This is a genomic window from Fontibacillus forbon, assembly GCF_046559655.1.
GTDB lineage: Bacteria > Bacillota > Bacilli > Paenibacillales > Paenibacillaceae > Fontibacillus.
This window is the reverse complement of sequence record NZ_JBKGFV010000001.1, coordinates 921,073-1,036,415: the sequence shown is the minus strand read 5'-3', so window position 1 is coordinate 1,036,415 and position 115,343 is coordinate 921,073. Positions and strand designations below refer to the sequence as shown.

The following is a 115,343-nucleotide window of genomic DNA, read 5'->3' as shown; positions in this document are numbered from 1 at the left end:
CTCTTCCAGCAGATCCTTGCGCCTGCCGGAACCGAGATCGTAAATAACGTATTCGCAGTTTCCAGTAATTAAATCAAGCAGTTCTGTCCGAGTTGGTGTCCGGACATAATCAACGCTGCTGAACCGAAACTGCCTCGGCTCGGCTCCCTGCGTAGAGTCCTCACCAGCTAAAAGCGCTATGTTCCGGAAGGCAGCGGACTTCGCGTCCATTTCCACGATGGTGATCCGGCGAGCGTAGCGGGCCAGCGAATGGGCTAAAACGATCGCCGTATGCGTGGCGCCCGCTCCGGGAACTGCCCCCATCACAGCAATTACGATGGAACGGGGATTTCGGCGGAAACCCGCTTGCTTTACGCCTGCTTCATGCAATACGTCCCTTTCGTTGGCATTGAGCGAACGAATGACCGCATCTAGCGCTTCCGCGGTTTCGGCCGCTGAATAAAACCTATTCTCCGGTTTCATTTGAAGCAAACGGGACACAACGGGCTTCAGCGGCAAGAATCCATTTTGAATAAACTCGGCTTGCGACTCCATAGACCACACCGAATATTTGCCTCTCGTACCCAGATGTAATAGTACGGCACCTAGCGAGTACAAGTCCGTCCTGCCGTCAGTTTGACTACCTCCGTACTGCTCAGGTGCGGCAAAACCGATGGTACCGAGTTTTACCGTATCATCCATGCTTTTCTGTTTGTATTTACGCGCAATACCAAAATCAACAAACTTGATTTCGCCCTTCCCGTCGATCAACAGATTGGACGGCTTCAAATCCCGGTGAATGATCGGCGGCCGGAGGCTATGCAAATAATGGAGCCCTTCACAAATTTGCAGGCCATACCGTGCTAACTCCACAGCATTCAACATTTCGCGTTTTCTCAGAACACGCTCGTCCAAATGAACGCCCTCTACATAATCCATGACCAAATAAGAATACCCGCCATCCATTTGAAAAAAATCCGTAATCCTAGGCAGCCGGTGATGATTTAAAGAAATGAGCAAACCGGCTTCTTCCTCCAACCGGACGCCAAGCTCAGGCACAAAGTAACTCTCCTTAACGGCCCAGCGCTTTCCCGGAAGCTTCAGATCCGAAGCGAGATATACCCGGCTCATCCCTCCCTCTCCGATAACCTCATCCATCCTGTACCGGCCCGCCAAAATTCCGCCAACTTCATACTTCGGAATAAACGGCAATCGGACTCCCCCCTTGTAGACGCAAAAAAGGGAAAGTTCCCTAATGTCTCACTCCAGCAAATCAGCTGTAGTCGGACAGGGGATACTTTCCCTTAAGTCGTTGATGTATAATTTTGGAATCAGTATAGAACACAATCCATCAAAATGTAAAGCAATTTTTTCACCATATTTAATTAATCACATTAATATTTAATCATATATAACGTGATTTCATCGCGATTATGAAAAAGCTGCTTTGCCCGCTGGACCTGGAGCCGCGCCTCCTGAAACATCCCGATGACTTCCTGAATCAACGCCATCGGCTTTTTGCTCAATAGCTTCACGGTGACAACTGCGGTTCCTCCCGGAACAAGTGCATATAGCAAATCCGACACCATTCTGGCGGTCAACTTCGGACTCCAGCTCATGTCGCACACCAGCAAATCGAATTGATTATCGCGGAATTTTACGTTGTTCGCATTCTTCTTTAAATGAGTCAAACGCGGCGAAGCAAGCACGTCCGGATGTAATTTGGCTGGATCAACGGCAGTCACCTTAAGTCCTCGTTCAAGCAAAAAGGACGTCCAACCTCCGGGAGCGGCCCCGATATCCAGCGCTTCGTGAAAAGCCGCAAAATCAATGCCGAAGACGGCCTCCGCTTCCAGCAGCTTAAACTTGGCTCTGGAGATTTGTCCCTCTTCACGTTGAAAGCGAATCGCTCCTCCGTTCCAATCGGACAAATTATCCGCGGGCAGCGATACTCCGGCATAGATGCTCTCTTTGGCAGCAAAAACAGAAATGATCAGTTCGGCATTTCTTACCACAAACTCCGCATCCAACTCCCCGATGCCGCTTTGAATGGTATCTTTCAATTCGGCAGCACTGCCTTCCCAAAGGCTTTGCTCGGTTTTTCGAGTCTGTAAGGCCAAGCTTTTGCCGGATAAACGGGAATCATTCAGCAAAAATTGCTGCAACGCTGACATCCAGTCTTCTTGCTGCTCTTGCCCGCCGTGATCATGATTCCCACCATTAAATTCCCATTGAACCGGAAACATATGCCGCAGAAACATAGGTTCAGGATGGCTCAATTCCTGAGCCACCTGCGGGGACGATGCTTGAAGCGTGGCGACAAATACTTCGCCGGACACCAGCACCGTGCTTTTTACCGCTCCAAACCTTCTTCGCAGTTCTTCCTGCGCGTAAGGAGCGAAACCGTGATTAGCCGTACACAAATATCGGCTTACAACCGCCGTTTCCTCACGAATTTCCTGTTCCATCTCGTTGTTCAAACTAGCAACCTCCCGCTTTACGTTCAATCTCATCCAGCCGGTCAAACGGGATCGGCCCGTTGTGCAGGATGACATGCTCCGGCTTATTCTGGTAAAGAATTTCATACATGCTCTTCTTGCCGTACATGCTTGAAGTATGCAAATAAATCTCGCGGGCATACAGGCCTTCGCGCACCATAGCTGCGGCCACATCGGAGCCGGTTTTCTCTCCTGGCCCCATATCGTAGTCCAAAGATAAAATGTCCACTTCCATCGCGCGCAGCAATTCCAGACATTCGTCCATAGATCTGGCTATGGTAAAACCTTGAGGACAACGACGAAAGTCGTCCATATATACATGAATCACAGTTGTTCTTCCTTTCCGCGGTATTTCCAGCACTAGGCTTCCACCCATCGCCTTACCCGTTCTATATCTTCTCTATAAGTTCCATCGTCTCCGGTTTCGCTCTCCAAAATCAATGGTTTTCCTCGTACACCCTTCATTTCCAGCAAACGAAGAAATCCTTTTTCTCCTATATGGCCTTGACCAACCCTGGCATGACGGTCTTTGCGGGAGTGCGCCGGATATTTGGAATCATTTAAATGAATGGCGGCTAGGCCGTCCCAATATCCCAGTTCCCCGGCTTTTGCTTCAAACCGGTCGTCCTGCTCTCCACCCCACATCCCGGCTGCAAAGGCGTGACACGTATCCAGGCAAAATCCGATCTGTGAAGGAGATGCACACAGCTTGCGGATTTGCACCAGTTCCTCCAGAGTCATTCCCATATCACCATGGTCGCCCGCCTGATTTTCGATCAATAATTTCGTATGTCCTTGCCAGCCCCGGAGCACTTCATTTATACATTGTATAATATTTTGGTAACCTTGTAAGGGGTTTCTTTCCTTATATGTGCCAAAATGAACAACAATTCCCACTGATCCGCACGCTTCAGCTATCTCCAGATCGTTGCGCAATGAAAGTACCGTCCGTTCAAACTGTCCGCTCTCTTCCCCCGGATTTGCCGCCAAATTACTGGGGTAAGGCGTGTGGGCTACCGAAAGGATGCCATGTCTTTGGCATAAATCTCTGCATCGCTCGGCATCGCTGCGGTCGAATTTTTTTACGTTCAGGCTGCGGGGATTTTTGGGAAAATACTGAAAAGCCCCGCCTCCCAACCGGTGAGCAGCTTCAGCGGCTTTAAAGAATCCGCCCCGGATGCTCAAATGTCCCCCGACTTTCGCTTCAGCGGTCATGCTGGCAACCCGGACTGTAGAACACTTTCCGTCCGTTCATTTCGGCTTTGACGATGGTGTCGCCGCAGCGGGGGCATACTTCTCCTTCCCGGTCATAAACCCGGCAAAGATCGTTCGAACCGCCGGTCAGCTTATCGTCTTTCGTTAGCGGAAGCTCCATGTAGCCGCCGGCTTCCGTCATCTCGATCAGGACATCCCTCATCGCTCTATATAAACTTGAGTAATCTTCCTGGCTCAGGTTCTGGAGCTTGGCTGTCGGTCTAAGACCTGCGGCATAAGCAATCTCATCCGCATAGCAGTTGCCGATTCCGGCGATGACGTCCTGATTGACCAGAACGGTTTTGAGGCTGCCCCGCCGTTTGCTCAACAGCTTAAAGAAAACATCTTCATTCATTTTACGCCCCAATGGCTCCGGGCCCAAATGGTTCAAAGATTCTTCCGCTTCTTTGGCGCTAAGCAAATGCAAGTATCCAAGCCGCAGGCCGATGAAATAGAGCACGATGTCCGAACCGAACGTAATTTCGATTTGCGTTGTCCGGGACGGACGGTCTTCCCGGCTACCCAAATAGAGAAGCCCCCCCAGCATCAAGTGCAAAATAAGACGCCGCCCGTTGTCCAGATGGAACAACAGATGCTTGGCCCTCCGTTCAACAAAGATCACCTGTCTCCCGGTCAATTCCCGGATAAAGGCTTCCTGGTCCACATTCAGCGACTTCTCCCGGTTTACGATCACTTCAGTGATCGGTTGATCTAAAATATACTTTGAGAGCTGGATTCTATAGTTTTCCATTTCCGGCAATTCCGGCATGGTTCATCTTCCCTTTCATTCACAATGTTAATTAAGTCGAGCTTTGCAAAACCAGCTTTCGAACCTCCGCCAGATTGCGGCAGATTACATCCGGATTAACGCCGGATGAAGACACAAAGCCAGGCAAATTCTCTTCGGTCGTCACGCCCGTCAACGCCAATATCGTCCCGCAACCCGCATTAATTCCCGCTGCGATATCGGTCAGCATATTATCGCCGATGACGGCGACTTCTTCATTCCGCAGCCCCAAACGATCGATGGCGTGCTTCATCAAGATGTCGGAGGGCTTGCCAATCACAATCGGTTCGATGCCGGAAGCTGCCCGGATAGCCGCCGAAATCGTACCTGCGCCCGGCATCAGCCCATCCTGCGATGGCAGTAAAAGATCGGGATTCGTAAGAACGTAACGAGCCCCGCCCAAGATCCAGCGGGCAGCTTTCGTTAAGGTCTCATATGTAAAAGAGCGGTCGATCCCCTGTACGACAAAATCCGGTGACTCTTCATCAATGATCAGCCCGGCATTTTGCAGCGCTTCAAGCAAACCGGCTTCACCAATCGGTGCAACCTTGGAGCGGGGTTGCTGTCCGGCGATATACTCCGCAGCGGCAACGGCCGAAGTGCATATCTGCTCTTCTTTGGCCGGAATCCCCATCACGTTCAGGTTAGCGGCGACTTCACCGGGAGTACGGGATGAATTGTTCGTAACGAACAAATAAGGAATTCCCGATGCTTCCAATTCGCGAATCAATGTATCCGCCTCTGGTATCATACGGCTCCCATGATATAAAGTTCCATCCAGGTCGATCAAGTATCCCTTCCAGGATATAGTTGTAGTGTTCATGACTTCACCCTCTTGCTTTCCATTGTACATATAATAATAAAGGGCAGGCAAATTTCCCGTCCAAATTTTTCCGTGTGCCTGTCAAACGACAGAAATTCCAAGCATCATTCGTCGAAAGAGATCGAATCAAGCCAAATTCATGTTAGATCGCCTTAGCAAAGAATGAGAACGCCTGTCATTTCCTGCGCTTTCCCGGAAAATAAAATCTCCGGATTTCTCCCGATTGCTCCTTTATTCTCCGCCTCGCAGTATCGGGTACAATTCATGTTCCCGAGCCAAACGCGAATGCGGAAACACCTCTGCCGCCTCTTGTTTCAGCCGCTGCAACTGATCCTCATATTTATATCTCGAACTGAAATGAGTAAGGTACAAACTTTTGGCTCCCGCCTCTTTGGCGGCCTCGGCTGCTTGTCTTGCCGTACTGTGATGGTACGTAAAAGCCGTATCGGCGAGTTCATGCAAAAACGTCGCTTCATGTACCAAAGCATCCGCTCCTTCCGCCAGCGGTATTTCCGCCGGACAAGGGCGGGTATCGCCGAGGATCGTTACGACCCTCCCCTTTTTGGCCAGACCAAGCACATCCGCAGGATGAAGCTCCTTGCCTTCCGGAGTGAGTACGCTTTCCCCTCGTTTCAGTTTTCCGTAAAGGGGACCGGGCGTAATCCCGTATTTTTTCAACAGTTCGGTATCCAGCTTGCCCGGAAGATCTTTCTCGATCACCCGGTAGCCATAGCTGGCAATCCGATGATCCAGCTTCGCCGATTCCACCCGGAAAGTGTCATCCTCAAACAGGCACCCGCCTTCATGTTCAATGATCTCCAGTTTATAATTAATCCGTGATTCACTGAGCTCAAGCGAAGTGTTCACGTATTTTTTCAACCCCGGCGGACCATAGAGGGCAAGCGGCGTATCCCCACCTTGGTAAGCACGGCTGGAAAGCAGGCCAGGGAGGCCAAAGAGATGATCGCCATGCAAATGGGTTATGAAAATGCATTCCAGCTTGCTCAACTTCAGCGGAGAGCGCAGAATCTGATGTTGGGTACCCTCCCCGCAATCAAATAACCAGAAGGAACGCCGTTCATCCAAAAGCCGGAGCGCCAGCGACGTTACATTCCTCTCCAGGGACGGTACCCCTGCGTTTGTTCCCATGAAATACAATTCCATCAAGATGCCTCCCATCCTGCTTATTCGAAAACAAATGTGCACTAAAAGATATGTACCCACAGCATTGCCAAAACCCTCCGAATACTCGGAGGGTTCACTGGCCAATGTCTTTAAGCTTTATCCACGTTAAAATATTGGGCCTGCGGATGGGCAAATACCATCGCCGAGACGGATGCTTCCGGTTCCATCATGAATCCTTCGGTCAAATGGATTCCGATATCCTCCGGCTGCATCAACTCAAACAGCGGTTGCTGGTATTCCAGATCCGGGCATGCCGGATATCCGTACGAAACGCGGATTCCCTGATACCTTGCGCCATGACGCTGCTTCATCGTCATCTCCTGCGGATCCGGGAAGCCCCAAATATCGCGCATAATGTGATGAACCCGTTCCGCAAGCGCCTCCGCCGTTTCAAGTGCCACGGATTGCAGCGCATGGGAACGAAGATAATCCCCTTTTTCTTTCCATTGATCGGACAATTCGCGGACGCCTTGTCCCGCCGTTACGACCAAGAATCCGACATAGTCCATCGTTCCGCTTTCGACCGACTTCAGGAAGTCAGCCAGGCAGAGGAACGGTTCAACCCGCTGTCTCGGGAACGTAAATGTTTTCAACACCCGGGTCGTATCTTCCGGATCATAAATAATGATATCATCGCCCGAAGACTGGGCGGGGTAAAACCGGTACATCGCCTGCGCCCGGATAATCCCCTGGCTGATGGCATCCTGCAAAATTTGATCAACGGTTTCTTTTAACTGCACGGCTTTCTCATCACCCTGAGCCAATAGCTGTTCCACCGAACCGCGAAGCCCAAGATGATGCCCGAGCAGCATCTGCATATTGATATAAGGAATAATATGATTGATCGGATAATCCCGGAGCACATGCCGGTCCAGGTCCGGAGGTATAAAAACTGGCGCATCCGTGGAAATATTGGACCTCACCGCACGGCTTAGCTCCGGCATTGGCGCTGCGGGAGTTGCATTTTCATCCGCAGCTTTTTCGGCCTCAATATTTTGACGGATAAGTTCCCGGTGCGACGGGTCCATCAGCTTGTTCGCCAAGTCCAATCCATCCATCGCGTCTTTCGCGTAAACGACCAGCCCGTTATACTCCGGTCGTATCCGGGTTCGCGTAAACTTGCGCGTCAAAGCGGCTCCGCCCACGAGAATCGGCACATCGATGCCCGCATTCCGCAAATCCTGAGCGGTCGTAACCATTTGCTGCGCGGATTTAACGAGCAATCCGGACAAACCTACCGCATCGGGCAGTTCCTCACGACAAGCTTCAATAATCCGCTCCGGTGGTACTTTTATACCCAAATTTACAATCCGGTAACCGTTATTGGCCAGAATGATTTCCACCAGATTTTTACCGATATCATGAACATCGCCCTTTACCGTAGCCAGCAAAATCTTACCTTTTACGGATGATTCGTTCTTTTCCATAAACTGTTCCAGATAAGCTACGGACGCTTTCATCACTTCCGCGCTTTGCAAAACCTCGGCCACAATAAGCTCGTTGTTGTTGAACAACCGGCCAACTTCCTCCATCCCTGCCATCAGCGGCCCATTGATCACCTCGAGAGCGCTATAGCGGTTCAACGCTTCTTGCAGATCAGGGATTAAGCCTTCCTTCGTTCCCTCGACGACATAGGAGGCCAGGCGTTCTTCCAGCGTCAAGTTGACGATCTTCTCCTGTTTCTCCACTTTCTTGTTCCGGAAAGCGGCCACAAACGCGGCAAGCGTTGCGTCATTCGTATTGTAGATCAGTTCCTCGGCAAGCCGACGCTCCTCTTCCGGGATCGAAGCGTAGCGCTCTACCTTCTCCGTGTTGACGATCGCATAATCCAGCCCTGCCTTAGTGCACTCATACAGAAAAACGGAGTTCAGCACTTCCCGCCCGGCTTCAGGAAGACCGAAGGAAACGTTACTGATCCCGAGCACCGTATGACAAGCTGGCAGTGCCTCTTTGATCAGGCGGATCCCTTCAATCGTTTCCTTGGCGGAGCCGATGTACTGCTCATCCCCGGTACCCACCGGGAATACAAGCGGATCGAAAATAATGTCTTCCGCATTAAGGCCGTATTTGTTCACGAGCAGGTCATGCGAACGCTTCGCAACTTCCAGCTTATCCTGCCGAGTAATCGCCTGTCCGCGTTCATCAATGGTGCCTACAACGACGGCAGCCCCGTATTTATGAATGAGCGGAGTCACGTGCTCAAACTTTTCTTCTCCGTCTTCAAGGTTAATGGAGTTAATTATAGACTTACCCTGACAGTAACTCAGTGCCAAATCCAACACCTTCGGATCGGTCGTATCGATCATCAACGGCACTTTGACCTTTTTGACGACCAGCTCAAGAAAAAGTTTGATATCCTCCGCTTCATCCCGGTCCGGATCCTGAACGCAGACATCGATTACCTGGGCTCCGCTTTTAACCTGGGCACGAGCGATTTCCGAAGCTTCTTCGTACTTGCCTTCCACGATAAGCCGTTTGAATTTGCGCGACCCAAGAACATTCGTTCTCTCCCCGACCATATACGGACGATTGGCGGACTCAACATAGACTTGATCAATTCCGCTAATCGCCGGCGGATGTTCCCCGGCGATTTCCCGCGGTGGATATCCTTTCATCTTCTCGGCCAAAGCCTTGATATGCGCCGGAGTCGTCCCGCAGCATCCGCCCGCGATATTCAACCAGCCCTGCTCCGCAAAAGCAGCCATCTTTTGGGCCAGCGAATCCGGCGATTCATGATAATTGCCGTTCTCGTCCGGCAGCCCTGCATTAGGATGGCAGCTCACGCCTGCTTTTGCCATTTCGGATAGCGTTCGGACATGATCCCGCATGAATTCCGGGCCTGTAGCGCAATTCAGACCGATAGAAACCGGTTTTAAATGCTCCAGCGAAATATAGAAGGATTCGATATTTTGACCGGCCAAGGTTGTCCCCATCGGCTCGATCGTTCCCGAAATCATCAAGGGAAGCACTTTGCCTGTCGTAGCATAAGCACGCGTGATCCCGATGCTACCCGCTTTTACGTTCAGCGTATCCTGAGACGTCTCCAGCATCAGGGCATCCACGCCAGCCTCAATCAGCACGACAGCCTGCTCTTCATAGCTGCTAATCAGTTCTTCAAACGTAACCCCGCCGGTTACAGACAACGTCTTCGTCGTCGGCCCCATCGCTCCAACAACATATCTCGGTTGCTCCGGAGTGCTGTATTTTTCCGCTGCTTCAACGGCGATCCGCGCGGCAGCCAGGTTAATTTCACGCGTGCGATCCTGCAAATCGTATTCAGCGAGCACCACGGACGTCCCGCCAAACGTATTGGTTTCAATCAAATCCGCGCCAGCCTCAAGATATCTCTCATGAATGGACTGTATAACATCTGGACGGGTAAGGACGAGAATTTCGTTACAGCCGTCCAGTTCCTCGCCGCCAAAATCCTCCGGCGTCAAATTCTCCTGTTGGATCATGGTACCCATCGCTCCATCAAGGATCAATATTCGTTCTTTCATTTTGGATTCCAAGCTTGGTTTACTCATGATCAATTCCCTCCCGCAAAACGTTAAGATTTAGTTTATCAGAATGAAGCGTTTAAGGAAAGGGATAATATGAAATCCACATCCGGTTCCAGCCCTATCATGTAAGGCTCTTTACCTGAATGAATAAGGAGTCAACAGCCTCTCGGCTACCGGATATCGCTCAATCCGACCTCAATAAAGCATGGTAATCCCATGGATGCAATTAGAATTTTAAACACGAACGAAATCATATAGAAGGAAGAAAAAGTTCGTGATTTTCCGAATCAAAATGAGGTCATAAATGGCTATTGGAATACAACAAAAAGGCTGCCTTCCCATAAAGGTAATGGCAGCCTTTGATATGCTTGAATTCAATGCCTGGGTTCAATGCTTGACGTATTATTCAACTACCTTGAATTCCACAGAAGGCATAGAGTGCTGATCCCTGGCAGTAACATGGGAAATCACGTGATAAGTCCCAGTCGATTCAAGCACCGTTTCGAAGATGTAGCTTCCGTTCCCGGCACCTTTAACGGTCTCCATGTTATGGTTTTCCTCATTATCGCCGTCTTTCCAATATTCAAAAACAACCTCTTTGGCGTCGTCGACAGTTTTACCCTGATGGGTCACTTTCGCTTCAAAAGTCACTTTTTCGCCGGTTTGAACCTGGGTGGGATTGACGGTTAGTTCGACCTTGATCGGCTCCAGCGTATTCTCAGAAGATGAATGACCTTCACTCCCGCTTCTACCGCATCCGCTCAGCAGCAGAAACAGCACGGTAAGGCTGACCAGCAGCCAGGTGTTCCTTTTCACGTTATTCCCTCCCTTTTCGCGACAAGCTTATGCATCTGATTCAACAAAGCTTCATCTCTGCAAACCTTAGGCAAACTTAGCAATGATATCGTGAAGCTGAGACAAATGTTGAACTTCATAATTAGGGACGATTTCGTCGTTACGGTTCTTTCCGTCCCGATTCACCCAAACCGTGGTCATCCCAGCACTAAGTCCGCCGCAAATATCGGTAGTCAGCTTGTCTCCGACCATCAGGCTTTCTTCCGGCTCCACGCCGAGCCGTTCCAAGGCATGACGGAATATTGCGGCATCCGGTTTCCCTCTGCCGAAGGCCCCCGAAATAACGATTTCGTCAAAATAAGGTGCCAACTCAGGCACTCCGTCCAGCTTTTCCTGTTGCAGCGCCGGACAGCCGTTCGTGAGGAGCAGCAGTTTCACATTCCCTTTCAGCTCGTTCAAAATCGTGAAGGTTTCCTCATATACATGCGGCCGGGACCGGCGTTCTCTGCCGAATTGTTCAGCCAGTTCACCCGCTAAGTCTTCATTATCTACACCCAGAGCCAATAATCCACGGCGCCAGGATTCCTTGCGGTATACAGGGGCGAGTTGCTCCAATTGACGGAATTCCGGCTGTTCGCCTGCGGAAAAATTTGCCCACAATCCTTCAAACGGATTAATCCCGATCATTTTAGTAAAAGGGAACGTTTCATAGGATTCGTAAAGCTCTCTCGCTTCCTTGCGGACAGCTTCTTCCAGTTTGGCCGGATCGATTCCGACTGCGTCCTGCGCACTTCGGCAAGTCGCTTCAAAAGCTTCCCGGACACTTCGTTCATCCCAAAGCAAAGTATCGTCCAAATCAAAACAAACCGCTTTAATCGCCATTTCTATCTGCACACTCCCCCGAAAAAATTCACCGCACAAACGCCGGCCATCATTTATTCCTTTTCAAACGTTACGTGATGCACTTTAGCATACTGTTCCAGGCGCTCGCCCATAGCTTCCGTATCAAAAAGATTGCGTCCCCGGTAGAAAACCCAATTGGTGTCTTTCCCTTTCGGCGAGATGGTCACCTTTTGACGGGTAACTCTGATTTTGCTGATATTGCCTGCTTCCAGGATTTTGTCCCGATTGTACTTGGAAGTGTACAAATATCCTTTATTAATCCGCAAATAAGGTTTTCTCAAGAAAATAGTCAAAGCCAGAATGAGATACAGAACGATCGTTAGCCAAAACAAACCAGAGCTCATTTCTGCTGCGCTTCCCACCAGTCCAACAGCCGCGTACAACAGGGCCAGCAATACCAGAAGGCCAGGCAGTATCATATTACGCCCCCGAAAAACTTCACCTTCTCCTTTCGATCCCAGCGAGGTGCGGGGATTCTGGCTTCCACGACCTTGGCCCACGTTAGGGCCTTTACCTTTTTTGTTCATTCTGATCTGATTTCTTTCTACTTTTCTGTCAAACGAAGCCATGATCTTTCCTCCTAAAAATGTATGGTTATGTATGCAAGGCCTCTCGGCCCAGCATTACTTATCCACGATTTCGATCGACTCTAACTGCTGACGAAAATTGTTACGGATGTTCTGCAAATAAGTTTCACGAAGCTGGGCTCTTTCCAGCTTTTCGTCTTCCGTCAACCCTTCGGCTTTATTTTTGCGAGCCAGTTCATTAATGCGATTAACCAATGTATCTATATCCATGGTTTTCCTCCTATGTTCTCAATTAATTTCATAAGGCAACAATTCTTACTTTGACATGAGAAAAAGAGCTTGTCAAGGCGAGTTGCCCTTGGAACCAAGCTCCTGGGAAGACATTCATATAGATGAAGTAAAATTATCGCTGATTCATCACTTAGTTGGGAAGAACGATCGTGTCGCCGCTATGAATATTGCTTCCGTTCAATCCGTTGAGCCGGATAATCGACTCCACATAAATTCTCGTATCTTTACCACGGGGTTTATGATTCACGGCAATCTCCCATAAAGTGTCGCCCGGCTTAACGACGATCGTCGGCAATGCAGAGCGATCGTATCCGTCTGAAGCCGCAGCAAACGCAGTAACCACTCCCGTTCCGGTGATCATCAAAACAAACAGCAACAAGCATACTTTCCCCAGATTTCTGCTCCAGCCAGAAACAGTTATATTATTAGTCCACGATCTACGAGGTGCCGGTTTATCATAGATGCTTTGATATGTACTATATTTAAGCATTATTCATCATTCCAAACATGTGTTCTTATCGTTGTTTTCACTATAACACGAACACTTGTTTGATTCAATAGTTTTTTCGAACAATTGTTCTCTTTTTTATCTTCAATTTAGAACTTACGTTTGTACGAACGGAAGTTCTATGTTATAATTTTTCCAAACGTTACTAATGGGGTTGATGATCGTTATGTCCAAGGTGTCCAGCCGACAACAGGCAATACTAGAATTTATCCGCAACGAGGTCAGAATGAAAGGCTATCCTCCTTCCGTACGTGAAATCGGCGAAGCTGTTGGACTAGCTTCCAGTTCAACGGTCCACGGCCATCTTGACCGTCTCGAGAAGAAAGGTTTCATTCGCCGCGACCCGACCAAGCCTCGGGCCATCGAACTTCTGGGCCAGGAAGACTCCGATTCCATCGGAATGTTCGCCCACAGCATTACCCGCGTTCCAGTCGTTGGTAAAGTCACTGCAGGTGTGCCTATTACAGCCACCGAGAACATAGAAGACTATTTTCCGCTTCCACAGCATTATTCCGCCGATGGCGAAATCTTTATGCTTTCCGTCATGGGGGACAGCATGATCGAAGCCGGAATTCATAATGGCGACTATGTAATCGTAAGGCAGCAGCAAACCGCCAACAACGGCGATATCGTAGTGGCCATGACGGAAGACGACGAAGCAACCGTCAAAACTTTTTACAAAGAGAAAGACCACATCCGCTTGCAGCCGGAGAATCCGACAATGGAACCGATTCGGTTGAAGCATGTCAGCATTCTGGGCAAGGTCGTCGGATTGTTCCGCGATCTGCACTAATCTATATTTAACTTACAGGTAAGAGGCTTCCCTTTAACGAGGGCAGCCTCTTTTCATTTTTCTACGACGAAGTTGCAGTCACTCCTATACGGGCCACATATCATCATTCAGCAGATTCCTGGATCTTCCCGCTCGCTCTCCGCGCCATAACTTTCTCAACCTCAAGCGGTGTCTGTGGTATTTTTTCAGGGCAAGCACCATATCCATCAGCTCCTTGCCTTTAGATTACCCGAAATATCAAAAATCATCGGAGATTATTCAAATTCTGTAAGTTCAACTTTCTTGAAAATTTTTCAACGATAGGTTGATCCTATAACAGTTATCTCTTTTATATATTAGATCAATTAAAAATGCAGTCTTATAATGGAATTATGCTTCAGAGGGAGGGATGAACGGATGACTGTTTATGATTTTCAGGTGAATACGATTCACGGCACGCCGGTTTCATTGTCCGTTTATCGCGGAAAAGTACTGCTCATTGTCAATACTGCCAGTAAGTGCAGCTATTCCGGTCAAATGGCCGATCTTCAAAAACTTTATGAAAAATACCGTCAGCAAGGGTTTGAAATACTCGGTTTTCCTTGCAATCAATTCAACGAAAAAGAACCAGGGGAAAATGCGGAAATACATAAAACCTGCACACGCGACTTCGGGGTGACATTTCCCTTGTTTCAAAAAATGGACGTCAGGGGAGCTTCCGCCCACGGTTTGTTTCACTATCTTACACAACAAGCGCCTTTCCAAGGTTTTGACCGCCAGAGCCCAACGGGTCCGTGGATGCAAAGCTTTTTACAAGAAAAACACCCCGAGATTTACGCTGGCGACGGAGTCAAATGGAATTACACCAAGTTTTTGATCCATCGCGACGGTTCGGTATACGGCAGATATGAAACCACGACCGAGCCGTCAGAATTGAAGACCGATATCGTCTCGCTTTTAATTTAGGCATGGTTACCTTTCATTGTTGAATATCGAATGAGCCCTCAGTAAAGTCTCTGTTTCCTGAATTAATTCATGCATCATGTTAAAAGCTTTCTTTAAGTGATCATGATCTTCTGTAATTAAGGTAAAGATATGGTTTACTCTATAGGAGTATTTGTTTGGCACGATACTGAATGAATCGGCAATAGCGGTAGCCCCCTTTTCATTCATCAAATAGGTTTCATTCATGGCGAACAAAACCTGATTCAGGCAAGCGACAGACCTGAAACAGCATCCGGCAATATAAGATAAATCATTTTTGTAAATACCTTTATGCCCATTTTCGAGTGAAAAGGTTGCCTCCCAGAAAAATTTTTGAATGATTGCTTTTTGAAAAACGACCGGGTACGGGATGGTTCTACTTTTCAGTTCCTTTACAACTCCGAAAGGGTCCCACAACACCTTACACAACGCAATCTCGGCAAAATAAATACTGTTCGCAAATCCGTGAGGGTGTCCCGGTTGGTAATCGATAGCGACATCTCCCTTTGTACATTGTTGAATGACCTGTAACACGCTATTCTGATCACGTAATAACAGGTCAACAGGTGTTTGATCTACCTTTAACCAGCCTCCCCCATTAATCCAGGGGCCCCACTCCCCGATTTCTGTCACCAAGTTATCCCTATGTTCGTCATCAATATCTGCAGCAACCTTACGAAGCATAGCGATGTCCAGGCCTTGTGCGGGATCGTAATAAATTCCGATATCAATATCCGACTCGGGACCTTCCGTTCCCCTGGCCCTTGAACCGCCGAGCACCAAAGCGCTTACTCCGCTAACTTCCTTTAAGCTGTCAACGATCTTTGAAATGGTCTGTTGCACGTCCATTTATCTCGCTCCCGTCCATTAGCTTGAATAGGATCAATTATAAGGAATGCGGTTTTTCGAGGGAAGGGAGAAAAAGAATTAATCGGTTTCTGCCCGATAAAAATAGCAGAAGAAAAGCAATTCGAAATGTTTATGTAGGCAATCCAAACCAGTAAGTAGAAATTCAAGATATGGGTATTCAACAAATCCCCCTTCTATCATTTTATAAACAAAATCCCCTGAGGTCTAAGCCTCAGGGGATTTCACATCTACACTGAATTAGATTAATAAAGCGTCATGTATTGGTCGCGTTCCCATTGGTGAACTTGCGTGCGGAAGATGTCCCACTCGATTTCTTTCAGTTCGTAGAAATGGGTAAGAGCGTGATCGCCGAGTGCTTCGGTGATGATTTCGCTGCGGAGCAATTCGCCCAGCGCTTCTTTCAGATCGGAAGGCAAGCTAGGGATGCCTTCTTCCACGCGCTCTTCTTCGGACATGACATAGATGTTACGGTCAACCGGTTCCACGAGCGGCAATTCGTTCTTGATGCCGTCAAGGCCCGCTTTCAGCATAACAGCCAACGCAAGGTACGGGTTAGCCGCCGGATCCGGGTTACGTACTTCAACGCGAGTACTAAGACCGCGGGAAGCCGGAATACGGATCATCGGGCTGCGGTTACTGGAAGACCAAGCCACATAACAAGGTGCTTCATAACCAGGTACCAGACGTTTGTAAGAGTTAACGGTCGGGTTCGTCACGGCCGCAAATGCGCGGGCATGCTTCAGAATCCCTGCCATGTAGTGACGGGCATCCTTACTCAGTCCAAGCGAATCGCTTTCGTCATAAAAAGCATTCACATCTCCTGTAAACAAGGATTGGTGACAGTGCATACCGGAACCGTTCACTCCGAAGAGCGGCTTCGGCATAAAGGTCGCATGCAAACCATGCTGACGAGCGATCGTCTTAACTACGAGTTTGAAGGTTTGAATTTGGTCGGCCGCTTTAACGGCATTTGCATATTTAAAGTCGATTTCGTGTTGGCCCGGAGCCACTTCATGGTGGGAAGCTTCGATTTCAAAGCCCATTTCTTCCAGCGTCAAAACGATTTCGCGGCGGCAGTTCTCGCCGAGATCCGTAGGTGCAAGGTCGAAGTATCCGCCTTGGTCATTCAGTTCCATGGTCGGATTGCCCTTCTCGTCGGTTTTGAACAGGAAGAATTCCGGCTCCGGACCCACGTTCATGGACGTATAACCCATCTCTTCCGCTTCTTTCAAAGCACGCTTCAAAATGGCGCGAGGGTCGCCGGCAAACGGGGTACCGTCAGGCATATAAATGTCGCAAATCAAACGGGCGACGCGGTCTTCGGCAACCCAAGGGAAGATAACCCAGGTGTCAAGATCAGGGAAAAGATACATATCGGATTCTTCGATCCGGACATAACCTTCGATCGACGAACCGTCGAACATCATTTTGTTATCAAGAGCTTTCTCCAATTGGCTGACCGGAATTTCCACGTTCTTGATGGTCCCGAGCAGATCGGTAAACTGCAATCGGATAAAGCGAACATTTTCTTCTTTGGCAATACGTAGAATGTCTTCCTTTGAATAACTCAAAATAACATCTCCCAACGTTTATATTTTGAAAAAGCGGGAAAGTTCCCCCTGAATCAATGATACCTGTCCAGGTCTTTTCCCTGTGACGAGCTGCTGTTTTAGCATACGATAAAGTTGTGAATCCGTCATCTCTTTTCGTTTTTCTTCCGTGTCTTTCGTCATGACCGTAGCCTCCTGCGAATCCTTGGTCATCGGATTCATGACCTGTTTGATCCCGGCAATATTGACTCCTTTGTCGATCAAACCTTTGATCTCGAGCAACCGCTCGATATCGTTCAGGGAGAATAACCGCTGGTTCCCCGAAGTACGGGCCGGCACGATCAGTTGATGTTGTTCATAATAACGAATTTGCCTAGCCGTTAAGTCCGTAAGCTTCATTACAATACCAATCGGAAACAAGGCCATGTTTCTGCGAATTTCGTCACTCATCGCTCTCAACCTTCCAGTTAAATAATCATGATCCTATTCTATGTCAACTATCCTAACATGTCAATAGGTATGTTAGAATAACTTACAGATCACAGAAGATAATTTTTCAGTGATCTTCGATGTCCAAAACCTCTATTAAATATGTTTCCATCAAAAGAGACTCAGTCAGCATCGCTCTATAGCAGATCACGATCCTTCATGGTTTGCAGAGCGGTCAAAAGCCCGAACTTAACGTGAGAGTAAGTTAAGCCGCCTTGCATATAGGCGATATACGGCTCGCGGATCGGCGCATCCGCCGAGAGCTCCAGACTACCGCCCTGAATGAATGTACCCGCGGCCATAATGACAGGATGTTCGTAGCCCGGCATATCCCAGGCTTCGGGAACGACATGGCCGTCTACGGCCGCCGCACGCTGTATACCCTGTACGAAAGCAATGAGCTGCTCCGGACCGCTAAACGTAATTGCCTGAATCAAATCGGTCCGCTTGGCATCCCAGCGCGGGCGGCTCTCAAAGCCCGCCCGCTCAAACACGGCTGAGGCCAGGACGCTCCCTTTAACAGCTTGTCCTACCGTCGTCGGAGCTAGAAACAAGCCTTGATAGATTCCGCGCGTCGTTCCTAGCATAGCGCCGACTTCTCCTCCGATTCCCGGGGCTGTCAAGCGATAGGAAGCCAGCTCGACCAGGTCTGCACGGCCGCAAATATATCCGCCCGTCTCGGCAATACCGCCGCCCGGATTTTTAATCAGCGACCCTGCAATAAGATCGGCCCCTACATGAGTTGGTTCCTGCTCTTCGGTGAATTCCCCGTAGCAGTTGTCTACAAATACGATGCAGTCCGGCTTTATCGCCTTTACTCTTGCAATCATTCCGCCGATTTGTTCCACCGTAAACGAATCTCTCCAGTCGTAACCGCGGGAACGCTGAATTCCGATAACTTTGGTCTCTTTCGTTATTTTTGATACTACCGTGTCCCAATCTACCGAACCGTCTTCCAGCAATGCCGCTTCATCATAACGGATGCCGAAATCCTGTAACGAGCCGGTTCCATCCCCTGGCTTGCCGATCACTTTGTGTAACGTATCATACGGTCGGCCGGTGATATAAAACAGGCCGTCCCCTGGACGAAGCACGCCAAACAGCGCCGTGGCAATCGTATGCGTGCCGGACGCGAAATGCGGACGCACCAGTGCCGCCTCCGCGCCGAACACTTCGGCGTAGACAAGGTCGAGCACTTCGCGTCCGCGATCATTATAGGCATACCCCGTTGAACCGGCGAAATGAAAATCGCTTACCTGATACTTCTGAAACGCTTCGATGACTTTCCATTGATTGCGGTCGACAATTCGGTCAATTTCACGAAACTTGGGCTCGGCTTGTACCTCCGCCTCTTCCATCCACTTTACAATATCTTCTGAAAAAACAGCCATTATGTCCTTACCTCTCCCCTGTAACTGCTGATCAATCTAATCAAATCTGATCAAAGTCAATATCTATGCTAGTGCTTCAAATGATTCTCATCTTCCCGGACCGTGAAGGGGGCAAGTAAATATCCGTACTTATCAAAGTCTCCCTGATTCACATCGACCGAATATATAATATCTTCTTCATCGTATTGCTGTTTCACGACGTCTCCGATCCGGTATAGCACCGGGGTAAGATCGCCGCGCTGCGCCGGAATCCGGAAAGACCGCAGCCCTCCTGACAGTTCCTGCTGAACAGCCTGGCGAATGCGCTCCAAATCGCGCTTATCCAGTGCGCTGATCTTCATCGTGCCTTTCCTGGCAGGCAGCATCTCCAATTGCTCGGGAGCGCACAAATCGATCTTGTTATATAAGACGAGCTGCGGCTTGGCCCCGGCACCCAGGTCATCCAAGATCCGCTCGACTACCTCCATCTGTTCCTCGCGCATCGGCGAAGAAGCATCTACCACATGGAGGATCAGGTCCGCTTCATTCGCTTCCTCCAGCGTTGCACGGAAGGCAGCGACAAGATCATGCGGCAGGTTTTGAATAAATCCTACCGTATCGGTCAGAACGACCTCCTTGCCACCGGGAAGCTCCATTACCCGTGAGGTAGGATCCAGGGTAGCAAAGAGGCGGTTCTCGACCAGCACGTCCGCTGCGGTGAGCGCCTTCAGGAGCGTGGATTTCCCGGCGTTCGTATAACCTACCAACGCCAGTTGCACCACACCAGTTTCCCTGCGGCGCGAGCGGTGCAGCTTCCGGTGCCGGGTCACCTCCTCAAGCTGGCGTTTCAGTTCGCCTATCCGGCGGCGAATATGGCGCCGGTCGGTTTCCAGTTTGCTCTCGCCGGGGCCGCGCGTACCGATGCCGCCGCCAAGCCGCGACAAATTTTTGCCGTGACCGGCCAGCCGCGGCAACAGATAGGTGAGCTGGGCCAGCTCCACCTGGATGATACCCTCCCGCGTTTTGGCCCGCTGGGCGAAAATATCGAGAATAAGCTGCGTGCGGTCGATGATTTTTGCATCCAGCATTTCTTCGAGATTCCTCACTTGCGCCCCCGATAACTCCTGGTCAAAAATAGCCGTATTGGCTCCCTGTTGATCCATCCGCTCCCGGAGTTCGATGACTTTCCCTTTTCCGATCAGATATCGCGGATCGCGTTTTTCGCGATTTTGGGTCATCACGTCGGTTACTTCCACACCGGCGGTTTCGGCAAGCTGCACCAATTCCTCCAGCGAATATTCCGGATTAATTCCGGCCTGCTTGGCTTCCGCCGTTATCAGGCTAACCAGTACCGCCCTGTCCGGTAAAATAGTCTTCGTCTCGTACGGCGATTTTGACATCGTTCACGGCTCCTTATTTCTTATCCAGCTTTAAATCCTCGGTACGGATTGTCATCAGTTCCAGTTTTCCGGGCGAACCGCCGCTGTATTGGTTCAGCAAACGGACCGCCTGCTGGCGAATGGATCGCTCGATAATGTTGCGAACATGCCTGGCATTGCTGAACAGATGCTCGCTTTCGCATTTTTCCCGCAGCAAATGCTGCTTTAGTTTGAGTATCGCCTGCGGCATCAGAATATAATCGCGTTCTTTTACCATTCCTTCGGCAATCTGGATCAATTGATCGATACTATAATCCGGAAATTCCATCTGGATCGGAAAACGGGAGGGCAGCCCCGGGTTAGTCGCCAGAAAAAAATCCATCTCTTCGGAATATCCGGCAAGGATAAGAATGAATTGATTTTTTTGATCCTCCATCGCCTTTACCAGCGTATCGATCGCTTCTTTGCCGAAATCTTTTTCACCGCCGCGCGCCAGACTGTAGGCTTCATCAATAAACAAAATTCCCCCGAGTGCCTTCTTAACCAGATCGCGGGTCTTCTGCGCGGTATGTCCGATGTATTCGCCGACCAGGTCGGCCCGTTCCACTTCAATCAAATGCCCTTTGCTTAGAACACCCATCTTTTGAAACATTTTCGCAACGATGCGGGCCACGGTCGTCTTTCCGGTTCCCGGATTTCCTTTGAAAACCATATGATAAACCTGGGCTCCGGACAAGAGTCCGGCCTCGGAACGCATCGTGGCAATTTGCAACAAGGCAAAAATCTCAAACATCAGTTCTTTAATATGATCCAATCCGACCAAGCCATCCATTTCCTTCTGCAGATCAGCGAATAACCCTTGCTGCGGCAAGGTCTTGGCCCCTAACAAACTATCGGCATCGGGAACGCTTTGCGAGACAACCGGCGGCTCGGAGCTGCGAAGAATCACATTGATCTGCCTGGAAGGTTTCTCTTCAGAAGATCCGCTGTTGGCCATAACACGCCCTGACATTCTATGAATCACCTCTTTATGGAGTTGGTCAAAAGTCATTCCGAATGTGAAATGCGTGCGACTCTTGAACCTGCAATTGCCGGGAGGGCTTAACTTCTTTTAAAATGTATTCTCTCTCCCGCTCCGTTATTAGAAGTTTTCTCATTTCCAGCCCAAGGCTATGGCCGCTTGATCCAATTTCCACTTCGTATAAGCCAGTACTTCACGGAAAGTCGTCTGCGTCGGCTTCAAAACCGAAGTCTCCGTCAGTGACAAGCCCGGGTTGTTGTAGCCGAGAACCTTAGCGGTTTCATACGCTCGGTTGCCGTGAAAAGTATGGGTAATGATTACTGCCGATTCATATCCCTTTTCTATCATGATCTCCTGGCTGAACTTTAAATTTTCATAGGTACTAGTCGCCTTGTTTTCCAGGATCATTTCTGAACGGGGGACTCCGTTTGCCTCAAGATAATTCGCCATCCCCTCCGCTTCCGTATAGCGGTAATCCTGATGGTCCAGCCCGCCTGTCAGGATAAAAACACGAAACTTCCCGTCCTTATAATCCTGCAAAGCAAGCTGCAGCCTCTCTTGTAAACCCGGGCTAGGCTGGTCTCCCCACATGGACGCGCCCAGCACGATCCCGACATCCGCCGGTTCGGGGTAATTCCGCGAAGCCGCCGGGTTCCTGTCTACACTGCCAATTTCGGCCAGAGCATAAAGACACCATAGAATTCCGGCTACCAGACAGCAGACCACGATCCATACCCACAACCGGCGCCGTTTCCGTTTCGTTTTTCCAAAAGAGTAACCTTGCGATTTCCTTCTAAACCGTGCCATGTTCGCCTCCCGACTTAGTGGTATCGTTCTGCGCAAAACCGGTGCGGTAGTGGTCCAGAGACATCGCAAAATAGGGGAATTCATGTTCACGGATCGAGTGCAGGACTTCCCTGGCCGTTTCGGTGGCCATGTCGTAATCTCTTACGGTAATAAGCCCTCTGCTAAGCGCATCGTCCAGCTCGTCCTCGTCGAGCAAGAAAACTTCACCGTTCTTAAGAACGACAATGTCCAGGTACAAATCATCAAACCATGGTACTCCCTGATCGGTCACCCCCTGGGTTTTGCATATGTCGATGTACCATTCGACAATGTCTCCCTTGTCGTCAAACATGGCGGTCACCACAAAATGAGCTCCCTTAGGATAATATTGCAGCCAGGTGTAACCCTTGTCCGCAATCCGGAACGTATGCCCGCCGTAAGTCTTCCAAAGCGGATCTCGCAATGCATGAATACTGTAAGACGTCACATACCCTTTAAACAGCTCACTTTCCACAAACTTGGATTTAAATTGACGCTGCGTTACGCGGCGCCAATTCGCACGGTCTCCGAATTTTCGTTTCATAGGACTGATCCCTTTCAACACAATGTACTTTCACTTTATCACATTTAAAAGTCAGTCTCAAAAACCAAATTTCAAGATTGTCCGAAAAATGGACAAACCGCAAAAGAAAAAACTGCCTCCAAGCATCTGTCGCTTGGAAGCAGTTTTTGGCTTCGCTATTCATAGAATGGCATCTGCAGTGCAGTGCGGATGGATGTTACCCCGGGTTGTTTGCCGGATCGGTAATTACGCCCTCCGTTTGATTCCCGCTTCCGTCATCCGGCGGCGTGCCGGTTTCCGAATTGCCGGCGGATCCGTCCCCGGAACCATCAGGCGGAGGCGTTGTTCCCCCCTGGTTTTCCCCGGTGTCGGTGTCGGTGCCGGTTCCGTTACCGCTCCCATTACCGTTCCCTTGGCCATTTCCGTTCCCCTGACCATTGCCGTTACCCTGGCCATTGCCGTTACCTTGCCCGTTGCCGCTACCCTGGCCGTTGCCGTTATTGCCAGGCGGCGGCGTGCCCTGATCGTTACCGCCGCTACCCGGATCGCCGATCCAGTCACCGTCGCCAACCTCATCGGGATCAATCTCGTCCATCGGCGGCTCATCCGCAACCAGCATCACCTGGGCAACATTCGATGGCTCGCTCTCCACATCATTTACCGCATTGTAGGCGGTAACTTTGTATTCGTACCCCGTTCCTACCACAACGCTGATATCCTCCGCAGTTGTAGCCGATGAATCCATATAATGGGAAAAGTCTGTTTCCGATGCTTCACGGCGGTAAATCTTATAAAGTGCTCCAGGCTCACTGACTCCGTTCCAACTTAAAGTAACAACGCCCGTTTCGTTGTTGTAAGCGGCCGAAAGATCTGTCGGCGTTTCCGCCACTTCCTCTTCCGGCGGCTCCGTCGGCTGCAGATTGGCCGGTACCGGGAAGTCCTTCACCGGAAATCCTTGCAGCGCTTCGGTCATGACTGCCGAGAATAAGGCAGCGGCCTGGCCGCTACTGCCGTTCAGCAGGTGATTTTTATCCGCTTTGTCATAGCCCATCCAAATGGATGCCGTCCATTCCGGGGTATATCCGACAAACCAGACATCCCGGTTTTTGCTGCTATTCAGTCCTTTGATGCCATGCTGGGTGGTCCCCGTCTTGCCCGCGACCGGACGGTTCAGCTTCGCGCGTTTACCGGTCCCATCGTTGACGACATTTTGCATCATTTGAGTCATATAGTACGCGGTTTGCTCACTGAGCACCCGTTTTGGCTTCGGCGCGTTGTACTTGTATTTCTCCACGCCGTCGTGATCCTGGATCATTTTAATCGTATAAGGCTGATTGTATTCGCCGCCATTAGCAAATACGCTGAATGCCCCTGCCATTTCAAGTGTGTTCGTCCCATGGGTCAAACCCCCGAGCGCGATGGCCAGGTTCCGGTCGTCTTTGTCCATCGTAATGCCCATCTCTTTGGCATATTTCACTCCGGTACCCACGCCAACCTCATTCAGCAACCAGACGGCCGGAATGTTTTCCGACTTCGTCAACGCCGTCGTCATGTCGATCGTCTTCGAATACCCGTGAAGATTCTTCGGACAATAATCCCCGAAACACTGTTTCTCGTTGCTCAAAGGCGTATCCAACGAAAACTTGCCGGATTCAAGCGCCGGGGCATAAGATACAATCGGCTTGAATGCTGATCCGGGCTGGCGACGGCTGGTCAGCCGGCTGAAACCCTTACGCTCGTAATCGCGCCCGCCAAGCAGCGCCACGAGGCTGCCGTTTTCGTGGTTCTGGATGACGATCGAGGCCTGAACCTGCTGATCATCCTTGCTTTTCTCGAAGAAATCGTCGTTGGCGAACGCTTTTTCGACCGCTTTCTGTGCCTGGGAGTCCATCGTAGTATAGATTTTGTATCCGCCGCGGTTCAACTGGTCTTCAGAAAGACCGAATTTCTCTTCGGCTTCATTAATGACAAAATCCTTGAACGCCTGATAGCTGTCACTCTTAGCGGGTGGTACATAGTCGTAGTCCACCGCTTTTGCTTTGTCGCGTTCCTCGGCTGTAATGTAGCCTTCCTGGAACATCAGATCGAGCACGACGGAGCGCCGCTGCTTCGACAGGTCCGGATTCGAGACCGGATTATATTTGGATGGTCCTTTCGGAATGGCCGCCAAAGTAGCGATTTCCCACAACTCCAGCTTGTTCAGATCGCTTTCCCCGAAATAACGCTGGGAAGCCGCTTTGATGCCGTAAGCTTTTTGCCCGAAAAAGATCCGGTTCAGATACAGCGTAATGATTTCGTCCTTGGTATTGTGGCGCTCCAACGCCATGGCGATCGACATCTCGGTCGCTTTGCGGAAGAACGTTTTGTCGGAATCCAGAAACATGTTTTTGGCGAGCTGCTGGGTGATCGTACTGCCGCCCTCCACCAGGGAACGAGCCATGATATCTTTCACGGCCGCCCGGCCGATGGACCACAAATCAACCCCGTTATGCTCGTCGAACCGCCGGTCCTCGGTAGCGATAAACGCGTCCTTGACAAGTTGAGGAATCTGATCCGCTTCCACCGGCTCGCTCCGGTCAACGGACAATTCGCCCATCAACTTGCCGGTCCGGTCATATACCTTGGATGTTTCATAGATAAACAGCTTGTCCCTGTTCTCGTTCAATATTTTTTCACCGCTTACGGTGATGTACATGTATCCTGCAATTCCGCAGAATACGGCAAAAGCAATCGTAAAAAATGAAGTCCACAGCACCCGTTTTGCCGTCAGCCTTTTCTTTTTGGGTCCTTTCGGCGCACTCGGTTTGCGTGCGGGTTTGCTGTTCCTTTCCAGTCTGGAAGGCCTTTTGGTAGACATCGTTCTCTGACTCCCTTCATACCAGTTCATTTCATTTGTCTCTGATGCTACTGGTCCAATACCATTTTTAGCCCGGAAAGAAAAGAACAACCTCTCATCAGGTTGCTCCGCTCCTTTTCCTATACCATTAAACGTACTGAATTTAAAAAAGTTTCAATTTGAGCTTAAGCCTCATTCTGGGAATCCTGCATCAGCGACACATTGCGCTGCGGCTGGAACGTCGAAATCGCGTGCTTGTACACCATTTGCTGGCGTCCGTCGCTGTCGATCACGATAATGTAGTTGTCAAACGCTTTAATCGTTCCTCTGATCTGAAAACCGTTGGTTAAAAAGACGGTAACAGGGATGCTCTCTTTGCGCATTTGATTCAGGAATGTATCTTGGATGTTAATGGACTTGTTCATTAGCCGTACCCCCAATAGGAATCAATTAGTGTTTAGAATTATATTCAAGATCAGTTGGAAACTTTCCTGCTATTATAGCACGTACGGCCTCGAAATTCGCGGAAAAATTTTTGCCGTCGCCCACATCCACCCAGGATATATCCTTCATGTGGCGGAACCAGGAAAGCTGTCTTTTGGCGAATCGCCGGGTATCCCGCTTCAATTTTTCCACTGCCAAATCCAGCGGTAAACCGTCCTCCAGATGCTCGGCGATCTCCTTGTATCCCAGTCCCTGCATGGAAATGAGATCCCTGGAAAAACCCCGATCCAACAGTTGACGGACCTCGCCGATCAGCCCTGCGGCAATCATCCCGTCAATACGCTGTTCAATACGGTTATAAAGCATTTGACGGTCCATTGTCAAACCGATGAAGCAAAGATCATAGGGTGATTGCTTGTTTTGCCGCTCCAAACTGGAAGATAATGTTTCTCCGGTCAGATGGAAAACTTCCAGCGCACGAATGACTCTCCGGACATCATTCGGGTGTAGGCGATCCGCCGATTTGGGATCTATCTTCGCCAGTTTGGCATGCAGCACTTCCGGCCCTTGACGATCGGCGATAGACTGCTGTTCGGCCCGGAAAGCATCATCCGCGCCGGCTTCGGTAAACTGGAATTCGTAACAGACGGACTCGATATAAAGTCCGGTTCCGCCCACGATGAAAGGCAAATTGCCCCTTCCATGAATTTCCGGAATCAACTCCTTGCACCAATCCTGAAACCGGGCCACGGAAAACGGTTCATCCGGTTCCAGCACATCTATTAAATGATGCCTGACGCCTTGCATTTCTTCCGGCGTGATTTTCGCGGTGCCGATATCCATGCCCCGGTACACCTGCATGGAATCTCCGGAAATGATTTCGCAAGAGAATTTCTTGGCGACTTCGATGCTCAGGCTGGTTTTGCCAACGGCGGTAGGCCCGAGCAGTACCAGCAGTTTCGGTTTTGCGTTAATGGTCAAGCGAAATCACTCCGTACACAATTTTGGTATGGGAGCGGGACTGCGTCGTAAATCCGAGCCGCTGAAACTCACCGCTCCCTTTCTTTTCCTTCAGCACCACGCTCTTTCGCGCGACCCGGCAAGCTTGATCAATCGTTTCCCGATCGAGCGGATCGTTGTTCGCGTATGTACGCAGCGGCGAGATGGCTGACGATTCCTGTATCGGGTCGCGGAACATCGGATCGAAATAGACTACATCCGCACTTTTGTCCGGCAGCCCTCGGAGTATTTCGAGATGCTCCGCGCGTTTTGCCGTGATCCGGCGCAAAGCCTCGTCAAACTCTTTTACCCCGGATACATAGTAAGCAAAACCTTCCCGCAGCAAACTCCATAATGGAAGCGAGTCCTCCAGCGCCAGCACGCTTCCTTCGGGTCCGGCGCCAAGCGCAAATACCGCCGCATCGGAACCAAGTCCCGCCGTACAGTCGATAATGCGATCCCCCCGCGCAACTCTCGCCGCTTCAAGCATAGGATCGCTCTCTCCTTTAAGCAGCCGTTTGGCTCTGACAAAAGCCATGCTGGGATGGAAAAGCATCGTTTCTCCCGAGGGCCGGTAAAGCCTGGCCCCGCCTTCCAGAATGACCAGGATGTCCTGATCACCGTATCGAGCGGACAATTTGGACATGGACGTCCGGTTTCTGGGCACGTAATTTATCCCGGCCTCGCTCGACAAGTCGAGCGCTCTTTGTACAGCATCCGGGGCAGCGTGATCCCCCGTTGTAATAATCACAAACAAATTCCTCCGTTCACATTACCCGTTTAAACAGCTTCTCCAAATCATAATTGGAAAATGAGATGACGATCGGCCGGCCATGCGGACACGTATACGGCTGCTTGCATGCCGCCAGCCGCTGGAGCAAAGTGTTCGCTTCATCCGGCGTCAGTTTCTGGTTCGCTTTGATTGAAGCTTTACAGGATACGAGGATCGAGGATTTCTCGCGCAGCTTGGCAAGATCGATCGCCCGTTCGCTGAGCACCCATTCGGCCATTTCATGAATGATGTCCTCTTCGTCGCCTTGCGGAAACCAGTATGGATACGAAACGACGCGGAAGGTGCCTCCGCCGAAATGCTCCAGTATGACCCCGGCGCGCTCGAACCAGGACAGACGTTCCTTGAGTTTTTCGCTTTCGGCCGGCGTAAACTCCAGCGTGATCGGCAGCAGCAATTCCTGCGACGCATCCGCCGGGTTGCCGAATTTCTCATAGTAATATTCGTAATTCACCCGCTCGTGAGCGGCGTGTTGATCGACCAGATACAGCCCGTTTTCGTTCTGGGCGATCAGGTAGGTGCCATGATGCTGTCCGATCAGGGACAGCTCGGGAAACGCCGGCAGCTCCGGCGCCGCGGAAGGCGTGCCATACAGTGCCTCCTGCGCTGCCGGAGGCACTGCGCCGCCCGAGGGAGCGGCCGCGTAGCCGCCTTGGGGCGCGCGGCCGAATTGGCCCTGCGCTTGCGGTGTGCGCGGCGCATAGGCGCCTTGCGGCGGCTGCGCGGCCGTAGCGCTGCCGTAGGCTGCGCCAGGCGCCGCGGCCTGCTCGCGCAGCGTGAAGCCGCCGGCGCCAGCGGTGCGCGACGGCGGGCCATAGGCCCCGTCGCGGGCGTTAGCGGCGGCGCCCGGTGCAGCGGCGCCAAAGCCGCCCTGCGGGCCCGCTGGCGCGGCCGTGCTGGGCCGGTCGCCGCTATCCGGCGCGCCGGTGCCGGAAGGCGCAGTCCCCGCCGCCGGCGACAGGCCGGCGGTCGTCGGCGCCGCCTCCAATCGGGCCGACGGGAAGTGGAACTGTTCCTGGATCACCGATCCGGAACTCCCCTTCCCGAGCTGCTGCTTGATTACCTGCGGAATCAGCACCTGCTCCGACAGCACGGCCCGTACGCTTTCCTCAACGAAAGCGTTCAGCTCGGCTTCCTTACTGAACCGTACCTCCAGCTTGGCCGGATGCACATTGACATCCACCAGCGAAGGATGCATGTCCAGCGACAGGACAATCAACGGATAGCGGTTAATCGGCAGCAATGTATGATAGGCGCGAAGAATCGCCTGTTGCAGACCCTGGTTGCGGATAAAACGGCCGTTTACCACCGTAGACATCGCGCTCCGGTTCGAACGGGTAAGTTCCGGCAAACCGACGAATCCGGAAATTCGGTAATCGAGATTTTCGGCCTGAATAGGAATCATTGATTTCGATGTGTTGATGCCATAGATGGAAGCGATGACTTGAAGCAAATCCCCGCTTCCTTGGCTTTGAAGCAAGGAATTTCCGTTATGTTTGAGGCTGAAGGCAATCTCCGGATGCGCCAGCGCCTGACGGTACATGACGTCGGATATATGGCCAAGCTCGGTTTGAATGGTTTTCATATACTTCAGCCTTGCCGGCGTATTATAAAATAATTCCTTCACCGTAATGTCCGTGCCTTGCGGGGCAGCGGTTTCCTCATTTTCCTTCAGCGTTCCGCCCTCGATCGCAATCACCCGGCCAAGCCCGGTATCATCGCTGGACGAAACCAATCGGACTTTGGCAACGGCGGCGATACTCGGCAAGGCTTCGCCCCGGAAACCCAGGCTGCGGATTTGGAACAAATCGCGGCCGGAGAGTAATTTACTGGTGGCATGACGGTAAAAAGCGGTTTCGCAATCTTCGGGCTCGATCCCCGAGCCGTTGTCCGTCACCCGGATCAGTTCCAGCCCGCCTTCTTCCACCTGAACTTCAATCTTCGTAGCCCCTGCATCGACCGCGTTCTCCACAAGCTCCTTGACTACGGAAGAAGGCCGCTCCACCACTTCCCCCGCCGCGATCTGGTTGGCAATGTGCTCGTCCAACACTGTTATTTTAGCCACGGTTATTCCCTCCCAGCCTGCCTGCTTGGCAATTTACAAACAAATTTGCAATAGTTTCGATGGGACCGAACACGATTCAAAAATCGTATCAAGTTCACTTGAACTATTCAATTCAGCCAATTAAAACAATTCCACAGATACATTTCAAACTAGCTGCTGAACTTCAAACTAATTGATCACTCACTTCAAACTAACCAATGAACTTCATTCTAACGGATTACATCAACTAACTTACAGCTCAAACCAACCTATCAATTAAGGACCAACTGGACATGTGATCCCGGCTGATCATTGTTTACTGATCATAGTGATTGATTGTTGAGATTGATCATAGTGATTGATCAGGGCAACTGAATATTGCGACTGTTTATTGCGACTGTTTATTGCGACTGTTTATTGCGACTTTTTAATTGGTACTAATTCTTGTGACTGAGCAATGCTCCCAACCGCTAAATCCTGAACGATTCCGAAAATTACTGCAAAACTGCAGTTTTTAAGCTATGAAGCCCGCAATACCATGAGTAATACTGCAAATATACAGTTTTTTGGCGCAACAATCAGCCTATTGATCGATAAAACGATAAAATGATGTATTTTTGCAGGAAATCTGCATTCCTAACGTAAAAACAAGCAAAAAAGATGCACATTTGCAGCAATTCAATTTGTTGTTGCTAACTCATAACGCAGCTTACTTACAGTCCGTTAGCATTCGCTCTCGCCTTGTCTAGTAATACACATCTGCTCCGATGAAAAACATCTGCTCCGAAAGGAACCGCAATGTATCAATGGTGCTCCGATTTTAACCCAGGCACAGAGCCGCAACACTATAGGCTTTTCGCCTTTTGCTTCAGCTCATTAACCAGTTGCATAGCCTCCAGTGGCGTCATATTCATCAAATCCGCCTCTTTCACCATGTTCACGATTTGCCGGAGTCCGGCATCCTCGTGAGCCGATTTGGATTTCTTCGGCGGCAACTCGTCCGCAAAGATCGAAAGCTGAACCACTTCCTGCCCCGTAAATTCGGCCTGCTCTTGGTCATGATTATAAGGCATGTCAGCTTCGTTCTCTTTGACTGTAAGGCCTGAGTCATCTCCGTCAGACTTGGCTGCAATGCCCCCAACATGTCGTAATTCAGACGCAGCGGACGTTAGGGGTGTTTCCATGTCCCGTAATTCGTCGCGATTTGCTCTGCCAGCCAACGTAGTATCGACTTCTCCTTGGACACCGACCGTCACGGCGGCCGCAGCCGCTTGTTCGAAGCCTTGAAGCAATCCGTAGGCACGTTCGATGATTCCTCCGGGCAGTCCGGCCAATCGGGCACAGTAAATGCCGTAACTTGTATCGGCCGCACCCGGAACCAGCTTGCGGAGAAAATGCACCTTTTCCCCGCTCTCCTGTACGGCCATCCGGTAATTCCGCAGCCCGGACAAAGAATTTTCCAGATGCGCTAGCTCATGGAAATGCGTCGAAACGAGCGCTTTGCATCCGATATGATCGTGGACGTATTCAATGACCGCTTGCGCGATCGCCATGCCTTCGCTGGTCGATGTGCCCCGGCCCAGCTCGTCGATGATGATCAGACTGCGTGCGGTAGCTTTTTCGGTCATCACCTGGATGTCGGCCATTTCGACCATGAAGGTGCTTTGTCCGCCGATCAGGTCGTCTGCGGCACCGATCCGTGTAAAGATCCGGTCAACGAGCGGGATCTCCGCCCTTGCCGCCGGGACAAAACTGCCGATTTGCGCCAAGATGGAGATCAGCGCGACCTGTCTCATATATGTGCTTTTACCGGCCATATTGGGTCCTGTGATGAGCAAAATGCCTGCTTCATCCTTTTTCAGCTGCGTTCCGTTGGAGATAAAAGCCGAATCCTTCATCACGGACTCGACAACAGGATGGCGGCCCTGCTCGACCACCAGGTCATAGCCGTCTGTTAGAACGGGCTTCACGAATCCGCCATCGGAGGCGACGGCCGCCAAGGAACGGAGCACGTCGATTTCAGCAATCCGTTCAGCCAGAGACTGAAGCCTTTGAATCTCGGCGGCGACACGCTCTCTGATCTCATTGAACAGCCTGTATTCGAGATCCGCCATCTGTTCTTCCGCTTCGAGGATGAGCGTTTCCTTCTCTTTCAACTCCGGAGTCACGTACCGCTCGGCATTGGCCAGGGTCTGCTTCCGCTCATAGCGGCCTTCCGGCAAAGAAGACAAATTGGATTTCGTAATTTCGATATAATAACCGAACACTTTGTTGTAGCCGATTTTCAGCGACTTAATGCCCGTTGCCTGACGTTCGGCCGCTTCCAGTTCCGCGATCCAGCGTTTCCCGTTGCTGCCGGCTTCCCGCAGCTCATCCAGCCGGGCATGGTATCCGTTCTTTATGATTCCGCCGTCCCTGACCGAAACCGGCGGCTCGTCCGAGATGGCCGTCTCAATCAGCTCGGCCAGATCGCCGCACTCATCCATTCCGGCAGCGATCCCCTTAAGCGTGGAAGACGGGGATGCCGAACATAATTCCTTAATCGCCGGAATTTGGCGGAGCGAGGACTTCAGTGCGATTAGATCCCGTCCGTTCGCGCTGCCATAGGCGATCCGGCCGGTCAGCCGCTCCAGATCGTAAATTTCCAGCAGCGACAAGCGAAGATCTTCCCGCAAAATAAACCCGCCGTAAAGCGCCTCGACCGCTTCCAGGCGTTCCTCGATCCGGCTCCGCTGCAGCAGCGGTTTGTCGATCCAGCGGCGCAGAAGCCGCGCGCCCATCGACGTCTCTGTCCGGTCTAGCAACCATAATAGGGAGCCTTTCTTGGACCGTTCACGGACGGTCTCCACCAGTTCCAGATTGCGCCGCGTAAACGGATCGAGGATCATATATTGTTCCGGTTCGTAAGAAGATATTTTGGTCAGTTGTCCTAAGGAGCGTTTTTGCGTTTCGCTCAGGTAACCTACGAGCAAGGCGATGCATTCCCTGCGCTCGTTCTCCAGCCGGATCCACTGAGATTCGCCGAATTGCACCCTGCTATCCTCATCCTTGGATCTCGCCCAAGGCGTATACACGACCGGTTTCCCGAGCGGAGCGGCTTGCTCCCGGATCCAGTCCAGCAATCCTTCGTCCCCGATCACTTCCGAAGGGTCGTAAAGCCCAACCTCATCGCGTAGCCATTCCTTGCTGCTTGGCGCCGAAGTGACGTACAGTTCGCCGGTCGACAAATCGCAAGTCGACAGCGCCATCAGACCGTTCCGCTCCGTCACGCACAATATGTAATTGTTCGCCCGCTCGCCAAGGGTTTTCCCCTCCATGACGGTTCCGGGCGTCACTACGCGCACGATTTCCCGGCGGACGACGCCTTTGGCGGCGGCCGGGTCTTCCACCTGCTCGCAGATGGCGACCTTATAGCCTTTTTCGATCAACCGGTGAATATAATTTTCCGCCGAATGATAAGGAACGCCGCACATCGGTATTTTTTCCTCTGCACCGCCCTCCCGGCCGGTCAGCGTAATTTCCAGTTCTTTCGACGCCAACAAGGCATCATCGAAAAACATCTCATAAAAATCCCCCAGCCGGAAAAAGAGAAACGCATCCTGTGCCTGGGCTTTTACACTTAAATATTGTTGAATCATCGGCGTATAAGTAGCCATGTGCAACCTCCAAATTACCATTCGTAAATCTCTCTTTTACAACTTGAACAACTTCTATTATAACAGAAAGGTTAGGAGGCTTACGAGTTCATTTGCAGCCGCCAGGAAGTCCTGATGTCGGCAGATTCGTCCCAGCTCCGCCCGGATTCCACGGCAGCAAGAAAAGGAGCGATGTACTCTTCGTAACGCGAATAAGACGACGCTGTGATGAGATCACCGGCTAACTGTGGCCAAACCTTGCGCAAGGGGGCTTTGTTCCCGGAATAGAAAGCATGGAATAGCTTATCTTCCTGCAATGGAGTCTTCGTTAGGCTCCGGTAATTCTCTGTAATCAGTTGTGCCATGGCGACAACTCCTTTGGTTACCAGCGGCGAAATCAGAAAGCTGGGTAATGTGCGATACTCGAACCCGCCGCCGCGTTCACCGTAGGTTTGCAACCGGAAATCACCGAGAAATCCATAGTGTGGACGGCGCCTCGCGCTACCGGCATCTTCCAGCAGAGCCACGGGAAGGGCGAGATAGTTGTCCAGCGTGCGAAGCAACTCGCTTGTCAGCGGGACCCCGCTGAAATGGAGATGCCCGCCGAGCGGAAAGCCCCGTTGCGGCATGCTACCGGCTTGCCAGAGCAACCCGGCGTCGGTAATCGCTTCCTGCGCTGCTTGAAAAGCGCGGAGCAGATGGCGAAGCAGCTCGCGCGGCTCGCTCCCCGGTTCAGGGCGCAGCTCGGCAAGCGGAAACAAGCGGCGCCCGCGGTAACGCAGAACGTCGCAGCCGGCGATGCCTTGCCGATCCAAATACCTGGATGCCGGCACCACTTTCCCCGTATCGCCATTAAAAAGCAGGAATTCCGGATCCATTCCGATCAAACGCTCGCGGGACCGCGGGACGTCTGAGAATGGTTCCAGTTCAAGGAGCATACGCTTTACTGCTCCAGCAACCAGCTCAGCCGATCGTATTCCTCCACGAACCGGTTCCGGATGAATCTCTTCCACGGTAAATTTCCCTTCTTCTCCGGCGCGAATCACGACTTCGCCAAGATCAAGTCCAAAAACGTATAACGCCCTTACAGCGGTTTTCGCCAGCCTCTTCCACAAAAGGGATTCGCGGTCCAGTTCCCCCTCGCTTCCGGAAGTCGGAAGCGCCGCTCCTCCAGGCTGAAGCGGTGTCGCTCCAAGCGCCTGCAAATGAAATACGCTTACCGCATAACGACGGTAAAATCCAATTCCGGGCAACTCTAACTCTTTCCGGCCGCTCAAGGAGGCCGTAAGGCCTGCAGCCTCAAGCCGTTTTTCTTTGACGCTCATCGGTGCGGCACGAAATCTCTTCAAGTTGCCGTTGATGCTCCGGATTTTCATGGTCTGTCCGAAAAATGCCTCGGGAACTCCGAAACAGATCGCCTCGCCGCCCATTCCCGCAGAACCTGGCCTTGATGCCGTTGGATCGCGCAAGACACGATAAGGCCCCCCCTGATTCTCTAAGGCCCGAAGTAATTTGCTTCGGAACACCCCGTTATCCAAATGAATGTTAATTACATGGACCACATGCGGGCTTTCATCCACGTGATCGCCTCCCCGCCGGGCAAGCCGCATGTCAGCAGCCCTGAATTTTTTCTCCAAAATAAACAAAAAGAGGGCAGCCGCCCTCGACGACGACGCCCCTGCCGCATATAGTAGACCATAACTACTCATTCAATATTGCCGGGAAGGTTAAACAGCCACAGCCTATTACAGTTCGTCGTCGAGGAGGTCCGGATCCAGATCTTCGTAATCGCCGAGCTCGGATCCAAAATCAAAATCTTTATCTCCGTCGTCCCCGCCTGGCACGACAAGAACATGCAACTTGGTTTCGGCCACCAATTCAACAGCGAACTCGCGCTCCACGCGGATCGCTACCCGGCCGTCGCCCGATACGCTTGCTTCGACGGTGCTTGGTTCCTGCGTTGCCTCCGCAGTAACCTCGACCGTTGAAGCGCGGTGTCTGGAATCGAGATAACTCAGCGGCACATTTTCTACATAAGATACCGTCTCTTTAGCTACTTCCGTCTGCGAGTTTCTGTCGTAGGAATACCAGATGTTGATATCGTAAGTACCAATAACTTCAATTCCGTCTCCGGCTGCGACCGCTTCGTACTGGTGGTTGATAATCCAGGCCCCCAGTATGCTCGACGGTTTGTGAGGCGGAGTCACGGTATGTGTTACGGTAGAGAACTTACGACCTTTTCCGCAGATCGCTTTCGTGATGATCTCTCTACTTTGATATTTCGATGACATGATTTAAACCTCCTCCATACATCATTCATTACATATGTATGCAGGAACTGGGCGAATGTTGAATAGCCCAAGATAAATAAATATGTACGAGTGGAAAAAAGGCCGTTCCCAAAGGAACGGCTTCTCATTTTTTATATTATTTCAGCACGAATTCAGCCAAAATACTCTGCAATTCATATATATTTAAATTTTTATTGAACTGTTTCTGAACCGGCGCCGGGTTGCCCGACACCCAGAATTTGAGTTCCGCATCCAGATCGAAGTGTCCGGATGTCTCGATGCTGAAATGGGTTATGCTTTTGTAAGGATAGGAATGATATTCCACCTTTTTGCCGGTTACGCCTTGCTTATCGACCAGGATCAGCCGTTTATCCGTGAAAATAAACATATCCCTGATCAATTTGTAAGCCTTATGAACGCGTTCCGAAGAACCTAACAAGTGCGAATACTCCTTCTGTATTTCTTCAGCGCTGATCTCAGAGGCATTTCCTAACAATCCATCCAAAAAAGCCATATTACCGCTCCCTCGCCTTATAAGTTTAAACCATTTTATCAGGGTATGGGATTTATTTACTGTGAGAAAAAGTATATATTTTCAGCCTCATTCCTTCGCTGCCTGCGCCTTGCCGTACAGTTTGAGCGAAGCGGGAGCTTTATCTTTTTTCGCGATATTGAGGTAATTGGACAACTCCCGGCAGAGTTGAAGGATCGCGGAGCGCATTTCAAACTCTTCCCTTGTCGATGGCAGCTCCATTCGCTTAAACTCCTGCTCCAATTCGGCCAGCATGTGCTCGGTCTGCCCCGTGTACCCTTCGCTGCTTACATCCTCACTAAGACGGTCGAACAGCAGAGCTGTTATTTCTCCTTGCGGCATGCGTTGATAGACCAGAGAAATCAGCTCAAGCATACTTTCGATACGGCCGAGCTGTTCTTTTCGCATATAAAAATAGACGGACCAAGTGTCGCTCGGAGAAATAAGCTGGTTCTCTAGTGCCCGTTTGGCTGAAGTCAGCCCGCTGTCGACAAGCTTGGCGGCTTCGATCAATTCTTTTCCATCCCACACATGGTAAGGATCGCGGAGCGACTCGGCAATATGACCGAAGATGACCGAGAACAGCCCGTCCACTTTGCGGCGGATTTCCAGCAGCTTGTCCTCCGCTTTCGGCATGTAAGCCAGATTCACCAGCATAGCCGCGCCTAAACCGATGACCAGCAGCTCGATTTGAGTCAGCATCACGGCGAAGCTCAGTTCCTCACCGCCAAAAACGCGGAACACCACTACGGAACTGGTAACGATCCCCTCTTTGAAATGCGCTCTTGTGATCAACGGGAAGGCGATCAGAATGTAGACGACCAGCACCCAAATGTGGAATCCTAACAAATAAAATAGCGCAAACGCGAGAATTAGACCCAGAACGGAAGCGAAAAACCGGGAAGAGACGGTGGCGATGCTCCGTTTCCGGGTTACGTCCACCCCCAGGATCGCCAGAAGTCCCGCGGACAGAGCTCCCTGAACGCCTGCCGCATCCGCTACTATAATCGCCACCAATGTGGCGATCGCCGTTTTGATGACCCTAAACCCCATAAAACCACCCTGTCCTTTACGTCATAAAGTGAAAAGTCTTAATCTTTATCGTACTTGATTTCGTTTAGGCGTACAATACGGGGGAGTAACAGTTTCATGAAACTCATTCTTTCTTTATGTTTGAGGGGTTCCGCATACAAGCTTCATATATACACTCCAACCAGCCGTTGCCAGCGGTCATCCAGCCTAGCGACACTTTTACTCCTTTCTTTCTTCTTCAACGCGCCATTCCATACGCAGCCCAACACAGCACACCGCCGCCGGAGCCTGTGCCCGGCGGCGTTATTGGAAAAGGGGCGTCACCGCTCCTTGAGCAACTTTCGTTCCAGATAGACGACAAGCTGATACATGCCGGTCGCTACTACAGCGATAATAACCAGGCTGGACAGCACCAGCGTGAAGTTGAACACTTGAAATCCGTAGACGATCAAGTAGCCTAGGCCGATTTTCGCCACAAGGAATTCCCCGACGATGACGCCGACCCAAGCCATGCCGACGTTGACTTTTAACGTGGATACGATGGCGGGGAACGAAGCCGGAAGAATGGCTTTAGCGAAAATATCACGGCGGTTTCCGCCAAACGTCCGGATGACCTTCACCAGGTTCTTGTCTACTTCGTTGAAGCTGTTATAGACCACCAACGTGGTGACGATGACGGTGATGGAGAGCGTAGTTATCACGATCGCCGTAAACCCGGCTCCGAACAGTACGATAAAAATCGGCCCGAGCGCGACTTTCGGCATACTGTTGAAAACAACCATGTATGGATCAAGCACCCGAGACAAAAAGGGAGACCACCAGATCAATACCGCAAGCAGCGTACCGAGCAGCGTGCCAAGCAAGAAGCCGACGGCCGTTTCGCCTACCGTCATTGCCAAATGCGGCCACAGCTCTCCGTTAAGCGCATCCTTCAAAATTTGCCGTCCGACTTTGGAAGGATAACTGAAGATCAGCACGTCAACCCATTTAAGCCGTCCGGCCAGCTCCCACAAGCCGATGAGGGCGATGAGAAGCAGCAGCTGCGTGGACAAAACAAGGCGGCTCATCCGCCGTTTCGTCTTCCTGTGCTGAAGATACTTCTCGCGGATCCAGTCTTTTTGCGCATGGCTTTGTTTATCAGATACCTCTGTATCACGATCTCCCAAAGGCTATCCCTCCTTTCCATCCAGAGATTCGAGATCCCGCCAGATTTCATGGAACAGGTCGTTAAATCCCTCTTCTTCCCGGGCATAAAACGGCTGGGTACGAGCGATATTGTCCGGGATCACGTATGTGCTGCGGATTCTGCCCGGTTTGGCCGCCAACACGATGACTCTGTCGCTGACGGCGATCGCCTCCGAAAGGTCATGGGTAACGAGCACGCCGGTTTTTCCCCGTTGCCGCAGCGTATCGACGACAAGATCCTCTAATTGGAGCTTGGTCTGATAGTCCAGGGCGGAGAACGGTTCATCCAACAGCAGCAAATCCGGATTTGTCGCCAGTGTACGGACTAAAGCTACCCGCTGCCTCATGCCGCCGGACAGCTGATGGGGATACAGACTCCCCGTATTGCCGAGTCCCATGCCTTCCAGCAATTCCAATACCGTCTCTTTGCTTCTCTCCGACAAACGGCCTGTCAGCTCCAATCCCAGCAAAGCATTGTCCAATATGGTCCGCCATGGAAACAGGTAATCCTGTTGCAGCATATATCCTACTTCGGGCGAAGGCCCGGTGACCGGCTTTCCATGTACGAGAATCTCCCCCCTGGATGGGGGGAGCAATCCGGCAATGACGGACAGAAGCGTGGTTTTTCCGCAGCCGCTAGGTCCGACCAAGCTGATGAATTCTCCGGGATTGACACTTAAATTCATCCCTTCCAGAGTAAGTATGCCTTCCCGGTCCGTCACGTACGCCAGATCCAGATCTTTCAGTTCGACGACAGGAACTTGGGTCAATTGCGTCTCACGCTCCTTTCCTTTCTGCAACGCCTGTTATGGCTTGGCATTCACCGCCGATTCCGCAAAGCTATTGTCCACTACCTTAGCGGGCTCAACCCGTTCCTTCAATTCGCCGGCACTCTCCATAATGTCGAGCAGATTGTTCCAGGCCGCTTCTTCCAGTACCGGAGACTCGGCATAGCTGCCTTGCTCCAAGTAACGCTTCACGGCACTGACGATGATATCCTGGTCCGTATCTTTGAAGTAAGGGGCGATGGCTGTCGCAGTTTCTTCGGGGGTATGCTCCTGTACCCAGAGCTGGGCTTTATGGATCGCATTGGTGAATTTCTGCACGGTTTCTTTATCCTTATTGATGTAGCTCTGCTTCGTCATAAATACGGTATAGGGAAGCCGGCCGCTTTCCGTACCGAAAGAGGCGACTACATGCCCTTTTCCCTCCCGTTCAAAAATCGAAGCCTGAGGTTCGAAGAGCTGCACATATTGGCCCGTACCGGACGCAAAAGCCGCGGCTATATTAGCAAACTCGATGTTTTGTATCAATTCCAGATCTCCCTGGGGATCGATTCCATGCTTTTTCAGCGTAAACTCGCCTGCCATCTGCGGCATTCCGCCTTTTCGCTGGCCGAGGAAGACGCTATCCTTCAGATCGGCCCAATCGAAACCGCCGGCTTCTTCCCTCGACACCAGGAAGGTCCCGTCCGTCTGGGTCAACTGAGCAAAATTAATGACCGGATCATCGGCCCCCTGCTGATATACGTAAATCGAAGTTTCAGCACCGACCAGTGCCACATCGATCGCACCCGACAGCAAAGCGGTCATGGTTTTGTCTCCGCCCGCGGTAGTCTGCAGTTCCACATCCAGACCTTCTTCTTTAAAGAAGCCCTTCTCCAGAGCCACATATTGCGGGGCATAAAATACGGAGCGTGTCACCTCGCCGATTTTTACCGTTGTTGTCTTTTTGCCGCCCCCGCACCCGACAAGCGCTCCCGCAAACAGTAGAACCAGTGCCAGCGCCAGGATTGAATATCGCTTAACTAACACGCCACTCACCTCTTTCATGCTGAATAGGAATAACATTCTGGTTCAGTGTATGCCGCTGCCCAACAAATGGTTATGGGCTGACCTTGGATGTAAGCCGCTTAATCGGATTTAAAGCTTTGAAGATCATTACAGGGGAAGTTGTTAACGAATATACAAAAAAGACCCCTCTCTTCATAAAGAAGAGAAGGGTCCCGTTCCAACTTGTTTAGAAGCTGAAACTGATTACAATCCGTAAATGCCTTTGTACTTTTGCTCCAGATAGTCGGCCAGGTAATCGGGATTCAATTCTTCCCCGGTCACATTCATGATGATTTCAGCCGGTTTGAGCGTCTTTCCGTGTTTGTAAATTTTCTCGATCAGCCATTCCTTGATCGGAGCAAAATTCCCCTCCGCAATAAACCCTTCAAACTGCGGCAGCTCTTTCTTGAGCGTATTGGTGATTTGCGCCGCATACATGTTGCCGAGCGCATAAGAAGGGAAATAGCCGAAGCTGCCGCCGGACCAGTGTACGTCCTGCAACACGCCCAGGCCATCGTTAGGCGGGGTAAGTCCGAGATACGCCTTGTACTTCTCATTCCATACTTTAGGCAGCTCACTGACGGGCAATCCTTCGTTGAAAATCATCTTCTCGATCTCATAGCGGATGATGATATGCAAGTTGTAGGTCAGTTCGTCCGCGTCGATGCGGATCAGAGAATTTTCCACGCGGTTAATTCCGTGATAGAACTCATCCACCGTAACGTCTTTGAGCTGTTCGGGGAAATGCTGCTGCAGGTCGCCGTAGTAGCGGTCCCAGAAAGCGCGGCTGCGGCCGACGAAGTTTTCCCAGAAACGAGACTGGGATTCGTGGATCCCCATGGAAGTGCCTTGGCTAAGCGGCGTTCCAGCCAGCTCTTTGCTTACGTTTTGCTCATACAAGGCATGTCCGCCTTCATGCAGGTTGCTAAAGATGGAGTTGGTCACGTCATCCTGTACATAATGCGTCGTTATGCGCACGTCTCCCTGGTTAAGCGTAATTTCGAACGGGTGGACAGTCTCATCGACTCGTCCTGCTTCGAAATCGTATCCGATTTGCTCCAGCAAATAGATTCCGATTTTCTTCTGTTGATCCTTATCATACAGTTGGTTAAGAAATGGCGCCTGCGGCTTATGCGGAGCCGCAGTAATGGCATCCACGACAGGGACCAGACGGTCGCGGAGCTTTCCGAACACTTGGTCAAGCTTCTCTACGGTCAGATCGGGCTCATACATATCGAGCAACGTGTCATACCGGGTTTCCTTCGGCCCCCAATAGTCGATGAACTCCTGCGTGAGCTCCACGATCCGGGTCAAATAAGGTTCGAACCCGGCGAAATCGCCGTTTTCCTTATAATCCTCCCAAAGCGTCTCCGCATGCGCAGTCAATTCCGCATATTCCTGGAATTTGGCCGGCGGAATTTTGACGCTGCGGTCATACTCCTCCTGCACCAGCTGCACCAAACGGCGTCCGGACTCGTCAAGTTCACCAAGCACCGTCTGATGGTTGAGATAGCTCAGGAATTCTCCCATCTCCACTGACGTTTGCAGCTTAAATGCTTCCGTCGAGAGCAGTCCGATCGTTTCCGAACGCGCTTCGGCTCCTTTTCTCGGCGCACCGGTGCGTAGATCCCAATGCATCAACGATACCGCTTCATGATAACCTGCGATTTTACGGAGAAGCTCAAGAAATGATTTCCACTTTTCTGCCGTTTCCTGCTTCATGGCAAGTCCCACCTCTACTGATGAATTTATCCATTCCTCTTGATGATACTTTTTACAAAACGTATAATCAAATTTTAAGACGACCTTTTCATTACTTTTGAAATATCGTCATCTTTTAGAAGGAGCTGTCGAGGTTGAAAATAGAACTGGATTCCCGCGCTGAAGTCATGATTCGCGAAGCCCTTGGTCAAGAGCCCGGACTGATGCGCCTCGTCTATGATACGGAAGATTGCGGATGCGGCATGAGCGGCATTCCCACCCTGCAAATTGCAGAAGCGCCCGGGGCGTATGATATTCCGCTCGAGAACGAACATTTTCATTTTTCGATCGACCGAATGCAAGCCGTCTTTTTTGAAGAACAACTTATGCTCTCCGGCGAGGAAAGCGGCGGTACGTTCCGACTGGATGGAGTCTCGCAGTTTTACAAATCGAATATCCGGCTGACCGATCATCGTTAAGTCAATTAAATTCAAAGGAGGAAGATCAGCATGAGCCGACTTCAAACAATTCTCGAATACAATCGTCAATTTGTAGCTAACAAGGAGTACGAAGCCTATATTACGGACAAATTCCCGCAGAAAAGAATGGCCATCGTCACCTGCATGGACACAAGATTGGTAGAGCTTCTTCCTAGAGCGTTGAATCTTCGCAACGGGGACGCCAAAATCATCAAGAACGCAGGCGCCGTCATCTCCCAACCGTTCGGGAGCGTCATGCGGAGTCTGCTGGTTGCCATTTACGAGCTGCAGGCGGAAGAGGTGTTTATTATCGGCCATACCGGCTGCGGTATGGCTTCTCTGAACGCCGAGCATATGATCGGTACGATTAAAGAGAACGGAATTTCCGACGATGTGCTGAACACGTTGGAGAATTCAGGCATCAAACTCAAAAAATGGTTACGCGGGTTTAATAATGAAAAAGAGGGGGTAATCCATACTGTGGAGATTGTAAAAAATCATCCATTACTTCCCCCCCATGTACCCGTTCATGGCATGCTCATTGACTCCACAACCGGAGAGCTTGAGCTTGTCGTAGACGGATACGATTTGTAACAGACATCTCTTTCTGTTTGACGCGGACCTTCAGCGGTTCGCGTCCTTTTTTAAGCGAGTACCTAACCCGAAAGGAAGACAGGATAACTTATGACCTATGAATTCAATGAATTAACCCAGCGCCGGGGGACGCTTTCTTACAAATGGGACCAGGGCCAAGCCTTGTTCGGCGATCCTGACGTCCTCCCCCTATGGGTAGCCGATATGGATTTCAAATGTGCCCCTGCGATCATAAAGGCGGTAACCGAGCGTGCGGCTCAAGGCATTTACGGATATACGGTTCGCCCCGAAGCTTATACAAACGCCATTACCGGCTGGTTTCAAAAACGCCACGGTTGGAATATCGATGGCAGCTGGCTTACCGATTCGCCCGGCGTCGTCCCCTCGCTTAGCCTTGCAATCCAATCTTTCTCGGAGCCTGGAGATGAAGTTATTTTGCAATCTCCTGTCTATAACCCGTTTTACGATGTTATCTTGAACAACGGGCGGAAGCTGGCCGAAAGCCCGCTGATCCTTAACGAAGGCCGGTACGAGATGGATTACGCACAGTTAGAAGAGTTGATGAAAAACGGCGCCCGGCTGCTTCTGCTGTGCAGTCCCCATAATCCGGGCGGGAGAGTTTGGACGAGGGAGGAGCTTGTTCGATTGGGAGATCTTTGCGTCAAATATGACGTAAAAGTCGTCGCGGACGAGATTCACTGCGATCTCGTATTCCCGGAACACCGGCATTTCCCGTTCGCTTCGCTCTCTGAGGAATTCGCACAGCGTTGCATCACCTGTCTGGCCCCTTCCAAAACATTTAACATCCCGGGCCTCGCAACCTCATTCACCGTCATTTCCAACCCGCAGCTCAAACAGCGGTTTGATCAACGGCTCAACGCGCTTTCTCTCGGCTCGGTCAACTTCTTCGGACCGCCTGCCACGATCGCGGCGTACAATGAAAGCGAGCCATGGCTGGACGCTTTACTGGAATACGTCAAGGCCAATCAGGTTTATGCCGTTTCTTATTTGTCCGAGCAGCTTCCGAGTGTGGCTCCCGTCATCTCCGAAGGCACCTATTTGCTGTGGGTGGATTGCCGCCCGCTAGGTCTTTCTTCCGATGAGTTAAAACGCCTTATGTATGAGGAGGCTAAAATCGCCTTTAACAGCGGCTCCATCTATGGCCGCGGAGGCGAAGGTTTTCTGCGCATCAATCTGGCTTGTCCGCGCGACCTGCTCGTCGAGGCGCTAGACCGGTTTGCGGCTGCAGTGAAGTCCAGAACGAAATAGCCGTTCCCATTCAAAAGATCAATCCGCAATTGCGGGTTGATCTTTTTTTTCATGGGCTGTACATCTGCCCCATAACAAACACCCTGCACCCTCATACAATATCCAGAATGATTGACAGGAAAGGACTGGATGCTGATCATGCTGAGAAAAAATCAACGTGTCTCCAAAAAAGCATCCCGGCCGCCGGTCCGATGGTACCGTATCTCGGAAAAGGAACTAGCCAAGATGTTGACCGGTGTGTTGGAGCAGGCTCGAATCAGAGAAGTTCCGGTGTATACCCCGCCGATTGCGGGATCCCGGTTCGATAATGTGGATTATAAGAAAATCCGGGTATTGCTGTTCTCCGGATTGCCTGCGGAAGAATGGCGGACAGAGCAACTCGCCGCCGAAGAACTTAGACGTTTGGTTAAAGAAGTAACTCCGATCAAGACCGGCCCCGGCCTCGGAGCAACGATCTCAATGTTGCAGCCCGAGCTTATCATTTTCCTCGGCCAACCCGAGTTGATCAGTCAAGCCGATCTTGTAGAACTTACCAATAGCTCCGCCGTCAAAGCGGCTTGGCTTGCGGATACTGACGGAACAACAGAGGCGACGGGCAGAGCCGCCGCACATTTCGATGTTGTTATGACCCAGCATACTGCACATATTCCGCTTTACCACAGCACCGGCTGCAAGCGGGTCTTCTATCTTCCCTTCTCCGCCGATACCGAATTGTTTTACCCCAAACCCGTCGACGATAAATTTCGCAGCGATCTCCTCGTGATCGGCGACAACACCAAACACATCACACATTTGCACACCATTTTAAAAACAGCCGGAAGCCGTAAAATCATCTTGATCGACAATTCGCTGCAAGATACCGATCTCTCGGAGATTGGTCATCTTCATTTGATTCAGAAACCTACCCCTTCCTTATGCGCCAATTATTTCAATGGAGCCGGCATGATTATTCACCTGGAACCGCAACCCCGCCAAATCATCGAAGCTTCCTCTTGCGGTGCTTTTCAAATTACGGCTGCGCATCCCGACTTATATGAATACATGGGACCGGGCGAGGATATCGTGACGTATCATTCGATGGAAGAATTGGAGCAACAGCTCGAGCATTATCTGGAGCATGCCGATCAAAGACGGGCCTTTTCAAGCCGGGCCCAGTGGAAAAGCCGCTACGACTACTCCTACCTGCAAATGGTTTCCAAGCTCCTCTATGTCGTATTTCACCTATAAACGAATGTATATCACCTCAGGAGGTGGCTGGCCGAGTGAAGGTCATTGCTTTTCATCTGCCGCAGTTCCATCGTATTCCCGAAAATGACGCCTGGTGGGGAACCGGTTTTACCGAGTGGACCAATACGAGCAAAGCGGTTTCGCTATATCCGGGTCATCTGCAGCCCAAAATCCCTTACGAAAATTATTATTATGATCTGATGGATTCCTCGGCACGCCAATGGCAGGCGATAGCCGCCAAAACATACGGCATTTATGGATTCTGCTACTACCATTACTGGTTCAAAGGGAAGCAATTGCTGGAACAGCCTGTTAAACAAATACTCTGGCTGGGAGAGCCCGATTTTCCTTTTTGTTTGTCATGGGCGAACGAGTCTTGGACGCGACGATGGGACGGCGGCGACAGTCATGTTTTGATGGAACAAAGCTATGGGGACAAAGAAGACTGGACACAGCATTTTTACGAGCTTCTGAACGTATTCCGGGACCCGCGTTATATTCGAATCGATGATAAGCCTTTGTTCCTGATCTACAGACCTAGTGATATCCCGCAATGTGGGGAAATGTTGAAACTCTGGAATCAACTGGCCCGGGAGAACGGGCTGAAAGGGATTTATTTTGTCCGGACCCTGGGCGGGTTCCCCCTTTCCAACCTGGAAGGGTTTGATGCCGGCGTAGAGTTCGAACCTCATTATACCTTTGCCCATGGCGGATCCAACCATATTTGGAGGCAGATCAAAGCAGGGGATCATGATCATATGGTCATTGATTACGATCATGTCTGGCAACTGATCATCAACCGCTCCCATCGCAGGGATGGCGGTCAAGTTTTTCCGGGCGCATTCGTTGGCTGGGACAACACCCCCCGGATGGGGTACAAGGGTCAAAGCACGATCGGGGCTTCGCCGCAAAAATTCGAATGGTATTTGTCTCGCCAAATCGAACGCGCAAAGTCTCTGTACAACAGTGAGTTCTTGTTCGTGAACGCGTGGAACGAATGGGCGGAAGGTTCTCACCTGGAGCCGGATCAGCATCACGGATTTCAGTATCTTGAGGCTGTCAGAAACGCATTGAAGGCAAATTAAGGGCCTTCCTTAAGGAAGGCCCCGCCTATTGAATAGCTTTTTAATAGTTCGTTTGGATTTAAGCTCGTTGAATACCGATGTGCGGAAGCCCACCGGCAATGACGATAAACAGGACATAGTCCAACCCGTCCGTACCTTTCAACTGTAATCCGGGCTGGTTTACCGCACCTGTCGGATAAAAGCGGACCGTTTGCAAGTTCGGCACTCCCGGAGGTACGGCCGGCAAATTGCTGGAGGAAACTCTTTGCGCGGCCCCCGCGGTTCCACTGGTAAATACATTCCCCCCTACGGTAACCGTGCCGCCAACATTGAGATGATTCAGAACGGAAGCCGACCCGTTCACTTGCAAATGCCCCGAAATGGTTTCGCTACCCGTCACGTTTAAATTCTGTATGGTCGCATTCTGATCGACCTGCAAGTTCTGCTGGATCGTCTGGTTACCGGTCACAAGCACATTGTCAAAAGTAGGCAAATCTATCACCCTTTCTACTTTGATGTTCTATTATATGTGCATTTTAAAGATTTGGTATGGGGTGACAGCACAATTAGGTTGGACAAGCCGGAGAAAGGAAATGGATGCTATCCGTTACTTGATGCCCCCTCGATAGGAGGGAGATCTCCACTCCGCAGACATTCTTCGATGTAGTCCGGGGCGAATTTCTCTCCTGAGACTAGTTCCTTGTCCTCCCGCGTGGCTCCTATGTCCTGCAGACGTTTGCAATCTTTCAAGGTTGCCTCCTGAATGGAAAGTTCCTCTGATTCAATCGAATTTATGAAATTCATATCTACTCCTTCTAATTAGATGTTGATCTAATTAATTTCCGCAAGAGTGGAATATTTCCTTCCATCCGTAAGCACCTCCCCTCCATCCTTATCATAAATAGGTAAGAAAGAAGGGCGGGATGAAAGGTGGATACTCCGAGCGATTTTGAAAAGCGGGCGATTTTTCTGGCAGCGGTTTGCGGACAGACCTATGCACAATTCAGTAATCCGGACGGTTCCTTCGTCGTTCCGTTTGATTTTTCAGTTACTCATACGATTCAAGCGAAATCCATTACCAAGGTTTGGGAAGTGTTCGGATTTATCATCGAATCTCCGCAAGAGATTATTATAGCCTTTCGGGGAACGAGTTCGACGACAGACTGGATTTCCGACGCCATCGCTTCACAAATGAGATTCAAATACATCAAGGAAGACTGTCTTACGCACCGAGGCTTCACGCACATCTATTCTTCGGCCCGCGACGGAATCATGTCCGCACTAACCAACTTGTCGCCCGATAAAACGTTATATATTACAGGACACAGCCTGGGAGCGGCACTCGCGACTCTATGCGCGATCGATTTGGCGGCCAATACCGTATTCTCCTCTCCCGTCCTGTATACCTTCGGATCACCTCGCGTTGGCAACCCGGCATTTGCGAAAGCTTTTACAAACTATGTTGAGAGAAGCTACCGCATCGCCAATCAGTTCGACATCGTCACCTATGCTCCCCCCTCCATCTACAAACTGCCGAAACGCGAAAAAAAATACTATTACAGTCATGTTCGCACCCTCCATTCACTGTCATTCCAGAACGGCTCGATAAGCCTCAATCATGTGATCTCAAGTTACTTCGACGACCTTTCGCGGCTTGACCCGGAATTCAGCGGATGGCTCTGTTCCAATAACCACGGTTTCTGCCCGGTGACCGAAGCGAAATCACAAGCCGCAAAGAGTGAATAAAGCCACAGACAAACACATACCAAAAATAGATAATTTTTGTAAAATCTTCGTCCGATGCGGGCATTGCCAGACATTGTAACCGCTAATAGAAATATAGCGCTGCGTCCCGGAAGAATAACTATGTCATCTGCAGTTGCTTTCTATCATTTCTATGTAATAAAATGAACTAAATCTTAAAGCAAAGGATGCGCAACTGCAATGTCGCTTAAGGTACCACGCACACTCAGTAAGAAATCTATCCTATTCTTTTCTCTGATCATGCTCTTAAAAAGTTATTTTGCCTGGTATTACTTATTTGAAGATGGACCTACCTGGACCACATGGTTGAAAGAAATTCCGTTTGTTCTTCTGTTGTTTTGCCTGATTGAATGGTTCGCTACGAAACGGAAAATTGTAATTTATATGATTGTCAATCTGTTGATCACGATTTTGTTCTTCTCGTTAATCGTTTATCATAACCATTTTGGCATTATTGCTACCTCCCAAGTGCTGGATCAGGTCAAACAGGTCGGGGCCGTCAAGAAGAGTATATTTTCGGTCCTTCGCCCGGAATATATGCTCATTTTTTTGGATATCGTCATTCTGAGTCTGGTCATGTTAAGACGTCAGAAGGCGCTTGACTGGAAGAAGTCCATGTCGCGTCAAAGCAATCGAAAAACGGTTGCGGCATTGTTCTGTCTTTCCATCGTGATTTGTTCGCTGAATATTTTCCCTAACCGGGCAAGCATGAATGAAACGGTCAAAGCCGAACAGATGGGCATTCTCAATTATGAAGCCTATTCCCTGCTCGCCGATCAGGAGGAAGAACCTATCGATTCTTCGGAAATCACCCAGAAAGCGATAGACGAAACAAAGGGCGTCCATTCTCCTGTTCAGCCCGTCATGTTCGGAGCCGCTAAAGGCAAAAACCTGGTCCTCATACAAATGGAGTCTTTTCAGAACTTTTTAGTGAATCTATCAATCGACGGCCAAGAAATTTGCCCTAATCTTAACGAGCTGGCATCAAGCAGCTATTATTTTCCGCGTTTCTACCAACAAGTTGGACAAGGCAATACTTCGGACGCCGAGTTTATTGTAAATACTTCATTCTACGTCCCGCCGGATGGACCGGCTGCCCAGATGTACGCACCCAAGGAGCTTCCAAGCCTGCCGAAGCTGCTGCAAGTACATGGATACGATACTGCTACCTTCCATACGAATGAAGTCGACTTTTGGAACCGGGGCGAACTATATGCTGCATTAGGCTTTAACCGGTATTATGACAAAACCTTTTATGGCGAAGAAGATACCGTATTTTACGGGGCGTCGGATGAAGTGCTGTACGAGAAAACCGCGGATGAACTGGCAAGCATGGACCAAAGGGATCAACCTTTCTTTGCGCACGTCATTTCTATGTCGGCTCATAATCCGTTCTCCATTCCGGAAAATAAATACAAAATGGAATTGCCTGAAAGGTTCGAAGGAACGCTTGTCGGCGATTATATCCGGGCCCAGAATTATGCGGATTATGCGCTTGGACAGTTTATCGAGGAACTGAAGCTAAACGGCGTATGGGATAACAGCTTGATCATGCTGTACGGCGATCATCGGGGACTCCCCATCTTTTCCCTTAAAGAAGAGGATCATGCACTACTGGAGGAGATTTTCGGCCATGAATATTCGGAGCGCGAGCTGATCAATATTCCGCTGATCATTTCGGCGACAAATGTAACGAAGCCAAGCGTTAAGGAGCAGCTAGGCGGACAGGTCGACATTATGCCTACCGCTTCCAATCTATTGGGCGTGTCGCTGGAGGATCACCTTCATTTTGGGCAGGATTTATTGAACCATTCCGCTTATAATCTGCTGCCCCAGCGTTACTATTTGCCGACAGGATCCTTCGTCAACAATGAAGAACTCTTTCTGTCGGGCAGCGGATTTGAAGACGGCCAGCATTACACGTTAACCGGTGACGGCCTCGAGCCACTCCAGGCCACGGAGGACGAATTCGAACGGGCGCTGGAACTGCTTCAGCTGTCGGACAGCTATGTGACTCAATTGCCCGATCGGGTTGTCGAGGAGTAACCCCATTTTTATATAACTTAAAAAGACGCCGAAGAGCTACAATATAGCCTCCGGCGTCTTTTCATGATTTTGGACCTCCATCATTACAAATACTTGGCCAGCTCGGAAACATATTTCCTGCGGCTGACAAAATAGAATATGACCTGCAGAACAAGGAACAGCAATGCGACCCATGCGGCCTTTTCCACTAATTGAACTACGAGACTCTGATTGCTGAATAATACATAGAAATAATAAAGCCCCAAGCCCACTCCAAAAATACTCGGCAAGAAAAAAGTCACGGCCAATTCTTTGGAGACGATAACAATGATTTCTTTCCTTGTCACCCCGATTCTCTTTAGTGAAAGTAAACTGTCTTTATGATCATCAATGTCGGACAGCACTTTGTGATACAACACCACGCCTGAAGCAATCGCGAACAGGGAGCCAAGAAAGATGATAATAAAAAAGATCGTCCCGTTAGATTCCAGCTGGCTTTTTAGTACTTCATCCTTGTGGATCGGTCTAAATCCCTCCAATACTGCTCTTTCTTCATCTGTTGTGTTCTGTTCATTCTGTGAAGGCGTCAACCAATAAGTAGGGTCAAATCCGTTACGTTCACGCAGCTCATTCACCAGCGCCTTAAAGCCCTTTTCTGGAATATCCCCTTTAAGCAAATGGGCCTTGTTCACCTGCGACTCGCCTACACCGGCCTTAATCTGCTCGTATACCATGTCATCCACGACTAAGGCATGGCCAAAATAAGAATTTGCCGTCTGCGCGTTGTTGATGTACGGCTCTTTAACTTCCTTCACGTTACCGGTCATATATTCCTTGATTGAATAATTGCCCAACTCCTGTAACAGCTCTTCTTTGCTCCCGTTATCCTGGAGCTCCTCACCGATGTCTTCCGGATCCATGACCGCCAGAATCGTGTCCGGCATTACAAATTCCCTGTTTTCTTGATGAACCCTTGCGAATAGGCCTTGATTCGGCGCCAACTTATAGTGTGTGCCCAAATGCCTGTTGAAATTTCCCTCGCTAACGATCGTCGCATGAGTATCCCAAAGTACCCATGATCCGCCATAATCCCGAAACTCGGGCACCTGCAGAAATTCCAGCGTTTTGTTTTGGTCCACGGTGCTTCCTTGTTCCGCGAGGAAGGATTCAATCTCCCCGGCATCCATTTGGTTGTAACGGTTACTTTCTACGAACATCACGTCAAAGGGATGGTCCCGCTCATTATTCTCTTCGGTCGTCGCGTACATCGCATAAGTCATACCGATAAAAAAAAGCGCACCGGCTATAAGCAAAGATACAATATACATCGTCGTTTTATAGGATAAAAACCGATGACTCAAATTCGACATCACGATCAGGTTGTTGTTATACGTTTTCTTGAAATGCTTCATGACCGACTTGACCACTGAAATCAGGGTCCCGAAGATCACATACGGGGTAACCATGGTCAGGACAATGAGGATGATGATGATTAAAGTGGTTTCGTCGAACAGCTTTCCGAGCATCAATTGGGGCAGAAGAACAACCGACGCGACAAACACGATCATCGCCGTGCTTCCCCAGACCACGCTGCTTTTCCCGATCTCCTTTTTCTTGGCGGCTTGAAGTACGTCGACTATCGAAATTTTACGAAGATACAACATGTTGAAAATAAAATTACCAAAAAATACGATCAGGAAAATACCGCTGCTTAACAACAGGCTTGACCCGTTCAATTCGAAAGTGATCGGACTTTCAATCAGGATTTGATTCAAGCCCATAAAGAAAAGTTTTCCGAATACAGCGCCAGAAACGAGCCCGCTCGCCAACGAGATTGCGACGATGCCTATGTTCTCCAGAAACAGCATCTTAATTAGATTTTTTGTCGTCATGCCGAGCGTGATATACATCCCGAATTCCTTACTTCGATATCTTAAAAAAGAGAGGTTGCTATATGTAATAAAGACGAAGGAGAATAACACGACGCCGACCAATGCAAAGCGGACGATTCCATAAAGGGTCGTATCACCCACCTGCCTTAAGACGTCCGGATTGTAAAGCAAGCTGCCAAACATGAACAATATTGCAACGGTAAGGCTGTTAACGAAATAGAGAGACAGATACTTTTTGGCATTGTATAGAAAGTTCTTGCGGACGATGGTCGAGAAGGTCATGCTCTCCCCCCTCCGATCACGCTTTGCGCCTCCAAGATTTGATCAAAAAATTGTTTCCGGTCCCCGGCTGACCTGATTTCCATTTCAACGTTACCGTCTTTTATAAAAATAATCCGTTTGCAGAATGACGCGGCGAATGGGTCGTGAGTTACCATCAGGATCGTGCTGCTCCATTTTTCATTCAAAGAGGCTATCGTACTCATCAATTGATTGGCGGATTTGGAATCCAGATTACCTGTCGGCTCGTCCGCTAAAACAACCGCAGGTTCATTTACGATCGCACGGGCAGCCGCCACTCTTTGCTTTTGACCGCCGGAAATATGGTAGGGATACTTGTCCTTCAAATCAAAGATGCCCAAAAACTGCATCAGCGGAGCAAGCTTGTCCTCGATCTCATTCGGGGCCTGCTTGTCCAGAATCAACGGCAAGGCGATGTTCTCCTGCAGCGTCAAACTGTCCAGCAAGTTAAAATCCTGAAAAATATAACCGATCCGCTCTCTCCTGAACAGTGCCATCTGGTCTTTGGTCAGTTTCGTAATATCTTGCCCGTCGATGATGACTTCACCGGACGTAGCTTTATCGACACCCGACAAAATGTTCAGCAGCGTTGTTTTCCCGCTTCCGCTTGGCCCCATGATCCCGACAAATTCGCCCTTTTCCACATTCAGGTTCATGCCGTCGATCGCAGTTACGCCTTTTGCCCCTTTATAACCGTTGTATACTTTAACTAAATGGTTTATCTTAATGATGTCCACTTTAGCTCCCCCTCATGGCCTGATAAGAGAAGTATAAAAGGAAAGCTCGTCTTTATGAATGCATTTCCCTTTCATAACCTTACATTTTTGCAAGGAAAGAAATAGTGAACGTACTTCCTATTCCTTTATGGGACTCCATGTTGACGCCATGGCCAAGTCTTTGTGAGATATACTTCACCATATACAGGCCGATCCCCGTAGCGGAGCGATATTTTCTTCCATTCCGCCCCGTAAAAAAAGGATCGAATACGCGCGGTAACTCCTCCGGAAATATACCGATGCCGTTATCTTGAATGGTAAGGAGGATGCGATCTTCCTTCACCTCGCTCCTTATGGTCACCGTGCCTTCCCGATGACTATACTTGATCGCATTGGACAACGCTTGCTCCATCATATACCCGCACCATTTTTCATCCGTAAATACATGCAATGCTTCATCGATTTCCACCTTTGGATAAACACCTTGATAGATAAAGTCTTTTTTTCTGGCGTTTATGGCCCTCGCGGCGATCAGATGCAAATTCACTCTATCCGGCAGATAGTCCCGCGAAAAATCATCCAGCCTGAGCACGTTCAAACATTCTTCCAAATTCGTCATCAGTTTGCCGTTCTCTTCCTTAATGTCTTCAATGGCTTGTTGCGATCCTTGTTCCGCAGCCAGGTCAATGATCGAGACGGAACCTTTCATATTGTGAATCCACTGCGAGAACAAAGTATTTCTTTCTTTAACGGAGCTCCTAAGTTCATAAATCATAGTGTTGTATTGCTCATGGATTTCATTGATCTTCCCGAATAGAAGCTTGTCCAGTACATTCGACTCGTCCACTTCCATTTGCGGACTAGTCCTGCATTCATCAAGTTTTCGGCTCATTCTGAAGAAACCGACTCCCGAGATCGCGAGATAGGTTACCAAAATAAAGCTGCTGATAAGAAGCGGATAAATTATGTCATTCACGTCATAGAAAACGTAGGACAAAAATACGAGGAGAACCGTATTCAAAACGTAAACAGAGATCATTCCTTTTTTTATGCTTAGAAAATTAGCAATGACTTGGATCAAAGACATAGCCCACTCCCCGTTTGGTCGTAATGACGTTATGAAGCCCGTACTGGCTTAGCTTCTTTTTAACCCGGGTGATATTTACGGTCAACGTATTGTCGTCGACAAACACATGTTCATCCCATAACGCTTCCAGCAGTTCTTCGCGGGAAACAATCCCGCCCGCATTTTTCATAAACAGATGCATCAGCCGGAATTCATTCTTGCTCAATTCCACAACATGTTCTTTATATTGCAGCTTCATGCTGTCATGAAGCAGTTTGAGGTCTCCTGTCGAATGACTTTCTTCCACCCGGTGATGGGTGCGCCGGAGCACGGCATTGATTTTCGCCAAAAGGATTCCGATCACAAACGGCTTCGTCACATAGTCGTCCGCCCCGTATTCCATCCCGCGGATTTGTTCCCCTTCGTCGCTGCGCGCAGAGAGAATGATGATCGGGGTAGGAGACTTTTTCCTTAAAACTCGCAAATAATAAAAACCGTCAAAGGTTGGCAGATTGATATCGAGAAGAATCAGATCCGGTTTACTCTCTTCAACCTGGGCAATGACCCGGCTGAAGTCCGTAACCACCTCCACCTCGAAATCATAAGCTTCCAAATAGTCCTTGATATATTTCTGTAATTTGAAATCATCTTCTATTACCAGTATTTTATCCATCGTATATGACCTGGCTCCAGTCGAATAAGATGTTAATATTATAACTTGAAGAACCTAGAAGAACAGTGATCAAAAAAAGCCCCCATTTTTAAAAATAGGAGCTGTTCCTGTTTGACGGTATCGCAATCCTAATATACCATCATTTTCAAAGGGGGAAGTCTGTTGAGTCATGCGGCAAATCTCATTTCCATAAGCAGAATGATTCTTGTGATAACTTTGGCATTCTTGTTCAACCATGCCGGGTTATTCGCAATCATTTATCTCTTATCCGGGTTAAGCGACGTGCTTGACGGGTTCGTGGCACGCAAAACGAATACGCAAAGTGAACTGGGCGCCAGATTGGATACCGTTGCCGATCTCATGCTGGTTGCGGTTATTTTGGGTTATTTCATCTTTCGGCATGGAACCGAAATCCTCACTTTCGCCCCCTGGATCATCCTCATTTCTCTCGTTCGTTGCGCTAATGTGGCTATTGTCGCTTGCAAATATCATTCATTTGCCATCCTACATACTTGGGGAAACAAGCTTGCCGGATTGCTTCTTTTCATCGGCCCGCCTTTGTTTATAGTTTCCCATAACCCGGCCGTATTTTGGCCTGCATGCATAGTCGGACTATTTTCATCTCTGGAAGAAACCGCTGTTCATGTTTCGGCCGCTGAGCTTAACGTAAACAGGAGAAGTATTTTTATGAAGCGCTAAGCTGCTTATGCAAAGACCCTGCAATATCGTTCAAGAACACCCCTCATTTTCCCGTTATAATTAGCCATAATCCATTACTTGAAAAGAAGGTGCAAGCAGTGATTCGTGAAGTTCGAACGGTCGTCTTCGATGAAGACTTGAATCTTGAAGCATACCGGTTTGAAGGAATTATGCAGAAATTCCCCAACCACTTTCATGACTATTTCGTCATTGGTTTTATTGAACAAGGCAAAAGATTTCTGATCTGCAACAACGAAGAGTATACCCTGAACAGCGGGGATATCGTTATTTTTAATCCTCATGATCCCCATGCCTGCGAAGGAATCGACGGGAGAACCCTGGATTACCATTGCATCAACATTCAGACCGAAGTAATGAGCCAATATGTTCAGGAAATCACCGGACACAGCTATTTGCCCCGGTTTAAGCAAACTGTTCTATTCCGGAGTGATCTTGCTTTGTCCCTGCATGAACTCCATCAGATGATCCTGGAGGGTCAGGCCGATTTTCAAAAAGAAGAATTGCTGATGTTTCTCCTGGAACAGCTTCTCAGGGATTATTCCGACGTCGCAACGCTTAGTCCAGCCGAGGAACTGTCCACCGAAATTAAAGCCGTCTGTGAGTTTATAGAATCGCGCTACGCGGAGAACATTACCCTGACTCAGCTAAATGAACTTACAGGGCTAAGCAAGTTTCGCTTGCTGCGTTTATTTACGAAACAGAAAGGCATTTCCCCTTATCGATACCTGGAAACGGTCCGGATCAATCAGGCGAAACGGCTTTTGGAACAAGGCGTGCTGCCTGTAGAGGTAGCCTTCCAAACCGGGTTTAGCGATCAAAGCCATTTTACGAATTTTTTCAAAAAATTGATCGGCTTAACCCCCAAGCAATATAGGTGCATATTCAAGCCATCGGGACCGAATCCGGCCGCGGAGATTGCACAATGATAGATCAGCCAAAGATTTCGACGGGACATCTGCTTGCGCTGGTTACGATAGTCATCTGGGGAACAACCTTTATTTCCACCAAAGTCCTGCTCATTGATTTTGCCCCCATCGAAATATTGTTTTTCCGCTTTCTCATCGGATATATCGTCTTGCTTCTGATCTATTCGCGGCCTATCCGGACGGCATCGTTTAAAGAAGAACTGTTGTTTATCGGTGCAGGACTTTGCGGGGTTACTTTATACTTTCTGTTCGAGAATATCGCGCTTGTTTATACACTCGCTTCGAATGTGGGCGTGATCGTTTCGATAGCCCCCTTCGTAACGGCGGTGATCGCACATTTCTTCTTGGAAGAGGAAAAGTTAAACGCTACTTTTATTGCAGGGTTTTTGATGGCTCTGGCAGGAATTCTCTTAATCGGACTGAACGGCAGCTTTCTGTTGCGTCTTAATCCGATCGGAGACCTGCTCGCACTGCTGGCCACTGTAGTTTGGGGAATTTATTCCGTGCTGATGAAAAAAATCAGCGTGCTGGAGGTGCATACCATCGGGGCTACCCGCAAAGTTTTTTTCTATGGACTGATCGGTATGCTGCCCGTCGTACTGTTGGCTGATTTCCATGTCGGACTGGACCGATTCAGAGATATTACAAATCTATCCAACCTTCTATTCCTGGGTCTCGGCGCTTCCGCCATGTGCTTTGTGACCTGGAACCGGGCCGTAGCCATTTTGGGAGCGGTAAAAACAAGCGTATATATCTATATTGTGCCCGTTATTACCGTAGCGGCCTCCGCTCTGATCCTGAATGAAAAGTTGACTTGGGCGACTTTGTCGGGAACCTGTCTGACGCTAGCCGGCTCCTACATTTCCGAACGCAAGCCAAAAGTGAACTCCAAGAACAGGAATAAAACTATGCTCGCAACGACTTCACCATATAAGCATAGGTATGATGATGAATGACGATGTCTTTCTTGCGCACAAAACCCAGCCGTTCATAAAGTTTGCGCGCTTTGACGTTATCTTCCTTAACATTCAGGGACACGGTAGGGTATCCTTGTTCCATTGCTTGCCGAATCGCCGCTTGCAGCAACTCCGTGCCGAAGCCTCGGCCGCCGAATTCCGCACTAACGCTTACCGTGTCAATATAATAATCGGTGTGATCCGCTTCGATGTCCAAAGTCTCGGCCACTCCTCCGTTACTGTTCTTCAAGTGTTTAAGAATCGGGGCGTTAAGGGCCCGGGCGTCTTTGCCGTGATAGGCAACCACGATTCCGACCGGCTGCTCCCCTACTGTCTTGACCAGACAGTTCCTGTAGCTAAGCCGGTTGCCTTCCTCGCAGAAAAACTTCTCGAGCTGCCCCAAAACCTTGGTCTTGTCGGATTCTCCCGTCAATGCGTTTGCGATATTATGAATCGCGTCGACCATGAGCACCGCAGCTTTGGCCCGGTCTTCCTTTCTTGCCGGTCTGATCATGATGAAGTACATCTCCTTTGTATTGCTTGTCTAACTCTAAGCTGATCCTGATTCCTGTCAATTATTCTCCTTCTTTAACAAGCGGTACAAAACTCGCTTTTACCTGCTGTGCGAGCTGTCTTGGATCCAGTTCCATTTGAGTGCCGATTCTTCCTGCGCTTACAGCCATGTTGTCCAAGGCTTCCGCGCTGGCGTCCAGAAATGTGGGATACAGCTTTTTCATCCCGACCGGCGAACAGCCGCCGCGGACGTAACCGGTCCACTTCAGTAACTCTTTGACAGGCAGCATCTCCACTTTTTTCTCGCCGGCGGCTTTGGCCGCTTTTTTCAGATCCAGTTCCTCCGCTACCGGAATGACGAACACATAAATCTGATTTCCCTGATGCGCAACCAGCGTCTTGAACACGGAACCGGGGGAACGGCCGATTTTCTCCGCCACGGCGACGCCATGAATACCCCCGTCCCCGGGATCATATCCCAGTATATTGTACGGAATGCCGGACTTGTCCAATATGCGCATGGCATTCGTTTTGCTCTCTGTCAATGGAACTCCCCCCTTTTAAACCGACAAGCTATGTTTAGCGAATTCATAAAAAGCGGAAGCCTCGTCCCAAGTGCCAAAACCCGCCTGTGCCAGTTTATCGCCACCGCCGCCTTTACCGTTATAGCCGCCGAGATGCTCTTTGAAAAACGCACCGCAGGAAAAACCTCCGTCTCCGCCATGGGCCATTAAGACTTTGTTATCCCCACCGGCCGCGAATAATACGAAAATTCCGTTTTCGGCGGCTAGCCTGGTGGCCAGATTTTGCAAATCCTTCAAGCCTCTATCTTCAAACACATGCGCTATCAGCCCGTCCTTCGACTGGGATAAAAGCTCTTTCAGGATGAACTCATCATTTTTCTCCCTTTGGGCGTTCAGCTCCCATTGAAGCTGCTTGTGCTCCTGCTCCCATTTGTCCAAACGGTCCAAAATTCCATCCTTTCCGGTATTGAATTTCTGTACCAACGCCGTTAAAATCCGCTGACTCTCGTTAAATTCCCGCAAGGCCCGGTATCCGCACAAGAAATAGATCCGCGTATTGCCCTTTTGGCGTTCCGCCTTCAAGAGCTTGATCATGCCGATTTCTCCGGTAGAAGAGACATGCGTTCCGCCGCAGGCGTTATATTCCACACCTTTCATCTCAACGATCCTTATACCGCTTGTTAGTTTCGGTTGTTTAACTAACGGCAGGCTTGCCGCTTCCTCTCCCGTTACAAAATAGCTTGTAATTTCATGATTGAGATAAATATGCCGGTTTACCTCCCGTTCGAGAAGAGCAAGCCGCTCTGCGGACAGCTCCGGGAGCTGCACATCGATGGTGGCGTAATCGACGCCCAGATGGAAGCTTAACGTTTGCGCCCCGAGCAGCTCAAGACAAATGGCCGAAAGCAGGTGTTGACCGCTGTGCTGCTGCATATGGTCAAACCGTCTGTCCCAATTCAACCTGCATTGGACGTTTTTCTCCACGGGCAGGCTCTCCACCTTATGCCAAATCACTTCGTCCTCTATGGTTACATCGAGCACCTTAATGCCGCCGATCGTCCCGGTATCGCAAGGTTGTCCGCCCCCGTGCGGATAAAAAGCGGTCTCTTCCAGAATCACGTAGATTCCGTCTTCTTTCTCTGTAACTGTATGAATGGAGGTTTGCCATTCGGTTAAATAGGCTGAGTCGTAATAGAGCTGATTTGTCATTTCCGCAGTCCTTTCCATGTTCGCCGTTATAATAGTTAAGATATAACTAATTAAAGGTAAAATTCAACCGGGTTTCTGTAATGTCTCTTGAATCACGCTAAATATTCGAATCAAAAAAACACCCCTGAATTATATTCAGGGGTGTTTGCATCAGCCTTTAATCGCGCCGTCGATCATCCCGGCAATCAGTTGCTTCTGGAAGATCAGCACGATGATCAGCAGCGGAAGTACGCTGATCACGGAACCGGCCATGATGAGATGATATGGCGTATTATTGCTGTCCTCAAGGGCTTTGAGGGCCACGGATAAGGTCATGTTTTCCTGGGATCTCAAGATGACGGATGGCCACAGGAAGTTGTTCCACTGTTTTACGAACAGGATAATCCCAAGGCCAGCGAAGCCCGATCTCAGATTCGGCAGCACGATCTTGCGGAAAATTTTAAACTCGTTACAACCGTCGATCCGCGCAGCCTCCATCATCTCGTCCGGGAGGGACATGCAGTACTGGCGCATGAAGAAGATCCCGAAAGCGTTGGCCAAATCCGGCAGGATCACGCCCCAAATGTTATCGATAAGGTGCATGTTCTTGTAGATCGAGAACAAGGGAACCATCGTTGCTTCATGCGGAATCATGAGCGATGCAAGCACGAGGACAAACAAGAATTGTTTGCCTTTAAACTTGTATTTGGCAAAGGCAAATCCGGCCAAACTACAAAAGATTAAGGCGATTAATGTGGAAGTCGTGGATAACAGGAAGCTGTTCCATGTAATGATTCCGAACTTCCGTTCTACGAACAGTTCCCTGAAGTTTTCCCAATGCAGCGTCGACGGAATCCAGATCGGCGGATTCACAAAGATCTCGCTGATGTCTTTTAACGATGAACTGAACAGCCAGAACAACGGGAACAAGGTAAACAGGGAGACAACCGCCATCAGTACAAAAGCCAGTGACGAGGACCAGATGTGTTTGCTGCCGGAAGTGCCTGCAGCTTTTAATTTAACTGTTTTTTCCATAGTATCCTCCCGCCTACTCTTTATCGTCGAAGATACGCATTTGCAACAAAGAGATAACCATCATGAGAATAAAGAAGCAGACGGCGATGGAAGATGCGTAACCGAAATTGAAGTTTTGGAAGCTTTCTCTGTACAGCATAAGCACCGGAGTCAAAGTCGAGTTCAACGGCCCGCCCTGGGTCAGAATGAACGGTTCGGTAAAGAGCGAAAACGTTCCTATCGTGGAGAGCACCGTACAGAACAACAGCATCTTTTTGACTAACGGGATCGTAATGAAGAAGAAACTTTTGATTTTCGTGGCTCCGTCCACGTAAGCGGCTTCATACAAATCCTTCGAAATGTTCTGCAATCCGGTAAGAAGCAGCAGCATGTTGTAACCAAGCCAGCGGTACAGCACCATCATGGCAACGGAGAACCGGGCCCACCAAGGCGATTCCAGCCAAGGAATCGGATTGTCGATCAGGCCGATGCTTCTGAGCACGCTATTGACCAGGCCGTCCTGGGTGTTCAGCAACAGGATGAAGACGAAGGAAACGGCAACGACGGAGACGAAATTGGGAACAAACAGCGCCATCCGGAAAAAGCCTTTGCCTACCATCCAGTTGGAATTCAACATGGACGCCAGAATCAGTCCCATAAACAACATGATCGGAACATACATCAGAAAGATCAGCGTACTGTTCCACAGGGACAACCAGAAGTCGTTGTCGCTGAACAACTGAATATAATTTTCGAACCCGATAAACAACTTCTCACCGGATCCGTTCCAATCCGTCAAGCTGATATAGATCGAATACAGAATCGGATATAACGAGAAGACGAAGAACAAGATGAAATAGGGTGATATGTAGATGTAAGGAGCAACCAACATCTGCTTGTTTAACTTGGATGCTTTCATATCATTCCCTCCAATCCTATCAAGATGAGTTTAATTTCTCTTTGTTTTGCTGCGGAGCTCATCCGCCATGTCTTTCAGGGCTTTCTCCGAGCTGACATTGTTCAGGAAGACCTTTGCCCAGACATCCGTCATCAGCTTGTTGGCCATCGGGAAGTCCGACGTATACGCAAGCGGATAAGTGTTGGCAAGCGACTCGGCATATACTTTGCGGATCGGCTCTTTGTTGAAATATTCGGACGGATCCTCAAGAGACGCGTTATCGCTCAACAGCATCGCCGGGAACAATCCGGCTTCCGTCATCATTTTCACTTGGGACTCTTCGCTTCCCAGCATGAATTCAATGAACTGCCATGCCTCTTCCGGATGCTTGGAGTTCTTGTTGATCGCGAGGTTCGCTCCGCCCTGGTTCGCACCCGTATACTTATCTTCCTTGGACCATTTCGGCATCAAAGTTACGGACCATTTGCCTTTATCCGCCGGGGAATATTGATTTTCAATAATCGCATCGTGCCAGGAACCGCCTACAACGGTAGCGATTTTTCCGTCACGGATCGCATTTCCCCATGGATCGGTGTTTGCGCGAGCATCGAAAACGAGTCCTTCATTTTGCATTTTGATCAGGAAATCGGCACTTTCCTTGATTTCGGGGGAATCGACGGCGACATTGCCTTCATCGTCGAAGTACCACAGTCCGCGCTGCCACATCATCGACTCGAACATCCGGTTGCTGGAGTTCGTCTTGGAATCCCCGTACATCATCGCTCCCGTTTTGTCCTTGATCAATTTAGCAGCCTCGTAATAGTCGTCCCAAGTTTGAATCTCTTGGGCTACATCCGCAGGAGCGGTAGGCAATCCGGCCTTAGCGAACAAATCGTTGCGGTAGAACATCACGACCGGGCCGCTGTCCCAAGGCATCGCGTACACTTTGTCATCCTTGGTGGCATCTTCCCATTTATAGGCACTCATTTTGTCCTTGTAAGGAGCCACGCGATCGGTAATATCAAGCAAAGAATCGATTTGAACGATTTGGGACAAGTTGGTCGATTCCACGGTGATAATGTCCGGAACCGCATCTCCGGTACTTGAGGTAATCAAGTATTTGGAATACAAATCCGTGGACTTCATCGTCTGGAACTCGACTTCGATATTCGGATACTTGGCCTTGAAGGCCTCCATATTCAAATCCAGCCCGTCCTTCGCGGTCTCCCAAATCCAAACCACCAATTTCACTTTCTCGTTACCTGTAGCCGGGTCTTTGGAATCCGCCTGTTTGTTGTCCGAAGAGCAGGCTGCCGTCAGCAAAGAAACTAGAAGACAAGTGATGAGTACGTACAATATCCGTTTTCTTTTCACGAATGATAACCCCCTGTGTCAATTAGATCGTTTGTTACATGATTTATAATAAATCTCTTGAAAAGGCTTTCATACCGACAGATGTTCGATTATAGTGTCATCTTTTCCGATAAATAAAAAAATGCCCGGCCAAGCCAGGCGGCAGTGTCTATTTGTTTGATAAAGCCGTCATTTTGTTTGCAGACGGTATTGCCCCGGCGTAACTTCCGCCTGTTTCTTGAACCATTTGGAAAAATACTTTACGTCTTGAATTCCGATTTTTTCGGCAACCTCTTCCGTACGAATCGAAGTCACGCTCAGCAGTTCCTTCGCCCGTCTCAGCTTGCGCTCCGAAATAAAGGAGATGATGCTGCAGCCGGTGGCTTCCTTAAAAATCGTGCTGAAGTAACTGCGGCTGACGCCGATCACCGATGCGACATCCGCCGCCCGGATATCCTGGTCCAGATGCTCGTCGATGAAATCGATAGCTTGAATAATATCTTCTTTGTGGGCCGTACTGAACAATCTGGTGCTCAGTTCCACCTGGCGGATGCGATGCAGCCGGCTCAGGGCATCCAGCCATCCTTCCGCACTCGTAATGGGTTTGCTTTGCCGCCACTCCAGTTCACGCTCGTTGATCTTCAATTCCACCAGCTTGGACAAGACAAGATCACCAAGGTCCCTACTGCAGGCAAGGAATGCGGAACGGCCGCCGAATTCAAGCAATTTCAGTTGGCCAGGATAAGCAAGCGACAAATCTTCCCATCGTTTCATCTGCGCATCCGGAGAATTACCCCTTCCGGAGGAGTGATAAATATGAATCAGACTCGAAGAGGACAACATCCATTTCCATTCACTCCGCAGTCGCTCCAGCAAAAAATCTCTGGCCGAGTAACTTTGCTTACCCAGCCATTCATTTAAGCATTCCTTCGTCCGGTCCGACGACTTCATTTCCGTTTTCGGAGCGTCCCGATGTTGCGTCGTAGTTTCCTTATACTTCTGATAGATGAGATTCAGGGATTCATGGATATGATCGTCGTCCATGTCCGTTTTGACGATATAGTCGTGAACGTTTAATTGAATGCCGAGCTTGGCGTAGTTAAAATCCCGATGGCAGCTCAGGAACAGGATCGAGGTGTCCGGAGATACTTTCCTGATGTTTTGCGCCAGCTCGATCCCGCTCATTTCCGGCATGACGATATCCGTAATCACCAGGTGGGGACGATGCTCCAAAAATTTTTGCCAGCCGATACTACCGTTCGAGGCATCATCGCATACGGTCATCTGATGCCGTTCCCAATCGATCGTCATCCGAAGTCCTTTTCTCACCAACTGTTCATCATCCACAATTAGTACTTTGATAGGGAATTGGTTTCCGTAGTCTTTGGCCATATCAATGTCACCTTCGTTCCTTGATTTCTGATTGATTCTATCGATAGCCCGTAGGCATCTCCGTAATGAAGCTTAAACCGTTCGTCGACATTACGCAGGCCCAATCCGCCCCGTTTACCCGGCACCTTCTGCCCGGATCCGATGTACTTCATATGCTCCGGCGTAACCCCTACGCCATCGTCTTCCAGGATCATGTACAGAATATTTTTTTCCTCAAAAATCCTCATTTCAATATGGCCCTGCCCGTCCTGAAAACCATGGAAAAATATATTTTCCAGCAGAGGCTGCAGCACCATGCGCGGAATCAGACAATCTTCAAGCTCGGGCTGGACCTCCAGCCGGAATGTAAATGTATCCTCAAAGCGGTAACGTTGAATCTCGATGAAATGCTTGGAGATTTCAAGTTCCTTCTGCAGAGGAAGGAGCGTTTGCTTGAAATTCAAACTCCCGTCCAGCACCACGATGAGATGCTGCAGCATTTTTTGGATATCCGGCTGCCTGGCCAGTTTGGCTTTCCATTGAATCGAATTTAGCGTATTGAACAGGAGATGAGGGTTGATTTGATAATGTAAACTTTTTAACTCGGCATCGCTCTTCAGCTTTTCGGTCCTGCTGATCTCATGAACCAGTTCCACGAGCTGCTCCGTCATTTTGTTAAACGATTCGCTTAAAAAACCAAGCTCGTCCGACGACTTGACTGGCGTGCGGATCAACAGGTCTCCTTCACCAAAACGGCGCATGGAATGAGCCAATTTCTTGATAGGCATCGTAAAGCGGATCGAATAAAAGCTGGCCATAATGATACCGAGCAGGATGGCCAGCGCGGAAATTAAAGCCGAATACCGCAGGATCACCGACGAAGACTCGTAAAAAGTGTCATACGGAACTCTCGCTTCCACCACCCAGCCCTCCGTATCAAGGACCCTCGACCACACTTTATCGTCATCCTGACTCACATAGTCCGACGTCGTTTGCAATAGGACCGCACCGGATGCATCCGTGATTTGCAGATGGGACTTGGTGTCCTTTTCGAACGATTTTATCAGCCCCAGCACTGTATCCGCTTTCATATCGATCAACAATCGGCTTCCTTCCGGCAGCCCGAAGGACCTGTTTAACGGAACCACCATGCTGATCATATATTCGTTTCCAGGGGTCGAGTAATAATCCGGAATATGAATCAATACATGCCTGTTGTTATAGTTCGAGATATCGGACCAGAATGAGGATGCTGCCAGGCTTTCTGAATTAATGAGATTATTTCCGATCACTCTGCCCGAAGGCGTAATTACCGCCACTTTGAAAATATTCGTGCTTTCCAAGGACGAGATATAATTCTGGAAGTCCCTCTCCTCTACATACTGCTCATAAGTGGTCGGGACTTCATCCCCTACGATGATGGAAGATGCGATTAAGTAGGAAAGAATGTTTCCGGTCATACCATCCATTTGCTTGAAATTGCCGTCGACATGCAATTTCAGCTGATCTACCGCATAAATAACGTAGCTGCCAAACTGGGAATTTACGACCTTGGACGACTGATGAAAAGAGAAATATCCGAGCGCCCCAACCGGTAGCGTGGCGACGATGAAGAAAGCCAGCATGAGCTTGGTTCTAACGGTGCCGGCTTTCCTGACGCGCGAAACCATCCTCTCAAAAATATGCTTCATGTTATACCTCTTCTGACTTGACTTCGATTAAGAGAGCTAGCTGCTGAATTCTTCACAGTATATCAAAATAACTCCGAAATTTGAATAAATGGTGTCCCTGAAATCTCTCGATAAGGGACACCATTATATGGTAAATACTAGTCTTCTTTAAACAGAGGCAGGATGTTCAGCTCGAAGGTGAACCTCTTCTCATCCAGCCGATAAGCCTCCAGCAATTCCGGTCCGCAAGAGTTGGAACCTACGCCGCTCATCTTGTAATCCAGATGGAGTATCGTTTCAGCCCGACGGACAAGCTCGTAATCATGCTGTGCCAGGGTCAAATCCTCCGGCGTATAGTGACTCGCATTGAACGAGAATGGCCGATTACTCGTGAATCTCAACCCCATGCCCTGCTCATTCGTCGCGATTACCCAATCGGTATTATCGTGCGAGCCGTTCTCTTGCGGCATGATATAATGCGTAAACAGCCCGTCCACCGTAGTCAGGAATTTGCTCTTGAGCGTGCTTTGGCTTTTATCAATATAGCTCTCATGAGGGCCGTTTCCGAAATACTCTACTTCCTCCGTACCCGCCGGCATCGTGACCTGCAGGCCGAACCGGGGCAGGAACAACAGATCTTCGCGCTCGTTAACCTCCATCTTCAACCTGATTTCCCCGTTGCCGGTTACCCGCCAGTAGGCTGTGCCGTGGAGCAATGGCGGTTTGATGTACCCTCCAAGAGAATAAGAAACGCGGATTTGTACGGAGTTCTCATCCCGCTCGGTCACTGTCGCTTCATAGATATGAGGAAGCGCGCGGTCATACCCCTCTTCCATCCACTGCCGTTTCACTTTGCGGTCATTGTCCGTCGGAGCCCTCCAAATATTGAAGCCCAGAGGTTTGTCGACCATTTCAACCCCATGTTTCGTTATGGAAGTAAAACTTCCCCGGTACAGATCGAACACATGGCGGAAATCGAACCCTTCAATCGTTAGCAAGTCATCTTCTTCCGTAATCCGGAGCGGTTGACCGGCAATATCAGGTCCGGTTCCGGAGCACTCCCGGATTTCAACCGGAAGCCTGAATTGTTCGGAAATCACTTCATGTCCGGCTTCGGACCAGTGTGTTTTTTCCCGTAATCGGAAAGAAACGGTAAGATAACAAGCATGCTCCGAATACTCCGGCAAAACATAGTCCAGCGTTACAAGCTGTGAGGTGTGCGGCGCAATCCCGCTTACCGGGGTTTGGCCTTGACTGTACAGCGCCCCTTCTTTTTCAATCGTCCAGTAAAGCGTAAGATGACCGAGATCTACGAAGTCATACAGATTGGTAATCCGGACAGACCCGGCGGCTAAATTGTCAGCTTCCACCCGGACCGGAGCGATCACTTTCTTGAGTTCCAACAATCCCGGATGTGGAACCCGGTCGGGAGAAACAAGCCCGTCGATACAGAAATTTCCGTCATTCGGCTGATCTCCGAAGTCTCCCCCATAAGCGTAATACGGCGTTCCTTGAGCGTTCTTGGTCAGGATGCCATGATCGCTCCATTCCCAGACGCAGCCGCCCATCAGCTTCGGATACTTGTAAATGACGTCCCAGTAATCCTTTAAATCGCCTGGTCCGTTGCCCATCGCGTGGCTGTATTCACACATAAACATCGGTTTGGTGCTGTTCTCATCCTTCGCATAAGCTTCAATATAGGCTGGTGAGGAGTACATCCGGCTTTCCATGTCCAACACTTCCGTATCAGGGCTTCCAAAGTGCCGGGGATCGGATCCCTCGTAATGAACCGGTCTGGAAGCATCCCTGGACTTCGTCCATCTTGCCATCGCCATATGATTGACGTCGTAGCCGGATTCGTTCCCCATCGACCAGATAATAACGGAAGGTTGGTTTTTATCCCGCTCCACCATGCGCACGACACGCTCGACAAAGACATGCTCCCATTCCGGAAGCCGGGTCAGCATATTGAAATTTCCGATCGCATGAAACACCCCGTGGCATTCGAGGTCCGCCTCATCGATGACGTAAAATCCGAACTCGTTGCACAGCTGCAGAAAACGCGGATCATTCGGGTAGTGGGACGCCCGGATCGTATTGATATTATGCAGCTTCATCAGCTTCAGGTCCTTGATCATATGATTGATCGGAACCGTCTGTCCAAGTACGGGGTGGGAATCATGCCGGTTGACCCCTTTTAGCTTGACGGCCGTTCCATTAATCATGAAGACCCCGTCAACGATTTCAACCTTCCTGAACCCGACCGCAAAGTGCAGAACCTCATCAGCCGCTGTAATATAAAGATGGTATAAATACGGGGTTTCGGCACTCCACAGGTTTGGACGGTCAATTTGAAAGGTTACGTTTCCTTCTCCAACAACGGTAACAGTTTCACTTTGCAGCAGCACTCCGTCTGCATCGGTAAGCTCGAGCTTGGCATCCGCTTGGCCGGCGGCTGTAAGCTCGCAAGTAACCGTTCCGTTCCCGAAGTCCTGATCCAGCTCCACACGATTGAAAACATCGACGATATGCTCGGGACTGCGGGCCAGCAAATACACATCCCGGAATATGCCCGAAAATCTCCACAGATCCTGATCTTCGATATAGGAGCCGTCGCACCATTTCAACACCATAACCGCAATCTTATTGCTACCCGAATGAACGTACGGGGAAATATCGAATTCGGCCGGCATGCGGCTGCCTTGGCTGTATCCGACCCAGATGCCGTTCACCCATAAGTAAAAGCAGGAGTTTACGCCTTCAAAAACGATATATTTGCTTTTGTCTTCCCAAGCGCCGGAAATATTGAACTCACGGACGTACAACCCTGCGGGATTGTCGTTCGGCACATACGGCGGATCGCAAGGAAACGGATAATTGACGTTCGTATAATGAAGCTGGTCGTACCCCTTGACTTGCCAACAGGAAGGAACAATCAGGTCGTCCCAGTCGCTGACATCGGCATCGATACGATAAAAGGCATCATCTACTTGCCGGACGGACTCCTTGTATTTGAACTTCCAGTTCCCGTTCAGCGTCCGATAATACGGGGAACTCCCCCGCTTTTGCTTGCGGGAAGATTCCGCATCTGCATAAGGAATATAGTAAGCCCTGGGAGCTTCACGGTTTTTCTCTAACACGCTTAGATCTTCCCAGTATTTTGGAATCTGGATCATCTTGGTTCTCCCCTCCGAGAAAGTACTTTGAATGGTTTTATTGTATATGAAATGAAAGGGCTCTCAAACCGACTCTTGTTCGATTACGGAGTCATTTTGTTTGATTCCGCAAAATGCTTTTTACCATTCCGCTACCGATCCATCCTGATGTCTCCAAACCGGATTTCTCCAGCGGTGGGGCGCTTCCAGTGCCATTTTAATCACATACTCTTCATTTACGGTAATGCCCAGTCCGGGTCCTTGAGGAATTTTCACGAACCCGTCGTCATAGGAGAACACGCCGGGATCAACGATATAATCCAACAAGTCGTTTCCCGCATTGTAATGAATCCCCAAGCTCTGTTCCTGAATGACCGCATTGTGGGCCGTCGCGTCCACCTGCAAGCAGGCTGCTAGTGCAATCGGGCCTAACGGACAGTGCGGTGCGACGGCAACGTCGTAGGCTTCCGCCATGGCGAAGATTTTCTTGCACTCCGTAATCCCGCCCGCATGCGATAAATCCGGTTGAATGATATCGACATATCCGTCTTGCAATAATGATTTAAAATCCCAACGGGAGAACATTCTCTCCCCGGTAGCGATCGGGGTGCTGGTGTGATTGGCGATTTCGCGCAGCGCCTCGTTGTTTTCCGGAAGGACAGGCTCCTCAATGAACATAAGCCGGTAAGGTTCGAGCGCTTTCGCCAATACTTTGGCCATGGGCTTATGTACGCGTCCGTGAAAATCGACGCCGATCCCGAAATCCGGCCCCGTCGCCGTCCGAATGGCGGCTACGCGTTCCACGACCTGATCCACTTTAGAATAGCTGTCAATATACTGCAGTTCTTCCGTGGCATTCATTTTGATCGCCGTAAAACCTGCCTTCTGTTTTTCCAAGGCTGCCAGGCCCACATTGGTCGGACGATCCCCGCCGATCCAAGAGTATACGCGCATGGAATCCCGGCAGGCTCCCCCCAGCAATTGATGGACCGGCGCGTTAAACGCCTTCCCTTTGATATCCCATAACGCCTGATCAATCCCGGCAATCGCGCTCATCAGGATCGGTCCCCCGCGGTAAAATCCGCTTCGGTACATGACCTGCCAATGATCTTCAATGCGCAGCGGATCTTTGCCGATCAAGAAATCCATTAATTCGCCGACCGCTGCCTGTACGGTGTGAGCCTTGCCTTCGATTACGGGCTCTCCCCAGCCCACAATGCCTTCATCGGTTTCGATTTTCAAAAACAGCCAACGCGGCGGAACGATATAAGTGCTATACTTTGTAATTTTCAAGGTTGATCTCTCCCTATTCTCTTGCTTGATGAATCGCTAGAATAAACTGCTCTGCACGTTTGGTGATATCGTCATACCGTTCTTCTTCCATGGCTTTCTTGTCGAGCAGCGAACTGCCCAATCCGACCGCAACGGCGCCTGCCCGGATAAACTCGGCCACATTATCCAGCGTGACGCCGCCAGTCGGCATCATCGGAATTTGTCCAAGCGGCGCAGAAAGTTCCTTGATGTAATTCACCCCCAGCGAAGAACCCGGAAAAATCTTGAGCAGGTCCGCACCCAACCGGTACCCCTTCACGATCTCCGTCGGCGTCATCACGCCCGGAATGGAGATCACCTCATGGCGGATCGTGGTTTTTATCGTTTCTTCATCCAAAACCGGCGAAAAAATAAATTGCGCACCGGCTTCAATCGCCTTCTCGGCGGTTTCGGCATCCAGAACGGTGCCCGCGCCAACTAATACCTCTTCCCCATATCTTTCGTTTAACGAGGCAATAAGCTCAAAAGCCCTGTCGCTATCCACCGTTATCTCCAGCGCCTTCACCCCGCCTGCAACAAGCGCGTCCGTTAAGCGGACGGCCTTTCCAAAAGGAGGTCTGCGAACAACGGCAACCACGCCGGATTCCTTAAGCAGCTTCAACTTCTCTTGTTTATTCATTTCGTCACCCCTTAGCGTTGAACATTTTGATAGCCGGTTTGTCCAGACAGCATCTCTTGAAGCTCTTCTTCGTTGGGAAGACCTTCGGTATCGCCTTGAACCCCTACTACGATGGCTCCGACGGCATTCGCTCTTGTAACGGCGTTCGCCAATGTGTCCTGACGCAGCAGCCCGCTAATAAATCCGGCGGCGAAGCCGTCGCCCGCTCCAACGGGATCGATCTCCTGAACGGAAATGGACGGCACATGTCCTCTCTCCGTCAAAGATTGATAATAGGCTCCATCCTTGCCCAGTTTGACGATAACCGCTATAGAGCCAAGCTTAAGAAAATATTCGGATATATCCTTCGGTCTCGGCCGGCCTGTCAAGAACTCTCCCTCATCCAATCCGGGAAGGATGTAATCTGCTCTGGCCGCCAGTTCCAACAGTCTGGACTTCGCCTTATCGGGGTCCCAGAGTTTCCACCTGATATTGGGATCGAACACAATGCTCACCTGATTGCGCTTGGCAACATCCATCGCATGCAGCGTCAGCTCGAAACAGCTTTCGCTCAGAGCAGGAGTGATTCCGGTAACATGCAAAATCTTTGCCTGGGCAAGATAGGATTCATCCAAATCCTCTTTAGTCATCAAACTGGCCGCGGATTTATGGCGATAATAGTAAACCTGTGTCTTTCCGCCGGGCCTGCGCTCTTTGAAGAACACGGCCGTCGGGGCAGCGTCGGTATATGTACAACGGGAAGTGTCCACGCCTTGGCCCCGAATGCTCTGCAAGATGTATCGTCCAAAGGCATCTTGTCCCAGCTTGCTGAACCAGCCTGCCGAATGACCTAATCTTGCAAGCCCGATCGCCACATTCGATTCGGCTCCAGCCATCTGTTTATGAAACTGGTGAACATACTCCAACGGCAATTCCTGGTCTCCGCTAAACAGGACCATCGATTCGCCAAAAGTTACAACCTCCATCCGAAAGTTCCTCCCTTGGTCTCAGCAACTGATGGTAGCTCAACTGTCACATATAATAGATCATATCTATTTTAGCTTATGTACTATTTATCTAGATAAGAACTGATCATTAACGTGATTTTAAGCATTAACGTATAAGAATTGACCTATAAACACAAAATAGATAGTATGTTTATGTTGGTATCATAGTATCTTTAAATGTGGTTGTCAATACACCTTTTTAATAGCAGGGTTAGGTACGCCTATGTTAGAATGAGGATTAGATATGAACTTACAGGGGACGCCGATGATGAAAAAAAGTACGTTTACAACGACGATAGATTTGCTAAAGAAGAAAATCGTAGACGGAGAGTGGCCGGCCGGTTCGAGGATCCCCACTCTCCAACAGATCTCCAAGGAATTGGAGGTCAGTGTCACTACCGTCAGAGAAGCCTTGCGGGCACTCGAAAGTCAGGGAAATGTGAGCATAGAACATGGCCGGGGCATGTATGTCAGAAATGATCCATTATTGTTAGAGGACCCTACGGCAAATCTGAAAGAACTCGGGGATATTTCTCTCGTCAAACTGCTGGAGGCAAGATTATTGATCGAGCCGGAACTGGCCGCGTTGAGTGCCGAACGGGCCACGCATACCGAGTCCAAACAGCTTCGGGAAATGGCGGATGCCATGATTCTCCAGATGGAGGATGGCGGCCCGTTCCTGGATACGGATCTCTCTTTTCACCGGTTAATTGCCGAGTCGGCTCAGCATCCCGTTCTGCTGCGGATGATGGAATCGATTTATCCCTTGCTGGCTGAAGGACGCAAACAAACCAACACCTTGCCCCATATGCGGACCAAAGCATCCAATTACCATATTCTGATCGCCATCGCGATCGAAGAGCGACAACCGGAGCAGGCTAGACAACTGATGTACTATCATATCAATGACATGCTTCAAGCTTTAAAGAAATAATTGCAATTATAACGCGTAAATCCCTGCTAGCCTTCGCTACCAGGGATTTACATATTGATATAGATATTGCTATTCAATTCAATCTATTCCTCCATCAACAATCCATATCCAAGACATGGCTATTGTTCGTCATTTTCATCTTTCCCTTTATACTCCACCTTGGAGTAATGATCCATGTCCTGCATACAGGGGTGAATTCCCGCGTACACGATCTTCACGAGCCGCGTTTTCACGGACGCTACCCTTCTTGTGAACCATCGTATTTGTACGCTTCGCTAACCTTTTGCATTGGAATCGCCTCCTTCTTGGCAAGCTTGTTCCTTGCGTTGAATGGCACTTCCTTGTTCATGGTTATCTTGGGGTTCCCACACACCCACGGTCTGCGAAAAAGACGTTGTCACATCCGCCTTCCTTTAATTTGCAGCCGCTTCCGGTATGCTTCGCTTACCTAGATCATCGGGGCTCTCTCCTCTCTTAAATCAAACAATTTATTTAAGGTTTGAGCGAATCACCAATGGCTACCGATGAGTTCCGGTTCCTTTGGTGATATCTATATCTTACCCCATAATATTAAAATTTGAAACTTTCGCAATTGGCATTCTTCGGACTCTTATTTCTTTATTTCTTTTTTCTTCCCCGCTTATCGGAACAAGACTTAAAAATCCTTTTGTTTTTTGAATGATGCTTTAATATATTCATAAAACACTTACTATTTTGCTTGAGGAACTCCTAAAGAAACCTATATTCAAACTTTCAACTAGACCATGAAATTCATAAACAAGTGAACTATAATATTGAGAAAAAAAGAGGAGTCCTTGTTCATGAGCCAGAAGAAACTGCTTAACCGTGACTGGTTATTTGCCAAACAGCCTATAGATAGCGATCTGCACACTGTAAGGACCGAAAGAATAGATTGGATGCCGGTAACCCTTCCCCACGACTGGTTGATTAATGATTCGAACAATTTATATGAAACCGGAGAAGGTTGGTACCGGAAAAATCTCCATTTTGACGAAACAGTTCCCGGCAACCGTTTGTCCCTTCGTTTTGAAGGCGTTTACATGAATTCCTCGATCTACGTCAACGGTCAACTTGCGGGAAACTGGAAATACGGATATTCCACTTTCGAGATCGATATCACGCCGTACATAACCGCTGGAATTAATGAAATTTATGTCCGGGTCATTCACGAATCTCCGAATTCGCGCTGGTATTCCGGAGCGGGCATTTATAGGAATGTCTGGCTGAAAACCTATTCCGATACTCACATTGTTCCGGACGGGATTTACATTTCAGCCACTAAAGCCGGAAAGCATTGGAACGTGGAGATAGATACGGAAATTCGTTTCGGATCGGAAGCGGCTGCCCCGCTTAATCTTCGTCATCGAATTCTGGACGCTGCCGGAGAACTCATAACTCAGATAGAAGCCGAAGTTTCTTTTGAAACGGAGAGTACTGCATGCATTACTACCATTCTATCGGTCTCTGATCCGGTTGTTTGGGATATTGACCAGCCCTATTGCTATTCCATGAAAACGGAGTTGATCGCGGACGGCTTGGTCATTGAAGAGGAAATCCAAAACTTCGGGTTCCGTACACTGGAATTTCACAGCGCGAAGGGCTTCTTCCTTAACGGCCGGTATGTAAAACTTCAAGGGGTGTGCCAGCACCACGATTTGGGTTGTTTGGGCGCTGCGGTGAATAAAGCGGCCTTAAGAAGACAAATGGTCCTCTTGCAGGAAATGGGCGTAAACGCCATTCGTACCGCCCACAATATGCCTGCGGTCGAACTGATGGAGCTCGCGGATGAGATGGGCGTCCTCATCGTATCGGAAGCGTTCGATATGTGGGAACGCAAGAAAACCCCGTACGATTATGCCCGGTTTTTCCCGCAGTGGTGGAGAAAAGATGTGGCCAGTTGGATTCGCCGGGATAGAAATCACCCCAGCATGATCATGTGGAGTCTCGGAAATGAAATTTATGACACACACGCCGATGAACGCGGTCAAGAAATTACGGCCGAGCTCCGGGACGAAGTACTTCGGCATGATCCCAAGTCCAACGCTGTCGTTACGATCGGATCTAACTACATGCCTTGGGAAAACGCCCGAAAATGCGCCGATCTGGTGAAGTTCGCCGGGTATAATTATGGGGAGAAATACTATGATCGGCACCATCAAGAGCATCCCGACTGGATCATATACGGAAGCGAAACGTCCTCCACGGTCCAAAGCAGAGGGATTTATCACTTTCCTCTGGCACAATCCGTATTATCCGATGATGATGAGCAATGTTCCTCACTGGGCAACAGCTCCACCAGTTGGGGTGCAAGAAGCACGGAAGCTTGCATAATCGCCGACCGGGATACCCCCTTCTCCCTCGGACAGTTTCTGTGGACCGGCTTTGATTACATTGGGGAACCGACGCCGTATTTCACCAAAAACTCCTATTTCGGACAAATCGACACGGCTGGCTTCAAAAAGGATTCCTTTTACATTTATCAAGCGGAATGGACTCATTACAAAGTAAAACCGATGGTTCACATTTTTCCGTACTGGGACTTTTCCGATGGCCAGCTCATCGATGTACGGGTCTGTTCCAATGCACCGAAGATTGAATTATTTTTAAATGATAGATCTATGGGCACGTTCGATATCGATCATAATCACGGATTAAAGCTATTAGGCGAGTGGCAGATCCCTTATCGCAAAGGCGTCCTACGCGCGGTTGCCTATGATGAGAAGGGCAATATCATAGCAAGCGACGTCAAGTCCTCCTTTGGAAATGCCGATTCTCTCGTCATGGTGCCCGACAAAACGCTATTAGCCGCTGACGGATCCGACTTGATTTTTGTTGAAATCTCGGCTGTCGATCAGGCGGGACATCCGGTAGAAAACGCCAATAACCGGGTGCACATCACCGTGGAAGGACCCGGCAGACTCGTAGGTCTGGATAACGGGGACAGCACCGACTTTGATTCGTACAAAGGAACCCATCGCAGAATGTTCAGCGGCAAATTGTTGGCAGTCGTTGCCTCGACTTTGGAGCCCGGCAGCATTACTGTACGGGCCGAGTCCAATAAAATCAATTCCTGCGAGTTCAACCTGAATTCCATGGCTCCCGAGCCGGCTCTGAACAAGGAACACGATGAATATGCGCTCTATGCTTATGCTCCTTCAAATCTTTCGGATAACAGCGAAGAGATTAATCCGGAAATACCTGTTCGTAAACTTGAACTGATTTGTCCGCAAGGCAACTGGCTTTCTATACAAAGCCGTTCGCTTCCTGTAAAGGTAAAAATTCATCCGGAAAACGCGACCTATCAGGATGTTCAATGGCGGATTACGAATACGGCCGGGATCGACGCGAATATAGCGACCCTTGTGGCGAACGGACACGAAGCCGTAATTACGGCTTTAGGCGACGGGGATGTCTATGTCCGCTGTTCGACGACGAACGGATCTGATAAAATCAAGCTTTATTCCCTCATGGAATTTCATATTGACGGTATGGGGCAAGCTTACTTGAATCCGTACGAGTTCGTATCCGCGGGGTATCATAACGAGTCGCGCAGCAGGAATTTAACAAACGGCAATGAACGAGGCGTTGCTTCGGGTCGAGACGGAGAAAGCGTTATCGGCTTTGACAACATCGATTTCGGAAGTTATGGTTCCGATGAAATCACGCTGCCGGTCTTCTCTCTGGACGATGAGGAGTTTCCGATCGAAATATGGGAAGGATATCCGGGCGAAGAAAAGGCTGCTTTGGTTACCAGTGTTACTTATCAAAAACCGTCCATATGGAATACGTATCAGGAAGCAACCTACAAGTTACCGAAACGTTTGAAAGGCATCACCTCACTGTGCTTTGTTTTGAGGCGGAAAATCCATTTGAAAGGCTTCCGGTTCCAAAAACCGATGAAAGCGTATCAGCGCCTTACCGCCCTTGAGAACAGCAAAATCTATGGGGATTCCTTTACGTTAGGTGATGAGGCGATTCAAAATATCGGCAATAACGTTTCCCTTGTGTTCGAAGAAATGGACTTCGGCGAAACCGGCACCGGAAAACTCGTCATCTGCGGACATTCCCCGATCGACAAAAACACGCTTCATATCATGTTCAGCGGTCCAAATGGAGAAACTCGGGAGAGGGTGGAGTTTACCTATTCCGAAGATTACATTGTCCGGGAATTTCCGCTGGAACGTATCACCGGTCTCCAAACCGTGACCTTTGTGTTTCTGCCGGGCAGCCAGTTCGATTTTAAGTGGTTTCAGTTTCAAGGGCCAGAAAATGAATAGTTGATAAACCTTTAATTCTTTTAATATATTTATTATTATCTAGCGGTTCGATGATGACCCGAAAAGGAGACACTACAATGGAGCAAAGAGCACACAGCACTAGCGGAACAAACGGAACAATGTATGCCGTCATATTTTCAAGTCAAAGGACTGAAGGAGATAACGGGTACGGCGCCATGGCCGACAAAATGGAACAACTGGCCTCCCGGCAGCCCGGTTTTATCAGCGTGGACAGCGTCAGAGATTGTTCGGGAGCGGGGATTACCGTCTCTTATTGGAAAAGCCTTGAAGCGATACAAAACTGGAAGAAAAACGAAGCTCATCTGATTGCTCAAGAAAAGGGCAAGCAAGACTGGTACCAACACTATAAAGTCCGAATCTGCAAAGTGGAAAGAGAATATGCGTCGGATCAAGCCTAACTTAAAACGAAGGAGGGTGTCCCAAAAGTACTTTTGGGACACCCTCCAGTTACAGAAAGGGCCGAAGTTGGCGTAATGAGCACCAGAGAGCAAGACCGGGGCTCACCTTCACATTGATCTCCGCTGCTGGAATAACGTCCTTTTTGGGCGCTATTTTGCGCATTTGGGTCACGTAGCATGAAATAACGGATTTTTGAGTTCTTATTTCCGTAGGAAATGATCATTGAAGCTGCTTTGGCAGGTTTGCATTAAAATAATGACCCAAAAGGACACTATTTCTCTATTGCCTGCCTCACTCGAGGAAATAAGGACCCAAAAGGTCGTTATTGAGACCGACATGAAGAAGATGGGCCACTTTAGAAACCCTGTGCCTTATAAAAGGACAGGGTCTCTCGACAATCGCGGCACTATGGCAACGTGAATTGTATGGACTGTCCGTTCAAGTTTTCCTGCACCAAAGCCGCCGAAAATCGAGAAATCCAAGTGAGCCTAACCTACTTTCATTATAAGAAGCAGATCCGCAAAAAGCTGGCCAGCGAGGAAGGATACACCTGTCGGTTCGTCGAATGCACGAACCGGAAAGCGTATAAAAATAATCGAGGCTTCCGACGCTTCCTGCTTTGTGGCTTACCCAAAGTTAGCTTGGAGGTCGGGTAGCTTTGCCTTGCCCACAACCTGCTAAAGCAGGCGGCAGTAAGCCAAGAGAAAGAGCCAGCCAAGAATAACATCTCTATGCCGGCTCGTTTATCGCAGGCTTCCCCGCTTCCAGCAATAACTTGTTCCGACCCAAGAAAATAGCCAGTACTCCGATGAACAGCCCCGTCCCGATCAATAGCCATTCAATTTGAATGATATCCGCGATAGGACCGAATATAAGCATCCCTATCGGCATCATCGAAGTCGATATCATGCCAAATACCCCGAAAATTCTTCCAAGATAGCTTTCTTCCACTTTTTCTTGAATTAAAACCATGGTAGGGGTGTTAAATATAGGCATCGCCAATCCGAAAATCGCCATGAAAACGAGGTAGGCCCAAAAGAGCGGAACGATGCCGAGCGCCAAGGTACAAGCACCCATGAACAAACTTGCTAAAGTCATGGTGTGAACTTTATTGGTGAAGCCGCCCCAAGAAGCAATAATCCCGCCCCCTGCCATCATGCCGATCGAAAAAGCAATTTCAATCGCGGTCAAACGCCAGACATCATCCCCGAAGGTGCGCGTAACCTGCAATGGCGTCAAAAAGGCGGCCGGTGCCATCAACACGAAGAAGACGGCGAAGAACAGAAAAAAGGTCTTCAAGAAATCATGATCTTTGATGTAAATTAATCCCTCTTTAAAGTCGGAGAAATAGCTCGTCGATTGCTTTTCGGCTGCTTTCTCATGCACCGGAATTTTAAAGAACAGGAGCAGCGTCAGGATCGCCAGCGCCGCGGTGATTACATCAATAAAGAAAATGATTTCGATGGATGACAGCGTAAGTAACGCCGCGCTAACCATCGGAGCCACGAACATCATAACCGCTTGCAGCGTGCCATTGACCCCGTTGACCCGGGTCAGCTTCTCGCTCGGAACGAATTGAGGCAAAATCGAACCTACCGCAGGTGTCTGAATTCCCGTACCGACGGCACGGACGGCCGCCATGACAAAGAGAAGCCAGGTTGCTTTATATCCCGATAAGAATACAATAGCGAGAATCAGCGTGGCCGTTGCAATCAGCGCGTCGGATAACATAATGAGCTTTTTCCGGTTGTACCGGTCCGCCCACACCCCCGCGAACGGAGACAAAATAAAGGTGGGGATAAAGCCGCAAATGATAAACAAGGTCATCATGACCCCGGACTCGGTAGTTAGCGTCACATACCACATGATCGCATACTGAACCAAGGCCGAACCGAATAGCGAAATAGTCTGGCTGCTTAAAAACAAAATAATATTTTTTTTCCAATGACTCATATCTTGTGTCTTAGCTGGGTCCATCTTGGTCACACCCCTTCTCCGGCACTTTACGTAACTTACCTTACTCATTATACTGATTTTTTGTCGTAAGCAAATCAAGAAAGTAAGTTTTTAGGTCCACAATCCTTAAAAATTGAGGCTTTTGATCGCTTCCGCAGATAATTAAAGGCACGAGCGATTCGGTACTGCGAATGGAACCGTGTCCTCCCCCGCCCTTATGCGTAGGTGAACTTTTGTCCGACAATTCGTACCCTGGTTTTGCGGTAACCACCAAAAAACGGCCTCCGTGGGAATTCATTGCGCTTGACAATCTCTTAAGCACATCGGGATACCCCCCGTAACTCAAGGTATGGTCGGAGTCGTTCACCCTCACATCCAATACTTTTAAATCCCCTTCCAATGTCCACGTTTGTTTATATGGGTCAGTCAATGTACCGCCCGCTTTAAACTTTAGCTGCTTGGAGGCCGAACCTTGAATGGCATAAACCCACTCTTTATCTTGCCAGGCGATAAAATCGATCCGGGAATCTTGATGCAATAGCGTTACCGCCTCTTTCAACGAAGTCTTCTCATCGATCGCATATACATAAGCCATCGTTTCATTTACGGCGAGCGTGAACTTTTTATCTTTACTGTCGGCTTCGCCAGGGCTTAGTACCCGCTCATCTCCCAATATGGAAGGCAGATCGATTTCCGGGTTTTGATTCGCGGGGAGGATTTGCGTCATGCCGCTGTCGCCCATAATAACCAAAACGACTTCTTGTAAAGCTTGTTCCGGCGAGCCGAAAGATTGCAGCAAAGAATAAAGCTGGCCGTCCAGCTCCTTTACGCCCTTCAATGCCGAAGGACCGTTCTTATGAAGTTCCTGATCCAGATCCGGCAAATAGACATATAGAAAATCCGGCAGCTTTTCGTTCCTAATCAAATATTTTAAAGCCTTCATGGAATAATCATTGTTGATCCCCATTTTGTTCCCCAGTCCGGTCGGCATATCAATGAACTCTTCAAACGGATTGGACAGCATACCCAAGGCCAACAAATCCGGTCCTTTTACGTGAATTTGCTTAGGCAAAGACGAAGGGCCGTGAATCCATCCGGGAACGGATAGCGTATGATCCGCTGAGCCCCGGTAAATCAAGCCGTTGATTGAACCGGACTTCAGCCCGTTCTTGGCCAAGTCCTCATAAATCGTAGACAGTTTGGGGTTTAAATGGGTGCTGTTCAAATGAATAACCGCATCGGCCAACACGGGATCAATCCCTTGCTGCAGCACTTCGAGCGGTCCTGTACCGTAATTGACGGTTTTCCGCTCGGCCTGGTTATACCAGGTCAAACCCGGAATGCGATGACCGTCAGGGTATTGTCCGGTTAACAGCGTGCTATCGATCGAAACGGACATTGTCGGAAATGCACTGACTAAATCTTTGTAATATTGTCCGTGCTCAATCAGATACCTTAGGGTTGGAAGTTCATTTTGCCGCATTCCATAATCGATGGTTTGAGACATTAATGAGTCGGCCACCAGTAAAATCACTTTCTTGTTATGTTCCCTGTTTACGGATTTAACCCGTAACAAGTCCTCTTCCTTCGGTTTGGCATGCTGGCAACCGGCAACCAGGGTCCAGAGGAGAATCAAGGAAAGAATTCGAAACCATTTCAATTTCCACATGAAAGTTCACCTGTTTTTAGGTACATTTTGCCACGGGAAGCTCGATGTCATTCAACAATGGTCAGAAAAATAATCCTGACCGTTTCCGGATCAGGATTAAATAACGATTTTTCATCTTCGGCGCCGTTCCATCAAGTTAATGCCGACACCCATGCAGATCACGCCGATAATGCAAAGCTTCGCGATGGATAAAAAGATGTCCTGCCACCCGCCATTGTAAATTGCGACAGCTACTAACGCATCCATCGCGTGTTTCAGCGGAAATATTTCCGATATGCCAAGCAGAAACTTATTTGTAATCGTTCCCGGCGGCATATATGCTCCGCTTAGCAGCGGCATGACCGGAATGGCGGAAGGAAAGACAATATTGAATTGTTCCGGTGTCTTTAAAATACCCGTAAGAAGCATGGACATGGCTACAATGCTCAAGGTGTAGATCGCCGCGATCAGAATCAGCATCCCAAAACGCCCGCCAAGCTCTAAACCGAATGCGAAATTGAACAATACAAATACGGCTGAAATTTGCAGGAAACCTATTAAAGAGCTGTACATAAGATGGCCCGTATACATTTCGAATTTGCTTACCGGTGAAAGAATAACCCGGCTCCATATCCCGGACACCTTTTCCTGCGAAATGGAATTGATTTTATAACCGACCGTAAACATAGCAAGAAACAGAGAGAACGTAAACAGCAATTGCAGGCTCATGTCGTACTTAATCAGTTCATCCCCGTCCGAGGTCCGCAGATTCAACGCTAACGGGGGAGCCTCTTGATATTGCGCCATTTCTTTCCGAAACGCGCCGGCGTCGTCCGCAAATTTCTCTGCTGCCCTCAGCCTCAGTTCCTCCACAAATACGGAATGAACGTGATGTTCAACAAGCTGTACATTCGGATTATCGATGGCGGCGATGATCCGGTAGTCGTTCTCCATCAATTGAACCGCCGCGTCGGTACGACCCTCGCGCACTTCCGAACGGGCCTGATCTTCATCCTGTATCACAAACTTTATCGTTTCGCCTTTATTCAAAAGATTCAGCCATGCTTCCGCCTTCCGTGTCTCCATTCCGGGTGCCTTAAAGACGCTTATTTTCATCTGGCTGTCGATACCGAATCCGAACAGCAGGGTTGCAAGGATGCTAAGCCCGCAAAAACTAAGAATCAATAACGGAGAACGCTTATCCTTCATCCATTGGGCCAGAAATATCGGATTCATTAGATGCGCCCCCTTCTAGGAAAACTCCAGATCGCGATAGCTATGACCACTAGCGAAAACACGCCCAGTTTTAACATAGATGCGATCAAGGAATCCATGTTTTCGATTTGAAGCCACTCCAGCAATGCGGCGAGTGTCAATCCGTTCGGCGTCCACTCCCCGGCAATTTGCAACCATTCCGGAAGAACATATACCGGTACAAAACTGCCTCCGATGGTGCCGGCAATAAGGACGGCCATAAAAGTAACGGCATTCGCGACCGAGTCTTCCAGTTGAAATACCAGTGTGGTAAACAACGAAGCTAAAGCTCCCATGCAGAAGGACAATACAACCAAAACCACGGTTACGCCGATCCAGAACGGAAGCGACCGGCCTTGAAAAATGCCAAAAAAGAGATGGGAAGCAAGCAATACAAATACGAGCTGTAACAGGGTCAAGCAAAACGTCGAGGTGATCTTGCCAGACAAATAATTCGCCGGATGCGAACCGGTAAGTAGAATACGTTCAAAGACACGCTCTCTTTTCTCTCCGGTTGCTTTAGAAGCTATCGTCACCGAAATCATCAGTGCAAAGACGATGCTGATCGCCAGCGCATAATATTGAAAAGAAGTCACCATTTCAACCCCAGGCAATATCTCGCGCCCGCCTATTCCGCTATAATCTTCAAATATAACTGCTGCCGCATCTGCATCGACAGCCGGCAAATGGCTGACGGCGATCTGAAAATTCATCGTTCGCAAAACGTCATCGAGTATTCCGGCCAATACATCAACATGCATTGAAGCCTTATCGGCGGTGATGCTCAGTTCCGCTCCCTCGCCGTCATCGAACATCATTTTGCTTAACGCCGCCTCTGTGAACCCTGCCGGTATGGTCAGAACAGCCTCGATCTTTTTGCCTTTCAATTGGCGGGCTGCTTCATCTGCATCCAGTTCTTCCAAATGAACTATTTCCTTCACGGAATCCTCATGAAGCACATTCAAAAGTTGCCTTACCGGGGACATTTGTTCCATTTGCTGCACCCGCGCCGACTTCATTTCGTCAGATAAGGAGCGTAATTCACGTGAATCCTTCAGCGTTTGCAAGCCTGCATCTTCATCATCCAGCTTCACCAGGCCTACCTTCATTTCCAAAGTCTTGGCCGGGTTCTCCACCCAACCGGGTAATGCGAAGCCGAGCACCGTAATGAGAACCATAGGCATCAAGAGGGAAATGATAATCTCTTTTCGATCCCTCCAATAAACCAGGAAATCCTTCATGAAATATGGAATCAAGCGGCCCCCTCCTAATCTCTCAACGTCCGTCCGGTCAGATGCAAAAATACATCTTCCAGGCTCGGCGTTTGAACGTGGATATTGACGAGCTGGACTTGATGGCGCTCGGTTGCCTGAACGACTGTGGACAAAAATTGATTTTGTTTGGCCACGATGAGTTTCAATCCGTTCTCGGTTTCATCGACTTGACGTACCGCCGGAAGGCTCCTCAGTTCATTGGCCAACTCATGGCTTTGTTTATCCAGTTGGAGCAGCAACGTATCCTCGCTGGATAAAATCCGCCGCAGTTCGTCTGTCGTTCCGGAAGCAATGATCCGCCCGTGATCCATAATGTATACTCGACTACAAAGCTGCTCGACTTCTTCCATGTAGTGGCTTGTATATAGAACCGTCGTTCCCTTCTCGCGATTTAACCGCCTGACGGTTTCAAGAATATGGCTGCGGGACTGTGGATCGATCCCGACGGTCGGCTCATCCATAATCACGATTTTGGGATCATGCAGCAGTGCGGTAGCAATATTAATTCGTCTTTTCATGCCGCCTGAATAAGATTTAATGAGTTCTTTCTGCCGGTCCCTGAGGCCGACCATCTCCAGTACTTCCTGAATCTTCATTTCCAGTTCATGGCCTTTCAAGCGGTAGATTCGCCCGAAAAATTTCAAATTTTCATACGCGCTTAATGCTTCATACAGGGCAATTTCTTGCGGGACAACGCCAAGTATCCGACGGATCAGTTGCGGTTTCGATACAATGCTAGCCCCATTCAGCCTTACATCCCCGGAATTTGGGGTTAACAAGGATGAAATCATGGAAATCGTCGTTGATTTGCCGGCTCCGTTCGGTCCAAGCAAGCCGACGGATTCCCCTTCATCCAGGTAAAGACTTACGTTATCAACCGCGGTTTTCCCTTTAAATACCTTACGTAATTCTACCGCCTCAAGCATATGTTCTACCTCCCAAATAAGACTCAACCCGTTTGCTATCGCCAGTATACATGGAAAAAGACAGTGCTCACACTGTCCTCCGTCATTACATTCTTGTCTGCCCATGACTCCGGTCACGGGTGCATCCGGAATTGGAATCCAGGTTCCTGATTTAAACGACATTGTGGCGAATTGCATAAATCGCCAGCTGCGTACGGTCCCGCAAATCCAACTTTTCCATCATTTGACTCATATGATTTTTCACGGTTCCGACCGACAAGCCCAGTTCCTCGGAAATTTCCCGATTGCTGCGGCCCTCCCCTACAAGTTTCAATATATCCAGCTCGCGAGGCGTTATGGATGAATCAACGGTTTTTTCGGCTTCCTCCTTTTTGTGCAGCAAACGAGGAATCACCTTGGCGGCAACATCGTCCTGCAATGACAATCCCCCCGATAGACAGCTGCGAATTGAACGTATTAGCGCTTCCGGTTCCGCATCTTTCAGAAGATATCCGCTGGCACCGCCTTTCAAAGCTTCAAGCGCATATTCATCGTCGTTAAATGTCGTCAACATAAGCACTTTACGCTCCGGCCAGCGCTTCCGGATCAGGCGACCGGCTTCCAGGCCATTCATCACCGGCATTTGAATATCAAGGATAACCAGATCGAACAGATGCCGTTCGTTCAGTTCTACCGCTTCTTTTCCGTTGGCGGCTTCGCACGTTACACGCAGCTCGCCATCACTCTCTATCATCATTTTTAAACCTTGGCGGACCATGGCTTGATCCTCGGCAAGTAAAATTCTAATCATCCGGATGTCTCCTCATAGCTTGTTGGTATGATCAACGGTATCGTGCCGCGCACGGTAAACCGATCGCGATTATCAAGGATTTCCAGCCGGCCCATAACATTTCCAATTCGTTCCCGCATGGAAGAAAGCCCAAAGCCTTCCCGGAAATTTCCCTGTACGCCGCCCGGATTTGTGATCTCAAATCGGAACACGCTGCCGCCCGGGGCTTCGAACATGATATCGGCCTCCCGGGACTTGCTATGCTTCATAATATTCGTCAGCGCCTCCTGGACGGCACGATATACCGCGATGGATTGGTCGTTATTAAGCGGAGCGGATAACGCCCCGTGCTTCACCGTAAAATGGACTTTGATCACGCTCTCCGCCTCGAGTTTCCGGATCAATCTCATAATGGCGGAAAGACCGCCCGGCTCACTGTCTTTTAACACTTTAACCGCACTCCGCGTTTCGTACAGGCTTTCCTGTGCCAATTCCTTTAATTTTATGATCTGTCCTTCGGGATCTACATCTCGTTGCATGCGGAAAACTTCCAACTGCATCATTAAAGCCGTCAGTTTATGTCCGACGGAATCATGAATATCCCGGCCTACCTGGGCCCGTTCCTCCCGGCGGGCCAGCTCTTCGTCGCTCGCCATCCTTCTTTTCAATTTTCGGTATTCCCCTAATAACGCTTCATTCCGCGCTTCCGCGGCAATGGCCCTTTGCGAGGCGTTGCGAAACACGGCAAACCCAATCGCAAGCAAAACCGCATATAAACCTATGTATGCTGGCGGCAGGGAAGGATAGCCCATGGCATATGGAGCCAAGGCGCCAGCCGCGCAAATCAATCCCAAGATCGTAGCGTGGATCGGCGGCAGCCTGTACGCCGCTTTCCCCGCGAGTACGGACAAAATCAGCAGGGTGTATGGATTAAAGTTATCCTCCTTACCAGGCCATAAGACGAAGACGGCAAGGAGAGAAGCAACCGTCAAATTTAAGCATAAAAAGGCCGGTTTCTGCCGCAAAAGCGGCGATATAAAAAATGCGGCAAAAAATAGTGCGCTGCCCAAAATGCTCCAAGACACCATGGAACCTTCCGGCGCTAATTGCTGGAGAGCGCAAAGCCAAATCGCAAACAATAAGATCAACCATATCCAAAACGTGCGCATAGGTTTCGTCTCCCGGTTCAAGATTGCTGTAATGATCTTATAAAATCTTCAAGCGGTTTCAGCAGCTTGGATCGGTCAAGCGAATAATAGAAGCGGTTATCCGTTCTTGTAAAACTGACCACGCCGATTTGCTGCAAAAAGCCGATATGATATGAAACCGTCGGAGGCGAAATATCCAGGGCTTCGGCCAATTCCTGGCCAAACCAGGGGCGTTCGGACAACAGGCGGATAATTCCGATCCGTTTCACGTCCGACAATACTTTGAAGAACTGGGCTTGTCTTTCCGCCGCAAAAGATTCATTAAACAAAAGGTCCGAATATATCCCGAGCACAAACCAATCCGCGGTATCCTCCCGATACGAAGAATAAGCATGGCAGCTTACGTATTTGAAAAAACTTAAATGCAGTACGTAACCCCCCTGAGAGTCCTTCAAGCTGTCCAAGTTCAAATACTGCTTCATGAACATTTCGGGTGTTTCCTGAAACATGAGTTCGTAACGCGGCATTTCGGCCTCGATCATTTTCCTGATCTCGGACTCGAAAGGAGCAAATCCCGCATCATAAAACCGGCTCAATAACAAGATAAACCGTTGCTTGACCTCCTCCGGATTTTCCACCGCTTCGAGTATGCGGTCCCTTCTTGCTTGGTCCTGAACAGGAGTATCGCCAATCAGGTTCAATAATCCGGACTTATTTCCTTTAAGTGCAATGTAATCAGGAGATCCCTTGGCAGGCAAGGTGTTTTTGCAAATACTCTCTATCATTTTGAAGACAAATTCATCATTATGTTCCTGTTGAAGCAATGTTATGATATCCGTCACCTTGTTTAGGGAGGCATGAAAGATGATGTATTTATACAAAACAAATCCCAATCCGCTCGCATCAAAAAAATAGATTAATTCTTGCCGGATGTATTGGGAAAGCGACTCCTTCATTTCTTGTAGCATGCCGGTAATTTTGTCGTTAGGCTCCAGATCAAAATCCCGGATCATCTCCAAAAAACCTTTATCCGTACCCAAGGCAAACAGACAATTCAGAAACTCCATAGGTTGATTTATGGTGATCTTCATTTTGGGTTCCATACTTTTCATCCCTTCGATTCTTCGGGTTGAATATCTTGAATTTGATAACCATCTAATTAATCTTACTCGATTTCAAAACTTTAAGTCAATAGATTTAAATTTTATCGAATCTTAATTGATTTTATATTTATCTAATGTATAATCTAGTTACGAAATTATTGAATATACGGAGGTATATTATGAATACACCAGAGCAACTTTTAAAACGGCTCGACTCCATCGGACAAAGCCTGAGTATGCGTGAACATGCCTTGCTTTTGCTGGGCGTAGGTTCGGTAGGAACGGAGCTGGAGCGGTTGGACTCCTACTCGGATCTTGATTTCTTTGTCTTCACAGAACAGGGTTATAGCAACACATTTATTGAAAATTTGGATTGGTTGAACAGTGCCTGTGCCCTCTCCTTTCATTTCCGCAACACGGAAGATGGCTATAAAATCATGTTTGAGGACGGTATTTACGGGGAATTCGCCGTTTTCGACGAAAACAAAATGACTGAGGTTCCTTGCAACGGTGGCAGGATCATCTGGAGTAAACCCGGATATAAGCATGTGATTCCTTCCTTGGAGCAGCCGATTTCCGTTAATCGGCCGGTTACGGCCGATTTTGCCCTGAACGAAGCAGTAACCAACATTTACGTCGGCCTTTGCAGATATGCCCGGGGAGAAAAGCTATCCGCTAAAACATTCATTGAAACTTACGCCATGAATCAACTCATATCCGTCTTGCATTTGTATCAGGAGGAACAACCCTCAAATTTGGATCCCTATAATAACGATCGGAGAATCGAGCAACGTTTTCCCGATTTTGATATTCATTTTAGTCAAATGCTTCAGGGATATGACCAGGTTCCCCAGTCGGCAATCCACATTTTTTCGTACATCGAGCGCATTTTTCCGGTAAATGAGAAGCTGTCCCAAGAAATAAAAGATCTGGCCATTCGGCTTGGAGCAAGCCTATCCTGAGGAGGAACTGAACATGCTAAACGTACTAATTTTAGGCGGGACCACCTACGATACCGTTATTTCGCTCCCCCATCTTCCCGAGCCCGTGCCGCAAACCATTCACTTTGCCCCCTTTCATGAAGCTTTAGGTTCAACCGGTGCAGGCAAAGCGCTGAATCTAACCCGATTGAATGTACCCTGCATCCTGCATTCCATTATTGGTGACGATCCATACGGTCAATTCATCAGCAATAACCTTCGGCAAGCCGGAGTTAAGTTTCATTACGATCTTGATCCGAAAGGAACGGAGCGGCATGTGAATCTGATGGATCAGGAGGGCAACCGGATCTCCATGTTTATTACGCAGTCCTCGGTTCAGCCTCCGCTGAATATGGTATTTCTTGAAGAACTTATTCGTGATTGCGATCTCGTCGTGTTGAATATTATCAACTACACGAAACCATTGATCGGCTTGTGCCGGAAATACAACAAACCGATCTGGACCGACCTGCACGATTATGATGGGAGTAACAGCTACCATGAAGATTATATTGAAGCCGCAGACTATTTTTTTATGAGTTCGGACAATATGGAGAATTACAGAAGCGTTATGGAAGCTTTACATCGTAAGGGGAAGAAACTGATTGTTTGTACTCACGGCAAAAAAGGGGCGACCTGCCTGAACGAAGACGGCGTGTGGATCGAACGCGGCGTAATTGAAGATTACGAATATAAAGATGCCAACGGAGCGGGAGACAGCTTTTTTTCAGGATTTTTGTACGGTTATTTGCATAACAAGCCTGTCGAGAAATGCTTGGATTTGGCCACGATTTGTGCCGGGCTTTGCATTACCTCCGAACAATTGGCCTTTCCGGAATTAACTGAGGAACTGATTTGGCAGGAGAATGAGAAATATTTCGAGTAAACCTGTTCAGACTGCAAAACCAATAGAGTCGGACGCCTGCCATATACATTCGTGTCCGACTCCGCTTTGGGCCCCGTAACTTATTTTCTTATTTTCAAGTGAAATACTCCAGCTTCGCTTTAGGGAAAAATTTCTCCATATAGGAATAGAGATGGCTTTTCAAATCTTCTTCTTCATCCTTTTGGTAAATGTATTTGCCGATCCCGTATTTCCCCCATTTGTATCTTCTCTTTTCTTCGTCAAGCTCCAGTTTGGTTAACGGATAGTTTTTTTCAATGACCCGTTTGGCGGGTTTGGTGAACCGGTGCTGTATGAATTCGAACGTAATGTCGTCCCGCGCATCGGCCGGCAGTTCGGCATCCAGGCGTTCAAACATATGGTGATACCCTTCTTCCCAACCTTCATGAAGATAGATCGGCGCTACGATAAATCCGAGCGGATATCCGGCTCTGGCGACTTTGCCCGCCGCTTCTATTCTTTTGTCCAACGGGGATGTGCCGGGCTCAAAGTTTTTGATCACGTAATCGGCATTGACGCTAAACCGGAATCGCGTTTTCCCTTGATGTCTGGCGTCCAGCAGATGGTCCACATGATGAAACTTCGTCACGAACCTCAATTTTCCGAACTCCGATGATCCAAAATGTTCGATCGCCTTTTTCAGCGTGTGCGTAAGATGATCGATACCTACAATATCCGAGGTGCAGGAGGCCTCGAATCGGGTGAATTCCGGAGCTCGTTCCTCCATGTATTTATCTGCGGCTTCCAGAATCTCTTCTACATTGACATAGGTTCGGATATAAGGCTTGCTCCCCATCGTCGTTTGCAAATAGCAATAATGGCAGTGGCCCATGCACCCTGTCGCAAATGGGATGGCGTATTCCGCCGAAGGCTTGGACGTATCGAATTTAAGCGTTTTTCGGATGCCGACGACAAGCGTGGATTTGGCTACCCGGTATCTCTGAAAGTCATTATCGCCGGGAAGATTTCTTACCTGATTATGAGAAGTCGTGTAACGAATCTCAACATCCATTTTTTCAAACTTGTCCAGCAGTTCCTTTCCGAGCGGGTATTCCAGAGCGTCCGGTTCAAAATAGACAAGCTTGGGGGTGAAAGGGTTGTTCATTGAAACATTCCCTCGGAAATGCCCCCGAAATAATGTTGATACGCTTGCTCCGCCTCTCCAGCCGTTGCGTAAACAGCCATTTCGCTCGATAAAGGATAGTAGGTTTCGTACAGAAACAAAGCGAGCTCCCCCGGTTGTTCCGGATGATTGACGACGGCGGCTTCCTGGATGTTGGCTACATCCTGGGTATGCGGATTACGGTAAAACACGTAGACGATATCGCCGGCCTTGTAGTTCCCGTATTCTTGATGTGAATTCATGATTTCACCCTCTTGTCCTTATGATAGTTAGTCTATAGGATGGCCATAAATTACAAAATAAATAATTACTGAAAACAGGTAAAAAAGCACCCATTAGCGCCTTCCCCACCTCTCTTGACATGGATTTAACATCCGCGGGGCGCATTTACAAAATCATCGTCGGCATTTATTTATTACTAGCAATATGAATACATACATAATGAGCAATAAACTGAGCTACTACAAAAAAACCTGCAGCCAGCGGCCCAACCGGGCATGGCTTACAGGCTTTATTCATTATTCTTGCGGTTGAAACTATTATTTTACTTCAGTGGTTCCGGTCACTTTGCCGTCGATTTTGGCGGATGCTTTTACATCTTCGCTAGCAAAGTAGATGTTGCCGTCTACCGTAGCTGATTCATGAAGATTAAATCCGTTTGCTTCAACATAAACGTCGCCTTTGATCGTTCCGCCTTGGACTCTCAAATTCTCGCTTTGTACTGTAAATTTAGGCACAGTCAAAGTGTAATTAGCTGTGATGTTGTGATCCGCATCTTGTGCATACAGAGCGACTTTGCGGTAGATGTCACCGTCCGCTGCCCCTTTATCATGGAATTCGCCGGATACGACAACATCTTTGTCGATCGTCAGATCGTTGAGAATCGCGATAATCCAGGTTCCTTTGTCGCTTACTGCGTTAACGAAAGCGTCCCCTTCATTAACGATCGATGCCGTTGTCACAACATCAGCATTCTCGCCAGCCGCATTTTTATTGGCCGATCCTCCATCATTGTTCCCGCAGCCGGACAACAACGCCAGGGCAACTCCCGCTACCAGCAAACCTTTGAAAAACTTCACAGTGATTCCCCTCTCTATTATTTTTAATGAGTACAATGTGATTATAATTAGAATTACGTCTACATAATGTGATTTTTTTCACTTCCATGTGATTTATTTCACTACAATTTCATTTAAAAATAACCCATTTCTCCATGGATTATCTTTATTGCTGCGCCTGCCCCAAAATCCCGAGTTCATAGCCTTTGGCCACGGCACCGATTCTCGTTTTGGCTCCCAGCTTTTGAATGATGGAAGTCAGATGATATTCAACGGTCCGCTGGCTGATAGCGAGTTCTTTTGCAATATCCTTGTTTGTCAATTCTCGGGCCACCAGGTTTAAAACCTCCCGCTCTGTTGCAGTAAGCTTGTCCATTTGAGCCCTTTTGAACACTTTCTCGGATACCAGAATATGACCGGATACACTCTGGATAATCGCATTAATGATTTCATGATAAGTGGCTTGTTTCGATAGATATGCGTTAACGCCCAGTTCGTAAGCCTTTCGGTAAAACTCGTCATATACGTAACCTGATAACATAATGATCTTCAAGGATTCGCCATACCGTTTCTTCAAAAGATCTGCCACCTCAAAACCGTCCATGTAAGGCATGGACACATCCATTACCAGCACATCGGGCATATATCGTTCGATTTGCTCCAGAAGGAGCCGCGGATCATTTAAAGCCGCGTTTACGGTTATATTAGGTTCTTCTTCCAGCCGCCTCTTTAGTCCTTCCATGACCAGAGGATGATCATCCAGCAGAACTACCTTGACCTGGTTTTCCATAATACTCCTCCCCTTCGTTTTGAAGTAATTTCAAGGTAACGACGGTTCCTTCCCCCGGCACGGAATGAATATCCAGTTCCCCGCCCAGATACCCGATCTGGTTACTGACGGAGATCAGCCCGAAGTGTTTGCTTTCCTGCGCATTTCCGCGATGATACAGATCGGCCGGATTGAAGCCTCTTCCGTTGTCACTCACCTTACAATAGATGCCTTTCTCGAGCCTGCACCGGACATGAACTTCAAGCCGGGTTGCCTCTGCATGCTTTATGACATTATTCGTCAACTCGCGGATCATGCGAAACAGGTTTGTCTTTAACAAATGGTTGGGCGGTAACGCGGGTGCCCATTCATATTTAAGCTCCGCCTCTAATCCCTTTTCTCTGCAGGAACGCATCAGCCAGTTCAACGATTCTTCCAATCCGGCTTTATCTACTACATGGGGATACAGTTCATCGCACATGGACCGGATCTCGCGTTGGGAGTCATACAGACATTTCAGCCAGGTTTCCACCCGATGGTTGCCCGGTTTTCCCCCGTCGGCAAGCTCTTCCAGATCTCTTGACAAGTATATGAGGTTCTGGAGCAGGTGGTCATGCAGAAAATAGGAAGTACGAATCCGCTCGGCTTGCTGGGCTTCCAGCAAAATCCGGTTTTCAAACCGGATATCGCTGACGCGCCTTTCGTATGCCGCATTCTCCGCTTTCATAAGCTGAAACTCGCGCCGCAGACCGGCAAGCTGCCCGGCATTGGTCAGCAGCCGTAACGCTTCCACTCTGACACTATCAATCAGTTTCCGTTCCTCCGGAGACAAGAGTGAGGAATTACGTTTTGGACCGACGCACACATAACCAAAATCCCGCCCCGCTTCGCCGGAATGAATGGGTTCCAGGTAGCTGAAATCAAAATGAGTCTGCATAAAAACGGGGTCAGGCCGCTCTTCCTCATTAGGAAGGCGAAGATTTTTATATTCACCGGAGCCCTGAACAAGTAGTCTAGTTCCGTCATGCCAGAGCAAACATACTCCGCTTACATCCATGAAACTGTATATGACTTCGTTTAGCATATTCAAAATGTCCCGGATATTCTGCGCTTCCGCCAGCTTAATGGATAACTTCAGCTTTTGATTCTCCACCCACTCTTTACGCCGCTTCGTATTTCGTTCCGACCATTTCAAACATATGCGGTAACCGTAAGTAACAGCAATAAAAACGACGAATATGACCGGGAGTCCCCCCGGCTTTGAGATGCTTGAGGCCAAATAGAACAGGATGAATACACTGCCGAAATAAACACTGTGAATCAGTACCCTGGATAAATAGAGTCTCATATCCAAAATACTTCGTTTGCCCAGAACATACATCATCGTAGCCGAAAGAGGAACAAGACCTGTCAGAGCATATTCCGGTGATAGAATGTGGTCCCCCCCTATCAGATCAGGGAGCGCGTACAGAAAAATATATGGCAGCAAGCTGAGATACAATCCGGTAACCAGCACCAGCGCCTGGTTTTTCTCGGTTCGGTCAATGGTTTTCCAGCAAAACATGACGGTTATGACCGTAAACACCAGTGAACAAAGAAACACCAACTGCACAGTTTCCCTGATCCATCCGGGGATCTCATCCCTTGTGACTCCGTATAAGGCGTAACAGGAAAATAGCATACAAAATAGCCGAAACACTTGCAGCAGCTTGCTTAAACCTACAGGAACAGGTCTAATTACAAAACCAACACAAAAGGAGAGCAGCAAATAAGGCAGCCAAATCGAGCAAAGCGATAAAATAAAGTCGGATAACTTCATCTCAGTCGAATATAAAGTCAAGATGGACAGCGCCATTACCAGATTGACCGCCGTAAATTTACGAACCAGGCGGGCACCGGAATTTTTCCGGTACGCCAACAAACCGATGGCAAGGAGCAGCAGTTCCATCAGTATGGAAAATAATATTTTCAGCAGATCACGAGTCTCTGTTTTCACCAGGATGTTATAGGACGTGCCGTCCCCGCGCATGAAAGTTACGTCCGTGGCCCGTACCAGAGATTTATGCTCAACTTGATCATGATCAAATCTCTCACCCGGGGATTCCCCGTCAATCCTAATCACCCGGTCTCCCGGCTGGACCTGCCAACTCGCCGCTTTTCCCGAGGCGTCCACGCTTTTAACGGCCCAATCCTCGGCTGAACGCTCCAGGACCGCCCCTATATATGGATAACGAATGGATTCGGCATGAATATAAACAGCCAGTATCCCAATGATAAGGATTGATAAACCGATCCAATAATGATGCCTGTTTTGCAAGAATTGACGCATGTAAACCGGTTCCCTCCAAGCAAACTCGTTAATCTCATTAAACCCCTACTAGATAAAACGTAACCAAGCCCCATAATGTATTGATGTAGACGTGGAATAGAATAGCTCCATAGATGTTTTTCCTTAGCCGGACCAGGATTTCGCACGGAATCACAACCGCAAGCGGGATAAACGCCCAATTCACTGGGGCTTGCCACATATGATAAAACTGGAATAACACGCTGATAATCAGCCAGTTCCATTTGAGTGCACCCACTTTTCTGAGGAGGTAGCCGCGGAAGTAGATTTCCTCCCCTATAAAGTTGCCGATCAATCCGATCGCTAGCAGCGGCCATGGAAAATCATAGTACCCCTGATTGTAAATATGCCATTCTCCCATATGTAGGGCGGGGATGCCGTCAAGCATAGCAGAAAGGGGCGGAAACAAGTATTTCATATATGGCAGCGACAGCGCAGTAAAAAGAATCGTAATTATCGGAAGGATAATGAGCAGACCCTTGAAATCCGGTCTGACAAAGCCCAAATATTTCAAAGATTGTTTAAACGTAAGCTTGTCCACAAATCTTAACATGAAAAACGGGAAAAGAATATGCCAGCCGCTGGCCATCAAGGCAAGCACAAGAAATTGAACATAATGGCTGGAAAGACCGGTCAGTTCCATTAACGGCTCCCGCAAAGGATAAACCAATAAGTAAGCTAACATCCCCGGAAAGATGGCCAGGGAAAGGTACAATCCGATTTGTTTCGCTGTTTTCGCCTGATGCTCGTTCAAGAACTGGTCATACTTTGGATCTTTTCTTATAAAAAAAGAACTCAGTTTGTGTTGCCATGTACGGATCATGTTCTTTTGACACCCCTTTATTGAATCAAGATACTTTTCAAGCGTATCATGGTCCGTTTCACGAGGTATCCGTATATGCTTGCCGTTTTTGGCGGCATGTCCGCCAATAAGTTTGCGTGATCGCGCAATTTCCGTTTTAATAATACATAACTCACGGCAGATCTTCATAAAAGGAAGGATTATATGGACTTGTCTAAACTGGCTGCTGCTTTAGCACCCTTGAATTTAAGAAGCTGTTTAATCAGCCGGAAAGGTGAAATGATCTTTGAGCATTACCGAGATCTACACGCGGCATTAGAGATTGCGAAAATCAATTCATGCACCAAAAGCATCCTGTCTGCGCTCCTCTGCATCGCTATGGATCGCAAGCTGTTGCCGCAGCCCAACGCAACGATCGGCACCTTTTTTCCGCAGGCTTCCGCGAATCGCGATCCCCGTTTACGGGACATTACGTTGTGGCACCTCTTAACGATGACCGCAGGCTTCGACTGGACCGAGTTTGGCGGTCAAAACTCTTTTCCGCGGATGACACGCTCGCACGATTGGGTGGAGTTCGTGCTGGAACAACCGTTTCGTGATCCTCCAGGCGTCAAAACGGAGTATAACTCCGGAATCTCGCAATTGTTATCCGCCATCCTGGTACAAGCCACCGGTATGCCGGTTGCCCGGTTTGCCGAGCTTAATCTGTTCGAACCGCTAGGCATCGATTCCTACAAATGGGAGAGAGATCCTCAAGGCATTCATACCGGCGGCTTCGGCCTATGGCTCCGCCCCTATGACATGCTCAAGTTCGGGCAGCTTTTTTTGCAGCAGGGTAACTGGGAGAACAGACAGCTCATTTCCAGAGATCTGGCCTTGCAATCCGTACAACCCGCCATTTCGGTAGAAGCGCCTCGTCGTGGGTTCTATGCCTGGCATTGGTGGGCTGATTCTTACGGCGGGAAAAGAGAGCTTTCTCCGGCATCTTCTTTCGATTACTTTTATGCACGTGGTTTTGGAGGACAGTTTATTCACGTCATTCCGGAGCTTGAAACCGTCGTGGTACTAAGTGATGATAAGCGGAAAAAAGCACAGTTCCCCGGCGACGTGTTCCGGCAGTTCATTGCGCCTTTATTTCTCCGGTTCTGAACCAAATATAGTTGAGAACAGTTATTTAAAACATTGTTGACACCATATGCCATTTCGGGTAATAATCAGCAAAGAAGTTCATCCTGTTCTGTCACCGACCCTGAATTCCAAAGGAGTTGAACAAATTTGCCGCGCAAGTTACCCCGTTACAGCCGGATTGTTTTGATTGCCGCTTTTGCCTTTATGCTGAATGCTTGCTCGCCTGACGAGTCCGTCAAAAGTGAACAAACGCAAGGAACGGTAAACGGAGAGAAGATTGCAGCAAATGAAGGGCCTGCTACAGAGGCACAGAAACCGGAACACCTGCCGTCGGATTTCCCGCTGCCGGCGGACGCGGACATTCGGACATCCCACTCTGCCGCGGCTGACGGCAAAAAATCGGTCATGATGGTCTTCGCCACAAAAGAATCCATGGAAACCGTATCCGGGATGTACAGGGAATTTTTCCGGTCCCAAAACATATCCGAAGACGGCCAGACCTTGGATGACCGGAATCTGATTATCCAAGGAGAAAACGACAAGGAAAGCTGGTCGCTTATAGGAGGCCCACTGTCATCCGAGGAGGGCGTTATTGAGCTAACCCTTACCTGGACGGAACTTTAATTTATCGTAAAGACCATAAATGAACAAGAACTATACCATTTAGATTCAAAGAACCTCTGCCGCTAGGCAGAGGTTCTTTTGAAAGCAAAGTCCGTTACATCGGCTGCTCGAATTTCGAGGCTGCCTATAGATTTAAATAAAAGAAGCAAGGGGGCTAAGTTCAGCCTTCTTGCTTCTTTTCCCATTTCGTTCCCCTATTCCAAATTCCCGGTTAATCTCTCCGCCGCACTTTTTTCATGGCCATCGAGCCGTTTAAGGAAGGTAGCTCTCCAACTCTCCGACAGTTCCTCCACTTCAAGAATCCTTCTAATGTCATCGAAGCTGTCTTTGTCACTGTGCATGATATGATTTGCAAAGGACACTGTAATCTCCTTAGGGTGGCGGGATCGTAATGTCAGTCCTTCGGATCGGGAGACTACCCCTTCTTTCAGCACACGGAAGTAATAACCGGTGAAGCCGGTCTCCTGAACTTTCAGCGGCATGTCGGGAGCGCCGTATCTTGCCGACAATTTATAGCAAGGCTGCCGCGGTTGGCTCACCTGAACGACAGCTTCGCCAAGTTGATAAATATCACCGATACACAGCTCGTTTTCCAGCAAACCTCGTGTGGTTAGATTTTCTCCAAAAGCACCGAATTCCAATTCCGTACCCAGTTCTTTCTCCCAAAACGAGTAATGTTCATACGGGTAAACGCAAACCGCCTTATCTCTTCCTCCATGATGAACCAAGTCAGCCTGTCCGTCACCGTCGAGATTGACCCAGGATAAAAATAAAGCCTCTTGTCCGGGCCGCTTGTATATACCGGAGAGGACTTCCTTCTTCTGATAGGATATCATTTGGGGCTTGCCCGTATTCAGCGATACGATTTCTACCTTTTTCATGAATGTGGCACCTCGAATCTCATTTATCTTTTCTTCCATCATAAAATATCAGTTCCATTTATGCACCTATAATTCTAACCGTATATAATGCCCCAGCCTCACATAAATTGGGTAATGCCATAATCCGAAAGAGAGGAAGAACGATGGATGAATAATCTTTCCTGGAACAAAGTGAATGTGCCTCAGCCGATCAGGTCTGACGGGGCGGGAGCTGAGGATAAAGGGCCACGCGACATTTTGCGAGACTTGGAAAATCCGGATCTGCTCGTTCCGCCCATAACGGATAACGGGCTTATTCCTAATATGCGGTTTTCGTTTTCCGATGCCCATATGCAGCTTAATCACGGAGGATGGTCCAGAGAAGTAACCGTCAGGGAGCTGCCCATCGCCACGACATTGGCCGGAGTTAACATGTGCTTGACGCCGGGCGGCGTACGCGAGCTTCATTGGCATCAGCAAGCCGAATGGTCATACATGATTTGGGGCAGCGCGAGAATTACCGCTGTGGACCAAAACGGCAGGAATTTCATCGCGGACGTCGAGGCTGGCGATCTCTGGTACTTTCCCCCGGGCATCCCTCATTCAATCCAGGGTCTGGAGCAAGGCTGCGAATTTTTGCTTGTGTTTGACGACGGGAGCTTCTCGGATTTAAACACGTTATCCATCTCCGACTGGTTCGCCCACACTCCAAAGGAGGTCTTGTCCGCCAATTTCGGCGTTCCGGAATCCTCTTTTGCATCTATTCCAAACAATCAGGTCTACATTTATCAGGACACGGTTCCCGGCTCCGTTGAAAGTCAAACCGTTCCCTCCCCTTACGGAGTTATCCCTCTTTCCTTTAAGCATAAGCTTTTGGCACAGCAGCCGATCCTTACTTCCGGCGGCAGCGTCCGAATCGTTGATTCTTCTAATTTCACGATTTCCAAAACGATCGCTGCAGCCCTCGTCGAGATCAAGCCGGGCGGCATGAGGGAGATGCACTGGCATCCCAATAACGATGAATGGCAATATTACCTTACCGGTCAAGGACGGATGACGGTATTTGGCGGAAATGGCGCCGCCCGCACCTTTGATTTCCGCGCCGGTGACGTCGGTTACGTTCCGTTCGCGTTCGGCCACTATATTCAAAATACAGGCTGCGAGTCGCTCTGGTTCCTTGAAATGTTCAAAAGCGACCGTTTTGCCGACGTTTCCCTCACTCAATGGATGGCTCTGACACCTGCGCAACTGGTCGAAACCAATATACATGTCGGGCCCGAGTTCATTAGTAAACTGCATAAAGTCAAACAGCCGGTCGTAAAATTTCCGGAGTATAACTACATGAATGAGCCGGAGTAAACCCATTCACCTGGAGGTAAAATTTCCTCGCCTTCTTTCAAAAAAAGATGAACCGGAATCGGTTCATCTTTTTTCATGGAATTAGGCCGGGCATCAATGCAAGATTTCTCTTTTGTTAACTTTATGACCGGATAAGGACCGGTCAAACATATCGAGAATGAAAAGGAACCGTTCGGCCTCACGGAATACATGGTCGGCCAATAGCGGATGAATGATGCTTTTAATTCGGCATTCCTCGATCAAATCGCGCGCCGTCTTTTTGAAATCCCGCAGCGATTCAACCGAAACCTTGTTCTCGTCGACAAACTGGCTGAGCAGAGGCACGGTTTGCGATTGCGGCCGCATGGAACTTAGATCGATCGCCTGGAATACCAGCTTATCGAAATCGTGACTGAACTCTCGCGCCTGTTCCACTAGCTTACGTTCCGACGGATCCAGCAAATGTCCAATGAATTTGGCATGGTCGGCCATAATTCTCAGGAAGAAAACATTTTCATCAATGATCGCATCCGGCAGCGGCTCAAGCGTTCCCGAATTCAGCTCCCCCAACCGGTTACGGAAATAATTCGCTTCCCTGCTGATGTGATCCACCAAAAGAGGGAAATTCGTCGCTCCCGGCAATTTGCACTGTAAAATAAGGCCGAGCACCATTCGCTTAAACGCCCATATGTTCGTCGCTGCATTCTGAACCTCGATGTTAAACTGTCGAATCGTGGCCGGATCGGTCTCCAAGGTGTAATCGTACGATCTTCGCTCGATATCCTCAAAAACACCTTGATAATGCTTAGCTTCCTTGATTAGCTGAGTATCTTCAGCCCTAAACCCTAAACCGAGAAAAAGTGCATGTTCCTTCATGATTCTGGACCAAAACCGGATCTCGTCTAGCGAGCGGGTAACGAATGCGTCCAAACCTATCCCTCCTGATCATGGAAAAGTATCTAATTAGTCATATGGGATATATTTTGTCCGTATGATAATATTTTTTAAGCTTTGCGGGAGATCGGCCGCATCCTTATCCATGTCATGCAAAACTATCAAAAAGAGACCGTCACCGGTCTCTTTTTTTTACAGGGTAATACTAACTTTTTTCCGGTTGCTCAAAATATATATCAAGTATATTCCATAAACCAAGTACAAAATATTCAAGATAGAAACCGCCAGTATTTCCTGATCCAGGATGGCGCTACTCGTCACCTGCGCCAGGGCATCGAACAAGAAATGGAAAACAATCAACGGGATGATGTTGTTGGCCGTCTCTATCAGCAGAGCCAGTATAAACCCAATCAATAAGGCATTAATGACTTGAAGTAAAATATGTATGATGCCGGTTCCATTAAACGCATTAGCCATATGTAGAATCCCGAAGAATAAAGAGGAAAACACAATATAAAATTTGGTCCCCTTGAATTGCAGTTTTTCTCTGATAATGCCTCTGAAAACCGATTCCTCCGCATAGCCGACAAGCAGTGAAAATACCAGAATGATAACTACGTCCAAGAAAGACAGTTCCGGATTAAATCCTCCCATCAACGGCTGAACTAATGCAATAATCAGCAGAGGAATGTAGTAAAGTGTTGCTTTTCCGTTACGTTCGTCAAGTTTGTTAAATCCGAATATGCCCATCGTGCGGTCTCGCTTTTTCATATACACCGTAACGATAACTCCCATCACCAGAAAGGCGCAACCCTGCGCGATCATGATTCCTCTATCACCGAGTTCCATTATCGTTGCCGCCGCGGATGCAATCGATACGAGTAAAGTCAATCCGATGCCGAGCATCAGAGAAAAAAGAATAGGATGACCTGCTGTCTTATTTTGATTCATTGTTTTCCTCCTAGTTATGGCTGTCATTTTAATGGAATCTCATATAATTGAATCGCCAGATTGAGTGATTTGTTAAGCGAACCAATCAATTTCAGTGCTGGCTCCAAAGATTCCTCAATACCGTCAATAAACAGATCGATATGATATTTTAGACTTGTTCCCAGTTGTCTGCCATAAGGAGAGGAAGGCGGAAGCGCAAACGGTCTCATCTGAATTGCCTTGCCTCCCCTTGCGCAATCCCGCACGAACCAGGCCAGAAATTCAACCGAGTGCAGACTTTCCAGCGAATAATCGGTCTCGAGCTCAAACTGGATGAGCACCTCATTCTCAAGCCCACCGTTTGTCCGCAGAAGCGCCGCATGAGGCAAATGGGCAAACGGAGGCTGACTCAGTAGCTCTGCGTCCACCGGTTCCAGATTATCGACCCCGCTTTCGATCCCGGTAATTCCCTTCAACTTCAGTATCGTGTTATGAAAATCCTCAATCTCGTTAGGATAGTTGCTCATTATGATTCCTTTTTCCTCCTTCCATGGAGCTTGCTAGTATTAATATTAATTATACGAGCATCGTCAAGGAAAATATTTCTAACCCTGGACATAGAAGTTGCCCTATCTCATAGACAACCGAAAAGATTATGAAGGATTATCGCTGAGCATTGCTCCTCGGTCGGACAGCTAACCGGTTTCATGGTCAGCTTGAATGAACCGCAGTACTCAGGCTGCCGGCCAGCAAATCATGAAGCGCTTGGACGATTTCAGCCGGGTCTCCGCCCTCCAGCCACTCCTCCGGAATCATGAGATGTCTACCGGAGCTCCGTTGCAAATAGCTGTAAATGATTTGCGCTTCATCGATTTCATCGCGGGTGAGTTCAGTTGCCCCGGATGACCCCGATAACCCGCTCTGCCGGAAGCAGCTCTGAACCAGTCCCTGAACCTTGGCGCAGAGATCGTCGATCTCGTCATGGTTCACCGTCAACTTCTCGCTGTAAAGTACATGATTGCGCTTGATCAGAAACAGCTTGACGGTAACTTCGTCCAAGTTTTCAACGACAACAATATTGCGGTTCTCTTCGGTAAAACCAATCACCTTCTCTTTGTTCAGCAAGAAGTCCACCGCGCCGATATAGTCCCTGTATTTTGCTGCGGTTTCAAAATCAAAGACTTCGGACGCCTGCAACATTTGCTGTTCCATCTCCTCGTACAGCCCGTGGTCAGTACCTTCAAGCAGGGCGATAAATCGGTCCAAAATCTTATCATATTCTCTGATCGCCTCTCCGCCCAGACACATGCCGAGACATAAGTCAAGCGAATGATTCAGGCAGGGTGTTCCCGCAGAGGTTTGATTACAGCTGATTTTATAACATTCCTCAATCCCCTGGACCGCTTTTTCAACCGTATTCCGGTTTGCCGTATAAGGTCCGAAACAAACCTTGTCCTCGGCTCGGGGGCTGTTGGTGATTAATATACGCCTCAGTCCTTTGATGCTTCTGATTACGATATAGGAATAGGCTAACGGATTTCTCATCTTCTTGTTGTAAACCGGCTTAAGTTCGTGAATCAGCTTGCATTCCGTCATGAATGCCTCAAACTCGGTGTCCGTCAATCGAATCTCCAAATCCTTGATATTGTTGACCAGCCGCTTGGTTTTGTTAGAATGCCCTTTGGCATTGTAAAAATAAGACTGGACTCTCTGCTTCAGATTCTTGGATTTGCCGACATAAATGATTCCGCCGCCGGAATCCTTCATGAGATAAACGCCCGGCGATGAGGGAAGGCTCTTAAGTTTGTCTTTCATGAATTTATCCCCTCCTCATTTCTTTAATCTATCAGGACAATTATAATCTCAACCCTGCAACATGAAAAGAAAAAGAGCAGCCCCCGCGGGCTCCTCTTTTATCGCTCTATTTTAAAACCACAACCTTATTTTTCTTTGTAAGGCACGACGGTACCGCAAAACTCGCAAGTAGTCGTTGTCTGCGGATGCACCGTTGTCTTGGAACCGCAGCCGGGACAGTCTAGGGAGATCGGCTCTTTCGCTGCCGGAGTTTCCTTTCCATTTCCGCTCGGTTCCCCAAAGAAAGTAGTAAATATTTCATTAAACTGATCGGCGGCCATATTCGATGATGATGAAGAAGTGACCGTCATCTGGCTTATCGATCCATTAGAGGTCTTTACCGTATTTGTATTTCCTTGTTTTAATTGATTTTGCACAAAATCATTGACTGATTTAGCGTCGAACGGATCAAAAGAGTTCGGATTGGGTCCTGTCCCCGGTATTTTTCCGTTCATGTTTTGCGCCGGGTGTGGATTCGCAACATTTTTAGGAGCTTTAAATAATTTTATCCCTCCGAATAAAATGGAGCCCCCCAAAACTAAACCAATCATTCCTGGCATTATTCCGTTTTCCGTAAGCATCATCGTTAGAGCTACAGCAATGAACAACGAAGCAAGAATAATCAATAAAGTACCAAAAAAAACTTTTATAAATCTCATTAATGAAACCTCCTCAATCTGAGATGCAGAATACTATTTGGTAAGAAGCAATTGCTCATTGCGAAGAGTCAGGTGGTGCTGAATATCCTGCAGACGCTGCAGCATATCTTCGGGAGAAGGATCTTGAACTCCTTCTGCCCTGCTAATCATCTCTTCATGTATTAGTTGAATTTGGTATAATAGCTGCTGATCCAAATATTGAATATCTGAGGGCATGACCGGATCGCTATAATGAACTTTTTCAATAAGCTTTGTGATGATAGATTTCATTTCTTCATTCTGCGGCTCATTTCTTGATTGAACCTTTAGCAACAATTCTTTGAGTGCCGACTCTATGGTATGTAAATTAACGATCTGTGAGCGAGTATCACTTTCATCGGCATTGGCATACTTAAGAAATAACAGAATCGCTCCGCCAACAATAATCGCTGCTGCGCAAGTGAGTACATGGAGCAACATAAACCAGCGCAAGGCAAGGTCCGCGATGCCGGCAAAGAAAGAGTAACAAAGAACCGCCGTCAAATAGGCCAAGATCACAATGCCCATAGCCAGATAACCAGGAATGATCCGCTTAACCTTATCGGGCTGGTTGATCCAATAGCGGACGTATATCCACAGAGCCGTTTCCGCTAAAATAATAGCAACGAGCGAAATCCAGAATGATGGCGAATAAGTAAATCCATCATGCAAAGTAATATAGACGGTTAGTGTCGAAACCACCGCGACTAGGTATAAGACAAAAGCAATAATGGATCCATGCCGTTTCATGGTCATTGTCTTTTTCACCCCTCGCCCTGCTCACTACCGCATTGCGGGCAAAACTTCTGGTTGGGCTGAAGCTCTTGTTGACAGTTTTTGCAATTGTTCACAAGATTCGTGCCGCAATTTCCGCAAAACTTGTCATTACCCGGCACTTCATGACTGCAGCTTGGACAGCGGCGAGGTAACGGTTCATTGCATTTGATACAATCAACCGCCTCCTCGGGATTATCCTGACCGCATTTCGGACACGCACGATATTTATCCCCACAGCTTGCGCAGAACTTCGAACCCTTAAGCAAAGGGGTTCCACATACATTGCAAATTGTCGTCGTTTCCAAGACGGTTTCTTTAGTCCCGTCAACAAGCGATTCGCCGCACCGACTGCAGAATGCCGATCCCTCGGCATTAGCATGCTGACATTTTTGACAAATCCGGGTTTTTCCTTCCGTACTTAACGTCCTGGACATTTGGGCCATTTCATTGCTCAATGGGCCTCCGACCCCGTACCCCATCCCTAAGCCGATGCCGGCTCCCATTAGTCCCGATTGCATGCTGCCTTCATTTTTCGCAGCTCCCTCCAAGGTATCGAAGGTCCGTTCCTGCTGATATGTAAAGCCGATAATATCCATCTCCGCTTTGCGTGCCAATGCTTCTCTTAAACGGATGACGGAAGGGTCATCTTCGGGCAAGTTCACATTATGGATATAGAGGTTGATAAGACGAATGCCGTACTCTTCAAGCGAAGGGGCGAGTGCTGCCTCGAAATGACTGGACATTTCCCCAATAAATGCATTGATCTCCAAGACGCTGATCTTTTTGTGCACCAGATAAGAAGTCAGCATGGAGTTAATATTCATCGTGACGATGCCGCGAAAATATTCCACCAGATGTTCCTGACGAAACGAAGGGAGCGTGCCGACAAGCTTTAGGAGAAATTTCCGTGAATCTTCGATTCGGATGCCGAATTGACCGAAGGCACGAACCGGCACAATAATATTGTATTTGGGATCCTGTAAATGTACTGGTTTGGTCGTCCCCCACTTTACATCCAGGGAACTCACTTTATTGACATACCATACCTCAGCAGCAAAAGGAGAATTCCCCCCGAACGGCAGGTTGATGATATTATTTAAAATTGGAATATTGGCCGTACTTAGTGTATGGCGACCCGCTCCGAATAAATCGAGAGCCTTACCGTCCTTGAAAAGTATCGCTTCCTGTGACTGATTCACGATAAGCTGTGTCCATGTACCCAGTTCGCTCTCGGGGTGCTTCCATGCAAATACATCCGGGGAGCCGTCATATTTTAGAACCTCAATAAGTGCCATGTTTAATTCCTCACTTTTAATCGAAATATGTAATTACATATTCTAGATTTTTAGCTTGTATCCTGCTTAAGACTCAGTTTTTTCATCAAAACTCCCAAAGATTTCAATTTCAATAGATAGAAAAAGAGCAGCCCCCGCGGGCTGCCCTTATCATTTTTTGTTTGCTTTATGTTCCAACAAATAGATATATTCGGGGGTTTTTATTTTGTTCAGATCTTCCCTGCCCACAATCAGGACATCTTGCTCAATGATTTCTTTCGCTCCTATCGCATCCAGGATGAACGCCGCGGCTTCCGGATCATATTCGGTTACCAGTACAATCGGTGAATTCAATTGCTGAATCACTTTCACCGCGGTTTCCTTCTTGATGTTCCATTCGGGAGCGTCAAAAAAGTAGGCCAGGAAAACATCGATCTTCCCTAACTTCTCCAGTTGTTCTTCCGTAAGCTCCTCCTGCCCCAATGCGCCCATATAAGCAATCCGCAGGCCATCCATTTCATACACATAGATCACTTCTGTTGGAGACTCCTGATTGATCGGGTCCGGAGTATAGGAAGCTGCGATCCCTGTAACCTTGACGTCCTTGACGGTAAACGTCTCCGGAGTCATTTCCGATACTTTTGCTTCAGGATTGGCTCTTTTTATCCCCGAGTCCATATGGTCGTGATTTATAATGCTGGTGGTCATGGCATCGACACGAAATATTCCGTTGGCATAATTCAGCCTGTTCGGATCGGCCAAAATAACGGTTCCTTTTGAAGATACGATGGCGAACGACATATGATTCCCGTCAGGTCTCGGAATGGTCACGGATCTTATCATCGTTTTCCCGCTCTTGTTGTTCAGCAATTCCGTATCCCATATATATCCGTCCTCTTTAGGTTTCAAGGCAGTCTCGGTTGCCGGCGGCGCTTTGGCGGGCTCTTTAACTTCGGAGGCCAGCGGGGTCGCGTTCTCGTTCGAGCAGGCTTGCATCAAAAACATCAAAATCATCACTATGCACAGCATGAAAATCTTCAAACTCTTCATCTTAATTCGCCCCCTTGTATATGCTGCTACCGATATTGTAAGGGGGGATTAACTTGCGAAACATAGCGAAAAGGAAGTCAAATGCTGCAAATTGAACATTTATGGTTTAAGCATCCAGCAAAACCTGGAACGGTACTCCGATGGCGAAAAACCGGTGTACTTGCGAAAATTGCGGATAAAATGACCGCTGTCTTGAATTCCCACCATATGCATAATTTCATTGGCGGACAATGTCGTATTCCTCAACATCGCCGCGGCCATCTGCATGCGGATCGAATTGAGGTAAGACATCATCGTCTGGCCTACGGCTTGTTTAAACTGAAGATTCAGGCTGGTCTTATTGGTATGAAAAGCGCGTGTCACATCTTCGATCTTGATTTTGTTTCTGTAGTGCGTGTGCAGAAAACGAACTACAGGCGCTATCTGTTCGTTGGATAGAGAATTCGCCATAACGGAGCTGCTGTTCGAATGATCGTATAATCTGCGGATCAAAGCCAGCAATTCCATCATGTAAGAACGGCTTCTGCACGGCCAACCGTCATCGGGTTGATCGCCTAATTGCCTTTCGATATCGGTCAAGATCTGTGAGATATGCTTGGCGTACATCGGGTCAATCGGAATTACGCCGGATTTTTCGGTAAAAGGGCATAAGCACCATAAATCCTGCAGATCGGTTACGGTCATTTCCTGTCTCTTTCGTTCGTCGAACATCATTGGAAACTCGTACTTCCAATTAATGATTTGCGGATGAAAATAGATGGACCTCGCTTTGATCCGGCTTCCACTCAACGTGAACAGACCATCTTCTTCATTCACATAAATGATGGACGGTGCCGTGACGGAATAGAATTGCCCCCCGATTTGCAGAGCACCTCCGCCTTCATCCGCAAGAATAAATCGATATCTGTTACCTATCGGTTTTTCCGGAACTAATTCATCATAACCTCTTACCTGCATTTGGTGGTGGTATCCGGGGTAAAATCGTTTCCCGATTGTGGTCCAGCACATCTCAATATCGCCTCTTTGATCGGATTTGAACTCCATTTATCATAAATTGAAAACTGAGTAATGATATTCCACCACGGGATCACAAATTCCTTCCATCCGCTTATTTCACAATTACTCTTCCGCCTTGTCTTCTTGCGGGATCGTCATCCAGGCGCGCTGATATTGCCATTGGACGTGAACCGGTGTTTCAAAAAAGGTTGTCAGGTTTTCGCTTGTCAGCATAGCTTCCGAATTTCCTTGCGAAAACAATTCGCCTTTGCGAATTAAAAGCGTTTTATTGAAGATCGGCAGGATTTCTTCAATATGATGCGTTACAAACAGCATCGTCGGAGCGTCCGGGGTGGAAGCAAGCTCGCTGATACTGGACAGAAGGGCTTCCCGGGACAAGAAATCCAAGCCGTTGGTGGCTTCATCCAGAATCAACAGCTTGGGGGAAGCCATCAGCGCACGGGCGATCAACAATTTCTGCTTCTCGCCCTGTGAGCAGGATTGGTAGGTTCGATCGTATAAGTGACCGCAGGACAAGCGTTCCATCAACTCCCTGGCCTTTATGAAATCCTCTTCATTCGGTTCCGCGTACAAGCCTATGGAAGCATGTTTGCCGCTGATGACGATATGCTGCGTTTTATCCGAAGCGTATAGCCTTTCCTGGAACGAGGAACTAACCCATCCGATCGATTTGCGCAATTCCCTTAAATCCACGCTCCCAAAGGGATGTCCAAGGACCGATACCTCGCCCTTGCTGGGCCAGATATAACCGTTAATCATATTCAATAAAGTTGTTTTCCCCGATCCGTTCAATCCTAAAATGGCCCAGTGTTCTCCCTCGTTTACCTGCCATTCAATCTCGTTAAGTATGATTTTATTATCTCTGGACCAACTTACTCCATTCATGCCGATGATTTGCATCTGGAAGTCTCCCCTCTCCTATATGTAATTATGAAATGAAATCAGGGTATTCATTTAATCATCATACCATCTGATTATTCATTTTGAACGGGATTCCAACAAGCCAGTGATAACGCTGACTTCTTCGGGATATTTACGAGCAAGCCGGGCTTTGCCGATATTGGATTTCACGATTTTCCGCAGCCGTTCATCTTTAGATACGGCAAATTTGCCTAGCAGTTCGAAACCTTCTTTTGGCAGCTTCTCCACAAACAAGCTGACAGCATACTCCAGCCCTTGGCAAAGTACCCGGATATCTTCCCGCGAACCTTCAGGTTGACCCGCCGCTAACTCCGTCATAATCACTTCGGAGATCCGAAGGGCAAACCGGGCATTTTCTTCTATCTTCAGAATTTGAGGATGCGCCAGTGCCGCTACGAAGGCACGTCTTTCCAGCAGAGTCGTATCGCCAAATCTGTGCTCCATATAAGACTGGAGTCCGATGAAATCATGTTCTCCTAGCCGTTGCATCGCCATGGCAGCCCCTTCTCTCATTCGCCAGCGCGAGTCATTCATGGCTTGGCCAATAAACAAGAGTATCTGGACTTTACGTTGCTCATCCGCCGCAGCATAATTCACTCCCATGGCCTGTATCGCGCAAAACGGCAAATATTCATGCGGGTCATTAACCGGCGCCTCCACTTCATTCAGATTTGACCAGCGAACCAATAGACTCCATTGTTCAGGCAAAATTTGCATGGTCCTAAACTGATCCGCAAACAAAGAGGCCAGGCCCAAGTTGGCCCGCGGTCCGGGAAGTCCGGATTCCTTCAGCATCATTCTTTCCAAATCATCATAAGTCTCCGTATCTACCAACCAATTTCGCATAATCTCAGCTGTATTTCTATCGTTACCCATTCTTGTTCCTCCTTATCTCGATTTATCCAGTGGAATTATCTGTCTACGGTTCATCTATGAATTAATTATATATCAGGGAGTCCTTTCCAGACATTGGTGTCTTTCTGCAGGGTTTCATCCAACTCCTATCGTCCATATAAAAGAAGAAGAACTATTACAGATGGACTGGGAGTTGCAGAAACCTATGAAAAAATGCTTACGAAATTATGGATCTACCAATGTAATACTATCCGCCTTCTTCCTGCTGGCTTGGGGTCTGGTTTACGGGGGCGGCGGGCTTCCGGGGGTTTATGCCTGGTTTGGCATAAAACTGATCTTTCCCTTTTTGGGAATGGCATGCCTGCTCTTGAACATCATCTTGATCCCTATTTTTATCAAGAAAAAGAAAAAACTTTTAAGTAGATGGATCGGTCTAATGATAAGCGCCCTCCTTGGATTGCACTTGTTATTGACCATGAATATCGTGCCTCTGCCGTATCCTGCCCGTGCACAAACCGTCCAGCCATCAGTTACTGTCGCTTGGCCGTTTGCCGAGCAAACGGTCGTCGGCTGGGGAGGAGATACCATCAGTACCAATTTGCCGCATGTGATCTGGCCATCCGAACGTTGGGCCTATGATCTGCTTATGGAACCCTACAATACAGGCAGCACAAACCCGGAAGATTACGGCATTTGGAACAAGGAAGTGCTTTCCCCCGTTGCGGGAACCGTAATTGCGGCTTATGACGACGAACGTGATATTCAGCCCGGCTCCGAAGATATTCTTTCCATGGAAGGAAACCACGTTTATCTTCGAATTCACGAAACGGGAACCTATCTGCTGATCAATCATCTGAAAAAGGATAGTGTGACAGTCAAGGTCGGAGATCAGGTTAAACCCGGAGATGTGTTGGGTCGGGTCGGGAATAGCGGCTCCACGTCGGAACCGCATCTCCATATTCATCATCAACGCCAAAATCCGAACAAGATGCTCCATCCCGTGCTGGTTGAGGGACTTCCGCTGTATTTTGCGGGAACGAATAGCAATCCCATGCCCGTCAAGGGAACTGTGATAACTCCAGAAGTAAAAGATTAACTTGTCAAATCCATGCCCCAAACAACTAAAAATCTTCTCTCCCTTACGAACAACGGGTTATTGTGATATGCTCCAGCCATGGAATCGGCTATTCAAATTGACGATTGTGAGGGTATGAGCATGATGCTGGAAACTGACCGGTTAATCATTAGAACGTTCAAAGGCGAGGATTGGGAAGATTTATATGAATATCTTTCACAGGAAAGAGTGGTCAGGTATGAGCCCTATGGGGTTTTTACGGAGGAAGAATGTAAGCTGGAAGCCGTCAGACGTTCGCAAGACACGGCCTTTTGGGCTGTTTGTTTAAAAGAAAATCAAAAATTGATCGGAAATTTGTATTTTCATCAACAGGAACCGAAAGAATTGCTTACATGGGTAATCGGTTATGTATTTAACCCTGACTATTACGGGCAAGGATTTGCCTCGGAGAGCAGCAGAAGACTGATGCAGTATGCCTTTGAACAGCTAGGTTCGCGAAGAATCGTAGCTATGTGCAACCCGGAGAACAACGCTTCATGGAGGCTCATGGAACGTTTGAATATGCGCAGAGAAGGACATTTGCGGAAAAATATATTTTTCAAATTCGATGAAGAGAATAGGCCCATTTGGCAGGACACCTATCAATACGCGATATTGTCGGAAGAATGGCGGTTACCCGAACGGGCGTTATGAACCCCCTATCCTGCCATCCATATATAAAAAACCAGTCCCGTTATCCGCGGTCCTGGTTTTTTCTTATTGCGTTGGCATTCGGCTTAGCTCAGACCCCGATTTATGAGAAATGCTTTCGATTTCTTGAAATCTGTATTCAATCCCATCCCAGCCGATCCAACAAATACTCCCTCAGGACCTCGCGGATCCAAATTTCATCCTGCCCAAATTCCTTCAGTTCGGCAGCCAGGGCTGCAGACTGGACGCGAAGCACTTCCGGCCCATCCGTCCCGTTCAGATAACGGCTCATAAAATGCAGAAATACATCCACCTTCCGCAACCGGATCAACGTAGGGATATGGGATATTTCTTCGGGTTTCAAACGCAATCGGCTGCCGAAACCTATGCAAAATTCCCGGATGGCATCCTTCTTTCCTTCATACCCGAGCAGATCGGAAATGACTACAGCCGGCTCCATTGCTCTTACATCCAGCGTGCAGAATTCAAAGTCAAGCAATGCGGTGATCTGATCATGATGTTGCTGATCAACCAGCAGGTTCGACGGATTAAGATCTCCATGGACAAGCTGACGCGGCAGTTTTTTAACCTCCGCCAGGCGGTCGCAAACATCATCATAGGCCTCTCCCAGCGTAATAATATCATCTTGCAGATCACGAAATACTTCAGGCGGATGCTCGCAAAAATGTCGCACGACATCATAACTGCATCTCGGATAGGACTGCTGCAATTCATAGTAAGGGCGGTATGAGGGACTTAGCGCCGGTTTTACTTTAGCAAGTGCGCCCACTAATTCCGCAGCCGCTTGTCCGAAGGAGTGCGCCGCCTGGAAGCTGCCGTTCTTCGGACGGACTCCTTCGATATATTCAAACAGGCAGGCATACCGTGCGCTGCCGTCTTCCATTTGCAAAATCGTTTCTCCGTCAGGAGTCCTTACGGGCAGAGGCACTTTGAAGCTGAGTTCGATCCCCTGCAGTTGGTTCAACACCTCGTGTTCAAATTGTATTTTGTCCCGGTCGCGGTGGCTCTCATAAATTCTGAGCACACAGCTTAGTCCTTTATTTTCAATATAACGGGTCGTATTGTTCCAGCCGCTTGCACCTTCCCGGATCTCTCCGTCCCATTCCGGCCAAAACTGCTTAACCATCGATTCTGACATCTTCTATTCCTCTCCCGGTCGTATCAAACTAATAGCAACTACTTCAATTATTGCAAAAGCTGGCGGAACTTCCAAATCGCTTATGTCTTCTTTTTGAGACTCAGACCGCAAGCCCCGCGAATGCGTATTTCACCAAGTTTTCAACGTAAGCATCATCCATTTCATTACTCAAAATTAACAATCTATAAAAAATCGGTCCGTAAATAAGGTCAATGCATAATTCAATATCTAAATTTCCCCGCAGCTCCCCTAATTGAATCCCCCGTTCTATAAGCTGTCTGGCTTCCAGTCTGCGAGGGTGAAAAAATCGGGTTTGATAGGCTTCGGCAAGTCCTGAATCAAATTGTCCTTCTCCAATAAGCTCCATAATGATGTTTCCCTCCCGGCTTGTTAAAAACCGGACCAAATTAGTCGCATGTATGACGATGTCGTTTAATGCGGAGCCCGTGTCGGGGACGGGCATTCTTTCTGCAGCGGAAGACAGGAAACCATCCATTACAACAGCGGCTTTGTTGGGCCACCATTTGTAAATGGTCGCTTTACTTACTCCGGCACGCTCCGCGATTTTCTCTACAGTAACCGCTCCAAATCCCTTTTCCAACAACAGATCATAGGAAGCGGAAAGGATCGACTTCTGAGTTTCAACATTACGTGGACGTCCTCTCTTGGCAATCATAATATTCCACTCCTTTCGCCTAAAAAACTGTACGTTCATTATACTAAAGTTTCGTTCAAAAAGAGATGCCAAAATAACTATTTACAAAACGATACGTTCAGTATATTATTTAATCAACAATTACTAAACTATACGTTCAGTATTTAAATTATGTGAGGTGGATGAAGATGAAAGCAAAGCAAGTTGTCGAGGAAAAACATATTTCAAGCTGGATCCTTTTTGTGTTAGCGTCCGCATGCGGTCTTATCGTGGCTAATCTTTATTATGCCCAGACCCTGATAGGCCCCATCAGCGTCGATACCGGTCTTTCATCCGTAGCGGCAGGGTTGATTGTTACATTAACGCAAATCGGTTATGTTATCGGACTGTTGTTTATCGTGCCGCTCAGTGACATTATCGAAAACCGGCGCCTGGCAGTCGTATCGCTAATCGTTGCGATAGGTGCATTACTTACCTCCACATTCGCCACCAATGCGCCGTTGTTCCTGATCTCGTCCTTGTTTATTGGACTGGGATCCGTGGTAGCTCAAATCCTGGTTCCCTATGCAACCTATTTGGCATCGGAAGAGCAGCGCGGCCGTGTGGTCGGAAATGTAATGAGCGGTCTTTTACTCGGGATTATGTTCGCCCGTCCGCTCGCAAGCTTAATCGCGGGTATTTGGGGTTGGCAAGCGGTCTTTGCTTTCTCGGCAGTAGTTATTACTTTATTGACAATTTTGCTGTCACGTATTCTTCCTCAACGTATACCTGCCCCTGGATTAAGTTACGGAAAACTAATTGTCTCTTTGGGCGTTCTTTTAAAGCAGACACCCATTTTGCGCCGCCGTGCTATCTACCAAGCCTGTTTATTCGGCGTTTTTAGCCTCTTCTGGACCGTGGTTCCCCTGCGATTGGCAGATGACTTCGGCATGTCACAACAAGGGATAGCCTTATTCGCCTTAGCCGGCGTGGGAGGCGCAATTGCCGCGCCGATTGCCGGAAGACTCGCGGATCGAGGTTGGACTAGAATTTTGACCGGAATGGCCATGATTATTGCCGCTTTGTCTTTCTTACTGACCTTTCTAGTTCAAGGCCGCTCAACCGTGTCGCTCGCTTTGCTTGTTCTGGCTGCGATATTCCTGGATATGGCCGTATCGGGAAATCTTGTGCTGGGACAGCGTGCGATTTATTCCTTGGGGAGTGAGGCAAGAGGCCGGCTGAACGGGCTTTTCATGTCCATATTTTTCATTGGCGGTGCCATTGGTTCTTCTTTGGGAGGTTGGTCTTATGCCCATGGAGGCTGGAGTTTCACATCTTTAATCGGCGTTGTCTTACCGCTCCTGTCCTTGCTCTATTTTCTTATCGAAAAAAAGAACTCCGTGTAATATTTCGTTCATACTC

Annotated in this window: 103 protein-coding genes and 1 pseudogene (1 of these 104 running past the window's edge); 24 read left to right on the top strand and 80 right to left on the bottom strand. The window is 48.8% G+C overall.

What is annotated here, in order from left to right; genetic code table 11:
* From ACLB09_RS04770 to ACLB09_RS04710, 13 genes are all read right to left on the bottom strand, one after another.
* Positions 1-1,191 carry the 5' portion of a serine/threonine protein kinase gene (locus ACLB09_RS04770; RefSeq protein ID WP_410768604.1) on the bottom strand. Its footprint begins 330 nt before the window's first position, so only the first 1,191 of its 1,521 coding nucleotides appear in the window; the start codon lies at positions 1,189-1,191; its stop codon lies off the left edge, out of view.
* A gap of 182 nt (positions 1,192-1,373) precedes the next feature.
* On the bottom strand, positions 1,374-2,447 hold the full coding sequence (locus ACLB09_RS04765) for an SAM-dependent methyltransferase (protein WP_410769001.1): 1,074 nt from the start codon (positions 2,445-2,447) through the stop codon (positions 1,374-1,376).
* A 13-nt stretch (positions 2,448-2,460) separates the two neighbouring features.
* On the bottom strand, positions 2,461-2,802 hold the full coding sequence (locus ACLB09_RS04760; RefSeq protein WP_410769000.1) for a cyclic-phosphate processing receiver domain-containing protein: 342 nt from the start codon (positions 2,800-2,802) through the stop codon (positions 2,461-2,463).
* A 35-nt stretch (positions 2,803-2,837) separates the two neighbouring features.
* On the bottom strand, positions 2,838-3,692 hold the full coding sequence (locus ACLB09_RS04755) for a deoxyribonuclease IV (RefSeq protein ID WP_410768603.1): 855 nt from the start codon (positions 3,690-3,692) through the stop codon (positions 2,838-2,840).
* Positions 3,682-4,500, bottom strand: a complete 819-nt coding sequence (locus tag ACLB09_RS04750; RefSeq protein ID WP_410768602.1) for an Fpg/Nei family DNA glycosylase — start codon at positions 4,498-4,500, stop codon at positions 3,682-3,684. Before ACLB09_RS04750 ends, ACLB09_RS04755 begins: the two co-directional genes overlap by 11 nt.
* A gap of 31 nt (positions 4,501-4,531) precedes the next feature.
* Positions 4,532-5,341, bottom strand: coding sequence for a TIGR01457 family HAD-type hydrolase (locus ACLB09_RS04745; RefSeq protein ID WP_410768601.1), 810 nt, complete (start codon positions 5,339-5,341; stop codon positions 4,532-4,534).
* 231 nt (positions 5,342-5,572) lie between these two features.
* Entirely contained in the window at positions 5,573-6,505 is a 933-nt protein-coding gene (rnz, locus tag ACLB09_RS04740; RefSeq protein WP_410768600.1) for a ribonuclease Z, read from the bottom strand.
* Between the two features lie 110 nt (positions 6,506-6,615).
* Entirely contained in the window at positions 6,616-10,053 is a 3,438-nt protein-coding gene (metH, locus tag ACLB09_RS04735; RefSeq protein ID WP_410768599.1) for a methionine synthase, read from the bottom strand.
* Between the two features lie 378 nt (positions 10,054-10,431).
* Positions 10,432-10,845 carry a FixH family protein gene (locus ACLB09_RS04730; protein ID WP_410768598.1) on the bottom strand — a complete coding sequence of 138 codons (414 nt, stop codon included), beginning with the start codon at positions 10,843-10,845 and terminating at the stop codon, positions 10,432-10,434.
* A gap of 66 nt (positions 10,846-10,911) precedes the next feature.
* Positions 10,912-11,706 (bottom strand): HAD family hydrolase, encoded by a 795-nt coding sequence (locus tag ACLB09_RS04725; RefSeq protein ID WP_410768597.1) that lies wholly within the window; start codon positions 11,704-11,706, stop codon positions 10,912-10,914.
* Positions 11,707-11,759: 53 nt separating this feature from the next.
* Positions 11,760-12,296: a hypothetical protein gene (locus ACLB09_RS04720; RefSeq protein ID WP_410768596.1), complete on the bottom strand. Its 537-nt coding sequence runs from the start codon at positions 12,294-12,296 to the stop codon at positions 11,760-11,762.
* A 54-nt stretch (positions 12,297-12,350) separates the two neighbouring features.
* The gene (locus tag ACLB09_RS04715; protein WP_114495384.1) at positions 12,351-12,524 is read right to left on the bottom strand and encodes a DUF896 domain-containing protein; all 174 of its coding nucleotides are present in this window, start codon (positions 12,522-12,524) and stop codon (positions 12,351-12,353) included.
* A 151-nt stretch (positions 12,525-12,675) separates the two neighbouring features.
* Entirely contained in the window at positions 12,676-12,924 is a 249-nt protein-coding gene (locus ACLB09_RS04710) for a LysM peptidoglycan-binding domain-containing protein (protein WP_410768595.1), read from the bottom strand.
* A gap of 295 nt (positions 12,925-13,219) precedes the next feature.
* Between ACLB09_RS04710 and lexA the strand changes: the two genes are divergently transcribed.
* On the top strand, positions 13,220-13,846 hold the full coding sequence (gene lexA / locus ACLB09_RS04705) for a transcriptional repressor LexA (RefSeq protein ID WP_410768594.1): 627 nt from the start codon (positions 13,220-13,222) through the stop codon (positions 13,844-13,846).
* A 396-nt stretch (positions 13,847-14,242) separates the two neighbouring features.
* Positions 14,243-14,791: a glutathione peroxidase gene (locus tag ACLB09_RS04700; protein ID WP_410768593.1), complete on the top strand. Its 549-nt coding sequence runs from the start codon at positions 14,243-14,245 to the stop codon at positions 14,789-14,791.
* Between the two features lie 6 nt (positions 14,792-14,797).
* Here ACLB09_RS04700 and ACLB09_RS04695 read toward each other — a convergent pair whose 3' ends face one another.
* The 22 genes from ACLB09_RS04695 to ACLB09_RS04590 all read right to left on the bottom strand — a co-directional run bounded on the left by ACLB09_RS04695 (position 14,798) and on the right by ACLB09_RS04590 (position 42,178).
* Positions 14,798-15,658: a nucleotidyltransferase domain-containing protein gene (locus ACLB09_RS04695; RefSeq protein ID WP_410768592.1), complete on the bottom strand. Its 861-nt coding sequence runs from the start codon at positions 15,656-15,658 to the stop codon at positions 14,798-14,800.
* Positions 15,659-15,921: 263 nt separating this feature from the next.
* The gene (gene glnA / locus ACLB09_RS04690; RefSeq protein ID WP_410768591.1) at positions 15,922-17,250 is read right to left on the bottom strand and encodes a type I glutamate--ammonia ligase; all 1,329 of its coding nucleotides are present in this window, start codon (positions 17,248-17,250) and stop codon (positions 15,922-15,924) included.
* Between the two features lie 18 nt (positions 17,251-17,268).
* Entirely contained in the window at positions 17,269-17,679 is a 411-nt protein-coding gene (locus tag ACLB09_RS04685) for a MerR family transcriptional regulator (RefSeq protein WP_410768590.1), read from the bottom strand.
* A 176-nt stretch (positions 17,680-17,855) separates the two neighbouring features.
* Positions 17,856-19,109, bottom strand: coding sequence for a methionine gamma-lyase family protein (locus ACLB09_RS04680; protein ID WP_410768589.1), 1,254 nt, complete (start codon positions 19,107-19,109; stop codon positions 17,856-17,858).
* Between the two features lie 68 nt (positions 19,110-19,177).
* Complete coding sequence (gene hflX / locus ACLB09_RS04675) at positions 19,178-20,488, bottom strand: GTPase HflX (RefSeq protein ID WP_410768588.1); 1,311 nt, start codon at positions 20,486-20,488, stop codon at positions 19,178-19,180.
* A gap of 13 nt (positions 20,489-20,501) precedes the next feature.
* Entirely contained in the window at positions 20,502-21,479 is a 978-nt protein-coding gene (locus ACLB09_RS04670) for an AAA family ATPase (protein WP_410768587.1), read from the bottom strand.
* Between the two features lie 141 nt (positions 21,480-21,620).
* Positions 21,621-22,295, bottom strand: a complete 675-nt coding sequence (locus ACLB09_RS04665; protein ID WP_410768586.1) for a YdcF family protein — start codon at positions 22,293-22,295, stop codon at positions 21,621-21,623.
* Entirely contained in the window at positions 22,282-22,857 is a 576-nt protein-coding gene (locus ACLB09_RS04660; RefSeq protein WP_410768585.1) for a ribonuclease FAU-1 family protein, read from the bottom strand. The genes ACLB09_RS04665 and ACLB09_RS04660 overlap by 14 nt, the downstream gene beginning before the upstream one ends.
* A gap of 196 nt (positions 22,858-23,053) precedes the next feature.
* Positions 23,054-25,693: a PBP1A family penicillin-binding protein gene (locus ACLB09_RS04655; RefSeq protein WP_410768584.1), complete on the bottom strand. Its 2,640-nt coding sequence runs from the start codon at positions 25,691-25,693 to the stop codon at positions 23,054-23,056.
* A 164-nt stretch (positions 25,694-25,857) separates the two neighbouring features.
* Complete coding sequence (hfq, locus tag ACLB09_RS04650; RefSeq protein ID WP_331847509.1) at positions 25,858-26,097, bottom strand: RNA chaperone Hfq; 240 nt, start codon at positions 26,095-26,097, stop codon at positions 25,858-25,860.
* A gap of 25 nt (positions 26,098-26,122) precedes the next feature.
* The gene (gene miaA / locus ACLB09_RS04645) at positions 26,123-27,097 is read right to left on the bottom strand and encodes a tRNA (adenosine(37)-N6)-dimethylallyltransferase MiaA (protein ID WP_410768583.1); all 975 of its coding nucleotides are present in this window, start codon (positions 27,095-27,097) and stop codon (positions 26,123-26,125) included.
* Positions 27,087-27,866, bottom strand: coding sequence for a class I SAM-dependent methyltransferase (locus tag ACLB09_RS04640; protein WP_410768582.1), 780 nt, complete (start codon positions 27,864-27,866; stop codon positions 27,087-27,089). The genes miaA and ACLB09_RS04640 overlap by 11 nt, the downstream gene beginning before the upstream one ends.
* 16 nt (positions 27,867-27,882) lie before the next feature.
* A complete protein-coding gene (gene mutL / locus ACLB09_RS04635; protein WP_410768581.1) occupies positions 27,883-29,970 on the bottom strand; it encodes a DNA mismatch repair endonuclease MutL in 2,088 nt (695 codons plus the stop codon).
* A gap of 824 nt (positions 29,971-30,794) precedes the next feature.
* Positions 30,795-33,605, bottom strand: a complete 2,811-nt coding sequence (mutS, locus tag ACLB09_RS04630) for a DNA mismatch repair protein MutS (RefSeq protein WP_410768580.1) — start codon at positions 33,603-33,605, stop codon at positions 30,795-30,797.
* Between the two features lie 80 nt (positions 33,606-33,685).
* Positions 33,686-35,164, bottom strand: coding sequence for a putative amidoligase domain-containing protein (locus ACLB09_RS04625; protein WP_410768579.1), 1,479 nt, complete (start codon positions 35,162-35,164; stop codon positions 33,686-33,688).
* Positions 35,165-35,329: 165 nt separating this feature from the next.
* A complete protein-coding gene (gene cotE / locus ACLB09_RS04620; RefSeq protein WP_114495367.1) occupies positions 35,330-35,875 on the bottom strand; it encodes an outer spore coat protein CotE in 546 nt (181 codons plus the stop codon).
* 136 nt (positions 35,876-36,011) lie between these two features.
* The gene (locus ACLB09_RS04615; RefSeq protein ID WP_410768578.1) at positions 36,012-36,389 is read right to left on the bottom strand and encodes a PH domain-containing protein; all 378 of its coding nucleotides are present in this window, start codon (positions 36,387-36,389) and stop codon (positions 36,012-36,014) included.
* 87 nt (positions 36,390-36,476) lie between these two features.
* Positions 36,477-37,460: an aromatic acid exporter family protein gene (locus ACLB09_RS04610; RefSeq protein WP_410768577.1), complete on the bottom strand. Its 984-nt coding sequence runs from the start codon at positions 37,458-37,460 to the stop codon at positions 36,477-36,479.
* Between the two features lie 299 nt (positions 37,461-37,759).
* Positions 37,760-38,506 (bottom strand): ABC transporter permease, encoded by a 747-nt coding sequence (locus tag ACLB09_RS04605; protein ID WP_410768999.1) that lies wholly within the window; start codon positions 38,504-38,506, stop codon positions 37,760-37,762.
* 102 nt (positions 38,507-38,608) lie between these two features.
* Positions 38,609-39,394, bottom strand: coding sequence for an ABC transporter ATP-binding protein (locus tag ACLB09_RS04600; protein WP_410768576.1), 786 nt, complete (start codon positions 39,392-39,394; stop codon positions 38,609-38,611).
* A 36-nt stretch (positions 39,395-39,430) separates the two neighbouring features.
* Positions 39,431-40,438, bottom strand: coding sequence for an ABC transporter substrate-binding protein (locus ACLB09_RS04595; RefSeq protein ID WP_410768575.1), 1,008 nt, complete (start codon positions 40,436-40,438; stop codon positions 39,431-39,433).
* 222 nt (positions 40,439-40,660) lie between these two features.
* A complete protein-coding gene (locus tag ACLB09_RS04590) occupies positions 40,661-42,178 on the bottom strand; it encodes a carboxypeptidase M32 (RefSeq protein ID WP_410768574.1) in 1,518 nt (505 codons plus the stop codon).
* A gap of 134 nt (positions 42,179-42,312) precedes the next feature.
* On the opposite strand from ACLB09_RS04590, the gene ACLB09_RS04585 reads away from it, so the two are divergent.
* The 5 genes from ACLB09_RS04585 (at position 42,313) to ACLB09_RS04565 (ending at position 46,811) form a co-directional block, all read left to right on the top strand.
* Positions 42,313-42,636 (top strand): iron-sulfur cluster biosynthesis family protein, encoded by a 324-nt coding sequence (locus ACLB09_RS04585; protein ID WP_410768573.1) that lies wholly within the window; start codon positions 42,313-42,315, stop codon positions 42,634-42,636.
* Positions 42,637-42,666: 30 nt separating this feature from the next.
* The gene (locus ACLB09_RS04580) at positions 42,667-43,230 is read left to right on the top strand and encodes a beta-class carbonic anhydrase (RefSeq protein ID WP_410768572.1); all 564 of its coding nucleotides are present in this window, start codon (positions 42,667-42,669) and stop codon (positions 43,228-43,230) included.
* A gap of 90 nt (positions 43,231-43,320) precedes the next feature.
* Positions 43,321-44,499: a MalY/PatB family protein gene (locus ACLB09_RS04575; RefSeq protein ID WP_410768571.1), complete on the top strand. Its 1,179-nt coding sequence runs from the start codon at positions 43,321-43,323 to the stop codon at positions 44,497-44,499.
* A 138-nt stretch (positions 44,500-44,637) separates the two neighbouring features.
* Positions 44,638-45,726, top strand: coding sequence for a glycosyltransferase family protein (locus ACLB09_RS04570; protein ID WP_410768570.1), 1,089 nt, complete (start codon positions 44,638-44,640; stop codon positions 45,724-45,726).
* Positions 45,727-45,761: 35 nt separating this feature from the next.
* Entirely contained in the window at positions 45,762-46,811 is a 1,050-nt protein-coding gene (locus ACLB09_RS04565) for a glycosyltransferase WbsX family protein (protein ID WP_410768569.1), read from the top strand.
* 58 nt (positions 46,812-46,869) lie between these two features.
* Here ACLB09_RS04565 and ACLB09_RS04560 read toward each other — a convergent pair whose 3' ends face one another.
* Complete coding sequence (locus tag ACLB09_RS04560) at positions 46,870-47,292, bottom strand: hypothetical protein (RefSeq protein WP_410768568.1); 423 nt, start codon at positions 47,290-47,292, stop codon at positions 46,870-46,872.
* 428 nt (positions 47,293-47,720) lie between these two features.
* Here ACLB09_RS04560 and ACLB09_RS04555 point away from each other — a divergent pair, with 428 nt between their 5' ends.
* Both ACLB09_RS04555 and ACLB09_RS04550 read left to right on the top strand, forming a co-directional pair.
* The gene (locus ACLB09_RS04555) at positions 47,721-48,536 is read left to right on the top strand and encodes a lipase family protein (protein ID WP_410768567.1); all 816 of its coding nucleotides are present in this window, start codon (positions 47,721-47,723) and stop codon (positions 48,534-48,536) included.
* 198 nt (positions 48,537-48,734) lie between these two features.
* Positions 48,735-50,600 carry an LTA synthase family protein gene (locus ACLB09_RS04550; RefSeq protein ID WP_410768566.1) on the top strand — a complete coding sequence of 622 codons (1,866 nt, stop codon included), beginning with the start codon at positions 48,735-48,737 and terminating at the stop codon, positions 50,598-50,600.
* Between the two features lie 83 nt (positions 50,601-50,683).
* Here ACLB09_RS04550 and ACLB09_RS04545 read toward each other — a convergent pair whose 3' ends face one another.
* The 4 genes from ACLB09_RS04545 to ACLB09_RS04530 form a co-directional block, all read right to left on the bottom strand.
* Complete coding sequence (locus ACLB09_RS04545; protein ID WP_410768565.1) at positions 50,684-52,753, bottom strand: FtsX-like permease family protein; 2,070 nt, start codon at positions 52,751-52,753, stop codon at positions 50,684-50,686.
* Positions 52,750-53,508, bottom strand: coding sequence for an ABC transporter ATP-binding protein (locus tag ACLB09_RS04540; RefSeq protein WP_410768564.1), 759 nt, complete (start codon positions 53,506-53,508; stop codon positions 52,750-52,752). Before ACLB09_RS04540 ends, ACLB09_RS04545 begins: the two co-directional genes overlap by 4 nt.
* A gap of 79 nt (positions 53,509-53,587) precedes the next feature.
* Positions 53,588-54,574: a sensor histidine kinase gene (locus ACLB09_RS04535; protein ID WP_410768563.1), complete on the bottom strand. Its 987-nt coding sequence runs from the start codon at positions 54,572-54,574 to the stop codon at positions 53,588-53,590.
* Entirely contained in the window at positions 54,549-55,226 is a 678-nt protein-coding gene (locus ACLB09_RS04530; protein WP_410768561.1) for a response regulator transcription factor, read from the bottom strand. Before ACLB09_RS04530 ends, ACLB09_RS04535 begins: the two co-directional genes overlap by 26 nt.
* A gap of 162 nt (positions 55,227-55,388) precedes the next feature.
* Between ACLB09_RS04530 and ACLB09_RS04525 the strand changes: the two genes are divergently transcribed.
* The 3 genes from ACLB09_RS04525 to ACLB09_RS04515 all read left to right on the top strand — a co-directional run bounded on the left by ACLB09_RS04525 (position 55,389) and on the right by ACLB09_RS04515 (position 57,828).
* Entirely contained in the window at positions 55,389-55,925 is a 537-nt protein-coding gene (locus ACLB09_RS04525) for a CDP-alcohol phosphatidyltransferase family protein (protein WP_410768560.1), read from the top strand.
* A 98-nt stretch (positions 55,926-56,023) separates the two neighbouring features.
* Positions 56,024-56,872 (top strand): AraC family ligand binding domain-containing protein, encoded by an 849-nt coding sequence (locus tag ACLB09_RS04520; protein WP_410768559.1) that lies wholly within the window; start codon positions 56,024-56,026, stop codon positions 56,870-56,872.
* Positions 56,869-57,828 carry a DMT family transporter gene (locus tag ACLB09_RS04515; RefSeq protein ID WP_410768558.1) on the top strand — a complete coding sequence of 320 codons (960 nt, stop codon included), beginning with the start codon at positions 56,869-56,871 and terminating at the stop codon, positions 57,826-57,828. The genes ACLB09_RS04520 and ACLB09_RS04515 overlap by 4 nt, the downstream gene beginning before the upstream one ends.
* On the opposite strand, the gene ACLB09_RS04510 is transcribed toward ACLB09_RS04515, so the two are convergent.
* The 12 genes from ACLB09_RS04510 to ACLB09_RS04455 all read right to left on the bottom strand — a co-directional run bounded on the left by ACLB09_RS04510 (position 57,779) and on the right by ACLB09_RS04455 (position 72,430).
* Positions 57,779-58,342 carry a GNAT family N-acetyltransferase gene (locus ACLB09_RS04510; RefSeq protein WP_410768557.1) on the bottom strand — a complete coding sequence of 188 codons (564 nt, stop codon included), beginning with the start codon at positions 58,340-58,342 and terminating at the stop codon, positions 57,779-57,781. The two genes, ACLB09_RS04515 and ACLB09_RS04510, sit on opposite strands and share 50 nt — an antisense overlap.
* A 61-nt stretch (positions 58,343-58,403) precedes the next feature.
* Complete coding sequence (gene ybaK, locus ACLB09_RS04505; RefSeq protein WP_410768556.1) at positions 58,404-58,886, bottom strand: Cys-tRNA(Pro) deacylase; 483 nt, start codon at positions 58,884-58,886, stop codon at positions 58,404-58,406.
* A gap of 15 nt (positions 58,887-58,901) precedes the next feature.
* Positions 58,902-60,074 carry an alanyl-tRNA editing protein gene (locus ACLB09_RS04500; RefSeq protein ID WP_410768555.1) on the bottom strand — a complete coding sequence of 391 codons (1,173 nt, stop codon included), beginning with the start codon at positions 60,072-60,074 and terminating at the stop codon, positions 58,902-58,904.
* Positions 60,075-60,224: 150 nt separating this feature from the next.
* On the bottom strand, positions 60,225-61,088 hold the full coding sequence (locus tag ACLB09_RS04495; RefSeq protein ID WP_410768554.1) for a carbohydrate ABC transporter permease: 864 nt from the start codon (positions 61,086-61,088) through the stop codon (positions 60,225-60,227).
* A 13-nt stretch (positions 61,089-61,101) separates the two neighbouring features.
* On the bottom strand, positions 61,102-61,986 hold the full coding sequence (locus ACLB09_RS04490; RefSeq protein WP_410768553.1) for a carbohydrate ABC transporter permease: 885 nt from the start codon (positions 61,984-61,986) through the stop codon (positions 61,102-61,104).
* A 30-nt stretch (positions 61,987-62,016) separates the two neighbouring features.
* Positions 62,017-63,339 (bottom strand): ABC transporter substrate-binding protein, encoded by a 1,323-nt coding sequence (locus ACLB09_RS04485; protein WP_410768552.1) that lies wholly within the window; start codon positions 63,337-63,339, stop codon positions 62,017-62,019.
* 168 nt (positions 63,340-63,507) lie between these two features.
* Entirely contained in the window at positions 63,508-64,710 is a 1,203-nt protein-coding gene (locus ACLB09_RS04480; protein ID WP_410768550.1) for a response regulator transcription factor, read from the bottom strand.
* Positions 64,668-66,380: a sensor histidine kinase gene (locus ACLB09_RS04475; protein ID WP_410768549.1), complete on the bottom strand. Its 1,713-nt coding sequence runs from the start codon at positions 66,378-66,380 to the stop codon at positions 64,668-64,670. Before ACLB09_RS04475 ends, ACLB09_RS04480 begins: the two co-directional genes overlap by 43 nt.
* 137 nt (positions 66,381-66,517) lie before the next feature.
* A complete protein-coding gene (locus tag ACLB09_RS04470) occupies positions 66,518-69,535 on the bottom strand; it encodes a glycoside hydrolase family 2 TIM barrel-domain containing protein (RefSeq protein WP_410768548.1) in 3,018 nt (1,005 codons plus the stop codon).
* Positions 69,536-69,655: 120 nt separating this feature from the next.
* Positions 69,656-70,807, bottom strand: coding sequence for a galactonate dehydratase (gene dgoD, locus ACLB09_RS04465; RefSeq protein WP_410768547.1), 1,152 nt, complete (start codon positions 70,805-70,807; stop codon positions 69,656-69,658).
* A gap of 13 nt (positions 70,808-70,820) precedes the next feature.
* The gene (locus ACLB09_RS04460) at positions 70,821-71,465 is read right to left on the bottom strand and encodes a bifunctional 4-hydroxy-2-oxoglutarate aldolase/2-dehydro-3-deoxy-phosphogluconate aldolase (protein ID WP_410768546.1); all 645 of its coding nucleotides are present in this window, start codon (positions 71,463-71,465) and stop codon (positions 70,821-70,823) included.
* Positions 71,466-71,476: 11 nt separating this feature from the next.
* Positions 71,477-72,430: a sugar kinase gene (locus ACLB09_RS04455; RefSeq protein WP_410768545.1), complete on the bottom strand. Its 954-nt coding sequence runs from the start codon at positions 72,428-72,430 to the stop codon at positions 71,477-71,479.
* 265 nt (positions 72,431-72,695) lie between these two features.
* Here ACLB09_RS04455 and ACLB09_RS04450 point away from each other — a divergent pair, with 265 nt between their 5' ends.
* The 4 genes and pseudogenes from ACLB09_RS04450 to ACLB09_RS04435 form a co-directional block, all read left to right on the top strand.
* Positions 72,696-73,385 (top strand): FadR/GntR family transcriptional regulator, encoded by a 690-nt coding sequence (locus tag ACLB09_RS04450; RefSeq protein WP_410768544.1) that lies wholly within the window; start codon positions 72,696-72,698, stop codon positions 73,383-73,385.
* An 821-nt stretch (positions 73,386-74,206) separates the two neighbouring features.
* A complete protein-coding gene (locus ACLB09_RS04445) occupies positions 74,207-77,683 on the top strand; it encodes a glycoside hydrolase family 2 TIM barrel-domain containing protein (protein ID WP_410768543.1) in 3,477 nt (1,158 codons plus the stop codon).
* A 77-nt stretch (positions 77,684-77,760) separates the two neighbouring features.
* A complete protein-coding gene (locus ACLB09_RS04440; RefSeq protein ID WP_410768542.1) occupies positions 77,761-78,102 on the top strand; it encodes an antibiotic biosynthesis monooxygenase family protein in 342 nt (113 codons plus the stop codon).
* Between the two features lie 399 nt (positions 78,103-78,501).
* A pseudogene (locus ACLB09_RS04435) lies at positions 78,502-78,741 on the top strand (transposase); the annotation flags it as partial.
* 91 nt (positions 78,742-78,832) lie between these two features.
* On the opposite strand, the gene ACLB09_RS04430 reads toward ACLB09_RS04435, so the two are convergent.
* The 8 genes from ACLB09_RS04430 to ACLB09_RS04395 all read right to left on the bottom strand — a co-directional run bounded on the left by ACLB09_RS04430 (position 78,833) and on the right by ACLB09_RS04395 (position 88,181).
* Positions 78,833-80,080, bottom strand: a complete 1,248-nt coding sequence (locus ACLB09_RS04430; RefSeq protein ID WP_410768541.1) for an MFS transporter — start codon at positions 80,078-80,080, stop codon at positions 78,833-78,835.
* Positions 80,081-80,120: 40 nt separating this feature from the next.
* Positions 80,121-81,728 (bottom strand): alkaline phosphatase family protein, encoded by a 1,608-nt coding sequence (locus ACLB09_RS04425; protein ID WP_410768540.1) that lies wholly within the window; start codon positions 81,726-81,728, stop codon positions 80,121-80,123.
* Between the two features lie 111 nt (positions 81,729-81,839).
* Positions 81,840-82,943 carry an ABC transporter permease gene (locus tag ACLB09_RS04420; RefSeq protein WP_410768538.1) on the bottom strand — a complete coding sequence of 368 codons (1,104 nt, stop codon included), beginning with the start codon at positions 82,941-82,943 and terminating at the stop codon, positions 81,840-81,842.
* The gene (locus ACLB09_RS04415; RefSeq protein WP_410768537.1) at positions 82,943-84,217 is read right to left on the bottom strand and encodes an ABC transporter permease; all 1,275 of its coding nucleotides are present in this window, start codon (positions 84,215-84,217) and stop codon (positions 82,943-82,945) included. Before ACLB09_RS04415 ends, ACLB09_RS04420 begins: the two co-directional genes overlap by 1 nt.
* Before the next feature lie 11 nt (positions 84,218-84,228).
* Entirely contained in the window at positions 84,229-85,161 is a 933-nt protein-coding gene (locus tag ACLB09_RS04410) for an ABC transporter ATP-binding protein (protein ID WP_410768536.1), read from the bottom strand.
* 151 nt (positions 85,162-85,312) lie between these two features.
* Positions 85,313-85,951, bottom strand: a complete 639-nt coding sequence (locus tag ACLB09_RS04405) for a response regulator (protein WP_410768535.1) — start codon at positions 85,949-85,951, stop codon at positions 85,313-85,315.
* The gene (locus ACLB09_RS04400; protein WP_410768533.1) at positions 85,948-87,099 is read right to left on the bottom strand and encodes a sensor histidine kinase; all 1,152 of its coding nucleotides are present in this window, start codon (positions 87,097-87,099) and stop codon (positions 85,948-85,950) included. Before ACLB09_RS04400 ends, ACLB09_RS04405 begins: the two co-directional genes overlap by 4 nt.
* 17 nt (positions 87,100-87,116) lie before the next feature.
* The gene (locus tag ACLB09_RS04395) at positions 87,117-88,181 is read right to left on the bottom strand and encodes an ArsR/SmtB family transcription factor (RefSeq protein WP_410768532.1); all 1,065 of its coding nucleotides are present in this window, start codon (positions 88,179-88,181) and stop codon (positions 87,117-87,119) included.
* A gap of 179 nt (positions 88,182-88,360) precedes the next feature.
* Between ACLB09_RS04395 and ACLB09_RS04390 the strand changes: the two genes are divergently transcribed.
* Both ACLB09_RS04390 and ACLB09_RS04385 read left to right on the top strand, forming a co-directional pair.
* Positions 88,361-89,143, top strand: coding sequence for a hypothetical protein (locus ACLB09_RS04390; protein WP_410768531.1), 783 nt, complete (start codon positions 88,361-88,363; stop codon positions 89,141-89,143).
* Positions 89,144-89,156: 13 nt separating this feature from the next.
* The gene (locus ACLB09_RS04385; RefSeq protein ID WP_410768530.1) at positions 89,157-90,047 is read left to right on the top strand and encodes a carbohydrate kinase family protein; all 891 of its coding nucleotides are present in this window, start codon (positions 89,157-89,159) and stop codon (positions 90,045-90,047) included.
* Between the two features lie 94 nt (positions 90,048-90,141).
* Here ACLB09_RS04385 and splB read toward each other — a convergent pair whose 3' ends face one another.
* The 6 genes from splB to ACLB09_RS04355 form a co-directional block, all read right to left on the bottom strand.
* The gene (gene splB / locus ACLB09_RS04380; protein WP_410768529.1) at positions 90,142-91,170 is read right to left on the bottom strand and encodes a spore photoproduct lyase; all 1,029 of its coding nucleotides are present in this window, start codon (positions 91,168-91,170) and stop codon (positions 90,142-90,144) included.
* Positions 91,167-91,430 carry a transcriptional regulator SplA domain-containing protein gene (locus ACLB09_RS04375; RefSeq protein ID WP_410768528.1) on the bottom strand — a complete coding sequence of 88 codons (264 nt, stop codon included), beginning with the start codon at positions 91,428-91,430 and terminating at the stop codon, positions 91,167-91,169. The genes splB and ACLB09_RS04375 overlap by 4 nt, the downstream gene beginning before the upstream one ends.
* 297 nt (positions 91,431-91,727) lie before the next feature.
* Positions 91,728-92,267, bottom strand: coding sequence for a polymer-forming cytoskeletal protein (locus ACLB09_RS04370; RefSeq protein WP_410768527.1), 540 nt, complete (start codon positions 92,265-92,267; stop codon positions 91,728-91,730).
* 145 nt (positions 92,268-92,412) lie between these two features.
* Positions 92,413-93,036: a response regulator gene (locus tag ACLB09_RS04365; RefSeq protein ID WP_410768526.1), complete on the bottom strand. Its 624-nt coding sequence runs from the start codon at positions 93,034-93,036 to the stop codon at positions 92,413-92,415.
* The gene (locus ACLB09_RS04360) at positions 93,002-95,344 is read right to left on the bottom strand and encodes a sensor histidine kinase (protein ID WP_410768525.1); all 2,343 of its coding nucleotides are present in this window, start codon (positions 95,342-95,344) and stop codon (positions 93,002-93,004) included. The genes ACLB09_RS04365 and ACLB09_RS04360 overlap by 35 nt, the downstream gene beginning before the upstream one ends.
* Before the next feature lie 37 nt (positions 95,345-95,381).
* Positions 95,382-96,185, bottom strand: coding sequence for a CPBP family intramembrane glutamic endopeptidase (locus tag ACLB09_RS04355; RefSeq protein ID WP_410768524.1), 804 nt, complete (start codon positions 96,183-96,185; stop codon positions 95,382-95,384).
* A 183-nt stretch (positions 96,186-96,368) separates the two neighbouring features.
* Between ACLB09_RS04355 and ACLB09_RS04350 the strand changes: the two genes are divergently transcribed.
* A complete protein-coding gene (locus tag ACLB09_RS04350; RefSeq protein WP_410768522.1) occupies positions 96,369-97,313 on the top strand; it encodes a serine hydrolase domain-containing protein in 945 nt (314 codons plus the stop codon).
* 126 nt (positions 97,314-97,439) lie between these two features.
* Positions 97,440-97,916, top strand: a complete 477-nt coding sequence (locus tag ACLB09_RS04345; protein ID WP_410768521.1) for a hypothetical protein — start codon at positions 97,440-97,442, stop codon at positions 97,914-97,916.
* Positions 97,917-98,110: 194 nt separating this feature from the next.
* Here the strand turns inward: ACLB09_RS04345 and ACLB09_RS04340 are convergent, their stop codons facing one another.
* Positions 98,111-98,797 (bottom strand): MOSC domain-containing protein, encoded by a 687-nt coding sequence (locus ACLB09_RS04340; RefSeq protein ID WP_410768520.1) that lies wholly within the window; start codon positions 98,795-98,797, stop codon positions 98,111-98,113.
* A gap of 147 nt (positions 98,798-98,944) precedes the next feature.
* Here ACLB09_RS04340 and ACLB09_RS04335 point away from each other — a divergent pair, with 147 nt between their 5' ends.
* The gene (locus tag ACLB09_RS04335; protein ID WP_410768519.1) at positions 98,945-100,135 is read left to right on the top strand and encodes an oxalate decarboxylase family bicupin; all 1,191 of its coding nucleotides are present in this window, start codon (positions 98,945-98,947) and stop codon (positions 100,133-100,135) included.
* A gap of 93 nt (positions 100,136-100,228) precedes the next feature.
* Here the strand turns inward: ACLB09_RS04335 and ACLB09_RS04330 are convergent, their stop codons facing one another.
* The 11 genes from ACLB09_RS04330 to ACLB09_RS04280 form a co-directional block, all read right to left on the bottom strand.
* Positions 100,229-101,044: a DUF2935 domain-containing protein gene (locus ACLB09_RS04330; RefSeq protein WP_410768518.1), complete on the bottom strand. Its 816-nt coding sequence runs from the start codon at positions 101,042-101,044 to the stop codon at positions 100,229-100,231.
* 156 nt (positions 101,045-101,200) lie between these two features.
* Positions 101,201-101,959 carry a CPBP family intramembrane glutamic endopeptidase gene (locus ACLB09_RS04325; protein ID WP_410768517.1) on the bottom strand — a complete coding sequence of 253 codons (759 nt, stop codon included), beginning with the start codon at positions 101,957-101,959 and terminating at the stop codon, positions 101,201-101,203.
* Between the two features lie 23 nt (positions 101,960-101,982).
* A complete protein-coding gene (locus ACLB09_RS04320; protein ID WP_410768516.1) occupies positions 101,983-102,465 on the bottom strand; it encodes a hypothetical protein in 483 nt (160 codons plus the stop codon).
* 184 nt (positions 102,466-102,649) lie between these two features.
* Complete coding sequence (locus tag ACLB09_RS04315) at positions 102,650-103,753, bottom strand: GIY-YIG nuclease family protein (RefSeq protein WP_410768515.1); 1,104 nt, start codon at positions 103,751-103,753, stop codon at positions 102,650-102,652.
* A gap of 125 nt (positions 103,754-103,878) precedes the next feature.
* Entirely contained in the window at positions 103,879-104,451 is a 573-nt protein-coding gene (locus ACLB09_RS04310) for a hypothetical protein (RefSeq protein ID WP_410768514.1), read from the bottom strand.
* Between the two features lie 33 nt (positions 104,452-104,484).
* The gene (locus tag ACLB09_RS04305; RefSeq protein WP_410768513.1) at positions 104,485-105,225 is read right to left on the bottom strand and encodes an amino acid permease; all 741 of its coding nucleotides are present in this window, start codon (positions 105,223-105,225) and stop codon (positions 104,485-104,487) included.
* Positions 105,226-105,233: 8 nt separating this feature from the next.
* A complete protein-coding gene (locus ACLB09_RS04300) occupies positions 105,234-106,541 on the bottom strand; it encodes an SPFH domain-containing protein (RefSeq protein WP_410768512.1) in 1,308 nt (435 codons plus the stop codon).
* A 150-nt stretch (positions 106,542-106,691) separates the two neighbouring features.
* A complete protein-coding gene (locus tag ACLB09_RS04295) occupies positions 106,692-107,570 on the bottom strand; it encodes an MBL fold metallo-hydrolase (protein WP_410768511.1) in 879 nt (292 codons plus the stop codon).
* Between the two features lie 99 nt (positions 107,571-107,669).
* Entirely contained in the window at positions 107,670-108,578 is a 909-nt protein-coding gene (locus ACLB09_RS04290) for a helix-turn-helix transcriptional regulator (protein WP_410768510.1), read from the bottom strand.
* Positions 108,579-108,689: 111 nt separating this feature from the next.
* Entirely contained in the window at positions 108,690-109,487 is a 798-nt protein-coding gene (locus tag ACLB09_RS04285; protein WP_410768509.1) for an ABC transporter ATP-binding protein, read from the bottom strand.
* A gap of 78 nt (positions 109,488-109,565) precedes the next feature.
* Entirely contained in the window at positions 109,566-110,384 is an 819-nt protein-coding gene (locus ACLB09_RS04280; protein WP_410768508.1) for a hypothetical protein, read from the bottom strand.
* Positions 110,385-110,568: 184 nt separating this feature from the next.
* Between ACLB09_RS04280 and ACLB09_RS04275 the strand changes: the two genes are divergently transcribed.
* Together ACLB09_RS04275 and ACLB09_RS04270 are read left to right on the top strand one after the other, a co-directional pair.
* Positions 110,569-111,459, top strand: coding sequence for a M23 family metallopeptidase (locus ACLB09_RS04275; protein ID WP_410768507.1), 891 nt, complete (start codon positions 110,569-110,571; stop codon positions 111,457-111,459).
* 120 nt (positions 111,460-111,579) lie between these two features.
* Entirely contained in the window at positions 111,580-112,131 is a 552-nt protein-coding gene (locus ACLB09_RS04270; RefSeq protein WP_410768506.1) for a GNAT family N-acetyltransferase, read from the top strand.
* A gap of 136 nt (positions 112,132-112,267) precedes the next feature.
* Here the strand turns inward: ACLB09_RS04270 and ACLB09_RS04265 are convergent, their stop codons facing one another.
* Entirely contained in the window at positions 112,268-113,287 is a 1,020-nt protein-coding gene (locus ACLB09_RS04265; RefSeq protein WP_410768505.1) for a phosphotransferase, read from the bottom strand.
* Positions 113,288-113,387: 100 nt separating this feature from the next.
* Positions 113,388-113,963: a TetR/AcrR family transcriptional regulator gene (locus ACLB09_RS04260; RefSeq protein WP_410768504.1), complete on the bottom strand. Its 576-nt coding sequence runs from the start codon at positions 113,961-113,963 to the stop codon at positions 113,388-113,390.
* Between the two features lie 167 nt (positions 113,964-114,130).
* Here ACLB09_RS04260 and ACLB09_RS04255 point away from each other — a divergent pair, with 167 nt between their 5' ends.
* Positions 114,131-115,327 carry an MFS transporter gene (locus tag ACLB09_RS04255; protein WP_410768503.1) on the top strand — a complete coding sequence of 399 codons (1,197 nt, stop codon included), beginning with the start codon at positions 114,131-114,133 and terminating at the stop codon, positions 115,325-115,327.
* The last annotated feature ends 16 nt before the right edge of the window (positions 115,328-115,343 follow it).

Excerpts from the sequence above, each read along its gene's own strand:
- ACLB09_RS04765 (WP_410769001.1), bottom strand. The coding sequence starts at position 2,447 with ATGGAACAGGAAATTCGTGAGGAAACGGCGGTTGTAAGCCGATATTTG.
- ACLB09_RS04755 (WP_410768603.1), bottom strand. The coding sequence starts at position 3,692 with ATGACCGCTGAAGCGAAAGTCGGGGGACATTTGAGCATCCGGGGCGGA.
- ACLB09_RS04750 (WP_410768602.1), bottom strand. The coding sequence starts at position 4,500 with ATGCCGGAATTGCCGGAAATGGAAAACTATAGAATCCAGCTCTCAAAG.
- ACLB09_RS04745 (WP_410768601.1), bottom strand. The coding sequence starts at position 5,341 with ATGAACACTACAACTATATCCTGGAAGGGATACTTGATCGACCTGGAT.
- rnz (WP_410768600.1), bottom strand. The coding sequence starts at position 6,505 with ATGGAATTGTATTTCATGGGAACAAACGCAGGGGTACCGTCCCTGGAG.
- metH (WP_410768599.1), bottom strand. The coding sequence starts at position 10,053 with ATGAGTAAACCAAGCTTGGAATCCAAAATGAAAGAACGAATATTGATC.
- ACLB09_RS04725 (WP_410768597.1), bottom strand. The coding sequence starts at position 11,706 with ATGGCGATTAAAGCGGTTTGTTTTGATTTGGACGATACTTTGCTTTGG.
- ACLB09_RS04720 (WP_410768596.1), bottom strand. The coding sequence starts at position 12,296 with ATGGCTTCGTTTGACAGAAAAGTAGAAAGAAATCAGATCAGAATGAAC.
- ACLB09_RS04715 (WP_114495384.1), bottom strand. The coding sequence starts at position 12,524 with ATGGATATAGATACATTGGTTAATCGCATTAATGAACTGGCTCGCAAA.
- lexA (WP_410768594.1), top strand. The coding sequence starts at position 13,220 with ATGTCCAAGGTGTCCAGCCGACAACAGGCAATACTAGAATTTATCCGC.
- ACLB09_RS04700 (WP_410768593.1), top strand. The coding sequence starts at position 14,243 with ATGACTGTTTATGATTTTCAGGTGAATACGATTCACGGCACGCCGGTT.
- ACLB09_RS04695 (WP_410768592.1), bottom strand. The coding sequence starts at position 15,658 with ATGGACGTGCAACAGACCATTTCAAAGATCGTTGACAGCTTAAAGGAA.
- ACLB09_RS04685 (WP_410768590.1), bottom strand. The coding sequence starts at position 17,679 with ATGAGTGACGAAATTCGCAGAAACATGGCCTTGTTTCCGATTGGTATT.
- ACLB09_RS04680 (WP_410768589.1), bottom strand. The coding sequence starts at position 19,109 with ATGGCTGTTTTTTCAGAAGATATTGTAAAGTGGATGGAAGAGGCGGAG.
- hflX (WP_410768588.1), bottom strand. The coding sequence starts at position 20,488 with ATGTCAAAATCGCCGTACGAGACGAAGACTATTTTACCGGACAGGGCG.
- ACLB09_RS04670 (WP_410768587.1), bottom strand. The coding sequence starts at position 21,479 with ATGTCAGGGCGTGTTATGGCCAACAGCGGATCTTCTGAAGAGAAACCT.
- ACLB09_RS04665 (WP_410768586.1), bottom strand. The coding sequence starts at position 22,295 with ATGGCACGGTTTAGAAGGAAATCGCAAGGTTACTCTTTTGGAAAAACG.
- ACLB09_RS04660 (WP_410768585.1), bottom strand. The coding sequence starts at position 22,857 with ATGAAACGAAAATTCGGAGACCGTGCGAATTGGCGCCGCGTAACGCAG.
- ACLB09_RS04655 (WP_410768584.1), bottom strand. The coding sequence starts at position 25,693 with ATGTCTACCAAAAGGCCTTCCAGACTGGAAAGGAACAGCAAACCCGCA.
- hfq (WP_331847509.1), bottom strand. The coding sequence starts at position 26,097 with ATGAACAAGTCCATTAACATCCAAGATACATTCCTGAATCAAATGCGC.
- mutS (WP_410768580.1), bottom strand. The coding sequence starts at position 33,605 with ATGGCTACTTATACGCCGATGATTCAACAATATTTAAGTGTAAAAGCC.
- cotE (WP_114495367.1), bottom strand. The coding sequence starts at position 35,875 with ATGTCATCGAAATATCAAAGTAGAGAGATCATCACGAAAGCGATCTGC.
- ACLB09_RS04615 (WP_410768578.1), bottom strand. The coding sequence starts at position 36,389 with ATGGCTTTTTTGGATGGATTGTTAGGAAATGCCTCTGAGATCAGCGCT.
- ACLB09_RS04610 (WP_410768577.1), bottom strand. The coding sequence starts at position 37,460 with ATGGGGTTTAGGGTCATCAAAACGGCGATCGCCACATTGGTGGCGATT.
- ACLB09_RS04605 (WP_410768999.1), bottom strand. The coding sequence starts at position 38,506 with ATGAGCCGCCTTGTTTTGTCCACGCAGCTGCTGCTTCTCATCGCCCTC.
- ACLB09_RS04590 (WP_410768574.1), bottom strand. The coding sequence starts at position 42,178 with ATGAAGCAGGAAACGGCAGAAAAGTGGAAATCATTTCTTGAGCTTCTC.
- ACLB09_RS04580 (WP_410768572.1), top strand. The coding sequence starts at position 42,667 with ATGAGCCGACTTCAAACAATTCTCGAATACAATCGTCAATTTGTAGCT.
- ACLB09_RS04575 (WP_410768571.1), top strand. The coding sequence starts at position 43,321 with ATGACCTATGAATTCAATGAATTAACCCAGCGCCGGGGGACGCTTTCT.
- ACLB09_RS04570 (WP_410768570.1), top strand. The coding sequence starts at position 44,638 with ATGCTGAGAAAAAATCAACGTGTCTCCAAAAAAGCATCCCGGCCGCCG.
- ACLB09_RS04550 (WP_410768566.1), top strand. The coding sequence starts at position 48,735 with ATGTCGCTTAAGGTACCACGCACACTCAGTAAGAAATCTATCCTATTC.
- ACLB09_RS04545 (WP_410768565.1), bottom strand. The coding sequence starts at position 52,753 with ATGACCTTCTCGACCATCGTCCGCAAGAACTTTCTATACAATGCCAAA.
- ACLB09_RS04535 (WP_410768563.1), bottom strand. The coding sequence starts at position 54,574 with ATGTCTTTGATCCAAGTCATTGCTAATTTTCTAAGCATAAAAAAAGGA.
- ACLB09_RS04530 (WP_410768561.1), bottom strand. The coding sequence starts at position 55,226 with ATGGATAAAATACTGGTAATAGAAGATGATTTCAAATTACAGAAATAT.
- ACLB09_RS04515 (WP_410768558.1), top strand. The coding sequence starts at position 56,869 with ATGATAGATCAGCCAAAGATTTCGACGGGACATCTGCTTGCGCTGGTT.
- ACLB09_RS04510 (WP_410768557.1), bottom strand. The coding sequence starts at position 58,342 with ATGATCAGACCGGCAAGAAAGGAAGACCGGGCCAAAGCTGCGGTGCTC.
- ACLB09_RS04500 (WP_410768555.1), bottom strand. The coding sequence starts at position 60,074 with ATGACAAATCAGCTCTATTACGACTCAGCCTATTTAACCGAATGGCAA.
- ACLB09_RS04495 (WP_410768554.1), bottom strand. The coding sequence starts at position 61,088 with ATGGAAAAAACAGTTAAATTAAAAGCTGCAGGCACTTCCGGCAGCAAA.
- ACLB09_RS04490 (WP_410768553.1), bottom strand. The coding sequence starts at position 61,986 with ATGAAAGCATCCAAGTTAAACAAGCAGATGTTGGTTGCTCCTTACATC.
- ACLB09_RS04480 (WP_410768550.1), bottom strand. The coding sequence starts at position 64,710 with ATGGCCAAAGACTACGGAAACCAATTCCCTATCAAAGTACTAATTGTG.
- ACLB09_RS04475 (WP_410768549.1), bottom strand. The coding sequence starts at position 66,380 with ATGAAGCATATTTTTGAGAGGATGGTTTCGCGCGTCAGGAAAGCCGGC.
- ACLB09_RS04470 (WP_410768548.1), bottom strand. The coding sequence starts at position 69,535 with ATGATCCAGATTCCAAAATACTGGGAAGATCTAAGCGTGTTAGAGAAA.
- ACLB09_RS04460 (WP_410768546.1), bottom strand. The coding sequence starts at position 71,465 with ATGAATAAACAAGAGAAGTTGAAGCTGCTTAAGGAATCCGGCGTGGTT.
- ACLB09_RS04455 (WP_410768545.1), bottom strand. The coding sequence starts at position 72,430 with ATGGAGGTTGTAACTTTTGGCGAATCGATGGTCCTGTTTAGCGGAGAC.
- ACLB09_RS04450 (WP_410768544.1), top strand. The coding sequence starts at position 72,696 with ATGAACTTACAGGGGACGCCGATGATGAAAAAAAGTACGTTTACAACG.
- ACLB09_RS04445 (WP_410768543.1), top strand. The coding sequence starts at position 74,207 with ATGAGCCAGAAGAAACTGCTTAACCGTGACTGGTTATTTGCCAAACAG.
- ACLB09_RS04440 (WP_410768542.1), top strand. The coding sequence starts at position 77,761 with ATGGAGCAAAGAGCACACAGCACTAGCGGAACAAACGGAACAATGTAT.
- ACLB09_RS04430 (WP_410768541.1), bottom strand. The coding sequence starts at position 80,080 with ATGGACCCAGCTAAGACACAAGATATGAGTCATTGGAAAAAAAATATT.
- ACLB09_RS04425 (WP_410768540.1), bottom strand. The coding sequence starts at position 81,728 with ATGTGGAAATTGAAATGGTTTCGAATTCTTTCCTTGATTCTCCTCTGG.
- ACLB09_RS04420 (WP_410768538.1), bottom strand. The coding sequence starts at position 82,943 with ATGAATCCGATATTTCTGGCCCAATGGATGAAGGATAAGCGTTCTCCG.
- ACLB09_RS04410 (WP_410768536.1), bottom strand. The coding sequence starts at position 85,161 with ATGCTTGAGGCGGTAGAATTACGTAAGGTATTTAAAGGGAAAACCGCG.
- ACLB09_RS04405 (WP_410768535.1), bottom strand. The coding sequence starts at position 85,951 with ATGATTAGAATTTTACTTGCCGAGGATCAAGCCATGGTCCGCCAAGGT.
- ACLB09_RS04400 (WP_410768533.1), bottom strand. The coding sequence starts at position 87,099 with ATGCGCACGTTTTGGATATGGTTGATCTTATTGTTTGCGATTTGGCTT.
- ACLB09_RS04395 (WP_410768532.1), bottom strand. The coding sequence starts at position 88,181 with ATGGAACCCAAAATGAAGATCACCATAAATCAACCTATGGAGTTTCTG.
- ACLB09_RS04390 (WP_410768531.1), top strand. The coding sequence starts at position 88,361 with ATGAATACACCAGAGCAACTTTTAAAACGGCTCGACTCCATCGGACAA.
- ACLB09_RS04385 (WP_410768530.1), top strand. The coding sequence starts at position 89,157 with ATGCTAAACGTACTAATTTTAGGCGGGACCACCTACGATACCGTTATT.
- splB (WP_410768529.1), bottom strand. The coding sequence starts at position 91,170 with ATGAACAACCCTTTCACCCCCAAGCTTGTCTATTTTGAACCGGACGCT.
- ACLB09_RS04375 (WP_410768528.1), bottom strand. The coding sequence starts at position 91,430 with ATGAATTCACATCAAGAATACGGGAACTACAAGGCCGGCGATATCGTC.
- ACLB09_RS04365 (WP_410768526.1), bottom strand. The coding sequence starts at position 93,036 with ATGGAAAACCAGGTCAAGGTAGTTCTGCTGGATGATCATCCTCTGGTC.
- ACLB09_RS04360 (WP_410768525.1), bottom strand. The coding sequence starts at position 95,344 with ATGCGTCAATTCTTGCAAAACAGGCATCATTATTGGATCGGTTTATCA.
- ACLB09_RS04355 (WP_410768524.1), bottom strand. The coding sequence starts at position 96,185 with ATGATCCGTACATGGCAACACAAACTGAGTTCTTTTTTTATAAGAAAA.
- ACLB09_RS04350 (WP_410768522.1), top strand. The coding sequence starts at position 96,369 with ATGGACTTGTCTAAACTGGCTGCTGCTTTAGCACCCTTGAATTTAAGA.
- ACLB09_RS04340 (WP_410768520.1), bottom strand. The coding sequence starts at position 98,797 with ATGAAAAAGGTAGAAATCGTATCGCTGAATACGGGCAAGCCCCAAATG.
- ACLB09_RS04335 (WP_410768519.1), top strand. The coding sequence starts at position 98,945 with ATGAATAATCTTTCCTGGAACAAAGTGAATGTGCCTCAGCCGATCAGG.
- ACLB09_RS04325 (WP_410768517.1), bottom strand. The coding sequence starts at position 101,959 with ATGAATCAAAATAAGACAGCAGGTCATCCTATTCTTTTTTCTCTGATG.
- ACLB09_RS04320 (WP_410768516.1), bottom strand. The coding sequence starts at position 102,465 with ATGAGCAACTATCCTAACGAGATTGAGGATTTTCATAACACGATACTG.
- ACLB09_RS04315 (WP_410768515.1), bottom strand. The coding sequence starts at position 103,753 with ATGAAAGACAAACTTAAGAGCCTTCCCTCATCGCCGGGCGTTTATCTC.
- ACLB09_RS04310 (WP_410768514.1), bottom strand. The coding sequence starts at position 104,451 with ATGAGATTTATAAAAGTTTTTTTTGGTACTTTATTGATTATTCTTGCT.
- ACLB09_RS04305 (WP_410768513.1), bottom strand. The coding sequence starts at position 105,225 with ATGACCATGAAACGGCATGGATCCATTATTGCTTTTGTCTTATACCTA.
- ACLB09_RS04300 (WP_410768512.1), bottom strand. The coding sequence starts at position 106,541 with ATGGCACTTATTGAGGTTCTAAAATATGACGGCTCCCCGGATGTATTT.
- ACLB09_RS04295 (WP_410768511.1), bottom strand. The coding sequence starts at position 107,570 with ATGAAGAGTTTGAAGATTTTCATGCTGTGCATAGTGATGATTTTGATG.
- ACLB09_RS04290 (WP_410768510.1), bottom strand. The coding sequence starts at position 108,578 with ATGTGCTGGACCACAATCGGGAAACGATTTTACCCCGGATACCACCAC.
- ACLB09_RS04285 (WP_410768509.1), bottom strand. The coding sequence starts at position 109,487 with ATGCAAATCATCGGCATGAATGGAGTAAGTTGGTCCAGAGATAATAAA.
- ACLB09_RS04280 (WP_410768508.1), bottom strand. The coding sequence starts at position 110,384 with ATGGGTAACGATAGAAATACAGCTGAGATTATGCGAAATTGGTTGGTA.
- ACLB09_RS04275 (WP_410768507.1), top strand. The coding sequence starts at position 110,569 with ATGAAAAAATGCTTACGAAATTATGGATCTACCAATGTAATACTATCC.
- ACLB09_RS04270 (WP_410768506.1), top strand. The coding sequence starts at position 111,580 with ATGATGCTGGAAACTGACCGGTTAATCATTAGAACGTTCAAAGGCGAG.
- ACLB09_RS04265 (WP_410768505.1), bottom strand. The coding sequence starts at position 113,287 with ATGTCAGAATCGATGGTTAAGCAGTTTTGGCCGGAATGGGACGGAGAG.
- ACLB09_RS04260 (WP_410768504.1), bottom strand. The coding sequence starts at position 113,963 with ATGATTGCCAAGAGAGGACGTCCACGTAATGTTGAAACTCAGAAGTCG.
- ACLB09_RS04255 (WP_410768503.1), top strand. The coding sequence starts at position 114,131 with ATGAAAGCAAAGCAAGTTGTCGAGGAAAAACATATTTCAAGCTGGATC.